A 115,343-nucleotide genomic window follows, 5' to 3' on the forward strand; every position below is an offset into this window, starting at 1 on the left:
CTTTAGTGGTCAGAACCATGAAGCATCTGGCCTTGCAGACCTTGCCTGTTAGCCCTATGGATATGTACTACCCGCATAAACGGCGTTTGGATCAGATCGCGCAGAGTCAGGATGCCGTCGAAGGAGTAACGGCTTTTTCAGAGAAACGTAAACCGCGTTTTCAAGGTCTTTAATCGGGTGTAAGCGGACAATCAGGCGTACTTTAACAGTACGCCTGATTGCGTCTTAAGGAAGAAAAAATATGAGTACAAGCATTTCCCCTTTGCTACGAATCCAAGATCTGCAAGAGGCTTTTAAGCACGGTGCAGAGCAGATTGTTTTGCTAGACTGCAGCTACGATTTGGCGCAAGCCGAACGTGGTCAGCAGCTTTACCAACAGGGCCATCTAGCGGGCGCTTTGTATGTAGATTTGCACCACGATTTAGCAGCCGCGCGGACTGCGAAAAGCGGCCGTCACCCTTTGCCAAGCAAGGAGCAGTTCATACAGCGTTTACGCCAATTGGGGGTGAATCAAGATAGCTGGGTGATTGCTTACGACAATGCCAATGGTATGTATGCAGCCCGTTTGTGGTGGATGCTGGGGTGGGTAGGGCATAGCAAACGGTCGGTTCTTGATGGGCATATGCAGGCTTGGCAGCACGCAGGGCTGGAGGTTAATGCTGAACCAGTCTCTATGCCTTTGGCCGGAGATATCCAATTGCGTCCGAGCTTACATAAAACGGTGGATTATCAGACTGTTCTTGACGATGTGGGTGTTGGTCAGTGGCAGTTGATTGATGCTCGAAATGCCGAGCGCTTTCGTGGGCAGAACGAAACCATGGACCCTAAAGCAGGCCATATCCCTGGCGCTAAAAATCGATTCTTTATGCAAAATTTAGACGAACAGGGTTGCTTTAAAACTGCCGAACAGTTGCATGCTGAATGGTCTGCGCTATTGGCTGGTCGGCCGGTAGAGCAAATAGTGAATCAGTGTGGTTCTGGGGTGACGGCTTGTCATAATTTATTGGCGCTGGAAGTTGCCGGTTTGTCGGGCTCTTTGTTGTATCCCGGCTCGTGGAGCGAGTGGAGCCAGCACGATGAGGCTCCTGTCGCGGTGTAAACGGCTTGCGGACTCATCTTTTTGCTTTGTTGAACCACCCTTTTTAGGGTGGTTTTTTTGTGCTCAATAGCGGCTACATGTATTGGCTTTGAAAAGAGGCTAGGCCCCTTAGCGCTCCAGAGCATGCAGCAGCTTCTCGATTTCGTGGGCTGCGGTGCGCAAAGCAGGTAGCAAGGCTTGGACTAAGTCGTCGCGACTGCGGCTGGCAATGACCATGCTTACTCCTATGCCAGCAATAATTTCCCCATTTTTATTATGCAAAGGCACGGCCACCCCCCCAAAACCATCTACCAGTTCTCCGAGCACCACGGAATAAGCCTCTTTGCGGCTTTGTTGGATGGCTTTTTTTAAGGCTGCTTTAGATAGTGTAAATGCTGTCAGTTTGCGTATGTCTGCCGTTTGGAAGTAGTGGTCCAGTTCTTCGTCATTTAAACCGGATAACAGTACTCGGCCTAATGAATGGGCATAGGCGGGCAGTCGGCGGCCTACGGATAAGTCTAGTCGAAAAATGGTTTTTGGTTCTTCACGAGCCAGAAAGACGACCGAGTCGCTTTCTAGTATCCCCAAGGAGCAGGTTTGCCCGAGCTTGTCCGACAGCGTCCGCATCGCTGGTTGTGCCAAGGTAGGCAGGCTCATGGAGGCGAAATAGGCATAGCCCAGCTCCAGGACTTTGACGCTGAGGGAGAAATTGCGACCTTCGGAATGAATATATCCGAGTTCTTCCAGGGTAAGCAGTAGGCGTCTTGCTGCGGCCCGCGTAATGTTGAGTGCTTGGGCGGCATCCTGAATCGTTAGTGTGGGGACGCCAGAGGCAAACAGTTGAATGATGTGTAATCCATTAGCCAGAGAGTCGAGAAATTCTTTATTTTTTGGAGTGCCAGTGGGGATCATGGATGCCTTTTTGTCGGGAGTGCGAACCACTACAGCTGGATATTCTATTCATTTTTACGGCTTGTACCAACTTTCTTCCTGTTTGCCAGTGTGAAGTTTTTTTCTAAATAGCTTTCTTTAGGCTCCTCAAACTATTGACAAGGCTTAGCGTCAGATACTATTCTTTCATTTACCGAACAAATGTTCGCCAATTTGAACTTGGAGGGACAATGTCTACATTAAAAATAAAGCAGTTGATCATGGCCTGTAGTCTGGGGGTAATGGCTGCAAGTTCGCAGAGCTATGCGCAGGGGCAGGCTTTTCCAACTAAGCCAATACGTTTTATTGTGCCGGCTGCGGCGGGTGGGCCAACCGATATCGTTGCCCGCATGTTGGCCGAGCGCATGGGTCAGAGCCTTGGGGTACCTGTTGTGGTTGAAGCCAAGCCAGGAGCCGGTGGCAATATCGGAGCTGATTTTGTGGCTCGTTCTGAGCCGGATGGCTACACCATTTTGATGGGTACCATCGGTACGCATGCGGTCAATCAGACTCTATACAAAAACATGTCCTATGACCCGATAGAGGACTTCGAACCCGTTTCCATGGTGATTTCTTACCCCTTGGTGGTGGTTAGTAATCCAAAGTTGCCGGTGAAATCGATAGCAGAGTTGATTGAGTACGCGAAGCAGAATCCGGGTAAGTTGAATCGCGCCTCCGGTGGTAGCGGCACTTCCATGCATTTATCCGGGGAACTGTTCAACAACATGGCGGGGATTCAGATTCAACACATTCCTTATAAAGGCAGTGCACCTGCTTTAACGGATGTGATGGGTGGCCAAGCCGATTTGGCCTTTGACAGCATTGTTATCGCCAAACCATTGATCGAAGCGGGTAAATTGCGGGCGTTGGGTGTCACTGGCGAAGAGCGCTCGGATGCTTTGCCGGAAGTGCCTGCTATTGCAGAAACTTTGCCTGACTACGCGATGACATCGTGGATCGGGGTATTGGCGCCAGCTGGCACGCCTGAGGACAGAGTGTTGGCCTTGCAGCAGGAAATTGCCAAGGCCTTGGCAGATGAAAAAGTTGCCAATCATTTGAAGTCGTTAGCGGCCGAGCCAGTCGGTAGCACACCGGCAGAGTTCAAGGCTTGGATACGTTCCGAAACCGACAAGTGGCGTCCTGTTATTTTGGAGACAGGTGCCAGTGTCGGGTAAGTAGGACGAGTGCGTCCTGGAGGACGTTTCAGAAGGTAGGGCCGTGCGCCCTATCTCAACATTGAATTCAGAGAATAGAAGTCTTATGCAAGCAATTAATTTTGATCAGCGTCGTCAGCGTGTGGCTCAGTCAGCCGCCAAGCATGGATTTGATGCCTATTTGGGTACACGTCAGGCAGGGCTACATTATTTGAATGGTGCCTTTATGCCTTGGCGTGGTGCTGTCTTGGTGACAGCATCAGGCGAATGTGAGTTTATTTATTGGGCCATGGATGCTTCCCGGATACGCGAGGAGGGGGATTCGAAGGCTATTTTTGAGTTCACTTTCGCTAACTTTCCGCAAGTCATCAAAGAGCGTTTGGAAGCTCATGGCTTGAGCGAAGGACGTATTGGCGTCGATCTAGTGCACCCGGGCGCTGCCCAGATTGCTCCCGGCATGTTAACCGCCGGTGAGTATTTGGAGCTGAAGGCGACTTTGCCTCAGGCTCAGATAGAAAATGGGGTGGATATTCTTGATGAGGTCATGCTGATCAAAGACCAGGCCGAGATTGAGCGTCTGCGCTGGGCTGCCGAGGTTTCTGACTATGGGTTTGAACAAGGGCTGGCCGCCATTCGTGAGGGAGTGACTGAAAACGAAGTGGCTGGAGTCATCGAGGCGGCGATTCGACGCAAGGGCAGCACGTGGTCCTGGGCCATTACTGGTGGAACAGAAGTTGGGTCAGGTTTGCGTACCGGTTTTCTGCGTGGAGTTAGCCAGCAGGCAACAGACAAAAAAATTCAAGCACAAGAGTTTGTGATCTTGGATTTACACCCCATGCTGGACTTGTATCTGGCGGATATGGCTGTACCGGCTTTTCTAGGCACACCGGACAAACAACAGCAGCACTTGATCGATTGCTGGGAAGAAGTGGTCGCTACGATGTTGGCTTCTTTGCAGCCAGGACGCCCCATCGCCGAGTGTGTTCAGCAGGGCATACAGGTTTTTGAAAAATACGGTTTGAGCGATTACGGCCTGCCTTTGTTTGGCCATGGTTTGGGAACCTGCGCGCGTACTCGACCCTTCATAAACTTGAATAGTAAGGATGTAGTGACCCCGGGCATGGTGATTGCTTTGGGCACGCATTTGTATCAACCCGGTGTAGGGGGGATGCGTCTGGAGTATCCGGTTTTGTTGACTGAGCAAGGGGCAGAGCCCTTGGTGCGTACACCCGCCAAAGTGCACGTGATTAACGCTTAGAACACCCAGGAGACGGTTATGCAGATACAGCGATTGAGCCCAAACTTTGGGGCGGAAGTACATGCAATAGATTTGAATCAGATCAGTGATGAGCAATTTGCTCAGATTGAGAAGGCGTTCTTAGACCATCAATTACTGGTCTTTAAAAAGCAGGCCTTAAGTCCGGCAGCACAAATTGACTTTAGTCGGCGTTTTGGGGAACTGGACGTTCATGTGCTGACTCAGTACAACCATCCGCAACATGAGGAAATCTTTGTCTTATCCAATGTGGTGGAAAATGGTAAGCCTATAGGCATTTCAGATGGTGGTTCGTACTGGCATTCTGACTTTGCTTTTCAGGAAAGGCCAGCATCGGCGACCATTTTGAATGCACAGCAAATTCCTGAACAGGGCGGTCAGACCCTATTTATCGATATGTATCAGGCTTACGAGGATTTGAGCCAAGAGTACAAACAACGCTTGCAGGGCCTTCAGGCGATACATCGTTATCGTTCGCGTCGTAGCAATCAAGAGGCAGGTACTCAGGTTAAGCTAAACCAAGACCAAGAAAAAGCCACACCGGATATGGTGCATCCCGTTGTACGTACACACGTGCAAACCGGGCGTAAGGCGTTGTTTGTGCACCCGGGTATGGCGGCAGAGATCGTTGGCTTAAGCGAACAAGAAAGCAATGAAATTCTGAGTTTCTTGTTTGATCATTCTACTCAGGAAAAATACCAGTATGCTTTTAGCTGGACGCCGGGTGATGTGGTGATGTGGGATAACCGCTGTACCATGCATAAGGCCACCACGCGAGATTTGCCTGCCCATATGCACAGGACTATTTTTCGTACAACGGTTCGCGGTGAGCGACCCGTATAAGGGCAGGGAGGCAGCGTGATACAGGAAAAGCAGATAGCTCTGGAGACTTTCGAGTTTCAGCAAGGTGACGTGTTGCAGCAGGTTCCCGTGACCTGGCAGCAAGTAGGCTGCGCGCCTAGGTCAGACAACGTCGTGCTTTTCCTGCATGGAATCAGTGCCAGCCACCAGGCTTTAGTACCTTCGACTGGAGTAGTCTATAACGATGCCGGTTGGGGGCAAGGCCTGATCGGCCCAGGTTGTTCCGTAGATACTGATCATTTTTGTGTTCTGATTCCCAATACATTGGGGTCGTGTTTCGGTACTTTGGGGCCACGCAGTGCGGCCAATGGTGAAGGAGCGCTTTATGATGCTCATTTTCCTGCTTTTGGTATTCACGATGCAGTTCGCTTACAGCAAGCTTGGCTACGGGCGATTGGCATAGAGCAACTACATGCTGTGATTGGTTACTCTTACGGAGGCTATCAGGCGTTCCAGTGGGCAGTCAATCAGCAGTGGCCTAGCCCGCGTACGGCAGTATTGGCGTCGGCTCCAAAGGGGCGCGGTCGCCCTCAAGAACTACAGGATCTTAAGCGCTACGCGTCTTTGCGTTATAAGGCATTGCCGGGGCAGACTTGGACTCATCACGCGCAAACGCTAGCAGCCTGGCGTGAGCAACGAGTGCGGACTTTACAGGCGTATGGCGTGCAAGTGGACTGTCCGCACGAGCAACAGGCTATCGAGGCTTGGGCTCGGGAGTTTGATCCGTTGACGTTGGCAGGCTTACGGGCCGCGGCATTAGGGTTTGAGTGTAGTCATGCCTTGGCGCAGGTGTCGACGGATTTACTTATTTTGTTATGCCAGACAGATACGTTATTTCCACCTGAGGTCGTAGACGGTATGCGTATGGGTAACCGTACTACCGTGCAGCAGATAAATGGTTCTATGGGGCATGTCTCGCCCTTGTACGAGCCAGATCTTTGGGCTGAGCACCTAGCCCCCTTTTTGCAGTGCTACCGTGTGTGATAACCATCGACGGAATACCTGAACCGCAGGCAGAACGCTTTTTTGTTCGGGATAGCAGAAGTAATATCCGTATTGCGCTTGCAAAGGTAGAGGCAAGGGCATAATCAGTTTTCCGCTGGCCAGTTCTTCTTCGATTAAACAGCGCGGAATCAGTGCTGTCCCAAAACCAGCCATAGCCGCTTGAATTAACAACATGTACTGATCAAAGCGTGGGCCTGTCCAGGCGCGTATGGTGTCTTGCCCTGCGGCGGCAAACCAGTCGGTCCAAGAGCGTTGTACGGTGGTGTGATGCAGTAAATCGTATTGCAGTAAGTCGCTAGGACGATGGGCGGGTTGGGTGAAAAGCCCCGGACTGCATACGGGGACAAGCTCATGACCGGCGACATAGTCGGCTTGGCTATCGGGCCAGACGCCGGTGCCGTAGCGTATCGAGGCATCCACGTCAGGAGACGTGAATTCATAGCCCATGCGATGCGGCAGGAACTCAATATTTAACTCTGGATGCTGCTGTCGCAGTGTGGGCAGGCGCGGTATAAGCCATTTGCTGCCAAACGAGGGCAGGCTGGTTAGTCGCAGCACGCCGCTGTGTTCCACTCTTGTCATGACCGACATAGAAATGGCTTCGATACGATTCAAGCCTGCACGTACTTCGTGTAAGTAGCGGGTGCCGACGTTGGTTAATAATAAGCCCCGTGAAGTGCGCACAAATAGCTCGACCCCAAGGAAAGTTTCCAGACTTTTTATTTGTTTGCTGACGGCACCTTGTGTAATGCAGAGCTCTTGCGCTGCACGGGTAAAACTGCCTTGACGGGCGGTGGCCTCGAAGGCTTGTAATTCCGAAAGATTAGGGCAGAAGCGTCGCATGACTAAAGAGAATATTCGTTTTAAGGGAAAAGTCGTTGAAATATAAGCATTAGTAGAGTGTGATTAGTGTAGCGTTTTTATCACTCTATTCCCTATTGGAATGACGATACGAGAAATTATCGTTTGCCCTGTTTTGCTGGACCAATGCAGAATGAGTGAGCGATGCGGCTAAGCTTAGTAGGCAAAGCGGCACAATACCAACATAAGGAGACACCCTGTGAAACAAACAACTATTACTCATCGTTTAGGTTTACTGGCCGCTACACTTTGTGTGACGTTTGCCAGCACGGCGCATGCAGAGCAGTATCCCAGTCGCGCTATTAACTTGGTAGTACCTTTTGCCGCAGGGGGTACCACGGATATTGTCGGTCGCATTGTGGCCGATGAGCTAGGCCGTGAACTGGGCAAACCCGTAGTGGTTGAGAATCGCGCCGGCGCCGGCGGCTCGATAGGTGCGGCTTATGTGGCCAGTGCCAAGCCAGACGGTTATACCTTAGGGATTGCTACGGTTAGCACGCATGGCATTAACCCAGCGGTGTATGTCAATTTACCCTTTGACGCACAAAAAGATTTTCAACCTATTACTAATTTGGCCGCTGTGCCTAACGTGATGGTCGTCAATCCTAATGTGCCGGCAAAAGACATGCAGGCATTTTTGGCTTTGGCAAAAAGTGAGCCGGGTAAGTACACCTACGCGTCAGCAGGTAATGGTTCAGTCTCACACATGATGGGCGAACTCTTTAAAGCGACTGCGGAGGTCGACATGCTACATGTTCCCTACCGTGGCGTGGGCCCTGCTTTGACCGATACGCTGGCTGGTCAAGTGAATGTTTTGTACGACAATTTGCCTTCTTCTTTACCGCAGATTAAAAGTGGTGGCTTAGTGGCATTAGCCGTGGCTTCGCCAGAGCGCTCGGCGGCTGCGCCGGATGTGCCTACCTTCGCAGAAGTGGGATTAGAGGCACTGAATACCCCCTCTTGGTTTGGTTTGGTGGCTCCGGCCGGCATTCCTGACGAGGTGTTGGCGACGTTGAATGCGAGCACAGTTAAAATTTTAAATAGTGATCGCGTTAAACAAAAATTGGCCGACTTAGGTGCTCAGCCTATTGCTGACACGCCTGAGCACTTTGCGCAGACGATCGCCGAAACGATTGCTTTGAATGCGGAAATCGCTAAACAAGCCAAGATCGAAATTAAGTAAAGCGTCTAACACGTCATGTCTTGGGGCATGACGTTATGTGGTCATTCTAAGAAAACGTCATGTCATTATTGTCTTATCGTTATTTGGCTCCCGCCGCAGGTTCGGTTGAGCCCGCTTGTGTTCCGCTTGTGCTCGACTCTCCGCATAGCGGCACCGAATACCCCCCTGATTTTGCGGCGGCGATTGACCCAGGAGCCTTGCGCACTGCTGAAGACACGTGGGTGGCCGACTTGTGGGATGCCGCTCCTCAGTTAGGGATAGCATTATTAGCTGCCCGTTTTCCGCGTAGCTACATTGATGCCAATCGTGGCTTGGACGAGATTGACTCGCTATTATTAGACCAGCCTTGGCCCCATCCGCTGCCAGAATCAGCTAAGGTGCGCTTGGGCAAGGGTTTGATTTGGCGCATGATGGACGACGGCACGCCTTTGTATCAGCGCCGCTTAAGTCACGACGAAGTACATTGGCGTATAGCGCAATGCTGGCAGCCCTATCATGACAAATTGCAGGCCGTTATAGATCAGACCCACGCGCAGTTCGGTAAAGTTTGGCATATTAACTGCCACTCTATGCCTAGTGTGGCTGGTGCCTATGCTACCGAACAGCCGGGCTTGCAGCATCCTGATTTTGTCTTGGGTGATCGCGATGGCAGCACCGCAGGACCCGAGTTTCATACGTTCATTGCCGACTTCTTACGCGCTTTGGGTTATAGCGTCAGCATCAATGATCCCTATAAAGGGGTGGAAATTGTACGCCGCTATGGTGATCCCGCTCATGGACGGCACAGCTTGCAAATCGAGATTAACCGTCGTTTGTATATGGATGAGCGCAGCCTTCGTCCCACGGCGGGCTTTGCCCCGTTACGTCAGCATCTGAAGGAATTGATGCGGGCATTGAGCGATTGGACGCCTACTCAGCTGTAAAGGGCAAGATGGGATATTCATTCAAACCGGCTATGTGTTCGGTAGTAAAGACAGTTGTCCAAGCTTTAAATGCGCAGCGCTTGTGGCAACGTATTGAGGATTTATCGTGTTTCACAGAGCCCGCACGTCCGTGGACCCGCAGGGCCTTCACACCGCTTCATGGACAATCCAGAGTTTGGCTGCAAGAGCAAATGCAAGCCGCTGGTATGGAAGTGCGACAAGATGAGGCTGGCAATTTGATTGGCTCGCTTCGGGGCCGTGATCCAGATGCACCACCGGTAGTCACGGGTTCGCATAGCGATACGGTGGTGGATGGGGGGCGTTTTGATGGCATTGTAGGAGTGTTAGCCGGCATTGAGTTGGCCCACGCCTTGCAGGATGCGGGAGTTCAACCCTTGCGCACCTTCGAGGTGATCGATTTCTTATCCGAAGAGCCTAGCGATTACGGTATCTCCTGCGTTGGCAGCCGCGCCTTAGCCGGTGTGCTAGAGGCTGATATGCTAGCCAGCACGAATGACACAGGAGAAACGTTGGCACAGGGTATAGCCCGCATTGGTGGGCAGCACCATAAGCTGGATAAGGTTCGGCGTTTGCCCGGTAGCGTGGCAGCCTTTTTAGAGCTACACATTGAGCAAGGCCCTGTCTTGGAGGCCCGTGCAATCCCTGTAGGGGTAGTGAGCCATTTAGTGGGTATACGACGGGTACAGATTACTGTGCAGGGGCGCCCCGATCATGCGGGCACGACGCCTATGGATTTACGTTGCGATGCATTAGTGGCTGCCGCGCGCCTTATTGACGCGTGTTATCAGCAGGCTAAGGCATTGAATCAGCCCGATGTATACGTGGTGGCAACCGTGGGGCGGGTAGATGTTCAGCCCAATGTGCCGAATGCCGTACCCGGGCGAGTAGAAATGGTGCTTGAACTGCGTAGCGACCAAGAGTCTGTATTAGCTAGTTTTCCAGAACTCTTATTGCAGGCGCAGGAAGAAAAACTGCGTGAGCTTGGCGTCAGCCTGAGTACACGAGAGTTGAGTCGTGCCCCGGTGACACATTGTGATCCTGCGATCATGCAGCTTATTCGTGATAGTGCCCGGCAGTGTGGCTATGATAGTTTGACCTTGCCCAGTGGTGCCGGACACGATGCGGTATATATGGCGCGTATAGCGCCCATGGGGATGGTATTTGTGCCGTGCTTGAATGGTCGTAGTCATTGTCCGGAAGAATGGTTAGACATTGATCAGCTCATGGCGGGTACCCAAGTGTTAGCGGCCAGTATGATGCATTTATTGATGCAGTAGTAGTCTCTGGGCGCACCTTCAACGGCAGTCCCTGGCGTTGTTGCGAGTCAGCGATAAGTGCGGCTCTAAGCAGCGGGGAGGTGACTCAATGTTATAGTTATCTTTCCCTTCTTCTGTCTTTTTTTCGTTTCTGCCATGCCTGTTGTTTCTAATGCTGTTGAGCGCATTCCAGTGAATGCTGTAGGCCGTGATTTTGCTGTAGGCGATATCCACGGGTGCTTCACTAAACTTGCCATAGCGATGGGTAAGGTGCACTTTGATCCCCAAAAAGATCGCCTTTTTTCAGTCGGTGATTTGGTAGATCGTGGCCCCGAGTCGCACCAGGTACTGACGTGGTTAGACCAGCCTTGGTTTTATGCTATTTCTGGCAATCATGAGCTTTTAACGTGGCGGCGTGCTTTAGGTAACCCCATTAAAGAAGTGGACCATCGCCAGCACGGCGGGCTGTGGTTAGATGCATGTAGCCCAGAGCAGCAACAACGCATTGGCGAGCGCTTGCAAGCCTTGCCTTGGGCCTTTGAAATCGCTACGCCCGAAGGACCGGTGGGCATAGTACACGCCGACTTCCCTTATGACGATTGGCGCAAAATACATGAGCAAGAGTTTAGCCCTGAAGATATTGATGTATGCCATTGGTCGGTGCAACGCTATCAGCAGCAGTACCCTCATGCCATTAAAAATGTGCGGGCGGTAGTGCATGGCCATAAAACCATTAACCGCATGGCTCAGTTGGGCAATGTTTATTTTATTGACACGGGCGGCTGGCGTTCGGGCGGGCACTTTACCTTATTAAATTTGCATACCCTCAGACCGATGTAAGTCAGGAGTCTTTACTTGCGCACGCAGACCAGTTTATAGACTAAGAGGTTATGATGAAACTCTGTCGGGGTTTCTTGGGCACTGTGGTCGGCTTTATTACTTAGCGGTCAATTCTGCTCACCGGTTAGGTGCGTAGGGACAGAAATTGGTGTGTGAAATTGAGATTCGCTTGTTGTTGCGTGGCTGCCCTGTTCGGCCAGCCAGTTCGCCTGTGTGTAGTGGCAACCAGGAAACAACTCGTACAAGGTAGTCTCTTGCTTGAGTAGTGCTCGTACTACATTAATCAGTTGATGCGCTTCGGTTTGGCTACGTACCTCTAGGGGCGCTACCAGCTCTACAGCTTTACACCAAGGTAGTTGACGTATACGAATGCTAGGGCAAATAGTGTATTGCGCGCTAAAACGCAATTCTTCTTTAGCCGCTGCCAGCGCTTGTAGCCAAGCTTCTTGCGCTTCAGTGAACAGCATTTCGGTTGCGTAGCGTTTTTTGCGCCCTAAACCTACTTTTTTATAAAGCGTTTTACCCGGCTGCGAGAACCAGTCAGTAGGCTCTAGATTGAGGTGAGCGCAAGCCGTGTAGGCAGCTGTATCAATGTATGCTTGATATAGATTGCGAGGATGTTGCCAAGCGACTTTAACGCGCATGCGGCTATGGATAAATCCCACGTCGTCCCACCAGGAGAGTTCGTTGCGCTGCTCATCATCGTAAACGTGATAAATACATACCCCATTAGGCCAAGAACCCCCCGCTTGGGTGCTGTGGTAGTGGCGTGCCTGCTGGCGACTACGTTCTAGAAAGCGATTTTTCATAACAGATGGTTTAGTGTTATATGGCTAGATCTTAGGCGTAGATTCAATGCTGGCTGTTGTACGCCAGATATATTCTAATCGTGGATCGGAATGGCGGTACTTACCTTGTTATAGTATGTGTAAAAAAATCGTGAAAGTACATAAACACCAACGACATAAACCTTCGTCTATTGAGGGCCGACTTATATGGCTGTTAGGTGCCATAGATGTAGTAGCGATTGTTTCAATGTTACGCATAAGAGGATACGCACTACAAGCAGGAAGCCAGGCTTTATTTATAGAGTGCTTTGCTTCAGAAAGGGCAAAGGAGCGCCTAAATACGGCAGGGCTTCATAGAGTTATTTTTCTTTCGCTAGTTTTAAGTTATGCGAGAAAGGGAAGCCATGTCTTTGAAATTGGAACCTGTTAAGCCCATCCCAGCTTTAGTAGCTCTAGCCTTGGGCATAGTCATTTGGTTTATGGTGCCGGTGCCAGACGGAGTCAGTCCTAATGCTTGGCACTTACTGGCTTTGTTCGTAGCGACTATTGCAGCCATTATTGGCAAAGCCTTACCCATAGGGGCGGTGTCGATTATTGCGATTTCGCTGGTGGCGCTCACCCAAGTTACGAATCCCGGTAATCCTAAAGCCGCCTTGGCCGATGCCTTGAGCGGCTTTTCTAATGAGCTCATTTGGCTGATTGGTATCTCTATTATGGTGTCCCAAAGCTTAAATAAAACGGGCTTGGGCGCGCGCATAGGGTATTTTATGATTTCCCTGTTCGGCAAACGCACCTTAGGGGTGGCCTATGCCCTGGCGTTTTCCGAAACCGTGCTGGCACCGGTGACGCCAAGTAATACCGCACGTGGCGGCGGGATTATTCACCCCATTATGCAGTCCATCGCAGACAGCTTTGGCTCTAAACCTGAACGCGGCTCTACCGAGAAAATTGGGCGTTATTTGGCCTTGGTCAATTACAACACCAACCCGATCACCTCGGCCATGTTCATTACTGCCACAGCGCCTAACCCTTTAATTGTTAGCCTGATCTACGAGGGGTCGGGTACACAGTTAAGTTGGGGGATGTGGGCCATTGCAGCTTTTGTACCGGCATTGGTGTCGTTGTTGCTTATGCCTTTGGTCATTTACTTTCTTTATCCACCCCAAATTAAGCGCACGCCTGATGCGCCTCAGTTTGCGCGTGCGCAAATGCAAGCCTTAGGGCCTTTAGCCTTAGCCGAAAAGATCACCCTAGGTGTATTTGCCTTATTGTTATTTTTATGGGCTGGTGTGCCAGCCATGATTTTTGGCGATGCATTCAGCGTTAGTCCTACAACTGCTGCGTTTGTTGGCCTGTCTATCTTGCTGTTAACCGGTGTTTTGCAGTGGGATGAAGTATTAAAGAACAAAGGGGCGTGGGATACCGTAGTATGGTTTTCTGCCTTGGTAATGATGGCCGGCTTTTTGGGCAAGCTAGGTTTGGTGTCTTGGCTAGCACTTACCGTTGGCAACGGTATTGATAGTTTAGGGCTAAGCTGGGTAGTGGGCATGTTAATACTCGTGCTGGTGTACGTGTATTCGCACTACTTTTTTGCCAGTACTACTGCTCACATTACAGCGATGTTCGCCGCATTTTTCGCGGCAGGTATGGCGTTAGGTGCGCCGCCTATGTTGCTGGCCTTAACTTTGGGGTTTTCTTCATCGTTGATGATGTCGCTAACCCATTATGGAACCGGTACAGCGCCTATTATTTTTGGTTCGGGCTACACCACCTTGGGCGAATGGTGGAAAACCGGTTTCGTAGTCAGCGTAGTGAATTTGGCTGTTTGGTTTTACCTGGGTGGATTGTGGTGGAAGGTATTGGGGTATTGGTAAGTAATACCAAAAGCCTAAAAGCAAAAATCGCGCTAATGGCGCGATTTTGTTTTATCGTGTAGCGAGTGGGCGCAGCAAGCGCCTAATTATTTGTACACCTTAACAGCTTGCATGCGGCCATTGGCCAATGCGGAAAGATATACAGACATCCGGCGATCGATACGTCCTAACTTCGCCAGGGAGTGTTTAACCAGTTTTGCCATGATTTTCTACCCGTACAAAGAAGTTGTTTATGAATCAATATATGTATTATAGGGAAAACCCTAGGAGTAGTCTAGGGTTTTCCCTTATTTCCAGGTAGGGCGTTGTTTTAATGTGCTGAACCGCGACAAGTAAGGGCTTTACGGCCATTACAAGCTGAGTTTAGCGGTGTTAAACCAGAGCTTGTCGCTGTTTCCAATAGTTATACAAGGGGGCTGAGTCACTAGGATTCAACCAAACTGAGTCCACAGGAGCATAGTTTCTAGCCGGTGCGACTTCCCGCCATTGAGTGCCAGAGTACGCATAGAAAGCGGATTTGATACCGTACAGAGCCATAGTTCCTAAACAAAAAGGGCAAGGCTGGCCACTTGCGTAGACAACGCAGTCACTAAGGTCGTGACTGCCTAGGGCTTGGCTTGCCTGTTTGATCGCCAAAAACTCGGCATGAGCGGTGAGGTCGCCACAGAGGTGAATTTCGTTGACAGCTTGCGCGATAATTTTTTGCTTCCTGACGATGACAGACCCAAACGGGCTACCGCCTTCATCGACATTCTTATAAGCGAGATCTATCGCTGCTTGCAGATACTGCTGGGTTGAGTGCGGCATGGTGGAGACTCAGTTAAAAGGATTGTGGAAAAGCTAGTAAACATCATAAAATCTCGACCTTTAACTGTCAACACTTTGTGGGCGGATATATTTGAGTTAGCTTTCTTGATTAATCATATAAGTGGCGTTGATAAAGACTTTACCCCCTTTAAGTCCTGAACGCGAAAATTTAAAAAGTGTTTTTACTATAGAATGCCTTACTCTATCTATAATAGTTTCCTAATTTAGGATTGAGAGTAAAAGCATGACAGAGGACAACTCTAGTTTGATCGATAAGAGTGCTCTTGAGGCTCCCCTCAGCGATGTGGTGTATCAGCGTTTGCTAGAGGCTATTTATTCAGGTGGCATGGCGCCGGGAACCGTTGTTAATGAGGTAGCTATCGCGCGTGAATATGGTGTGAGCAGGGGACCAGTGCGGGAGGCTGTACGGCGCTTGCAAGGGATTCAAATTGTTAGCCGAGAACCGTATTTGAAAGCACGTGTGGTCGAGTTGTCGGCTGAGTCGGCATTAGAGTTGTTTCAAATGCGAATGGGTCTAGAGGGGGTAGCTTGTTACCTCGCCGCAGAGCGCATGAGTGACGCAGATATTGATCGGTTAATGCGTGATGTCGAGCTGGACTATCAGCGACGCTTAAAAGGTAGCAGTGAGGCCGAAAGCGTGCATTTTGATTTGCACGAGCGCATTGTGCGGGCCAGTGGAAATAAGCGGATTATTGCAGCGCTGTGTGAAGATCTCTATCACCTGTTGCGAATTTACCGTCGGCACTCCGGCTCGGTTTTAGTCCGTAAAGAAGACGCATTTGAAGAGCACAGGCAGATTGTGATGGCCTTGCGTAGTCGTGACCCGCATTTGGCGGAATCCTTGATGCGATCACATATCAGCCGTGCGGCCAATCATATCGCTCAGCAATTACGTCCCTAAGGCTCAGGTTACCAGCCCTATCTTTTTGATCGATCGGGCCGGTAAGGGGAAACGTTCTACTGCCGTTCTATACCTGCGGTTTTAACTGCATGTTCCCAAGCTTGCTGTTCTTTTTTCAGATCCGCCTCAAATTCTTCCAACGTAATAGATACTGGCGTGACACCCAAGCTAGCCAGTTTGCTGATTACTTCGGGTGTTGCTAGGACTGCCTGGATATCAGTGGCAATTTTTTCTATTACAGGACGAGGTGTTCCTTTCGGTGCAAATACACCAGACCAAGGGGCTGCACTAAAGTCGGGAAATCCTTGCTCTGCAATTGTGGCATAGCCTTTTTTACTGTAATCCTGATCGGTGGTGATAGCGATCAGCTTTAGTTTTCCCGCCTCTACATGGGGTTCAACGGAAGGCATGCCAGTAATCCCAAAGGGGGCAAAATTTCCGATTACATCCGTAATTAGGGGAGTAGACCCCTTATAGTGAACAGGCTCTAAGGGGGCACCAGCCTGTTCTCCTAGTAAGGCCATGGTCAGGTGTGAGGCAGTTCCTAGACCGTCAGTCCCATATATCTGATACTTTTTATCTTCTTTAGCCAGTTGTATCAGCTCTTGTAGGTTGTTTGCTGGTACCGAAGGGTTAGCAAAGATGGCATTCGGAAAAAGTACTACTTTGGCAACTGCTTCGAAATCCTCGCTCGGATTGTAGGGGAGATTTTCATATAATGCACCGGCAATGCCGTGTGAGCCAGTAACGCCCAGTACCAAAGTGTAGCCATCTTTGGCTGCTCTAGCGGTGACACCCGAACCGATTGTGCCACCCGCTCCAGGGCGGTTTTCAACTACTACACTTTTTCCCCATATTTTTGATAGTCCTTCACCAATAATGCGTCCAGTGACATCAGTAGGTCCTCCCGCAGCAAAGGGAACGATGAGTGTTACTGGCCTTTCCGGCCACGTGCTTACCTCGTTCGCGTGTACGGGCAGGGCAGCGAAGATACTAAGCGCCGAGGCTGAAAGGCTAAATCCTAGTACAGTGCGGCGCGTTATTTTTGTGTTACTTGTCTTGAACATGATGTTCCTCCGTTAGAGTATATATACGGTTTATGTGTGATTGTTTTAGTTGGGGTTGTTAGGGGCATGGCGTAATTGTTCTACCGCTTGCTGTATGCAGTCGTGCTCCAAGTCGCGAACAATAAAAACAAGTTTTCCAATCAGATGCTTGGGTATCGCGGTAGCGGGCTCAGGGGCAGAAAATAAATGATGTACGGCGTGTACCGTACGGATGTCTTCAGCTTTTTCAAATTGAATCACTCCTTTTAAGCGCAGCAGTTGTTCGCCAAAATGTGTTTGGATATGGCGGACGAAATCGGCCCAGGCTGGCCACGAAACTGGCTTGGGCAGGTCGACGACCAGACTGCTAATACCGTAGGTAAAGAGGTGCTTCAACGGTGAGTTGGCGCGTAAGTTGTGGCCTTCGATCACGGGTGCAAGTGCATGATCAGCGGTTTGTAGTAGCGCTTGAGCCAGTTCACCATCGGGCAAGCGGTTGTTCAACACGCGTGCGGCGGGCACTTTGTGTTTCAACCATTCTTCCAAGGCGGGTGTCGATTGGCTGGAAGGCAAGTCAAGTTTAGTAAGCACGATGGTGTCAGCCATCATCAATTGCAGTTCGGCGGTGTCGTAAGTGTTAGTGTCTTGTTCGCCAAAACTAGCGTCGAACGTAGTAATGACACCGCCCACCCGATATTGACGGTTAAGGCTGCTATCGCCGAGAATCGAATTAATAATAGGACCGGGCTCTGCCAGCCCAGAGGTCTCTATCAGTACCCGATCAAACCAAGGGATTTCTTTTCGTAGGCGTTTGTAATAAAGTCCGCTTAACACGTCTTGAATAGCGCTACTTGATTGGCAACACAAACAGCCAGAGTCGAGTAGCTGAATATCCTGATCATCAGCGCTATCGCTCACCAGAGCTTGATCCAGACCCACATCGCCGAATTCATTAATGATGACGGCGCAGCGTGCAAACTGTGGCTGATGTATCATTCTTTTGAGTAGGCTAGTCTTGCCGCTGCCAAGAAAGCCGGTCAGTAACGTGATGGGGGTCAGGGTAGTGCTCATAGTGCTGCTTATCTCGACGTGCTTATTCTTGTTCAGGCTCAGGTAATTGCAACAAGTAATCCTGCACCTCTTGGCAGGGAATCACATCTGCATATTTACAGTTCAAGTCAAACAGGCTCATTGCATGGCTGGACTGGAAACGATCAAAGGTAGCCTCTTCAGGAATAATCACTTTGAAGTTATAGGAGTAGGCATCGACGGTCGTTGCACGTAAGCAGCCCGATGTGCTGCATCCAACAAGAATTAAGGTATCTATATCTAAAAAATTCAGGTGGCTCATAAAAATGGTGCCAAAAAAGCAAGAGGGTTTCTGCTTTACTATCCTGATGTCCTCGGGTCTAGGAGCTAGCTCTTGTACCGTTTGGGTAGCATGAGTGTTGGCTAATACTGTTTTTTCTGTACCTCGGTGGTTTTTGTTGACTTGAACTCCGCTGTCTAGAAGGTCTGCACGACGCCCGCTTTCAGTATAAAAAATGGGAATGTTTCGTTCGCGGGCTATTTCTAATAGCGGAACTATGTGGGCTACCGCTTTCCAAGCCTCCTCACCGCAATGAGTGCGATATTTTTTTATTCCTTCTAGGATGTCTTCCGGAGTGTCTCCGCAGAAGTTGTACTGAACATCGACAATAAACAGGGCGGGACGTTTGCCAAATCCGCCCCGCTTACCATAGCCTGCCGCTTGATAAACGAGTTTGTCGCGTTCTGTAAGAAAGGAATCCCAGACGCGTGGTGTGGGATATTGATTGGATGTGTCAGACATTCAGGTGCTCCTGCGTATTAATAGGCCTGTGGTAGGCGATGATGCGTAATAAAGGTTTTACAAGCGGCTGATGTAGCGGCCTGAAGGCTGCTGCTTTGCTGACTCAGTAATTTGTCCATCTATGGCAATAGTGCGACCACGTATCAAAGTGCGAACTGGCCAACCGGTTAGCTCCATACCCTCATAGGGAGAATAGTCAGCATTGGATTCTTGCAGGGTAGGGTCAACTACTTTTTTTAGATCAGGGTCAACGATGACCAAGTCGGCGTCATTACCCACACTAATAGAACCTTTGCCTTTTAAACCATACACTTGTGCTGGCATTTGGCTAGATGCTCGTAGTAAAGTGCTGAGCGGAATTTGGCGTTTGTGCAGGCCTTCGTGCAAAAGAATGGGCAAAATCATGCCAGTGCCCGGGAACCCGTTACTGGCTGACCATATATCTTTATCTTTGGTCTCGCGCTTACGAGGCACGTGATCCGAGCCGATCGTCGTAATTACCCCGTCGCACAAGCCTTCCCACATGGCGTTAATATCGCGCTGACTCCGGACTGGAGGATTGACCTTGGCATAAGTACCAGCGGCGGAATACTTATCTAAGAATAAGTAGTGCGGACATGTTTCCACATAAATAGGTGATTTTCGGCCGTCTTGTTTATGCCGTCGCACTTCATTAAGAGCTTCTAAACTACTTAAATGTACGATATTGATAGGCGTATCTGTTTTACCTGCGAAATAACACACGCGGTGTACGTTTTCAGCTTCTAAAAAATCTGGGCTTTGCTCGTCCCAAGCAGCTAGATCGTCACGTCCCTCGGCACGTAGTGGGTCACGCAACCAAGGAATAACCTCTACGTTTTCACAGTGTACGCCCAAGGTGGCTCCAGGGATCTTTTTACAAGCTAATAAGGCTCCCCATAGCAGCCCGTCATCAATTTCAGTGAAACCTTTCGATAGGCCTGCAGCGCCTTTATACATCATGTAAAGTTTGTAGGAGTTAACGCCAAAACGACGGGAGACCTCCTCAAGTGTGTCTACGTGTAGGCGACTGGTTAAGCCGAAATGAAAAGCAAAATCGACGCAGCTTTGGTTGGCAGCTATGGCTTTAATGGATTCAAAGCTAGTGCGTAGATCAGTAGAGCGATGGAAAGAAATAACTGTAGTGGTTCCACCTAGAGCGGCATTGCGTGACTCTGTCTGAAAGTCAGTGTCAGGATTGCCAAATCCAAAGTGCACGTGGGGATCAATTATCCCTGGTAGAGTCCATAGTCCTTGACAGTCTATGACTTCTGATGCGGCCGGCATGTCTTGGTTATGATCACCTAATAAGGCTATTTTTCCCTTCAGAATACCTATTTTTCCAGGTACTAATCCTTTTCCTTCTAAGTAAATTAAGGTGTTGGTAAGTAGGGTATCAAGTGGTTTAGTCATGGTTATCCTTCTCTCTGTGTCAGGCTCTTGTTCTTAAGTTATTGCTGTGCTTGGGTAGGGGGTAAGTAGTCGTTCAGTACGCTTAGCATGATGCCTCCTTGAAGTAGTAGGTCACGCTCGGCTTTGGTATATGCTTGTGGAGTGACCCAAAATTGCACAACTCGCCCGTTTTTATGGGTGGCCTGAACCAATACTTTTTGAGTCAGTTGAATATTTTTAGCGGCATCAAAAAAAGTATAGGTTTCGGTACCATCTAGACTCAGCTCCTGCCAGCCCTCGCCAGCAGAGAAACTAAAGGGACATACCCCCATGCCAATTAAATTACTGCGGTGTATACGTTCGAATGACTTCGCAATCACTGCTTTGATGCCTAGTAGTGCCGTCCCTTTGGCGGCCCAGTCTCGGCTGCTACCGGTGCCGTATTCTTTCCCTGCAAGAATGATCGTACCTACGCCGGCGTCTATATATCGACGACTTGCTGCGTATATGCTCATGGTCTCGTCATCGGGGAAGTAGCGAGTCCATCCACCTTCTCGTTCGGGCGTTAGCAGGTTTCGAATGCGAATATTGTCAAAAGTCGCACGTGTCATTACCTCAAAGTTACAGCGTCTTCCGACATAGGTATTGAAGTCGCGTTCGGCGATCCCTAACTCTGTTAGGTATTGGCCTGCGCTAGAGTGGATAGGTATTTCTCCACTAGGGGAAATGTGATCGGTGGTTAGCGAGTCGCCAAATAAGCCGATAACTCTGGTTTTGTCTAAAGTCTTATCGATGGTTTCGGCTGTAGGAGTAGATGAGTCAAAAAATGGGGGGGGCACAAGATAGCTGGACTCGGGCTCCCACGACCAGAAGGTTCCTTGATTGGCTTGTAGTTCACTCCATTGTTGTGCCCCTTCCGCTGGACTATTCCATGCTTGATGATAGTGCTGGGTGGTCACTGTATTGTGAATCAAGGTGGCCACTTCTGTGGAGCATGGCCATAGTTCGTGTAGCCAAACGGCTTGACCATCAGGGGCATGTCCAATTGGCTCTTGGGAGAAGTCAATATCTATGCGTCCCGCTAGCGCATAGGCCATCACCATGGCTGGAGAGCCAATATAGTTGGCTTTGGCCAGCTTGTGTATACGGCCTTCAAAATTACGGTTGCCAGATAGCACTGTACATAAAACCCAGTCGCTACTTTCAGCGTCAGCCAATATTTCTGGGTTCAATGGGCCGGATTTCCCCCCGCAACTGGTGCATCCATAGCCAATCACATAAAAACCTAGCGCTTCCATTTCGGCCAGTAAACCAGCGCTTTGCAAATAGCTTGTGACAGCCCTAGAGCCAGGCGCTAAAGAGGGTTTGACCCATTTGGGTAGTTTTAAACCTTTTTCACGTGCTCGCTTGGCTATTAATCCCGCGGTCATCATGACGGATGGGTTTGAGGTGTTCGTGCAGGAGGTAATCGCTGCTAGTATGATGCGACCATGGGTTAAACCGTTGCTAGAAAGTCGATCAGATGACTGGACTTTAATATTAAAGCCTCCCTCGTTAGTGGGGGCGTGGAGTCGATCGATAAAGTCTTGCTTGATGGCAGCTAGAGGTAGTCTATCTTGTGGCCGACGTGGACCACTCATGCAGGGTTGAGCCTGACTGAGATCTATGGTGATCACTCGACTATAGCCAGGTGTGGGACTGTTAGCATCAGCCCAAAGGTGATTAGCCTGACAGTAGGCTTGAATAAGCGTTATATGCTCGGAACTTCTGCCGGTTAAACGTAAGTATTCTAGGGTATGAGTATCAACGGGAAAGAACCCGCAAGTAGCTCCATACTCAGGAGCCATATTCGCAATGGTGGCACGCTCAGGTACCGACAATTGTTGTGCACCAGGCCCAAAAAACTCAACGGCACATCCCGATACTCCTTCATGACGAAGGGTTTGGGTAATCAATAGCGCTGCGTCAGTAGTAGTGGCTAGTGCTGGTATAGCACCTTCAAGACGCACGCCAATGACATCAGGGATCGGAAAGGAGTAGGCTCGCCCTAGTAGGGCCGACTCGGCATCAATCCCACCTACTCCCCAACCTAGTACACCTAGCCCATTAATCATGGGGGTGTGGGAGTCACCGCCGATGACAAAGTCAGGAAATACCCACTGCTCCTCACCGATTTGCTGAGTGAGCACGACAGCGGCTAAGTGTTCTAGATTGACTTGGTGAATAATGCCGCTTCCAGGTGGAAATACGCGTAATCCTTGAAAGGCTTGCTGAGCCCACTTAAGGAAACGATACCTTTCTTCGTTTCTGGCAAACTCAAAATCTAAGTTGCGTTGTACTGCGTCTGCCTGCCCCCAAACATCAACTTGTAAAGAGTGGTCCACGATCACGTCAACGGGAACCTTGGTATCTACCTTTTCAGGATCGCCACCGCGCTCGCGCACAGCATCTCGCAATGCGGCGAGATCTTGTAATACAGGTAGTCCACTAGAATCGGGCAAGATTACGCGTTCTACATGCAGAGATAATTGAGTGGAAATGTGCTCGCGCCAACTAATTAGAGCCCTTATTTCGATTTCATCAATGGCACGTCCAAGTAGTTGATGGCGCAGTACGTTTTCTAGCAATAAGCGAATGACGTAAGGCAACTGGGTAATGGGCGTACCGTGTTTTACCGTCGTGCTTGCTAAGTCAATGTAGCGTAGTGCTACGTCGTTGCAATGTAGTATTTTTTTCATGATTAACCCATTTCGTTGACCATGGTTAGAATAGTTTTGATTTTTTACACTGTCAACAGTCTAGAGTTGGAAAGGGTGATTATTTAGTTTGATGGTGAATATGTCTGTCTGATTTGTGTGATTTTCCACAAAGAGTTGACACTTTGCGGGCTGCAGCGCATAATTTTTGTACTTTCTTTCCTTCGCAGAACCATTCTGCTGTTTTGCGGGGGTTGCACAACTGGATTGAGGTTGACTACTGCAGCCCCGCTATTTTGGAGTGCCTGACTACTATGAGTACCGCTGCGTATAAATTCCGCCACCTTCTTAATAATAGTGATTTCATTGTTTCCCCTGGCGTGTACGACGGATATAGCTTGCGCCTAGTTCAGGCGGCTGGGTTTAAAACGGCTTGTACGAGTGGAGCGGCCATGTCCAACTCGCTGCTGAGTGTCCCAGATATCGGTGTTATGGGACTAATGGAGAACGTCAATCACTGCCGTATGTTGGCGCGTTCCGTAGATATACCTTTAACAGCAGATGCTGACACGGGGTATGGCAATCCTATGAATGTCTTTCACACCATTCAGATGTTTGAGGAAGCAGGTATTGCTGGTGTAAATATTGAAGATCAGATCAGTCCCAAGCGTTGTGGGCACATGCCAGGTAAGAGTGTGGTGCCACTAGCGGAAATGGTTAAAAAGGTTGAGGCTGCGTGTGCAGCACGCAAAGATGATAATTTTGTTATTGTGGCGCGTACGGATGCTTTGGCGGTTGAGGGTATAGAAAAGACCCTAGAGCGTATTAAGGCTTATGTAGCAGCGGGTGCAGATGTAATATTTCCTGATGCTGTGCAGGGCGCCGATGACATCGCCCGGATCGTTGAGGCGGCAGGGGTACCGGTTTCGATTAACATGGGTTTTGGTATTCGTAGTCGTCCCACAACACCATTGATTCCAATTGCTGAATTGAAGGCGTTAGGGGTAAAAAGAATTAGTCTCCCACGTATGTTGCCAGCCGCCGCGATATTAGGTATGCGTAATGCGTTAGAAACTATGAAGGAAGTGGTTGCTACAGGGCAACCTGTGGATCGTCAGGACCAGGCAGTTGGAATTGAGGATATTATGGACTTAATGGGGTACAGTGAAATGCGTGCGCTAGAAAAGCAGTTGTTAACGTACTAAGCACCAGACAGGGATGTATAGGGCCAGGTTAATACCTGGCCTTTCTTTGCTTTATTAACGTACGATTTTGCCAAAATTGCCCTGGTTAAAATCATCAAAAGCTTGCACGATTTCGTCGTGGCTATTCATCACAAAAGGGCCGTGCCCCACGATAGGTTCGTTAATGGGTTCACCGCTCAGTACCAAGAGTTTGCAGGCATTGTTGGCCTCTAGTTGGACAGTGCTACCTTCCGTACCAAATTGTGCCCATTGAGCTTGGCGTAATACTTCGGCGTTATTTAGTAGGACTGTGCCTTGCAGCACCACAATTGCTAAGGTGTAGCCGGGTGTGGCTTCAAACGTGAAGGTGCCTTCTGCATTGAGCGCAACATCCCACACATTGATGGGGGTGAAGGTTCGTGCAGGGCCCTGATGACCTTGAAATTCTCCCGCAATCACTCGCAACTGCCCCGCGTTTTTATCTAACGAGACACGAGGGATTTGCCCGTTCAAAATGGTTTGATAAGCAGGCGGAGACATTTTGTCTTTGGCCGGTAGGTTGACCCACAACTGAACCATTTCTAACTCTCCGCCTTGGCGTGCAAAGGTCTTGGAGTGAAACTCTTCATGTACGATGCCGGCTGCGGCCGTCATCCATTGCACATCACCCGGGCCGATGGTGCCACCTGCGCCGGTAGAGTCTTGGTGAGCGACTTCGCCTTCATAAACAATGGTGACCGTTTCAAACCCTCGGTGCGGGTGGCTGCCGACACCGCGTGAGTGAGTAGTGGGACTGAATGTGTAGGGGCCAGCGTAGTCCAACAGCAAAAATGGGCTTAGCTCTTGCGCATGCTGATGGTAACTAAACAGCGAGCGCACCGGAAAGCCATCGCCTACCCAGTGTGGAGCGGGAGCAGAGTGAATGTGTTTAATTTGTTTGAGCATACAGATTCCTTGGCTTTGCCTACCCCTTTGTGGGGTTTGATCGTAGATCACAGTATAAAGTTTAGGTAGTAGCGCTGGTAGAGGGGCTGCGTCGAACTTGCTGTCCTGTTTTTCGTACTGCCAATAGGGTGATTAGCCGTTTTAGGCTGAGCTTTTCGCCGATGGGTTGATTGAGCTTAACCGTTATCGATAGGGGGCGCACTGACGCTGAGCCAGTCCTGCTCAGCGAAATTTTCGGCCAAAAAATCGATCCAGGCTCGTACCGCTGGGAGTATGCCACGTCGAGAAGGAAACACTGCTTGCACCACGCCGCAAGGAAGTGTCCAGTGAGGGAGTACGTGAACTAAGCGTCCCGTTTGAATTTCTTCGTGCACGATCAAGTGTGGCAGTTGGGCAAGACCTATACCTGCTAAGGCTGCTTTTTTAACGGTAATTAGGTCATCAGTGACGAGCCTAGGGTGATGAATAATGGCTGCACTATCACCGTCGGCGCTGCGCAAATGCCATATATGTTGGGCATCAGGGCGGACCCAGTCCAGCGAAGGAATGCCTTGTAGGTGTGCGGGCTCTAGCAGGAGGCCGTGCTGGGATAAAAGCAGTGGGGATGCCACCAAACGTTGCGGGCTGTGTGACAGGTGTCTGACCACAAGGTCACTGTCAGGGATGGGAGGAAAGCGCACTCGGATAGCCAAGTCTAAGCCTTCGCGTACGATATCTACCCGTCTGCCTGTCGCATCCAGCTCTATGTTTACATAAGGGTGCGTGCGCATAAAGCTTGCGATGTAGTCGGCCAGCACAAAGCTTAATAAACCTGGCGGGGCTGACATACGAATAATGCCGCGGGGCTCAGCCACTGAGCGCTCAATGACTTCTTGGGCAGCACTAGCTTCGACGAGCATGGCGGCGCAATGGGTGTAATAGGCTTGACCTAGCTCGGTGACACTAACGTTGTGTGTGCTGCGATGAATTAAGCGCACACCAAGCCGTTCTTCTAACACGGCTATACGACGGCTTAAGCGTGATTTAGGAATGCCTAACGCACGAGCCGCCGAGGAAAATCCCTTGTGATCAACGACTTGGACAAAATAAAAAAGATCATTTAAGTCTTGCATAGACGTGTTCTAAAAACGAGACAGCATGTAGCACTGAGCCGGCTAGCGTCAGCCATGGTGAGCACCTATGATAATTGCGGGCGCCAAACTAGGGTGTTGGTTACGCAGGCGTCAGAGTATTTTTTCAACGTTGACAGGAGTACGTATGTCTTACCAATATAAACGTCTGGATAAAGATGACGTAGCATTATTGTTAGTAGACCATCAATCGGGTCTGTTGTCTTTGGTGCGCGACTATCAGCCTGACGAGTTCAAAAATAATGTCTTAGCGTTGGCGGATATCGCTAAGTTTTTCAACTTGCCTACTATTCTAACGACTAGTTTTGAACAAGGGCCGAATGGGCCGTTAGTGCCCGAGTTAAAGCAGGCTTTTCCTGATGCTCCTTACTTTGCTCGCCCTGGGCAAATTAATGCTTGGGACAACGAGGAATTTGTCGCAGCAGTGAAAGCAACCGGCAAAAAACAGCTATTGATTGCAGGGGTGGTGACTGAGGTTTGCGTCGCTTTTCCTACTTTATCGGCCCTTGAAGCAGGCTATGATGTGTTTGTTGTGACGGACGCTTCGGGTACCTTTAACCATGCTGTACGTGATGCAGCATGGAACCGCATGTCGCAAGCCGGCGCACAACTCGTCAATTGGTTTGCGGTAGGCTGCGAGTTGCATCGTGATTGGCGCAACGATATTGCAGGTTTTGGTGGCATATTAGCGGGACATTTACCCGCGTATGCTAACTTAATCCAAAGTCGCGATGCAGCCTTACAGGGTAAGTAAGTCGTTTTACTGCTAAGGCTTGCGGCATAGGCAGTCTTACGGGGCTAAGCATGGCTTGGCCTCATGCTGCAGCAGATTAACTTTTATCTATGAAGACACTATCATGAGTTCCTCTATTCGAATGACTCCTGCGGAATACGCAGACTGTACGCATCACACTCAAGAACTCACCTCTGTGCGATTGCCTGCACGTGAAGCTGTTTTGGGTGAGGGGATGAAAATTCGTCGTTTGTTGCCGCATCGAGCGCAACGCATGATAGGGGCGTGGTGTTTTTTTGACCACGCCGGGCCAGCCGACGTGAGTCAAGGGCAAGGGGTACGCGTAGGGCCGCATCCCCATACAGGTTTGCAAACGTTTAGTTGGATGGTGGATGGCGAAATTTTGCACCGTGATAGCTTAGGTTATAAACAGTTGCTCACCAAAGGCCAAGTTAATCTTATGACGGCAGGTAAAGGGATTTCTCATTCTGAAGAATCCCCTGCACAGCGGTCTCCTACTTTGCAATTAGCGCAGTTTTGGATTGCTTTGCCTGATGCTAAGCGTTTTATGGAGCCTGCTTTTGAGCATTATCCGGATTTGCCTAGAGTGACGGTTGAGCAAGCGGTAGTTACGGTTTTAGTGGGTGAGCTTTTTGGTCAAACCTCGCCAGTCGCCGTGCATAGCCCGTTAGTAGGGGCTGATATCACTACTCAAGCAGCAACGCAGCTAGAGGTGCCGTTAAATCCAGATTACGAATATGGTATTGCCGTGTTAACCGGTGACGCACAAGTGGGTGAGGAGCAGCTTGAGCCTGGCACGTTATTGTATTTGGGCAAAGGTCGTCGCCAGATTTCCGTCTCCACCAGCCAAGCTAGTCAAATAATACTGATTGGTGGTGAGCCTTTTGCTGAGGAAGTGGTGTTGTACTGGAACTTTGTAGCACGTAGTTTGGATGAGGTGCGTGAGAGTATCCAGCAGTGGCACCATAGTGATCACTTTGGTACGGTACAAGGGTACGACGGCCCATCTTTGCCAGCGCCCGATTTAAAATAAATAAGGCTGATAGCCTGCCCTTGATAGAGCAGGGCAGGCTACGCCCTTACGCACGAACGAGGGTAAACACCTTGTCAAACAATAAGGTAAAGAAAAAGGTGTAAAGCAAAAAGAAAATCATCAGGGCTGCGACCATGGTGAAGGCCATCCATAGGCCAACGTTATACCAATACATATATAGGGGTAAGGTGAATGCCAATAACCCCGCTTCAAACCCCACGGCGTGCACCATTCGCACTTTAACGGTTCTGGTCAACACGTGTAAGCGTCGTTCTAGATATTCGAATAGGGTGTTGTAGAGGAAATTCCAGATGACCGCGATGAGCGACACAATGGTTGCAACGGGTAGGGATTGCTGAGCATCTCCGCCGCTGATCAACATTAAAATTAGGGTTGACAGCAAGATAGCGAAAAATTCAAACAGAGCAACATAAACAAGGCGTCTTTTTAACGGGCTTAAGGTAAACAATGTGAACTCCATTGAGCCTTACTAACGGCTCTATAGTGTTAGAGCCGGCACGTCCCGGGAAAAGAAGAAAGTACTGCATTGCAGAGCCACGGTTTACGCCTGCAAAAAAAGTGTAATAGTTAGCGCTGCCGCTGTCAAAAATACAGTGTTGATGGTTGGTTTCAGCCTACAAGGCTCACGCTTAAGGTCCCGTTGATCCTGACTGTTGAGTGAAGGTATGAGCTTGTTTCTTTATACTTTTTTCTTGTTTGCTTACAGCTAAAAGCTCGTTAGTAACTGGCTTTCCCCCTGAAAAACGCTAGTATACTTAACAGCATACTTAGTGGTATACCGTAAATGAATGCTAAATACAGCATCGGTAACCCGACTGGAAGTAAGCGATAAATGCAATGAGTATCACCAGCCAGACCCGTATAGGACTTGACCATATCGGGATGTTCGCCGTCGATTTACACCGTATTTCGTCTTTATATGAGCGTCTTGGTTTTTCGTTGACACCTGTTTCCCAGCATGCAAGTCCCCCCGCACTAGGGGAGCCTGGCGTATTACGAGGAACGGCTAATCGTTGTGCCATGCTGAAGCATGGGTATATAGAGCTGCTGGCCGTAATTGATCCCTCCCTAGATACTTTGGGGGTGCCAGCAGCCTTAGAAAAATATCAGGGTATGCACATTTTGGCGTTTCAAACAGATGCGCCCGAAGTGTTGCAGTCGCAGTTGCAAGAGCAGGGCTTCAGCGCTAGTTTGGTTTATTTGCAGCGGCAGGTGGACGGCTCGGCGTTGTCGGGCTTAGCGCAGTTCACGCAAGTGCGTACTCCGCCCGAACAAATGCCCGAGGGGCGAGTGTTTGCCCTACATCACCGCACACCTGAATTAGTGTGGCAGGCGGGCTATTTAACACACCCTAATACCGCCCAAGCATTGCTCGAAGTTGTGGTGGTAGTGGACGATCTTGCGCAAGCTCAGCAGCGTTATACACGCTATTTTTCTTGTAAGGCTGATACATCCACCTGCGGGCAGGCCTCTTTTCACCTGAGAACTGGAACTTACACCCTGATGCAGACAGCCTGCTATGAGCGTAGTTATCCCCACGCTCCGTTGCCGCTACTCCCTTTTCCGGCCGTGCTGGTGATTGGGGTAGCGAGCTTGCTTACTGCAGCACAATACTTAATCGCTCAGAAAGTATCTTTTTCGTATCAAGTTAACCAGTTACGCATCGAGGCGGAACAGGCTGGCGGCGCAACCTTGATTTTGCGCCAGATATAAATCTTTTGGTTCTGATGAATAAAAATTTCGCCGTACTGGAATGGGAGGACGGCACCCTGGAGATGATATATGAACGTAAAAAACAAGTTTAAAAGTAGCTTTTTAAAAACTTCGTTGATGATAGCAATGACGACGCTGAGTGCTTTAACCGGCGTTGCGCAGGCTAAAGAAAAAGTAAACTTTGCTTATCCTACCAATATCAACTTGTCCAATGCTCCAACTTTGATGGCCATAGGCATGGGGTATTTTGCCGAAGAAGATCTGGATGTTGAGGTCTTGTTCTTCCAAGGGTCTGCAGTGATGTTGCCGCAAATCACGCAAAAGCACCTGACATTTGGATGGATGAGTCCTGAAGTATTGATCACTGCTAATCAACCGGGTCGCACAGCTTTACCCACAAAAATGTTCTACAACGGTATTTATTTGTCTCCTTATGAGTTGGTGGTGAAAGAAGATAGTCCTGTGCAAACGCTAGCCGATTTGAAAGGTAAAAAGATTGGTGTGGGGGCGATGTCTTGGGCGAATCTGGCTATTACCAAGACCATGTTGAAACAGGAAGGTTTGGAATTACAAAAAGATTATGAGTTTTTGCCTGTAGGGGTGGGAGCCACAGCATTTAGAGCATTAGAAGACAATAGTATTGCTGCGCTGAATCTGTTCGATACGTTCCACACACAAATGGAAAATAGTGGTACGGCCTTACGCCGTATTGCACTAGAGGATAAATACCGCTTACTGTTTTCTAATGGCTGGATCGCTCACGAGGAAACTTTGCGTGATCGCCCTGAGTTAGTGGAAAAGTTTGGTCGAGCGGCAGCCAAAGGTGTGGTGGCATGTAATGCCAACCCAGAAGCTTGTGTGAAGAATTTCTGGCAGTTGTACCCAGATACGAAGCCCTCTAAGGGGACAGAGGAACAGAAACTGGCTGATGCAGTTCGGATTGTCAAAGTTCGTTTGGCCACTATGATCCCCGAAGGAGGGCCAGAACGCATGGGCTATTACACCGAACAGTCTCTACGTGACTACGTTGAGACCTTGTACGAGGGCGGTCAGATCCCATCCGACAACATTGACGTGACATCTTTATATACCAACCAGTTTGTCGCCAACATCAATGATTATGATGTGCAAGCGGTCATTGAAGCGGCTACAGCGAAGTAAAAAGGAGCAGCTATGGGTGTAAAGACGTCCTCAAGTTCTGAAATGGCCTCTACGCTTCCTTTATTAGTGGCTGAAAATCTCAGTGTCACGTATCAAGGAAGTCGTGGCGCTGTGACGGCGATTAGCGATTTGTCGTTAGAAATTCAAGAGGGCGAGTTTGTCTCGGTTATCGGCCCATCAGGATGTGGCAAATCGACGCTCATTAAGATTTTCAGTGGTTTGCTTCAGCCTTCGAAAGGCCAAGTTAGACTTAAGGGCACACCCATTGATAAGCCAAGGGGAGACGTAGGTATTGTGTTCCAGCAGGCCACCTTGCTGCCATGGAAAAGTGTGCTGGAAAATGTGTTGGTTCCGGCACGGGCGTTAAACCAGGACATCAGCGTAGCGGAAAAAAAAGCCTCAGAGCTCCTACGGTTGATAGGTTTAGAAAAGTTTTCTCAGCATTACCCTAGCGAGCTTTCTGGTGGAATGCAGCAGCGCGTCGGCATAGCGCGTGGCCTTATTCATGATCCCGACTTGTTGCTGATGGATGAGCCGTTTTCAGCTCTAGATACCATGACCCGTGACCACATGAGCATAGAACTCCAGCGCATCTGGATGGCGGCACGCAAATCGGCGTTATTTATCACCCATAGTATTCCCGAGGCTGTGTTTTTGTCCGACCGTATTGTGGTGATGTCGGCCAGGCCAGGCAGTATTGTGACGGAAATTACCATCGATTTACCTCGTCCAAGAACATTGGAGACTTTAGGTGATCCTCAGTTCATTCTTTACTGCAGCGAGTTGAGAACTCTTTTTGAAAAACTGGTGAGCTTTGACTAAGGACGGACTTGCCCATGCATAATAAATTTAAAGCATTTTTATACCCGTCCATTACGGCTGTTTGTTTACTGATCATATGGATTGTCAGTATTAAGGTGTTCGAAATACCTGATTATCTTATCCCTACGCCTTGGGCCGTGCTAGAGAACTTAGATAAAGGCTATATACAGGGTTTATATTGGCCGCACTTTTTCTATACCTTTAAAAATACGGTGGTGGGGTATGTTATCGGTTCAGCCGTGGCTTTGGTGCTAGGGGCGATGGTGGCCGAGTCAAAGACATTTGAGCGTTTTTTCTTTCCGTATATTGTTGCTTTGCAAGCCACTCCGAAAGTGGCGATAGCACCGCTTATTTTAGTGTGGTTTGGTTTTGGGATGGCTTCTAAAGTTGTACTGATCGCCCTGATGACTTTTTTTCCTGTCTTTATCAATACCATTAGCGGGGTGCGGCAAACGAATCCAGCGATGTTGGATTTAATGCGGGTTTGCTCCGCTTCCCGAGTACACGTATTTTGGCATGTGAAGTTGCCTTCGGCGGCGGGGCATATTTTTGCTGGCTTGCAGATTTCCGTGGTGCTCAGTCTTATTGGTGCAGTAGTGGCTGAGTTTGTGTCGTCCAGTATGGGCTTAGGCTATTTGATTCAGGCAGCCTCGGTCAATATGGATGTAGCAACGATGTTTGCTTGTTTGTTTAGTTTGATTGCTATCGGCCTGAGCGGTACACGATTGATGAGCTTTTTACATCATAAATTTGTGTTCTGGGATCGTAGTTCGCAAACTATAGGCTCGGAATAAGGTCATAGAAAAGGCGCAGGAAATGGAATTTTATAATTGCTATGCACTGGATTACGATAGTGCCAGAGATGCTTTCTTACGCATCGCGGCTAATACTGGTGCAAGCTTAACGCATTATTTGCATCCCACGCATCAAGGTCCTCAGGGGCAGGATTTATATGTGGATGTTGCCTACTATGGGTCTGTGAGTGCATCGCGTAAGTTAATTGTTTTAAGTGCAACGCATGGCTTAGAGGGGTTGAGCGGTTCGGCCGCACAATTAGCGTGGATGCAGGGCGAGGGGCCAAAAACTTTGCCAGAAGATGTGGCCGTAGTAATGGTACATGCGATTAATCCTTGGGGGTTTGCCCACTTAAGCCGTACCACCGAAAATAATGTAGATTTAAACCGTAATTTTATCGATCATGGGCAGGCGCCGGCTAATCCCGCTTACGAGCAACTGCACCCGCTTGTTTTGTTTGATAGTTGGACTAAGCAGAATATCGTCGCCGCGCAGCAGGCTATGGATGACTTTGCGCAAAAGCATGGTTCAGATGCTTTATTCGATGCTTTAGCTCGTGGTCAGTATAGCCGCGCTGATGGGCTAAATTACGGTGGTAGTCAGCGCGAATGGTCGAACTTGGTGCTAGAGGAAATCGTACAAAATCATTTGTTAGGCGCCGAAAAAGTTGCCTTTATTGATTGGCATACAGGCGTGGGCGAGTACGGTGAGCCTTTTTTCTTATGCTTTAACGAAGAAGGCGGTGCATTATTTGAGCAGGCCGCAGGTTGGTGGGGGGACGCCCGCATTAAAGGTCAGCGCCCCCATGGAAAAGCACGGCCTAATTATCAGGGTTTGTTATTTCACGGGGTACAACAGTTTTTAGGGGATACACCCATGTGCGGAGCGGTCATAGAGTTTGGCACTCGAGGCTGGCACATGCGTCGCATGCTCAGGTTGGATTTATGGCTAAAGTTTAAGGCTGATCCTGGCTCACCTGCTTATGCCATGCTGCAAACGGATCTATTAGATTCCTTTTGTCCGTTTGATCAAATTTGGCGCGACAGTACGATACAGCATGCCCAGGAAATTACTGCACAGGCTGTGCAAGGCTTGGCGGCCTGGTAGAACCGTTAACGTTGTGTGATGGGGCTGTAGGAAACCAGTCTGGGTGTGCTTGGGGAATCATAGCAACCGAAAATGCGGCTAGCTCAAGTGCCTTGGGGAAAATAATAGTGGGCTGCAGCGACTGGGTTTTGAATGCCGTGTCGCTGAGCCCACTGTAAAGTAGTGTTACTACAGCATTGATTGTGATCAATGTGCTTTTTATAGTGTTAACCCGGGGGGAGGGTAGCTAAAGTTTGCCATAGATGTGTTGAGCTAGTAGCTTGATAAGCCTAGTGTTTTAGGCATACTTTGACGAATTGGCACCCTAGCACTCACTCTTCTCCGTGGTGAAGAAGAGTGAGTAAGCAAGCGATTAAAACGCCCAGCTAGCCCTAGCCTGGATACCTTGATCGCGTGTGCCGCCGGCAAACTGGCCGGTGTAGACCAAGCTAAAACGACGGTCTTGGTTGTTGATCAGTTCAACACCCAGCTCGCTGATGAAGGCATCACGAGCTAGCGGTGCGCCGTGAATAGTAAAGCTAGGCCCCGTGCTAAATCGCATTTCGCTGCGCGGCGTTTTATTGCCAAACAGATGGCGCCAGCCCACGTTGACCGTGGCAGCCAAGTCCCCGTGCTGAGTTTGCGCCAAGTTAAATTGACTGCGTGCCCCTAAGGTAGAGAAGGTATTGCTGTGCTGTTGCGAGCTACCTTGTAAGGCGCCCAAGCCGCCCGTTTCGCTGAAGCTACCACGACGCATCCATACCTGAGCCACATTCACATAGGGCTCTAGCGCAAACTGATTCCATTGTTGTTGATAGGCCGCCTCGGCAAAAATCTGGGCACTGCCTACGTTATAGCTGGCCTTTTGCTGCTCGGCGCCGGGCACCGCAATATGACGCTTGCTATGTAAACGATACCACGAGTACGAAGCGCCACCGCGTAAGGCTACGGCACCTAAGGACTGGCTGGCATAGGCCATGAGGTGATAGCCATCGGCTTTGGCGGAGCCTACTGTGTCCGTACCGTAGGAAGAGCGGCTTAGGGCAGCCCCGATTCCAGCCCGCGTTTGTTCGCCTAAGCGTGTATCGGCCCCAAACATCACACCACTTAGAGAACGGGTCATACGTGCCGTATCGTGAGTGGCTGCCAAGCTGCCCCAACTGCCTAGTACGCGTGCCCATACGCCGTTGTTAGCATCGTGCTCATTGCCTGCATCAGCCAAGGACCCTGCTGTGGCTAAGCGCCCTAAAGAGGCCTGGCGGAGCACACCGCTGGTATCCATCAACGCCGATAAGCTGGAGGCGTGAACCTCACCACCAAGCTGACGGTAATAGTGTTGAGCGGTTTCGGTAGTGTCCGCCATCACCACGGCACGGTATTCCGGACTGGAATTATTTTGTGCATCGACTGCCCGCGCCACTGACGCTTGATTGCCATTGGCCGCCAAGGAGGCAAAGGTGACATCATTACGACGTACCGCTAAAGACAAACCAGAGCCCGTAGCGCTCGTGACAGGGTGAAGCGCTAGGTCAATAAAGCGAGTCCCTAATATATCGGCGTTATCGAACTGACTGCCTGGGCTGATTTGTCCTGCTTGCAAGAAGGTAAAATCACGGCCTAAGGCATCGGGGTTCAGGCCCAGCACACGTAACTCTCCCCCTTGAATGTCAGCCGTACCCTGCACCTCTAGGCGGTCTGACTGACCTTGGGCGTCGATTTCGATATCTAAGCGCGAACCGCCTAACTGCGTGTAGTCGCCCGTAACGCTTAAGGTACCAATAGAATTACCGGGCTGTATGGTGCCGGCCGCAATCAAATGCGCCACGCTACCCGTACCGCCTAGGGCGGCATCGGCATCAATGGTCACGGTGGAGTTGACCAAGGCCCCGTTGACCGTCAGCTTGCCCGCTTGAATATGCGTGGCGCCCGCATAGCTGTTGTGGCCAGTCATGACCAAATGCCCCGGGCCTGATTTTTTTAAACCTCCGGTGCCGCTGATATCGTTACTCCAGATCGAGTTAAAGCCCTGGGTGTTGATATCAAAGGTTTGTGCAAAGCTTTCCGCACCAAATTGTACTGGTCCATCAATGGCTCGACCAAGATCCAGCATGCCCCAGCCGTAGATGTCCTTGTTGCCCCAATCCAAATCGGTACTGTTGGCCGAGGTGAGCAGCACTTCAATAATTTGCCGAGCTGTCATGTAGGGGAAAGCCTCGCGCAGCACCGCTGCCGCACCGCTGACTACGGGCGCCGCCATAGAGGTGCCTACTTCGTAGTCATAGGTGCTGTCTGGCACCGTGGAGTAAATCTGGCCCTCGTCTGCAGTGTAGCCCGGTGTAGGATAGTCGCCACCAGGCGCAGCAATACACCACAGTTGGGCAAGGCCGCAGCGATTGCTGTAGCTGCTTATCTTGCCATTTCTATCTACCGCCGCGACAGCTATTAATGCACCCTGAAGGTCGGAAAAATCTAAATCAAGATAATCAGGGTCGGTGAGATCGTTTAACACCCAGGTTGTTGGATTGTTCTCGTCTGTGGCGTCATCGTCAGTGTTCACAATAAAGCGATATTTCCCGTCGCTGGTGTTCTTGGGAGTGATCGCGGGAAGCAGGCCATTTCCCATCGGCGACTCGCTACCTATAGGTTGCTCTTCGAACTCATTGCCTGCTGAGAAAATCATCACAATATCGGCTGCTTCGCCACGTTTCATGATGTTATAAGCAGTCTTAATGTCTTCTTCGTCTAAAGGAGTAAAGTTAATGACTTCGTAATGCTTGTTTGGTGTTTTTTGCCCCGTTTCTTCATCAGTTAAATCTTTAGCGGGAAAGCTATCGAGGCCGTAACTGCCATTTAATACTTTGGCTCCGTGAGCAATCGCGTGCTCAAACGCTTTAGACTCGGCATTTTCTACAGGGTTGGGTCCTAAGATGCGTAAAGCTAGGATGTCGGCGTTGTATGCTACGCCATGCATGCCGTGGTTGTTGCGTGCTGCAGCGGCGATACCGCTGACGTGTGTACCATGCATGAAATCCGTTTGACCAGGTAAGCGGCCAACGTAAGTAGGGCCACCCGCGGTCACAAAGTTGGCCATAAACGGAGACACTCTGCCTGCAAATTCAGGGTGCTCAATATCTAAACCGTCGTCTAGCACGGCAATTAATATGCCTTTACCGGTATATCCTTTGGCATAGGCGAATTGCGCCCGAATATCCAATAAAGTGTGCGATGCTAAGAACTCTGGTGTGATAAATGACTCTGGAGGAGCAATTTGCTGAGCCGACACAGGCCCTACACATAAGCTTGCTATTGCAGCACTTAAGGCTGTAGTACGAAAGAAATGAATCGTTCTTTGGAGTGGAAATCGATGATGGGTCGTCGGTTTTATTTTGATTGTTGACATAGTCTCTCTGTGCACTGGTTATGGCATGGCGTAAAAGTAAAAAAGGTTATCATTCTTTACTTCCCGTTGATGCATAAAATAAGATGTTTTTTTCTGAACCACAAATTAAAAAATTAAACGGTTTAATGCTTTTTTCTTATTATTTGTATGGTATATGTTTTTGCAGAGGTAGGGCTTCACGTTATTGCGTACTTTCCTTGGCCATGTCGATAAAAGCCCTTAGGCTGCCAGGCACATGGCGATTATTGGGGAAGTACAGCGTCAAACCCGATATGTGGGGGCACCAGCTCTCTAATACAGTTACTAAATTTCCCTTATCAATATAAGGGCGAGCATACTCTTCCATTACATAAGCGATGCCTACGCCTGCCGCTGCCGCTTCCACCATTAATTGATGATGATCCAGCGTGAGCGCTCCGGGCACATCTAAAACGAATTCTTGCCCTTGTTTCCGGAACTCCCAGCGATAACGTTTGCCACTAGGAAAGCGTTGTCGTATGCACTGATGATGAACAAGATCATCGGGGGTGTCAGGTGCAGGATGAGCTTGTAAATACGCGGGGGAGGCCACGGCTAAGAAGCGAATGTCTGGGCCCAGACGAACTGCCACCATATCTTTGGGTACCGCGTCGCCCAGTCTGATTCCTGCATCAAAGCCCTTCTTAACGATGTCCACTAACTCCCCCTGTACAGTGAGATCCAGTTGCACATCGGGGTAGCGTAGGAGGAATTTTGGCACCAAGGTGGCCACTAGCAAGCGAATAGCGGGCTCGCTTCCGTTAATCCTCAGTGTTCCCAACGTTCGCCCCTGAGCACCTGCAACGTCTTCTAGTAATTGACTCAAGTCGCCCAGCAATGGGTCTAGGCGTGCAAGAAACTGCTCGCCTGCTTGGGTTAACGACACACTACGTGTTGTTCGATGTAATAGGCGTGTACTTAGCTTTTCTTCTAGCCCACGCAAGGTATGGCTAAGCGAAGAACGGGTCACGCCCAGCAGTTCAGCGGCACGTCGAAAACTGCGGTGCTCGGCAACGGCCATGAAAGCGCGTAAGTCTTTTAAGGTAGGGGAGTCTATTGGTGAATTCATTTCACTTCTTCATGCGGTTTATTGGTCATTCTCATTACAATCATAAGCCCATACCATGTTCTTAGTCGTTCACTTTTTCTTTTCTAAGGCACTATTATGACTAAGACGTGGTTTATTACGGGAACCTCAACGGGCCTAGGCCGCCTTCTGGTTGAACGTTTGTTAGCACGTGGAGATCGCGTGGTAGCAACGGTGCGTCAACCTGACGTGATGAGGACGTTAACCGAGAAATATGCTAATCAGCTGCACGTGTGGACGCTTGATGTCACCGACACACAGGCGATAAATACAGTGGTTACAGAGGCTTTTCAACGAGTTGGCCACATTGATATTGTGGTCAGCAACGCTGGATATGCGCTATTTGGCGCGGCAGAGGAAGCCAGTGATGCCCAAGTAGAGCGTCAGATTGCGACGAATTTGATAGGTTCTATCCAGCTTATTCGAGCTGTTTTACCGTACTTGCGTGCGCAAGGGGGCGGCCGCATCGTGCAGTTGTCTTCAGAGGGCGGGCAAATCGCTTACCCGAATTTCAGCCTTTATCATGCGAGTAAGTGGGGAATTGAAGGTTTTGTTGAATCGCTTGCTCAGGAAGTGGCCCCCTTTGGTATTGACTTTTTGATCGTCGAACCCGGTCCAACAGGCACTAATTTCGTTCAAGGTCTAGATCGCGCACAAATTATGCCCTGTTATGAGGACACCCCCGCCGGAGAGGTACGTCGCGGGGTGGCATCGGGTGACTTTGCGATTAAGGGCGATGCGGCCAAAACTGTTGATGCGATGATTACAGCGGCAGATAGGTTGCATCCGCCTTTGCGTCTTGCTTTGGGAAGTACCGCGTATACGTCTATTAGTAACGCGCTGACGCAGCGCTTAAGGTTACTAGAGGCTCAAAAAGAGGTGGCGTTCTCGGCGGATAGCCTTAACTGAATATTGAGCCCTGTCAGCATGAATCAACACTGGATATTTACTAGGACGGCGTGGTGTCGGAGTTTTTTGCTCTTGACGCCGCTGCTGTTGGCCTTATCTCTGTCTGCTTGCCAAAGCCAAGCCAGCGATGAGTCTGCGCAAGATAGCCCCATCGTGAGCATTGCGTTTGCCGTAGAACGACAGGTCATCGCCTGGGATGATTTTAATGGACGAATCGAAGCAGTTCAGACAGTTGCCCTGCGGCCGCGTGTTCGCGGTCACATTGAAACGGTTCACTACCAAGAAGGGCAAACGGTTAAGCAAGGCGATGTCTTGTTTTCTATTGATGCGCGTAGTTATCGAGCTGCGCTTTCGCGTGCTCAGGCAGAGTTGGCCAGCGCATTGGCACACGCTTCTGTGGCTCGCAGCGAAGCTGCTCGTGCTCATCGACTCGCATCGCGCCACGCGATCTCCACCGAAGAGTTGGATCAGCGCCGGTCGGTAAGCGCACAGGCTGATGCCGCGGTTCAATTTGCTCAGGCCGCGGTGCAAACTGCGAAGCTTGAGTTGGATTTTACTCAAGTTCGGGCACCGATTTCCGGGCGTACTGGTAGGGCGCTGGTCACGGTCGGCAACTTGGTGTGGCCCGAAGGGCAGGAGAACATACTCACCACATTGATGTCGCTGGACACAGTGCACGTGCATTTCGATAGTGATGAGCGGACTTACTTGCGCTATTCGCAAAGGGTGCGTGCAGGGGAGCGAGCAGATGAGCGCAAGGCAGGCGTGCCGGTTAAGGTCGGACTGGTTGGCGAGCAAGGGCATCCGCATCTAGGTTACGTCGATTTTATCGATAACCGTGTTGATTCGAACACGGGCACGATACGGGCGCGCGCTACCTTATCTGACGCTGATGGTTTGCTGACCCCAGGCCTCTATGCCCGAGTGCGATTGCAGGGCAGCACCCCATTTCAAGCTGTACTCGTTGATGAGAAGGCTGTGATGACAGATCAAGATCGCAAGTATGTGTATGTGGTTGACGAACATAACACGGCAAGGCGGCGCGATATCAGCTTGGGCGGCGTCGCTGACGGTTTGCGTATTGTTGAAAAAGGCTTGCTGAAGGGGGATCGTGTGGTCGTCAATGGTATTCAGAAAGTAAATTACTCAGGTATGCCGGTGCAGGTGCAGGAGGTTCCCATGGGGCCGCTTCACCTGGACCCGCAGCCAGTCGATGGTGTGTGAGAGTAAGACTATGAATTTTGCTCGTTTTTTTGTCGACCGGCCGATCTTTGCAGCGGTACTGTCCATTATCATTTTTGTTGTCGGCCTTATTTCGATACCGCTACTTCCTATCAGCGAGTACCCGGAAGTCGTACCCCCTACGGTGCAGGTACGCGCGAGCTACCCGGGAGCGAATCCGCGTGAGATTGCTCAGACGGTAGCTGCCCCGCTAGAGGAGGCTATTACCGGCGTCGAAAATATGCTTTATATGAAGTCGGTTGCAGGCAGTAATGGTGTCCTGCTGTTAACGGTTACCTTTCGCTTGGGTACGGATCCTGACGAGGCTCAGGCCAAGATACAGAACCGCGTAGCCCAGGCCGAAGTTCGCCTGCCGGAAGCCGTACGTCGCCAGGGAGTAGTCACTACCAAGCAGTCTCCTAATATTACTTTGCTCGTACAGTTAAGTTCGGCAGACGGCCACTATGATGAGCTTTACCTGCGTAACTATGCTCTATTGCATGTGCGCGATGAGCTGGCGCGCTTGCAGGGCGTGGGGGATGTGCAGCTATGGGGTTCAGGTGATTACTCCATGCGCCTCTGGCTAAATCCGGAAAAAATTGCAGCGTTGGGTATGACTGCCGATGAAGTGCTGGCTGCCGTGCGTGAGCAAAATGTTCAAGTTTCCGCTGGGCAACTGGGAGCCCCGCCCAACCCGTCGGGTAGCGATTTTTTGTTGTCTATCAACGCCCAGGGGCGTTTGACGACAGAGGCAGAGTTTGGCGACATCATTATTAAGTCGGGTAATAACGGGCAGGTAACGCGCTTGCAGGACGTGGCGCGAATTGAGCTGGGTGCTTCAGACTATTCGCTTAAGTCTTTACTTAATAATGAACCCACCGTTGGTATTCCGGTTTTTGCAGCGCCTGGCGCCAACTCGATCGATGTGTCCAATCAAGTGCGCGACAAGATGGCTGATCTAGCCAGATCCTTTCCTGAAGGTTTGACATGGTCTGTTGAGTACGATCCCACCGTATTCGTTCGTGATTCGATAAAGTCGGTGGTTAGTATGCTGTTTGAGGCCGTGCTGCTTGTTGTCCTTGTAGTGATCTTGTTTATGCAGACCTGGCGCGCTTCTATCATCCCTTTGCTGGCTGTCCCTGTGTCGGTGGTGGGTACGTTTGCCGTATTATTGTTGCTGGGATTTTCCATTAATACGCTAACTTTGTTCGGCTTGGCATTGTCCATTGGCATTGTGGTCGACGACGCCATCGTAGTGGTAGAGAATGTTGAACGTAATATTGCTGCAGGTCTAGCCCCTCGAGCCGCCACGCACCAAGCTATGCGCGAAGTAAGTGGGCCCATTATTGCGATCACGTTGGTGCTATGCTCAGTGTTCGTGCCTATGGCTTTTTTGTCAGGCGTTACAGGTCAATTCTACAAGCAGTTTGCGGTAACGATTGCCATTTCTACGGTTATTTCTGCGCTCAATTCCTTGACCTTGTCACCCGCACTAGCCGCTCTGTTGTTGCGTGCCAAGGGCACACCCCCTGATTTGCCTACACGCGTGCTCAATCGCTGGTTTGGGTGGGTTTTTGGTCCGTTCAATAGTTTATTTCAGCGTAGCGCCCAAGGCTATGGCGGTGTGGTGGCGCGCTTGCTCGGGCGTCGAACGGCGGTGTTTCTGGCGTATGTGGTACTGCTTGCAGCAACAGGATTTATCTTTAAAGCGGTCCCGGGCGGATTTGTGCCGACACAGGACAAGCTTTATTTGGTTGGAGCGGTGAAGCTGCCCGAAGGCGCTTCGTTAGCACGCACCGAGGCCTTAGTGCGCCGCGTGACCGATGTTGCTCTACAAATAGAGGGTATTCAGACTGCCGTTGCCTTACCGGGCTTGAACGTGTTGCAATCCACTAATACCTCTAATACTGGCGTGGTGTTTTTTGGTTTGACCCCCGCCAGTGAACGGTCGCTATCAGCCACCGAGATTGTCGCCGAGCTGAATAGGCGTTTTGCACAAGAGCAAGAAGGACTGGCTTTTGCTATTATGCCACCGCCTATCGCCGGTTTTGGTACGGGCTCAGGATACTCGTTGTATGTTCAGGATCGCAGCGAGGGCGGCTACGGTGCTTTGCAAACAGCGATGGATGCACTAGCTAATGCGGTCTCGCAGCAAGCTGGGTTTCCCTATCCGATTAGTTCGTACCAAGCGAATGTGCCGCAACTTGATGTGCTTGTTGATCGCACTAAAGTTAAGGCTCAAGGGGTGGCGATGACGGATCTGTTCGAGACCATGCAGACTTATTTAGGTTCTAGTTATGTGAATGACTTCACGCGCTTTGGGCGAACCTTCCAAGTTATGGCGCAAGCCGATGCGCCGTTCCGCACTACGATTGAGGACATCGCTAATTTACGCACTCGCAACGCACAGGGCGACATGGTGCCTATTGGTAGCATGGTGGATGTACGCACTACATATGGCCCAGATCCTGTCATTCGTTTCAATGGTTACCCTGCAGCCGACCTTATCGGCGAGGCTGATCCCCGTGTGCTCTCGTCGTCACAAGCTTTACGTGTCCTGACCGAGACTGCAGCCCACGTGTTGCCACAGGGAATGGAAGTAGCGTGGACAGACTTGAGCTACCAACAGCTCACTCAAGGCAATGCTGCGTTAATCGTATTCCCGTTGGCTGTACTACTGGTTTTTCTGGTGCTGGCAGCCTTGTATGAAAGCTGGACACTGCCGTTGGCGGTCATCCTGATTGTGCCGATGTGCTTGCTATCCGCTATGAGCGCTGTGTGGCTTACCGGAGGGGATAACAATATTTTCGTGCAGATAGGGCTGGTCGTCTTGATGGGGCTTGCATGCAAGAACGCGATTTTGATTGTGGAGTTCGCGCGCGAGCTTGAACTCCAAGGGCATAGCATTATTGACGCAGCGTTGCATGCTAGTCGACTGCGATTACGCCCCATCATCATGACTTCGACAGCTTTTATTGCGGGCGTATTGCCTTTGCTGATCGGAATGGGAGCCGGCGCTGAAGTCCGTCAAGTAATGGGCGTCACGGTTTTCGCAGGCATGCTGGGTGTCACACTGTTTGGTTTGTTTCTAACCCCTGTTTTTTATGTGGCTTTGCGCCGTTTGGCCACTCGTAAATTGCGTCGTGTTACTACGTCTGAGAGTTTGGAGACTCCCCATGTTTGAGTCATTGCTTAAGCGTTTGGTGTGCCTGCGTAGCAGCCCTGTTGTACTTTCTGCACTATTGTTGTCAGCTTGCGCAGTCGGCCCCAATTATCAGGCACCTGCTATCTCCCTTGAGTCAGCCTATGCACGCCAGGGGGAGACAGGGCTCACAGCGAGGGTGCCCGAAGCGGATGTACAGTTCTGGCGCAATTGGGGGGATCCGTTTCTGGAGGGGCTAGTGGCGGACACGCTACGGGCTAATCATGATATACGCATTGCCCTGTCGCGCTATGAGCAAGCACGCGCTTTGACTTATCAAGCCGAGTTAGACCGTTATCCTACGCCGAGTGCGTCTGGCGAGCTTAGCCATCAGCGTGTTAGCGCCTCGCAGGCGTCCGGTCTGTCGCGCACTCAACGTGACGGTGATTCGCATCAGCTGAGCTTGGCGGCTGTTTGGGAACTGGATTTCTTTGGTCGCGTACGCCGCAGCATCGAGTCCAAGAAGGCTGACACCGAAGCCTATGCCGCCGATTTAGCGGGCGTTCAGGTCGCTGTGGTGGCTGAAGTGATCGATGCCTACTTTCGTTTGCGCGGCCTGCAGGAGCGCCTGCGGGTAGCGCGTGACAACGAGAGTAATCAGGCCGATACCTTGCGCTTGATTCATGTTTTGTTTCAAGAAGGGCGGGGCACCTCTTTGGATGTCGATCGTGCAGGCGCACAATTAGCATTAACGCGCTCACGCGTCCCGGCATTGCAGGCGCAGGCAGAGGTGACAGCCAACCGTATCGCTGTGCTGACTGGACGCCAGCCTGCGGTGATGGCTAACGAACTTGATCGTCCTGTTGTCTTGCCTATCATTTCGGTGCAAGTGAATGCAGGTGTGCCGGGTCAACTGTTGCGTCGTCGCCCAGATATCGCGGCAGCTGAGCGCCGTTTGGCTGGAGCAACGGCACGTATAGGTGTTGCGACAGCCGATTTGTTTCCACGTTTTACTTTAGGGGGACTGATCGGTACGCAAGCGTTGGGCGTTAACGCTTTGTTTCAACGCGATAGTGAAACACGCTTGATCTCTTTGGGTGTAGGGGGATCGTTCCTAGATGTGGCTCGCGTGCGCTCACGTATCGCTGCCGCTAATTTGGAGGCAGCTCAGAGCTTGGAAATGTATCAACAGACGGTGCTCGCTGCCATGGAAGAGGCCGAAAATGCATTGCTCCGTTTGACGCATACCCAAACCGAGCAGTCCTTTCTGGAGCAAGCCGTGCAGGCCAGCCGCCGTGCCGCTAGCACCGCACGCTTACGTTTTGAAGACGGGATGGTCAGTGTGCTAGAGGTACTAGAGGCCGAACGGGTACGCTTAGATGCGGAGGAGCGACTCGCGCAGAGCACAACTGAGCAGGCGAGGGCTTTAGTTGGTATCTATAAAACACTGGCAGGTGGGTGGCCGCAGCTATTACCTGATCTGCAACAGGGGGCTATTGCTCAGCGCTAAGGGAGCCGTCGCGTATGACGAGGTGTTCTGAATAATGAACTTAGCCGCTTATAGGTCTTAACAGTAGGCAGTGTTGACTCATACGCGAGTGTGGCAAGTTTTTCCCTTATTTAAGATTACGCAAAGCGCGCTGACAAATACGGTATGTGGCAGGGGGCGGTTCACCTTGTAACCATTGCGCGCACAGTTTACGTACCCAAGCGGGTTGATCCTTAGCAGCATCGTTAAGCCAGTTGGCGACAGAGTCTTGGACATACTTGGATGGATCGGCTCTTAGGGGCGATAGGATGGGCAGTGCTAGTTCCGGGTCTTGTTTGAGCGTGCGGATGTGAGCGCACCACACGCCACGAGGGCGTAGGGCTTCGCTAGCAAAGCGTCGCAAACGCTCGGAAGGCGAAGTCGTCCAGGCGGCTAAAAGGCTGATGGCTGTATCTAGCTCTTTTATCAGGTACGGGCGTACTCCTAACCAGGCCCATTCGCGCACGCCGAAATGCGCGTCGTCGGCTAAGGGTTGAATCGCGGCCAGCCGCGCAGAAAGATCTAATCCTGATTGTGATCCGATCATGAAACAGGCCCAGCCGCGCACCGTGTCCGAGTGATGGGCGCTGCAAGTGTCGATGCCCGCTGCGCCTAGCTCATCTAGCAATATGGCTCCTATTCCCGTCATTCTTTTGAGAATGCCGAATTGTGAGGCGGTTTCGGCCGCCGTTTGTGCCGCTGATGACAACGAGGGAAATACGGTGCGTAACAGTTGAGTTTGATCCAGTGCCAGTATTTCAGTGAGAGTAGCGCTTTGTAGTTCGCCATTGGATAGAGCTTGCAACACATCGGCTGGAATATCGGCGGCCCGGCTGGCGCCTTTACGGGGTTCGTTTTTATTCATTGGACTGCCTTTTGGCGAGAAGTGCTTAGGTTACCGGATACCTTGTTGGACAAGGTGCTTAGTTGTTGGCTTGTTAGCACCTTATAATATGGTGGCCAATTATATGCGTATTGTCTGCGAGAACATCGAGTTTCATTCAGTGGTTAGCATCGCCACTACATGGCGTAAGCAATAAGTGAGTACACTGCTACTACCTAATGAATACACCCGTTATCTTTATGATCTTTTTTCCATTAGAAGCTGTAGCAACATGACGGCTCTATTTCATCCACGCAACCGTCATCAAGGTCGTTACGATTTTGACGCGCTCATCGACGCTACACCCGACCTAGCCGCTTTTGTTTTTTTGAACCCTTACGGCAATCAAAGCATCAACTTTGCTGATGCCAAGGCTGTCAAAACGCTAAACCGCGCCTTGTTGAAGTCCTTCTACGGCATCGAACAATGGGATATTCCTGCGAACTATCTCTGTCCGCCTATTCCAGGTAGAGCCGATTACGTGCATTATCTGGCCGATCTGTTGGCCAGTAGCAATGCGCAAATCATTCCCCGAGGTGCTGCTGTACGTGTCCTTGATATTGGTGTGGGTGCCAATGCTATTTACCCATTAATTGGTCATGCGGAATATGGGTGGCAATTTCTGGGGTCGGATATCGACGCGATGGCACTGAACTCTGCACGCACTATTATTCACGCTAATTCTGGTTTGGCTACTGCTATCAAACTGCGTCAGCAGAAATCGCCGCAGCGCATTTTTCAAGGCTTACTTAGCGCTAACGATTATTTTGATCTGACACTGTGTAATCCTCCCTTTCATGCGTCGCAGGACGAGGCCTTACGTGGCACCCAACGTAAATGGCGTGGTTTAGGCAAGGCGGCACCCAAACAGGCCGTTTCTGCACTTAATTTTGGTGGGCAAAACACTGAGCTGTGGTGCGAGGGGGGCGAAGCGCTTTTTATACGCCGCATGATAGAAGAAAGTACAACGGTAAGCCATCAAGTGCTTTGGTTCAGCACCTTGGTATCCAAAGCCTCTACCTTGCCCAGCGTGTTGTCTGCCTTAAAAAAGGCCAACGCCTTTAAGGTGAAAACCGTGGAAATGACGCAAGGGCAAAAGCAAAGTCGCTTCGTCGCTTGGACATATCTTGACGTCGCGGAACAAAAAGCTTGGCGCAACGAGCGTTGGAGATAGTTGGGGCAGATTACGCCCGAGTAAGCGCGAGTCTTGTATCAAAGAGTTGGGCTGAGCGTACGAAAATCATTCTCTTTCAGTAAAACCACTTTGCCGTCAAAGCATATACGATGCAACCCGTCTAACCCAGGGATGTCAGAGGCACCTAGATAGCGTCCAATCTGTTCATAGAGAGAGTGGTCGCGATTCACCACGCTCACTTCAGCGCCCAAACGCAAAATAGACTCAGTCATAGCAAAATCATTAAGAGGAATTGACTTGATATTATGGCAATGATTGATTCTCTGTGCCAGTGTCATGAGTTGGCTTTGAGTGCCAAAGAGCAGGTGGTTCTGGCTGCTTACTAGAGTATTTTGCGTATAAAAGAAGGCAATTGCTAATTGATTTCCCTAGTATTGCGCACAAACTAAAGATTTTGTGCGCTGTAGAGGAAGCGTTTTGTTGTAAGGAGCTGTAGGGCTGACTAGAATGAACTCACTATAAATAAGAAAGAAACATAAAAGTAGTGAGCCAAGGCCTTTTGTATACCTTGCTTGGCCATCTTATCTGAGGAGGTAATCATGAGCTTGCATTATACAACGGTTAATGAGCAGCCAGAAAATCGTAAACTTTATTGGAATCAAGCTGTTACGAATACGTACTTTCCTTTAAGTTTACGTTTCAATACGGACAGTCAATTTTCAGGCGCGCTTGATGCGTGGGACTTAGGCCAAGTCTCATTGTCTCGTCTTGACTCCAGTGCTGTGTTGTATCAGAGAAAGGACGAGCATTTACGCCAGGAAAGTAATGAAAGCTATTTGATCACTATTCCTGATATTCAGACCATTTGTTTTAGTCAAAATAATAAGGAGGTAAGCTGTAAACCTGGTTCATTTATTTTACAGCGTAGCCATGTTCCTTATAAGTTAAGTTATTCAGATGCTAATCGTCTATGGGTATTAAAAATACCAGCCTCTTTACTTGGTACGCGTATTAGTTTTCCTGAAAATTTAGTTACTTTAGCGTTTGATGCTGAAGCGGGCGCGGGTGAGTTGATGGCACAGATGGTACGTATGGTATCAGACCGTCTCACGAGTTTATCTTTTGATGCCCGTCAAACTATAGGTTTACATTTGGTTGATTTACTCGCTTTAGCTGTAGCAGGATCGTCACCAGGGCCATCACAACTAACTTCTGTTCAAGCAGCTCATTTATGTCGCGCAGATAAATATATTAGAGATCACGTTAAACAAGTGATACGACCTCAGGATATTGCAGACGCTTGTGGGATTTCTTTGCGTTATTTACATATGCTTTTTAGATCAAGAGGTGGGTCAGTAAGCAGCACAATTCAAGAGCAAAGACTGGTATTGGCTGATGCCGTAATACAGCACGATAAAACCAATAGAAGTATTGCGGAAATTGCATATGAATGGGGATTCACTAGTCCTGCTACGTTTAGCCAGAAGTACAGACAGCGTTTTGGCTGTGCCCCAAGTGAGGCTAAGGCGAAATATCGTGATCGGGTATTACGCAGTAATCAAATTTAGGGTTCTTTAGTTATTGATGGTATTACGTGAGTTTTTAGAGATTCACTTGCTAAGTTAATAATATAAACAACTGTTGGTAAATTTATTTCCTTTTTTAATAATTAGGAGATAGGGGCGTGTTTGTCATTTTCACGGAGGAGTAGTTAGTTATGAGACATATAAGAGTTGCAGTGGATGTAGGTGGTACATTCACAGATATTTGTATTCTGGATGAAATAACAGGACATATTTCCATTGATAAAACCTCAACTACTGTCAGTCCTATCGATGGGATTTTGAATGCTGTGGACAAAATTGGGGTAAATCTTCACGAGGTATCTTTATTTACTCATGGCACAACCGTAGCTACAAATGCGTTAATTACACGTCGTTTACCCCGTACAGCCATGGTTTGTACCGAAGGGTTTAGAGATGTCATTGAGATTCGTCGTGCTAATAAAGAAGACCTCTGGGATATGTATAAAGATGTGGCGCCGCCGCATGTTAAACGTCGAGACCGTCTCGCTGTTGAGGAGCGTATTGATGCCGAAGGCAATGTGGTAATACCACTCAATAAGGAGAAGGCACGCGAAGTAGCTCGGATATTGAAACGACGAGAAGTCAAAGCAATTGCTGTTTGTTTTATGAACTCTTACATCAATCAAAAAAATGAGTGTGAGATGCGTGACATCTTGCTAGAGGAGATGCCCGATGTAGCGGTCTCATTATCTTCCGAGGTCATGCCCGAAATTTTTGAACATGAACGTTTTTCCACCACCGTCATTAATGCGGCGTTAAGTCCTGTAGTAGTCAGTTATACCAAGCATTTAGGGCGCGAGTTAAAGTCGCGTGGCTATAACAGTGATTTGCTTTTGTTGCACAGTGGTGGTGGGGTGATGACTACAGATGCAGTCGAGCATTTCTCCGCGCGCTTAGCAGGCTCGGGTATTGCCGCGGGGGCCATAGCAAGCCGTCATATTGCGATGCTGTGTGGTTTTAAAAATGCCATCGGTCTTGATATGGGAGGCACTTCTACTGACATTTCTTTGGCCTATGAGGGGCAATCTCGGATAACGAATGATTGGTATATTGAGTTTGGATATCCTATTCGGTTTCCCAGTATCGAAGTGCTTACCATCGGTGCTGGTGGTGGTTCTTTAGCTTGGCAGGATGAGGCGGGCTCATTGCGTAATGGCCCTCAGTCTGCTGGTGCAGTTCCTGGCCCGGCTTGTTATGGCAACGGTAGCTTAGAGCCTACAAATACTGATGCAAATGTGGTGCTTGGGCGTTTGGGCACTTGTTTGGCAGGTGGGCAAGTGACTTTGCAGCCAGAGCTTTCATGGCAAGCAATTAAAAATACGGTGGCTGATCCCTTTGGTTTAGAGGTGCATGAGGCCGCACAGGCAATTATTGATGTGGCAAATGCCAATATGGCGGACGCGGTTCGTTTGCTCTCAATTAGCCGCGGCTATGATCCACGTGATTTCGCTCTGGTTTCTTTCGGGGGCGCGGGTGCTTTACATGGGGTTGAAGTCGCCCGTGAACTCGCTATTCCAGCCGTAATTGTGCCGGCTAACCCTGGTGTAGCGTCTGCTTTAGGGTGTTTGTTGGTAAATATTCAGCACGATTTTTCGGAAAGTTACATTAAGGAGGCTGAAAACGTCGATGTGAAGGAATTGGAAAGAGAGTTTTCACGCCTAGAAAAAATGGCTATTGAGCATTTAGAGCATGAGGGTGTCGCGGCAGATAAGATCGTGTTGGAGCGCACTATTGACATGATGTATCAAGGACAGTGGCGCGCATTAGCAATTCCTGCACCTCGTCCCGTTGGTGATCTCACGCAATTGATCGAGATCTTTCATAAAGAGCACTTACGTGAATATAACTACAATCGTGATGACGCGCCGGTCAGTGTATTTCGACTTAATTTAAAGGCGATAGGTTTAGTTAATAAAGTAGAGCTCCCTACATATGAGCCAACAGATGTTATTCCTGAGCCTATTTGCAGGCGATCCGTGTGGTTCTCTGGCGTAGGCGAGGTGGATGCTCCGGTGTATAAGCGAACCGATTTGCCTGTTGGTTTCGTATTGCAGGGCCCCGCTGTAATCGAGCAATTAGACTCAACAGTAGTGGTGCCTCCTACGAGTGAGGCTGAAATTGACCTTTATCTCAATATTATTATTCGTTTATAAAAGGGCGCATCATGAATACAGAAACAGCTCATTTACCAAGCCAATTAGATCCTGTTACCTTCGAGGTCTTAAAAAACTCGTTCATTACGAGTGTTGATCAAATGGCTGAACAAATATTAAGAACTTGCTATTCGTTTGTGATTTACAACCGTGACTTTTCTAGTGGTCTGCACGATGCGCAAGGTAACTCTGTGGCACAAGGCAATCAAGATATTGCTGTTCACGTAGGAACGTTGCATTTCACTTGTAAAGCAGTGATAGCAGCCTTTGAAAACGATATTCATCCAGGTGATGTGTATGCCATTAATGATCCTTACGCGGGCGGAACACATTTTAATGATGTAAGGCTTATTCGCCCCATTTTTATGGGAGATCAACTGATCGGCTTTAGTCAGTCCAATGGGCATTGGTCTGATGTGGGCGGTAGTGTGCCAGGCTCCTTCGATGTCACCGCGCGCGAGATGTTTAAAGAGGGTTTGCGTATCACTCCTGTGCGGCTTTTTTCTAAAGGTGTTTTTTGTAAAGATATTGCTCATTTAATTGCGTCAAATACCCGTGACCCCGCTTCGATTATTGGTGATATTCATTCACAGTCTCAAGCAACTCAAGTGTGTGAACGAGAAATAATACGTCTTTGTGAAAAATACGGAGTGGATACGGTGTTAGAGGGTATGAGTGCGGTACAAGATTACGTAGAGCGCGCCGCCCGTCAGCGCATTCAAGCACTACCGGATGGGGTGTGGGAAACTCAAGATTTCATAGATAGGGACCCCATGTCGGGCGAAGGCTTAATCCCCATTCGTGTGAAACTTACCATTGAAGGTGACAAGGTCAGCTATGACTTTAGCGGTAGTCATCCCACCATAGGGTCTATCTATAACTCAGCGTTTGGTTCAACCTTCTCAGCAGTTGCTGCGGGCATGAAAACATTTTTTCCCGATTTACCTTTAAATAGCGGGTTTTATCGTGTATTTGATGTGATAGCGCCCGAAAATAGCATTGTTAATGCAAGCTGGCCCGTAGCGGTTACTGGATTTTTAATGCCGTTCGAAAAAATCATGAATGCTATTTATGAAATTTGGTCGCAAGTCATGCCAGAACGTGCCACAGCATGTGCTTTTAATCTTGAATATTTATTAGCAGGTGGCAAAGATAAACGTCATAGCAGTAAACCGACTTTTATGTTCTATGACTGGTTGCCTGGCGGATGGGGCGGGCGCAATGGTAAAGACGGTAGTAACGTCACTACTGCCTCGTTTGGTGTAGGTTTAATGTCGCAGCCGGTTGAAGGCCAAGAGCGGGCGAACCCCGTGTTAACCACCGAGTTCCAAATACTTACTGATTCCGCTGGCCCAGGTAAGTGGCGAGGAGGCGTAGGAGTAGTAAAAACATCTATTATTGGTCAAGCTGAAGATCCGGTGATTTCTTATATTTGTGATCGTGAGAGAGCTATTGTGTGGGGGGTTAACGGGGGCCTTCCTTCTATGCCACATGGTTTAACACTAACTAGAAAAGAGACAGGCAAACGAGAGTGGCTTGGGTCTGTATTTTCAGACGTAGCGTTAGATCAGGGTGATATGTTTAGTCGGCCTACTGCGGGCGGTGGTGGTTTTGGTGATCCATTAGAACGCGACCCTGAAATGGTGCTCGAAGACGTTATCGATGAATATGTATCTATTGCTCGTGCTGCCAAAGATTATGGTGTGGTTGTGGTGGCGTTGGATCCTGAGATTTGCAAGTATCACATAGATTTGGAAGCTACCGAGGCTTTACGTCAAGAGATTCGCAGCAAGCGTAAAAGCTGGATCCGTCGAGATCCTAGCGAGGTATCTGAACAATACAAGCAAGGAGAAATTGATCAATTAGATGTCGTGCGTCGTTACGGGGTAATCTTGGATTGGGGTAGTGGTGATCTCTTACCTAAAACTACACGCCAATTTCGTGAAATGCTTGAGCTACGTACTGTCAGTAATTGGTAGCGCTTTTATTGGTGGCATCTAGATCGTAGGGTAGATCCAGTCAGCGCGGAAAATATTTCTCCAAAAGCTTGAGGCCGCTTAACCGTGTTAACGGCCGACCAGCCAGGGAGTTACTGGTCTAGAACGGCAGCAGGAGGCTGCGCCCGTTTGCAGGCTATCACCACGGGGCTGGTGTTTGGGTGGATCTTTTACTTTGCGAAGTTTGCGCACGCTACACTATTAGCATGAACGAACATTCCACACCAAATTTGACGGTCAACGAGGACGAAGTGGTTTTTACTGCTATCCGTTCGCAAGGCGCTGGAGGGCAAAATGTAAACAAAGTATCTAGCGCAGTGCACTTACGATTTGATATTACGGCATCCTCGTTACCAGAACTGGTTAAAGCACGATTGCTTACTTTGAGTGATCATCGGGTCACGAGTGCAGGTGAAATCGTGATTAAGGCTCAGAATAGTCGACGACAAGAACAGAATAAAATAGACGCATTAGCTCGACTTCAAGCCTTGATTGATAGTGTTGCCACTGTTCCTAAAACGCGTAAACCGACGCGGCCGACACTGGGCTCCAAACGACGCAGATTAGAACAAAAAACCGCACGCGCACAAATCAAGCAGTTTCGATCACGTATCAAACATCCCTGACTTTTTGATTACAGTCGTTATTTTGGAGGATTGGCAGCACGCCTATGCCCGGAGACGGTTTGGGGTAACGGGTCTTTCTTATAAGTATTGTCGGTAGAAGTATCAAATAGCGTGGCCATTTGGCCTTGGATTAACCATACAGTATCCCGATTCAGTGCTACTTCAAGCTGAGCTTTGCCATCTTGGCTAATAAATAGTTGGATTGGTTGATCAATCATCTGGGTTGTCCCTAGGTGTATCTAGTTCAAGCCGTCATTATGTATTCGAAATAGCCTTCGTTGGCAGAATGGGCTACCAATTATCGTCTTATCTTATATTTATAGGATAAAAACCTCTATCAGATTGTGGTGCGTAGCTTTATCTCAGTTTATGCGGCAGCCTTTATTGGGCGTAAAGGCTTATATAAAGTCCGGTGCTAGTTGATGTTTCGTCACAATAGTTAAAGTGTGCAAGGCGCTACAGTTAGGCTCTGTCGTTTACGTAATATATTCTGCGTAAACGTGTTCATATACAAATAATTACTGCTATGAACTGAGCACTTTTTAGCACACGAATTAGCTCATGGCGGAGAGCATTTTATATCTCTGATGAGGTAGAGTGCATTCACCTATTTGTATGTATGAAGCAAGAGTTTAGGCCTTCTTGTGGTGTGTTCTTTGTTTGACTAGGGGCCAGAGGATTATGATGCCACCAACACTGTGTTTTTTGAGATTGTACAAAACTTGGTGTGACAATAAACACTCTTTAATATTAACTAGTTATTGATTTATCTTGATGTAAGTGTTTTCATTGACTTTCAATTAAGCGTAGTGTTTTGGGATATTAGCGGGAAGCGCGTGGCATTGAAGCTGGCCCAGACAATCAGAGTGATTAATATCTTTTCCAACCCAGGCCGGATGGCTGGTGGTGGAAGATTTCATCGAGGCAGCCGCCCGAAAAGCAAGTTCCCCCGATGTGGCCAACCGCCAGCGGGCGATCTGATGGAGGGTACTGGCGGCGTACGTGGCATCTACTATTTTCATGATGATGCCATGCCCCTTTACCTTCTGACGCTGTTCGCCAAGGGTGATAAGGTCAATCTCAGTCAGGCTGAGCGCAACGAATTGGCAGGTTTGGTAGATCTGTTGGTACAGATTTGGAAAGGATAATGATTATGAGCAAAGCATTCGACAACATCAAACAAGGCCTGCAGGAAGCAATTGATCACGCGCGTGGAAAAGAGATCGGTGTCAAGGTGCATCGGCCTCGGTCCGTGGATGTAAAGGTCGTGCGGGCCAAGGTCGGCATGACGCAAGAGCAGTTTGCGGCGCGGTTTGGTTTTTCCACGGCCACGCTACGACACTGGGAACGAGGCGACAGGACGCCACGCGGTCCGGCGCTAGTCCTTTTGAACGTGATTGAGCGTAATCCAGATGCGGTGATCGAAGCGCTTGAGTGAATGCCAGGAGCATTAAATGAATATCAACACTGAAATTCGCCATACAACAAAGGCAGGAAGTAATATATTCCTCGAACTGGGCTTTCCGCCTGAAGAGGCAAAACGGCTGCAGGCCGAATCCAAGCAACAAATAAATGATACACAGTTGTTCAAAGAGCAGTTGATGGCTGAGCTGGCTTTGTGGATGGAAGAGAACCACCTGAAGCAGGCCGAGGCAGCCGAGATTCTGATAGTGCCGCGTCCCCGAGTTTCAGATGTTGTGAACAAAAAAACGAGTAAGTTCACGATTGATGCTCTGGTGGGTATGCTGAGCCGCATTGGTAGGCCTGTGACGCTTTCAGTGAGCTAGACCGAACAAACGGGGGGTGTGTGTATTGCGCCCAGAGCACTGAAGGGGTCAAGAGCATGAGCGAATGTCGGCTCAAGCATACGCGGCAAGGCAATCAGTTGATGTGGCTGTATTTGAGCGTGCCCAAGTGCCAGTGTCGCGCAAGTGAGCGTTATTTTCGGCTCCCTTTAGCGGTATTGGCCCACGTTATCGCAGCACGGAAGCCTTTTAGTTAGAGGTATTTGAGGCGCATGATGGCGGCGTAATTTTCCCAGTACACTCTTGGTTAGAGCCTATTGTGCGCATTTGGCTAACTATTCATCTAATGGCATGTTTAGGTCAAAGCCAGACTTAGAAAGCAAAAGAGCCGACATGAAGTCGGCTCTAAGTACTTGATACTACTAAGTAATTCTGGTGGCGCATCCCTGATTCGAACAGGGGACCTGCGGATTATGATTCCGTCGCTCTAACCTGCTGAGCTAATGCGCCGTAAAGAATATGATTATAGCAAGGTTTTTTGTCTTGGCAAGTGGTTTTTGTGATTTATTTGAAGTTTATTCGTATTTGGACGTGTTTTTTGGCGCTGGAGTGGGGTTAGAGGGAGTCTTGGAGGTCTTTGGCGGTTTTTATGCTGGAGTGTAGGGGGAGGTTGACGGCGTTTTTGGTGGCGATGACTTCGGCCATGATGCTGACGGCGATTTCGGCTGGGGTTTTGCTGTTGATGTAGATGCCAATAGGGCTTCTTAGGGCAGCAAGGGTTTCCTCAGTTTGCTCTAGGAAGTCGATCATTCGTTGACGGCGTGCTGCGCTGTTGCGTCTGGAGCCTATGGCGCCAACGTAAAAAGCGGGGGAGTGTAGGGCTTCGAGTAGGGCCATGTCGTCAAGTTTTGGGTCGTGCGTCAGAGCAATGATGCAGGAGCGGGGGTCGGGGTTGAAGGCGAGTACTTCGTCGTCGGGCATGCCTTTGACCAGTTTTGCTTTGTCTACTGACCATGTTTGGTTGTATTGATGTCTGGGGTCGCAAACGGTGACGTCGAAACCATTAAACAGTGCCATGGTGGCTAAGTATTCGCTTAACTGTCCGGCGCCGATTAGCAGCATACGGTATTTGGGGCCAAACCCGATATGCAGCCATTCGCCATCAAAGTAAAGGGGTTCAGGCTTTACGGTTCTTTGTAGCTGTACGAGGCCGTTGTGTATGTTTAGGGACCGTAGCATGAGCTTGCCACTATCGAGTTCGTGGGTAAGCTGAGCGAGTAGGGTGGGGTCGGGGTTATATTCTAATAACAGTTCAATCGTGCCGCCACAGGGCAAACCAAAGCGGTGGGCTTCCTCTGTGGTGACGCCATACGTGCGTATTTCCGGTGTCGCGTCTGCTTTAGCAGCCACTGCACCGGTTTGGCTATATTGCCTGATCAGGTCATCTTCTATACAGCCGCCCGAGACTGAGCCAATCACGCGGCCATCGTCTCGAATAGCCATCATGGCACCCACCGGGCGTGGCGAGGAGCCCCAAGTGCGCAGCACGGTGACTAATATAGCGTTGTGCTGTGCGCGCCAATTCAGTAATTCCCTTAGTACTAATAAATCAATATTTTCCATTATGGTGGGACTTGTTACGCTTGGGATGATGAAGAGATAGTTTGGAGTAGCAGGCTAAGCATAGCACTCGTCTCACTCTACTACACCTCGTTTTTATCATTATGAGTGTAGTCATACGAAACGACCAAGATCCATGGCCTGGCATAAGGTTGCACTTGGGCGCTTTGGGTTTAATGCCTTTCTGGAGGGTGCGCGCCTGTATTTGAGGTTACGTAAAAAGAGTTAAACCTTATGGAATCCACCACACTGCGGTTGGATGAGCAGTGTGGTGGGTGTGCGGGTGGGAGTTATGGGTTCAGTATGGCGTTGCGCTCGTCCTCGCTAAGTTTATGGCTAGCCGCCGTAAGAGACTGACCTAAGCCCACGATTTGTACGGGTTTATCGTAGTCATAGTGGGTGGGGGCCAACTTTGCGCTATGGGCGGGTTGGGAGGGAGCAGAGCTTTGTGCCGAGCCAAAACCCAGTACCTGCACCTGAATTTGCGACGGCTGATTGCTGCGGGCGGCGTCGCGGGTGCGGGCTAGGGTTTCTTGGGCGGCGGTGGCGGCGCTGGTGGCGGCACTGCTGGCGCTGGTGAGGGCGCCGACGTTGACGGTGACGGCTATGGGGATGCCTTTGGATTCGCCTTGGACTTGGATGTTTTCGGCGTTGACGACGTGTAGGGCGGCGAGGTTGACGTTGCCGGAGACGCGGCGGGGTGGGGTGAAGATTTGAGTGGTTTTGGCGCCGCGGCCGGCGTTGATGTCACCTTGGGCGGACCAGGCCAAAATATCCCCACCGAAGGTGGTCATGATGCGGCTTTGGCCGAGCAAAATGCTACCTAGGGAGTACATTTGTATATTGCCCTGGCCGCGGGTGATGAGGCCGGCGGTGGCGGGGGGGATGGCTGAGCCTTCTATGCCGTAAATTTGTGCACCACCGGGGGTGAGGATTTGTATATCGCCGCCTACATCGGTGTGTACACCGGAAGCGCCGTACATGAGTACGTCGCCTTGGTAGTAAATGGGCTGACCTTGTGCGTCGGTAGTGGGGAACAGAGCAGCGATGGCTTGGCGGCCACGTAAGTAGCTGCCGGCGCGGGGGCCATTGGCATCGTTATATTCACGGCCACCGGCACGCAGCTCGGCAAAGTACAGGTCGCGGGCAAAAATGCGCTGTTGTTCGCGGCCTAGGGCGGCAAAGTAAGTGCGGGCTTGCTCCACGGCATCGCTATCACCATCCGCTTCAAAGCCGTAGCGCTGTTCTAACCACGTAATCAGTTCATCGTGGTAGGTTTTTACCACTTTACCGGCTTGGTCAGCTAAGGGGGTACCTACTATGGCGGCATTGGCGGGGTCTAGGTAGTGCTGTAGGAAGGCGTCCCACTGTGCGCCTGGGCCCATGCCGGCTTGTACAGCGATGCCGGCACCGGGGCGGTGGTCGCCGGGCATGATGGGGCCTAGGCTGTGGAAGCGGGTGTTGATGATGGTGACTTCACGGGTCCACGGGTTGATGCTTTGGTCGGCCATGCTGATGTTGCGGCCGGCGTTAATTTCTAGGGTGCCGGGGCCAGCTACCTGGAAGTTGCTAAATAAAATATCGCGGCCAGCTTCTACGATGGAGACATCGTTGGCATGATGGTGTACGAATAGGTTGCCGGTGCGGAATGAGGAACCATAGGTGTCTTTACCGACTACCGAACCTAGTGCATTGGGCATAGAAGTTCGATTGTCTGTGCCGATTATATTACCCGAGCGCACAATATCGCGGCCGGCGCGCATCCAGACGGGGGCATGGCCTTCGTACCAGATTTGCTTGGCACGGGATCCAAATAACCCGATAAAGTCAATGACGCCGCCACTTTCTAAGCCGATAATGTCCCCATGATGGGCATAGAAGCGGCTGGGGCGGCTGTCTAGGTGGTTACTTAGGGCAGCATTGGGTACGCCAAAGGTAAATAAGCTATTGCTGAGATACATGGCGTTTTCGGCCAAGTTGTGCGCTTGCAGGTCGTAGTACTCTCCCGTACGGGACATAAAAGCCGGTTTAAAGGGGCTGTTAATGGCGTTTAGGTTGCCAGAGCGACTGATGCTTAAGCCGGCGGTGTAGATGGATTGTTTGGCGAGCAAGGATAATTGCCCCAAGGCTGATGGAGCGAGTAGCAAGGGGGCGAAGTGTACGGTGTGTTGTGAGTGTTGAACAAAAATGCTGCCCGAGGCTGCGATGACCTGTAGCTGGGAAGGGTACACCTGCCAACCGTCGCTGGCCGCATGATGGTACTTGCCGCTGACTGGGGTGATATAGCTTTGTGCCAGGGGCGCGGCGTGGCCGCCGGCGCTAAAGAGCTGTATGGCGGTGTTGGGCGTCCACAGAGAAAACCAGGCCTCGCCGCCCGACCCATAAGTTTGACCTAGGTAGGAGTAGGGTAGGGTATAGGGTGTGGCCAGGCGGGTAGGGTCGGCCGTGCCGGTTAGGACTAGATCGCCTCGCGTATGTAAGCGGGCCGGGCTATCGCCCAGTACCAAGGTAATGCCGCCATTGGCAAAACCGCGTTGCTGGGCATAGGGGTCAAAGGCCCGCGTGTCCCGCACGTCGGTGCCTTCCGGTGAACGCGTATAAAACTGTTTGATGCCGCCTAGGGTGCTGCTTAAGGTGTAGGTGTCGCCGCGTAGGTTGGTGACGGTGCCCAGTAGGTTGGGGTTTTGGCCTTGCTGGTTACCGTAGCTGGGGCTCATGCGGGCTCTTGCCGCCATGTTGGGGTTCCAGCCTTGGGCGATGCGTAGTTGTAAATCGCCGCCACCGGTTTGTAATAATGACCCATCGGCCAAGACGCGGCCGGTGCTGGCTACGGCTAGGTTTAGGGCTTGGCTGCGGGGTCTATTGTCTTCGTGTTGGCCTAGCCGCTGTAGTGTACCGGCCCCTCCCCGTATGTCTATCTGTAAGTTGCCCCCGCCTAAGGTGCCTAAGCCGGTGAAACCGATGAGCTCTGGCGTAGCAATTAAGCCGTTTTTATTGGTGATGTCCAGAGTGGGCTGTAGATAATTGTTTATACGGGTTGCTGTGCCCGGTATATAGGTACCAAAGTTTAGCCACCAAGCCGTGGCAATAGAGTCTATACCATAGGTATTGCCGGAGGCTTGGCGCCAGAGCCAATTGCTGACCCAGCCGCTGGATTTTAGCTCTCTTAGATCGGTATCCTGGCCCATTTCTAGATAAGCGGACCAGTTATCCAAGCTTAGGTTAGACCCTGTGCGTAGTACTAGGTTGCCACCCTGCTCGGGGTACCAAGCGGCATAGGTAGATGAGGTGCCGCCGTTCACTAAGGATTCGTAGCCGGGACCAGAGGCTGGACTGGAGCCATCGCTAGGCGCCATGGATTTGCTGGTGTTTAAGTAGGTGCCATCGGCGGCTTTTGCTCTGCCCCGATTAAAATCGGCTTCTTGGCTTGCTGCTGCCGAAGCGGTATGGGTGCCCGCGGTATAAATGCCGTAAGGGGACTGTACCTGAATACTGCCTTGGCTAATCAGGTCTAGGTGGCCTGTACCAGTGCGTAAAACGCTGAAAACGTGGGAAACTGGAATTTTCTTGATGGTAGCACCGATATCGGTTTGGTCAGGGGTGCCAGGGATAATGATGGACTCGCCCAAGGAGTCGCAATACCCGCGATTGCAGTGGCGTTCAAATTCAGGTCCAGCAGGCGTTCCTGCTTTATAGCCAAAGCGTTGTTCACCTAGCTCGTTCCAAACATAAAAAAAACGGTCACAATAACCACGGCTGCAATGACGTTCAAACTCAGGGCCAGCAGGTGTCCCTGCTTTATGGCCAAAGCGCTGTTCTCCCAGCGCATTCCAAAACCATGCGCCGCCAGGAATAACTTGATCGGGAACACCTGGTATAAATAGCGATTCACGCTGATTAAATATCGTGTAGTGACTATCACTTAATTGGATTTCTCCGTTCGCAGTTTGCTGTAAGGAGCGGCTGTCCACTGCCTGAGTATCGGCACCCGCCACTACGCGTAGGTTCCACGACAGGGAGTTCTCGGGTAGCATGGCGGCGATAGCCCAGTTTTGCCCCATCTGGCCGTTAGCGCTAGGGCGTAAGGGAATAGAGAGGGCGTTATGGGGCAGTTTAACGTCGGTAAGGCTAGGGATGAGGGCGCCCAAGGGTAAGTTCACATCCTGAGCCAATGCTAAGGATTGGGGCAAGGGTACGCCGGCTGGCCAGATAAAAGCATGGAAGCTGGCGCGGGCAGGCAGTTTAAAGCCAGCGCCTAATTGGGTGTTGGCGGCTAAGGTAGTGGCTTCTTGCAGTATGCTGCCGGCAGTATGTAGGAGTTGACCGTTTGCATCGTAAACCGGGCCGTTAAAGACATAGCCCGCGGCCAAGTCTAGGCTAGTGCTTAAGGTGACGGTAACGGGTAGTTCTACGCCGGCGGCCAAGCTAGGCTGGATGGGAATGGCGTAGTTCAGCGTTTTGCCGGAGGCAAACTGCGTGCCCTTACCCAGTACTACACCGCTGCCGGGCACAATAATTTCGCCGCCGAAGGCAATTGTGCCGGGAGTTAGCACCCAGCCGTTATCGTCGGGGGTTTCGGGTGGGGGCGCAAAGCCATCGTTAATACTGCCGTATATGGATAGGTTGCCGCCAGCGCGTATGGCCAAGGTCCCCGGCTCGCCAGAGCCATACAGGGCGGTTTGTTGGCGGTGGGGGTTCAGGCTAGCGTAACGGTGGCCGGATAAGTCTAGATCGCCGCTCACTATTAAATCACCATCGGTGGTGGCGCTGACCAGATCAATAGCGGGGCGTAGGTGCAGAATATCGCCGTAGCTTTGTGTTAAACCGGCCAGTTTGTGCTGACGTAGGTGGATATTGGCTAAGGCGGCTTTAATGAACTGGGCAGACTGCTGGTGCTTGGCGTTTAGGTAGTCTTGGGTGATGACTTGGTAGGCTTTACCGCTGGCCGCGGGGTCGGTGCCGTAGGGGGCATCGTCATAGATGGTGCGGCCATACACGGCCACGGCCTGGGCGCCTTGTAGCTGTAGGCCGGGCTCTATGTGTATGGCTAGGTCCCCATGCTGGATGGCGGCTGCGGTGTGGCTATGGCCTTGGGCGTCGAGGCGGGGGGCGTACAGGTGCACTTCTCCTAAGCGGGGGGCAGCAACGATAGCCGCTAGGCGGGCATCGTCGGTGCCATAGCGTAGGTCCAGTTGGGCGCCGGTTTCTGTATGCAGTTGGCCTAGGCCCGAGTTCAGTTCGATGATGGCGCGGTTGGGGGCATAGATTAGCTGGCCGTAGCTGTCGATACGGGCCAGGCTGCCGTGGGCATCCAGTAGGGCTTGGCTGCCTAGGTGTAGGCCGTTCTGGGCGGCTAGGCGTATGCTGCCCACTTGGGCGCCGCTGGCATCGACTTTGCCCAGTACGCTTAGGTGACCAGCGTCTAGGGACAGGTCAATTTCGTGGGCGCGTAGTTCATCGCCCACGCGTAAGTCGCCTTGTAGTAGCTGGAAGCGGCGCAGGCCAAACACCTCGCCGGTATTCAAACGCTGGTTAAGGGCTGCAAAGTCGCTGTTAAGGTTCCCATGGCCCAAGGTTTGGGCTTGAATAATCAGCACACCACTCAGGTAGGGCACGACAGTGCCGCCCGCATTGTAGTGGCCGCTGGCGTGGCCCAGGATTTGGCCTTGTAATAAGACCCGGCCGTGGTCTGGGTGGCTGGCCAGGGCGCTTAAACGCCCGGCTTGGTTGTTGATGGCCGATAGATTGATGGTGGAAGCTGATGCCTGAGTGATGTTGCCGCCCAAGCTTTCTAGGTAGACATCGCCACCCCAACTGTATTGGGTGGCGGCGGCATCGTCAAAGTAGGTGACGGTACGGCCCGCCATGTCGATATGTGCCTGGGCGCCTACGTCTAGATGGTGCTGGGCTTTCAAGCTTAATTTGCCACTGGGCAGGAGCACGGCGGTGTCTAGGTGCAGGCTGCCGCCGGCTTGCAGGCTGAGCTCTGCCCCCAAGGCGTTGAGGGCATCGTATCCTAGTGATGCGCCGTAGGGGTTGTGTACGTTGATATCGCCACCCGTTACTATGCTGCTGCTAGAGCCGGCGCTGCCGGTGAGCAAGGGGGTGTGAATGTGTAGGTGGCCGCCGCTGTACTGGTAGCCGTTGACGGTGTCGTAATCAAGCCCACGGCGGTGGTAGAAAGATAGCTTGCCTTCATTATTAGCGCTAAAGGCGGTGCTGGCGGTTAACTGTGCGTGCTTGAAGCCCAGTAGTAAGCGTGCCGCTAGGGTGTCGCCATCGGGTTGGCTCCACGGGCCAAAGCCTAAGGTTATACGCTGGGCATCAATATGAAAGCTGCCGTCGCCGGTTCCAGCACCGCCTTGAACCACATCGCCTGCGGCTTGGCTGCTGCCGTTCCAGATTAAATGGCCGGTATGGATGGCGGCGGTGTCGGTCTCTGTACCATAGCCATAGATAGCGGGGGTGGTCAGCAGCAGGTTGTCCATAGTGGATTGACCCTGACTATTAAGGGTAGACAGGGTGACGTTACCTAGCAAGTTCATGCTGCTGCCAGCGATGAGCTCTAGGGTTTCCATGGCGGGTGCGCCCCAATCTGTATCGCCTTGGAGTAGGCGATGGAAGTCAGGTTCGGTTAAGCGCAGGCCGGGGGGCAGTACACCAGCAGAGGCGGCCTGCTGTAAGGCAGCTTGTGAGCCGATATGGAAGGTATCTGAACCTAGGCTTAAATGGCGCGTGCCGTAGCGCACGTGGTCTGTTAAGGTGAAGTTATTATTGGTTAAGAAGGCTAGAGAGCCTTCTGAGTACAGGCGTGTGGACGCTTCACACGGTAGTGTAGGGCACGCCCCTAGTGAAATAGGGGGAGTGTATTGAGGGGTAGGCCCTGAGGTAAGGACTGCTGGGGCTAACCAACGCATGCGCCCGTTTGATAATGCCACGACGGATGCAGTGCCTGCTTGAAACACATAGCCATGGCTGGAGTCAAGGGCAGGTAAGCCTTGGCCTAGGGTGCTAAGGGTGGCACCTTGTTCAATAATAATTTCTTTGGTGCCTAAAACACTTCCTGCAATGACCAAGATTTCAGCGGCACTTAAGTGAGCGCCCGCCCGTATGGTGACGCCGCGGGAGCCATTATCTGTCATGCCCGTCAGTTGTACCAGGTTGGGATTTTGGCTGTAATCAATGATCGGTATGCCTCCAAGGCTGAGACGGTTGACGTCTAAACGGCTTAGGTCGGAGGCTAATATAGCGACGGTATGATCGCTGGAGGGTGAGCTGCCATCGGCTAATACCTCTAGGGTATTGTCTAAGGTCAATGCCACACTGCTGCCATACCCATCAGCCGCGCTTTTACCCAGAACGTGCCCTTTGAACGATAAGCTTAGCTGGTCGGAATTCTTATTTCTATCCCTGGTTTTTATCCAGAGGAGCTTGCCATCGGCCTCGGTTTGCGCGCGCGGCACGCCACGGCGGGCGGCGTCCATGTGGACAAAATCCGCGTAGCTGGTTTCGTTGTAGGTGGCATACCGGCGTAAGGTATCGGCAGGGGTGAGGGTGATGCGATGGGCCAGGCTGTGCTCAATTCCCGTATGGGCTTGCGATAAGGTGCCGCTGGCGGCCCAGGAGCCATTCGGCATGGCGGTGGGGGCGGCGCTAGGTAGGGGATTGTTTAGGTGTAGTTCTACCCGGAATGCGCCGGGTAATAGGGCGTAGCTGGCGGGTAGTAAGGTGTAGGTGCCGGCAGGCAGGCCGGGTAGGTGATGGCCTAGCGTGATTTGTTGTCCGACGGCGGGGCTAGAACCTTGTTCGGCGAGTGGGGCAGTGGTGTTTGGGTTGCTTGGTACTATGGCGTAAATGGCCCGGTCTTGCTGGCTGGGCAGGGTGAAGCTATTGCCCTGGTATTGCATTAAGGGGTGGTAGCGGGCGTCGGTAGAGCCGCCCCGGCCGGACACAAAACCTGCGCCTGTTAAGGTGCCCCCCCCGGATAGGTCGATAATGGCGTTGTCAGCCACGTCAATATATTGGCCCCCTAAGGCAATGTGGCCTGCCAAGGGGTGGCCCGCACCGTGCAACAACACGACTTCATTCAAGTAGCGCCAGCTTAGCTCGTCGATGGTGCCGCCATAGGGGATGGTTAAGCCTTTAGCGCTGACGGAGGTCACACTGCCCGGAGCTACGAGCAGGTGCTGCGTATAGTCTGAGGAGCCGGATGAGGCAGAGCCCAGCATAATTTGACCCAGTGGGGCGCGTAACACACCTTGATGCACAATGACGGGGGCTTCAACAATAAGACGCCCAAACACGGAGTAGGGCAGGCTAGCCGGTGTTTGCGGTGTAGAGCGTTCGATGGTGAGGGTGTAGCGTTTATCGGGGTCAGCCTGCCAGCCCGCTTTCAGCATGGTGTTGGCATGGGTGCCCGGATACAGTTGGATCGCCATCAGGCTGAGATTGGCGGGGGTGCGAACACGGGTGTACTGGACAGTGGGTTGAGAGCGTAATAGCCGTATCTCTCCTTCGCTTTGTAGAATGAGCTTGTTGAATCCAGCGCGTTGCACCTCTTCAGGCAAACCATTACCGGTATTGGTGGGGCTGATGTATTTCTGCGCTACCCCTCCTATGCCCATATCGCCTTGTAGGTCTAATAGGGCGCTGGCATGTACGTGTAAGGTGCCTAGCGAATGCAGTTGAGACGGTAATGAATTACTGAATGTGGGGTGGAAAGTGTTCACTTCCCCCCCCGTCACGGAGCCCGGGCTGGCCAGCTTGATGTAGGGTGCGGTGATGAATGAAGTGCCGGTAAAGGCGGTGTTTTCGGCCTGGGCGTATACCCAAGCGTATAAGTTAATGGCTTGGGGTAGGTGCAAGACGACTTGATCTTGCACGCTTAGGGCACCATCGCTATGCAGGCTAAGGGTAGTGATGCCGCTATTGAGTAGCTGCTGGGCGGCAAAGCGGGCGTGCCCATAGGTTAAATCTAGATGCGTGGTGGCTTGGTAGTCTTGCGCTAGGATAAACTCACGTGCTTGGCGCACGGGGGAATCCAGCGGGCCTATACCACTAGTTTCGGTATGGTAGATGGGCGTATCCAAGGCTAAAACGAGATGGCCCCCGGCAGCGCCTTGCCCGCCTGCATGTGCGATGAATTGGCCGTCTAAATACAGACCTGCACTGGAAGCCAAGCTAATGATACCGCCCTGACTGGCTAGGGTGATTGGGCCTGTGGTAGGGAAATCTAGCTGTACATGGGTACCGGACGCATTGAGTACCGCGCCTTGGTGTACTTTAATGAAGTGCGAGTCGGCCCCTACAGGTTGATTGGTGACGATATCGATACGGCCTATGGTGCCGGTGCTGTGGTCGAACTTGCCGCCTATTTGTATGGTGCCCCCAGCCGGGGCTAGGCCATAGGCTTTACCGTAAGGGTCAGCGGCGCTAATAGCACGCCCGGCTACATCAAGGTACGCGCTAGGGGCTAGGGTGACGGTACGGAATAGGTTGCCGGTGCCTTGGCCTTGCCACAGGTTGCCGATTTCTATTTTACCGCCCCAAGCGTTCAGGCGGCCTGCGATATGAATATCCCCCACGCTGTAAAGCTGAATCGTTTGGCCAGGGTCTACAGTAAGCGTTGAGTATTCACTTATAGCAATATCACTGGAATTGCTAGGAGCGATAAAGGGTAGGCCTGCTTGCAAGATTAGGCTGGCGCCGGCGCGTTGGGAGATGCTGCGTTTGGTATGGTCGGCTAGGTGGAGTGGGGGTAAGTAGGGCTGTAAGGCCTGTGAACTGTGATGGCCGGAGCCCATATCTGCTGCCGTGGCAGTAGGCTGTAGTACGGGGCGCAGGATGTGTAGTTCTTGTTCTAGGCTAATGCCCTGTAGGCTGGCGATATGGTAGTGGGCAAAGCCGGCGGCAAAAAAGCCTGCATCAAACAGGCCGGTACCGAGTTCGATAGCGCTGTTTTGGTGCCAGTGTAGGGTGCCGGCTTGTTGGAAGCCGTGTCCCTGTAGCTGGCCTTGCAGGTGTATATCAGCCCCGGCTTTGTTGCCAAAGCCGGCTTCTAGCCGTAGGTTGCCGCCACGGCCCCCTTGTACACGGCTTAGTTGATTGAGTGTGGCACCCGCCGAGACGTTAATCAGGCTGTTTTCGTCTAGGACGATATCACCCGTGCTGCGTAGGGAGACGCTGCCGCCATGAATGTAGGGTGTTGGGGTAGGGGTGCCTTGCGTGAGGTTATTCCATAGGCCTTGGGTAGTAAGGGTGACGCCTGGCGCTACTAGCACTTGGGCGGTGCGGCCAGTTACAGGATTCAGCCAGAAGTCGCGGTAGCCGTTGCCATCAATCTGATGTAATACGTTGCCCACTTCCACCTTGCCGCTGGGTACTGTTATGTTGGCGCCAAGATGAATATCGGGGCTGTAGAATTGTAGGTGGGCGCCGTCGGCTAGCTTCAGGTCGCTGTGCAGCGCAATGCTGTCGTGCGTGGCGATGCGCAGGGCGCTGAGTTGGTCGCTATTTAAGGTATCGGTATTTAAGTAAATGGTATTCTGAGGTTCCAGTGGGAAGGCAGTATTGAGTTCCCAGTCACTGGCTATGGCTTCCCCTAGGCTGTCTAGTATGACGGACTGGGCACGGGGGTTGAACTGATGGTCTAGGCGCTGTTCTTCGCTGATATAAAAAGGGATATATTGGCCAATAATTACTTGGGCGCTACGGGCTAGGGAGTGGTGCGGTAGCCCATAGCCATCGGCGCCTGTGGGAGCAGCGGTGTGCTGGCGGGGGCTGTTGTAGACTGTGCTGATCAGTTCGCCCTCTAGCACGGCATTAGGCGTATCAATAATTAAGCGGCCTGCATCGCGGCCCACCAAGTAGCCGTGTTCAAAGCTCTGTTGGGGGGCCAACAAGGGGCTGGCAAAACTGCGTTTACCGCCCCAGCGGGTGCTTTCTTGTACGTAGCCGGTAAACACGCCGGGTTGGTATAGGCGATCACCCGGGGCGGTATCGGCGCGGTACAGCCTACCATCGTCGCCGTGTAGCCAGCTTTGTTTTAGGTGGCCGCTTTGTACGGCTAGAGTGCCGCCGGATAGGTTAATTTGTGAGCCTTGCTGGGTGACGACATCGCCGCCGCTAAACTGGACGGTGCCGCCTTGGGCTAACCATTCAGCGGTGCTGTGTGTGGTGTTGCTGAGGTAGCCGCCCACTTCCAACAAACCCCCTTGGCTGTACCAGCGATCCCCCTCGTAGCCGTTGGTGCCATCGGGCACATGGACTAAAAAACGCCGGTCGAGCCAAATGGTTTGGTTGTTCAGGTTTTTACTGTCGCGGTTATTGGGCGAGTCGCGCTGTTCGTTGCCTTGTACGTTAATTTCTAGGTTATTCACCGCCATGGCTAGCGGTACATTGAGGGCGCCGGATACATCTAGCCGCGCGCCTTGGCGCACGAGGCTACGCTGGGCGGCGTTGATGGCAATTTGCCCGCCTGTAGCTAGGGTGAGGGATTCCGTGGCAAGGTCTAGGGTGCCTGCGCTGGTGATACGAATGAGGGATAAGTCGCCACGAAAGCGGTCGCTTAGGCCTAACCAATTGGCGGCGATGGCGCTGTCGCGCTGGCTGTCTAGGGCTTGGCCACCGGGTTCTACTTCAATGGCGGTGACGCTGTGGCTAGCGAGCAGGATATTGGCCTCTGCGCCCGCGGCCGTAAGATGCACGGTGCCGCGCTGGTTTTGCGTGGTGGTGCTGGATAATACGCCGGCTTGGCTAATGCTGTTGGCGCTAAGGCTAATATCGCCGGCCCGTGCCTGTATTAAACCTGTGTTTTCTATATGGCCTAGGCCGCTAGGTAGGACTTCGTTGCCGCGTACGGTGGATTGCTGGTTGGCATCGGTGGCTTGGCCTTTACGGATGATGAAGCTGTCGCCAGCGGCTAAGGCGACTTGGCCTTGTTGGGCAGTAAGTGTGCCGTGTTGTTGTATGTCTTTCGCCAGCACTAATACATAGCCACCACCGGTCGTGGAATTTTCTGGTTTGTGGGTGTGAATTTGGGCGCCGGCTTGTATTTCAATTTTACCTATAGCTTGCTTGAAAGCGGGGGTTTTACTGTCGGGGCTGTAGAGGCCGTGATTCAGGAATTGGTCGTCGGTGATGGTGGCGGCGGCCGCTACTAAGTTACGCACGTTAACCTGACTGGTGCCACTAAACACGATGCCGTTTTGGTTGACCACCATGACGGTGCCGTCGCCTTTGATTCTTCCTTGAATTTGGCTGGGCGCGGTTTGATCACCGACGACGCGGTTCAGCACCGCATCGGTATTTTTTTGTTGAAATTCTACCGTGGTGTTGCGGCCTACATCAAAGCGGTTCCAGTTTAGGATAGCTTTAGATTCGGTTTGTTTAATGCCCACATGGTGCTGGCCGTTTTGCTGGGTGTGTACCGGTGCTTGGGCGCCTAGCCACTGGGCTTTATCACCCACGGCTACTTCTAAGCCACCCTGTGCTAAGCCTTCGGCTATGTTGCTGGCTTGTTGTTGTGCGGCTAAGCGGGCAGCGTTTTGGGCCGCTTGTTGGGCGGCGATAGCACTGGCGGTACGGTTTAGGTTGTCCAGCGAGTGCGATAACTGCGCGCGGGCGGCAGCTTGTTGTTGCTGCATGTTAGCCGCCTGCTGGGCGGCGCGTATGGCATGGTTATTGTTGGCGTTTTGGTGTTGTTGGGCGGTATTGCTTTGGGTGAACCAGGCGCCGCGTAGTTGGGCGTGGGCGTCTTGGTATGGATTAGCCAAGGCCATTAGTACGGCACTGGCTAGCGGGGCGATACGCCATGCTTTTTTAGTTGAAATAGTGATGCCGGAGACAGGATAGTAAGCACGAGAGGTCATGTGTTTCTGCCGAAAAAAGGTGCGCAAGGTCGTAAAGTGAGGAGGGCTGATAAAGCCGGTTCACTGGTAAGACGAATGAGCGCGCCAGAAACTGCAAACTATTTTTACAAAGCCTAGCTAAGAATAATTAACCCCGCTGGCATGTGGCGGCTGTTTAACATAAAAGTATGTTGAATTTGGATAATGGCTTGCTCTAGGGCGTGAAGTTGAAAACGACCACTTAAGGGCTCTTGCGCCACTTGGGTGTTAAGTAATACAACACGGCCTTGGCGATAGCGGTTGATTTCTGTGATGACCTGCTCTAGGGGGGTGTGTTCAAAACTTAGTTCGCCTTGGCGCCAGGCCGCGGGCGCGCGATGATCGTGTTGCTGTACAGGGCTAATATGGGTGCTGGCATAGTGCAACTGTTGTTGGGTGCGTAGCACGCGCTCGCCATAAGGGTGATACACCGTCAGTTCACCACTTAAGCAGCGTAGGGTGGTGTGGTTATCTAGGTGCTTGCATTCAAAATGGCCTTGCCGTGTTCGGCTGCGAGCGACTCCAGCATGGATTTCAAAGTCGTGTTTGGTGTTGATTTGTATGGCAGCTTCGCCTTGCAAAAGGCGGAATCCGGCTTGTTGTTTAAGCTCTTGAATGCTGGTGCGAGTGTTCAGGTTAAGCGTGGCGTTTTGCCATGTAAGCTGTTGTTGCTCACCTGTGCGGGTACGTGCATCGGCACCCCATTGCTGTGGATCAGGCCAAAGTTCAGCAGGAGGGTAGAGTACAGTGATGCCGGCCGTAAGGCCAAGCCCTAAGGTACCGGCTTGCAGTAGGCGTCGCCGATGGCGCATATGGCGAGTGGTGGCGTGGATTTGCTCAGCACTGACTTGCTGGGCCCGCTGTTGAGCGGCCTGATTAAGGAGATCCCATTCGGCTTTGGCTTGTTGAAAGGCTTCGCGGTGCACCGCATTTTGTAGCCACTGCTGAAACCCTTCACCGTCCCAGGTGGTCGCCTGGCCGCTATTTAACAGGCGCAGCCACGTACGAGCTTCGTGTAAGGCTTGCTGGTGATCAGAAGGGGGTGGCAGAGGTGTATTCATGGCATGGAGAAAAGGGCTTAATTCTAAGACGGCTGAGCGGGGGCAAAGCTGCAAGCTTTTTTATGGCTGGTTGTTATCTCGTTGCAGTGCGGCCTGCAAAATGTCTTGTATACGTTTTAATTCGTATGCCACTGTGCGGACTGAAATTCCTAATTGGTTGGCTATTTCTTTGTGCGGCATGGACTCCCAGTGCGCGAGCAGGAAGATTTGTTGTTGCCGTGCCGGTAAGCGTTCAAGACGCTCCAAAATATAATCGATTTGTCGGCGTTGAGACAGTTTCTCTTCGGCATCCGGAGAAGGGCAACTGATGTTTTGTAAGGCTTGCACGTCCTCCCAAGAGAGCAGCTTAGCTTGACGCCGCTGCATATCGATGGCGATATTAACGGCAGTGCGCAAGAGATAAGCCTGTGGGTTATCGGCTTGGTCATTGCGGCTGTGTAGGCGTAGCCAGGTGTCTTGTAAGGCATCCGATGCTAAGTCGCTATTGCCCAGCATGCCCGTGAGCTTGCGCTTGAGTTGCCCGTAATGGCTGTGGAGGTATTCCATTAAGGAGTTTCGTGCCCGTTGATTCATGGTGAGGCAATGCAGGCTGGATGTTGTAGGGACAAGGGGTGTTCCAGCAAGAGGGTGATGGGCTGTGGTAGGCGTGGTGGTGGCGAGGCCGTAAACTGCAGATGTAGCAGTTTTTGTTGTAAGGCTTGCTCGTCGGCAGGGGGAGCGTTGCTGCGCAAGGTATGCACGTGTGTGATGCGCCCCTGTGGACTGAGACTAATTTGTATTAGGCTGCGTTACTTATTAGGCGGACTAGCGGAGCTTTGGCACAGGTGCTGAATGATTTGTTGCTGTATCAGCCCGGGGTAGCCTTGTAATGTGGGGGCTAAAGGGGCTGTTTGGTTAGGCTGCGCTTGGATGACGTAAATACTTTGCGATGTCTCGTGGATCACAGTGGCGTGTAAAGAGGTATTGCGTAGCAGGGCTTGCAAAGCCTCAAGGGCGGTATAGCGTCCTTTAACGGCGCTAGATTGCACCCCCTCACTGAGCTGAGAGCGTATCAGTATCGGTTGTTGACTAAGGCTTGAGTATTGCTTTAAGGCAGCAGAAAGCTGCTGAGCGGGAATGTCAAAGTCAAATAGCTGGGCTTGGGCGTACGCCTGTTGCGTTAGGACTAGAAAAAATAATCCGGCAAAGCAGTAGGGGGCAGAGCCAGCGTAGAAAAAAGCGAGCACAGATACCTAAGCCTAGAGGAAGCCCTGAGTATGTGTCAGGGACGGCTAAAAACATCCCGTACAAGGAATGGCTGTGCTTATCCTATTTTGTGAATGTGACACGAGTGTGAAGGTGAGGTCTGCGGCGGTGCTGAGGAGTGTGAGGGCGTACCGGTAGATAGAAAAGGAAGGCTTTAGCGACTCTCTATGTAGCAAAACAGCGCTTTTCGCCAAATTGTAAAATAAAGGGGGTATTGTTAAAGGGGAACTATTTATTTTTTACGCAAGGAGACGATAGTGAGCAAGAAAATTTTAATGATTTGTGGTGATTTTTGTGAAGATTACGAAACCATGGTGCCGTTTCAAACTTTATTGGCGGTAGGCCATCAGGTGGACGCGGTGTGCCCAGGCAAAACGGCGGGTGAAACGATAAAAACAGCCATTCATGATTTTGAAGGGGATCAAACCTACACGGAAAAACCTGGTCATAATTTCAGCCTGAATGCTACTTTTGATCAGGTGCGTGCGGAAGATTATGACGCTCTGGTCATTCCAGGCGGGCGTGGCCCCGAGTACTTGCGTCTGGATGCCAAGGTCATTGCCATGGTGCGCCACTTTTTTGAGGCCAACAAACCTGTTGCGGCGGTGTGCCATGGCGCACAGTTATTAGCCGCTGCTGGCGTGCTAGAGGGGCGTGAGTGTTCGGCGTACCCAGCATGCCGTCCCGATGTGGAACTGGCAGGGGGACGTTATGCTGATATTCAGGTTGACCAAGCTATTACTGACGGCAATTTGGTTACCGCGCCAGCATGGCCTGCCCACCCAGCCTGGCTGGCGCAGTTTTTGCAGGTGTTAGGTACAAAAATTACCCACTAAGCCGATAGGCTTGTAGCAAGCTGCCCAGCAATTGAGCAGCTTGCTTGGTGGGTTCAATCAAAAAAGCGATTTACGCCTTTTTCAAATACATGGCTTTTAATAAGTAGCTGATGCCGTCGATTTTGCAGTCTACTTCGTGGTCGCCACGCACCAAACGAATGTTTTTTGCTTTAGCCCCTTTTTTAAGGGTAGCCGACCCTTTAACTTTTAGGTCGCGAATCAAAATAACGTCGTCACCGGCCTTTAGCAGGTTGCCGTTACTGTCTTTAACAATAATTTCATCGCTGTCAGTTTCGGTGTTATCGTTAGTTTCTGATTGCCATTCGTAACCACAGTCTGCGCAGACCAGTTGCTCACCATCATGATAGGTATTTTCTAGGGTGCATTGGGGGCAAGGTGGAAAGTTACTCATGATTTTTTCCTGTTAGTTTATAAGCTTAGCGTGGCGTAGTGCTTACGCCGTGAAGTGCGGCTAGTGTAGCCGTTTGCAACAGGAAGGCCAAAAATACGAAGACCCCATCGTTGCGATGGGGTCTGTAGACCGCTTTAGCGGTATTGAGTTGTCATGATAACAACTAGGGAAACAGTTGGTTTAGATCAACTGAACTGGCTCTGTGCCAGTTGGTTTTACTTTACAGCGGCTTGGTATGCTTGTGCAATATCAGGAAAACCCTACACTGTTTTATATATTAACCAGTGCTGCGCATGCGCGTAAGCTGTTTTACTGAGTGTAGGGTATTACTGGAGTTCAAGATGAAAAAAAGCTGCTTGGCAATATTGTTATGCGTAGGCCTGTTAGCGGCCTGCGCCCATCAAGGTGGAGACCCAAGCTTAAGCCGTTCAGGTGTAGAGGTGTATGGGGTTATTGATGCAGGGGTAGGAAGTAGCAGGCAGTCAAACTAAGGGTGACCGCCTGCTGAGCCCATTATGCGGCGGTTTCTTTGTTAGGCTCGCTAAGGTTTGATAAGGCCTTGCTTAAACTGTAAGCAGGCTCGAATGAGTCAGCGCTTGCCATAGGCCAGCCCACGCGGAAAATAGTTTGGCGATAATGCTCTTGCAGCAATTCGCCTTTTTCTAGGTCAGGGAATAGGGCTGATAGTACACGTACCTCGCCATTACTAATGCGGCGAGCTATATGGTGTGGGCGTAGCTGGTTGGGATGGGGGAGGCCTGCGGCAGCTAATAGTTCGGCCAATGCTTTAAGCGTATTACGGTGAAAGCTACTGACGCGCACGGCTTTATCATCCACGACCAGGGCTTTTTGACGTTGCGGGTCTTGGGTAGCTACGCCTGTGGGGCACTTGTCGGTATGGCAGGCTTGGGCTTGTATACAACCTACCGCAAACATAAAGCCGCGCCCGCTGTTACACCAGTCGGCGCCTAAAGCCATGATTCTGGCCATGTCAAAGGCGGTAATTACCTTGCCTGATGCACCCAGTTTGACTTGTTCACGTAGACCAATGCCCACTAAGGTATTGTGCACCAGACGCAAAGCTTCGCGTAAGGGAGTGCCAACGTGGTCTACAAACTCTACCGGTGCAGCACCGGTACCGCCCTCGGCTCCATCGACAACGATAAAGTCTGGTGTGATGCCGGTTTTAAGCATAGCCTTGGCAATAGCAAACCATTCCCAGGGGTGGCCAATACATAATTTAAAGCCTACTGGCTTGCCACCTGATAGTTCGCGCAGTTGTGCGACAAAGTGCAGCAGTTCGATAGGGGTGGAGAACGCGCTATGGCTAGCGGGTGATAAGCAGTCTACCCCTACAGGCACGCCACGGGCCAAGGCGATTTCAGGGGTTACTTTGGGGCCTGGTAAAATACCCCCTTGCCCTGGTTTGGCCCCTTGAGACAGCTTGATTTCTATCATTTTGATGTAATCTTTGGTGGCTGTTTCGGCAAAGCGTTCAGGCGAAAAGTTTCCTTGGTCGTCGCGGCACCCAAAGTAGCCCGAGCCAATGTTCCAGATTAGATCACCTTGATGACGGGTGTGGTAGTGGCTGACGCCGCCTTCTCCGGTGTCATGGGCAAACTCGCCCATTTTTGCCCCTTTGTTCAGCGCTAAAATAGCATTGGCTGATAAAGCGCCAAAGCTCATGGCCGAAATATTGAAAACGGACATGGAGTAAGGCTGGGTGCAGTGTGGACCACCAATAATGGTCCTAAAGTTGCTGTCGGTAATTTTGATCGGGGCCATGGAGTGGTTCATCCACTCGTAGCCATTACTATAAATTTCTTGCAACGTACCAAAAGGGCGCTTGTCTATTTCTTGCTTGGCACGCTGATACACCAACGAGCGGTCGGCGCGAGAAAAAGGCAGCTCCTGACCTTCGCTTTCGAGGAAATATTGGCGAATCTCGGGCCGTATGGCCTCAAAGAAATAGCGTAAATTACCGATGACTGGGTAGTTACGTCGTATGGCATGCCGAGTTTGCGTAATATCTACTAGGCCCAGCAAGCTTAGTGCAGCACAGGGTAGCGCTAGAAATAGCCAAGCGGGGCTGCGGCTGATACTTAGCAACAACGAAACAAAGCACAAAAAGACGATAAGATAGAAAGCGGTGTAGCGAGTTAACCAACGCTGCATGGGAACTCCTGGCGGTAAGCTTTTGAAGACGAGCACAATAGGGGTACATGATATCGCTTAGCGATGAATTTAGTAATGGCATAACCATGTTAAACAAGGAAAATGACGTTAGTGTGCGATGCGGGGGACAGCAAGCCTTGCTAAATGATGCAATGCAGGTACGCGTGCAAGTGTTTGTGCAAGAGCAAGGGGTGCCCCCCGAGGTGGAAGCCGATGACTATGATGCGGTGAGTGTGCATGTAGTGGTTTATAGTCAGCAGGGTAAGCCAGTGGCAACGGGGCGTTTGCTGCCCGATGGGCATATAGGGCGTATGGCTGTGCTAGCAGGGTATCGGGGGCAGGGTTTAGGGGCCTTGGTATTAAGCCATTTACTACAGCACGCGCAGCAGCGCGGACAACAGCATTTGCAATTATCTGCCCAGCGTCATGCTAAGGGGTTTTACGAACGCTTTGGGTTTGTCGTACAGGGGCACGAATATCTGGATGTGGGTATCCCACATGTGGATATGGTATTGAGCCTACAGGAGCTCATGTAAACAATACGGAAAATATTGACGGCGGTGGGGTTAGATGTAGCGATATGATGTACAGCGAAAGTTTGCTCAGGGGCCCTACTGCTACGAACTGAGGTGTTTTTTTGCAGCGAGGGCCCCTAAGAGGTTAAGCACCTACGTAGCGGTTAAGTAAGCCTTGGGCGCGAGCTTGAGCAATTTCTGCTTGAACTTCTGCACGCGTTTTGGTTTGATCGTTCTGCGTCACGGAATAGTTATTTGGGTATAACTGATTGAGGCGTTCTGCATTTTCGCCATTCGTGATATTGCCCGCTTGTTGTGCAGCAGCAATTTCTGCTTGAACGTCAGCACGTGTTAACGTGGAACGGCTACTAGTTTCATAATTATGCGGAAAGAACTCATTTTTTCTGCTGCCATTTTCATCCACCAGTATGTTACCGGTGCGCACCGCTTCGGCTAGTTCTGCTTGAACCTGTGCTCGGGTCAGGGTCGTGCTAGCAGCATTGGCGATGGCTGGGCCTACTAATAAGGTAGCGACAGTCAAAATAACAGCTGAAGATTGTATGCGTTTCATCGTAAAGATCCTTGTATTTCGTCTAAGAGATTAATGACGACATTCCTTTTAAAAAGATGCGGATGACGTCGATGGAGTAACTTTAATGTATCCTTATAATTGAATAAATAGCGTGAATTGATATTCACTATTTTAAAAAATGGAATAATAGTGTTTCCTCTGGGGATGTAATGAGCCGAATATTGTCGATGCAAGTGTTTGAGCGGGTAGCGAGTGAAGGAGGGTTTGCGGCGGCTGCGAGAGCGTTGAATATGTCGCCGCCTGCGGTCACGCGCCTTATTGCGCAGTTAGAGTCTCATTTGGGTACGCGTTTATTTCAGCGCACCACACGACGGGTTTCACTGACGGAAGCGGGTGAGGCTTATTTAGCGCGGATTCGCCAAATTTTGCAGGATTTAGATGAGGCTGATGCCTTAGCCAGTGCTTACACTAATGAGCTGGTGGGGCGTTTACGCGTGCACACCCAGCCTGTGATGGCTAGCTATATGGTGGCTCCCATTTTGTCTGTGTTTCGCCAGCGCTATCCCGGCATTACGATTGAGTTAGTGGTAGAAACACGTAAAGATCCACCTATTGAGGATTTCGATATCACGCTCATCGGCGTCGATCAAATCACTAATCCAGGTATTGTGGCGCGTAAAGTCGTCGAATCAGATGTGATATTGGTGGCTGCACCAGCCTATATTGAGCGTTGCGGTTTACCTGATAAGCCGGAAGAGCTGGCTGACCACGCTTGTTTGCGCTTAAGCAGGCCTGATGCGCCGTTGGGGGCATGGAGCTTATGGAATGTAAAGTCTGCTGATGAAATATTTAAGGTAGACCTAGATCCTGTCGTTATTGCTAACCATACGGACACTTTATTGCGAGCGGTGTTAGATGGAGCTGGTATTACATCTATGTCTTTAGATATTGTCGCTCCATACTTAATGCGTGGTGAATTGGTACACGTGCTTCCATTATGGGTAAGTGGGCATTTGACGATGTACGCTGCGTTGCCCAGCCGCAAGTTTATTCCGCAACGTACACATGTGTTTTTGGATTTTTTAATTGCGCATATCCGGCAACAAAATAAGCAGGTGTTGCAAGACCCAGGCCTAGCGAGGATATAGGTTTTCAACTTTACGGCTAGGTAAGGAGTGCTGCCTTATCAATATAAGGCAGCCGGATAATGGTGATATTTACTCGGCGGTAATGCCTGCCTTTTGAATGATCTCCCCCCATTTTTTCGATTCGGCTTGTTGGAAGCTGGCTAGCTCTTCGGGGCTGGAAGTGACTTGCTCTGTACCGGTTTGTTGGTAGAACTGTTGTGCGGCTTTGCCTTCGGTAGCTTTGATCAGCATGGCGCTCAGTTTGTCCGCCACGTCGTCGGGGGTACCCGCAGGAACATAGGCCGCAAACCAATAGCCCATTTCGTAACCGGGTACTCCAGCCTCATCAATAGTAGGAATGTCAGTGGCTAATGGCGAGCGGCTTTTACCGGTTACCCCTAAAGCACGTAGACGATCACCCTGAATTTGTGGCAAACCGGTGGCAGCATCTGTGATCATCATGTCGATTTGACCACCCAGCAAATCAGTGATGGCATTGGGGTTACTGCTGTAAGGGACATGCAATAACTGGATATCGGCCATTTGTTGTAAGAGTTCGCCTGCTATACGACTGCTAGAGCTACCGCTACCAAATGAGAGACTACCGGGCTTGGCTTTAGCCAATGTGATGAAGTCGACCACATTTTTAGCCTCGGATTTAGGATTAACGACCATAATTTGCCCGCCTTTGCCTAATAAAGTAAGCGGGCGGAAGTCTTTTACGGGATCGTAATTAAGCTGTTTGTATAAGTGCTCGTTAGCGGCATGGGTGGTGTTAGTGGTAATCAGTATGGTGTGTCCGTCTGGTGCCGCCCGTGCCACCGTTTGTGCTCCTATCATGGCGCTGGCGCCCGGCCGGTTTTCGATGATGACGGGAAATTGACTTTGTTCTCCCATGCCTTGCCCAATCGCTCGGCCTAGCTGATCGGTGGCGCTACCTGGACCAAAGGGGATAACCAGGGTGATAGGGCGTTGTGGGAATTCGGGTGTTTGAGCGTGGCTTACTGAACCTATTAATAGGGCAGATAGCAAGATGCTGAAGTTAATAGTTTTTTTCATGATGATGTCTCCTGATTGGGTTGCTAAGCAAAGTGCACAGCAGGGTCTGCCTTGATATCAGGCAGGATGCTAAGCCAGTCCTGTGGGACTAAGACCGGCAGATTTAATAGGTGAAACGATAGACTTTTGCCATGTGCATCAAGGTTAAGAGCGGCATTTACGCCTCCATCCAGTGCTTGGTGTAAAACAAAGTTCATGGCGTGTAACTGAGGCAACACATACCTGTCTACATGCTCAGGTGAGCGATAGCTAAACCAGCTGTGTATGCACTCTGCACTGAGTTGCTCGAGCAATACGGGGTAAATGAATGGTTGCCAAGCAATAACGCTAATATTAGAAACATTGCCCTTATCACCGGTGCGGCTGTGCGCCAGTCGATAAAGAGGGACATGGACGGAGTTCATGGTGTCTCCTTGGGCTCGTAAAAGTACCAGCCCGTTTGAATATCAATACGGGGTATGGTGCAGGACAGTGTGCTGATGCGTCGTCGTAGATGTGTGCGGACTCCGCCTCCGCCCGCCGGACCACAGGTATATAGGGCGCCTACCTCGTGTAAAAGCCTGCTGGCGAGTTGATGGTCGTGATGACTACACGCCAGGCGCAAGCGTATATCTTGGGAGGGGGCGGTTTCAGGATAGGAAAGGGTGCCTGCGTCGTTGTTCAAGATGCTTAATGCACCGATCAAATCAACCCGTATGAACAGTTCCGAGGGCAAGCGTTTACATACTATGTCGGCGGCCATTAGGGCTCGTTCTTTCGCTTGTATGCCAGCGTAGGAAATCTCCGCCTCAGCGAGCCAACCATTGTGAAAGCATACATTCACCTTCAGCTCATCGGGCCTAGGATGGCCCTGCACACCAGTGAGTAAAACAACATCCGGAGCGGTTTGTTCTAGTTGTGCGCAACTAATGTCGGCAATGACATCCGGAGTTAGATATTGAGCAGGGTCATGCACTTCATAGAGCAATTGTTCGGTGACGGTGCGGGTAGAAATCAGGCCGCCTGTATAGGGTGCTTTGCTGATCCAGCAGTTGCCGTCGTGATCTAAGGTTGCGATGGGAAAGCCAGTACGGTCTAGCCCCGATACTTCTTTTAGACCCGGTATAGCAAAGTATCCACCAGTGACTTGCGTGCCGCATTCTAATAGATGGCCAGCCATGGTGGCTCTTGCTAAGCGTTGCCAGTCCTGCCAAGACCATTGAAAATGTGCCATGGCTGGGCCCACGGTGAGCGAGGGGTCAGCAACTCGTCCAGCCACGACGATGTCAGCCCCAGCCTGCAGAGCGGCGGCGATTTCGGTGGCCCCTATGTAGGCGTTAGCACTGAGTATTTCTAATTGCTCAATATCGGTGTCTAGGCGCTGACGCAATAACTGACGTTGTTCTACGCTATGAAGTTTGTCGCCATAAACAATAGCAATGCGCGGGCAGCGCAACCCCAATTGTAGGCAAAGCTGCTCTATGGCTGCCGCTGCACCAGCGGGATTGGCCGCACCAAAATTACTCACAATACGTATGCCGTGCTGTAAGCATAGACTGAGCACGGGTTCTAGCATGTTGTTGAGCAAGGGTTCATAGCCTTGCGAGGGGTCTTGGTCATAGGCAAGTTGGGCCAAGGCTAAGGTACGTTCGGCCAAGGTCTCGAAAATTAAGTAGCCACCACCACGCTGTATGAGCTCTTGAACAAGGTCTAAGGCGCCGTCATAGCGGTCGCCCGAGAATCCGCTCGCACAAGCTATATGTAGTAAAGGGGGGCTAGTCATGACACATTGACTCCTGATGTAAGGGGTTATTTATCATCTGCTCTCTTGGTTGATATGTAAAATAGAAAAATAAGATCAATTCATGGCTATTTCATATGAATCTCACCACACGACAATTACGCGGCTTTGTGGCTCTGGCGCACGAACGTCATTTCACGCGGGCAGCGGAGCGCTGTCACATGACACAGCCTGCGTTTAGCGCATTGATAAGGCAGATTGAGCAGGAGTTGGGTCTGCGCTTATTTGAGCGCAGTACGCGGCATGTGGATCTGACGCCAGAGGGTCAACAGTTTTTAGTGGGAGCAGAACGGCTTTTGGCAGATTTTGAGCAGTTGCGAGAGCACATGGAGGACTATGCTCATCTTAGGCAGGGCAGGGTGGCGGTGGCCGCTTTACCGTCGCTGGCAGCAGGCTGGCTGCCGCAATGCTTAGCGCATTACCACCGCCTTTATCCAGGCGTGCGCCTAGAGTTGCGTGATGCCTTGCTGGAACCGTGCCTAGATATGGTGAGACATGGCCAAGTTGATTTCGGGGTGGCAGCGCTGGGTGCTGACATGAGTGGCCTAGATAAGGATTTCCTCTATGCAGAGCGTTTTTTTGTTGTGTGCAGCGAGGATCATGTATTGGCCGCTCAGAAGGCTTTGCGTTTAGAGCAATTGGTTGGCTATCCGCATATACAATTGGCTCGTAGCAGCAGTGTTAGGCAAGCGTTGGAGCGCGTATCCGAACCGGTTCCGCCTTTGTTAGAGGTGGAACATCTGGCAACTGTAACGGGTTTAGTGGCGGCAGGCTTGGGAATTAGTGTGGTGCCGGAAATGACCTTGTTTCATTTTCAACGCAACAAGGTCGTAGTGATCCCTTTGAAAGATCGTCATTTGCGCAGGAGGCTGTATCTAGTTCGTCGGCAAGGCGTTGCGCTGTCGACAGCGGCACAAGAGTTTTACGAAACTTTGCTGAACGAACCGTTATCGCTTTCCACAGAGTTTTTGCAGGAGCCATAAACTGATTGTGTCAGGCAGAAAACAAAAAAGCTGCCGTTTTTTTAAACGTCAGCTTTTGTTATTTGGTGCCCAGAAGAGGACTCGAACCTCCACACCTTGCGGCACATGGACCTGAACCATGCGCGTCTACCAATTCCGCCACCTGGGCTTATGCTTCACGCCTATTTAAAGCAAAGAAGGTAAATTCTAAACGAGCTGATATACCTAGGCAAGCTTTATTTTTCAAAAAAAACCTTAAAACTTGCGTAAATGCGAGCTAAGCGATAAGCTTATTGCTTAAATATCAAGAAATGGGTATCCATGCCAACCTGTGCACCCGCATAAGGTGGTTTTAACGATATGGCCTCTCGGCAAACAACGGGATATGCGTAAAATTACTTTATATTTTGCTGCTTTCTAGCTTGTTTCACGGGTCTTTTATTCCAACTTGCTCACCCGGACTTGTTCCAAGAGCTAAACAGGAGCCTACTATGTCTGCCCACAGCAGCTTCCAACTGACGTTACAAAATCATACCTACTACATTCACGCACGCGCCAACAGCTCGGTGCTGGAAATAGCACAAGACTCTCAAGTAGTCGGCTCATACGAACCGCGTTGGCTAGGCCGTAATGCGAACGGCGGTTACTGGCTGCACTTTAAAGAACAAATTAACAGTGCTCTACTACTCAATATGGGCTTAATTGCGCGTCTCATCGATCAGCATCGTGAGCAAGCACTAGATACCTGTTTGCAGGATATGCGTTTAGAGGGCCACTTACGCAGCCTGACTCATTAAGCTTCAAATTAGTCGTCGTGTTGCTCATGTACAGCCGTATCACCTTGGCGCCAGTAGCTACTGGCGCGGATGAGACTTTTATCATGCTGACGCTCTTGGACCCAGTAATGACGTAACGTTTTGGCCATGGCAGACTCAGCAGCAATCCATACAAAGCCGCGTCCAGGTAATATTGGCGCAGCTTGAATGCTTGTTAATAAGCCGTCTACGCCGGCAAAGCTTGGAGCCCAATGTACGGGGACATGGTCTGGGGCATTAAGCGCTCCTGCTGTTAATAAGTTACGCGCGTAAATAAATACCTGTACGGCGCTTTGCCCTTGCAGCTCTTCGAGTCTGCGCGCCATAGCAGGCACAGCCGCCTCGTCACCAATCAGCACATGCCAATCAAAATGGGTAGACACTAGCAACGAACCACGCGGACCGGCTACGCCTAATTTATCACCTATCTGAGCTTTTTGTGCCCACTCGCATGCAGGCCCACTGCCATGCAATACAAAATCTATATCCAGTTCCTGAGTAACAGGGCGATAAGCCCTAGGCGTGTAGTCACGCAATATGGGCTTGTTCTGCCCTGCGGGAAACACCATTCCACGCTCGCCCAACTGTGGTAAAACCGGTACTTTTTTTCCTCTTTCAGGAAACACTAATTTGACATGATCATCAAAACCAGGCGAATAAAATCCGTCTAGGTCGGTGCCGCCTAGCGTAATGCGTAAGAGATCCGGCCCTAGGGCTTGAGTAGCTTTAACCGTTAACAAACGCATTTGTAATGTATGCGCCACTTTTTGGGTATCCCATTTTTCTTGCATTGCTGCTCCTGGTGTAAAGCGTTATTTCTTGCCCTGCTTTCTCGTACCGTAGACGCTCTGCGCTACCTTGACGACATGTCGTAAGACATATCACCTTAAAGCACAGAGGTAATAACGATAATAATTCTCAATACTAACCCCTTTATCCCATCAAGACAATGTAATACAGACCGATTATCATGTCGCATCGACTTTTTCTCTTAGTGCTATGTCTAGCTATAGTTCCCCTTGGGTGGTGTTCCTGGCTTTTTTGAAATTAGGCGTCAGCGCGTTCGGTGGGCCTATTGCGCATTTAGCTTATTTCCGTGACGAGTTTGTTACGCGTCGCCAATGGCTATCTGAGCAAGCCTATGCCGACCTTGTTGCTTTATGCCAATTTTTACCCGGGCCTGCCAGCAGCCAAGTAGGGATGGGTTTAGGCATGATGCGCTGCGGCTACCGCGGTGCCCTGGCGGCTTGGCTAGGTTTTACCCTGCCTTCAGCCTTATTACTGATCCTATTTGCATTGAGCTTGCAGCATTTTTCCGCATGGTTGGACTCAGGCGCATTACAAGGCTTAAAAATTGCAGCAGTGGCCGTGGTAGCCCAGGCTGTGTGGGGAATGGGCAAGCAGTTGTGCACCGACAAGCAACGCATTGCAGTGATGGTAGCCAGTGCTACAGCCTCTTTACTCGTCGTCGCTATCTGGGCGCAAATAGCTATCATCTTGCTCGCCGCCTTATACGGTACGTTCTGTATTACTACCACGGCACGCCCACCCACTCTTAGTGTTCGCCCACAGGCGGGCATACGCCTGTGCTCTGCCTTGTGCCTATTCGTTTTTTTGATGTTGCTTTTTGGTTTGCCTCTTTTTAGGTATTTCTATCCTGAGTTTTGGCTGCAAATATTCGATTCTTTTTACCGGGTGGGCTCTTTGGTGTTCGGCGGAGGTCATGTGGTATTACCTTTGTTAGAAAACGAACTGATCCCTCAAGGTCTTATTAGTCATGAGCACTTTTTAGCAGGTTATGGGGCAACTCAAGCGGTACCGGGCCCGTTGTTCACTTTTGCAGCCTACTTGGGGGCATCCCTACCTGGCGGCTCGCCCTGGCTCAATGCTTTATTGTGCCTGATAGCCATCTTTCTACCTTCTTTCTTACTCTTGGCTGGCGTGTTTCCGTATTGGGAAAGTTTACGCTCTTATCATGCCGTGCAAAACGCCTTAGCTGCGGTTAATGCTGCTGTGGTCGGAATCTTGTTGGCTGCCCTATACCAACCCGTATGGACTGCTGGTATACAAAATACCCATCACTTCGCCTTATTGCTCATTGCGTTTTTTCTGCTCCATTTCTGGAAACTTCCTCCGTGGCTGCTGGTTGTGTTGTGTGGCGTAGCGGGGCTTTTGTTTTAATCGCACCCGGCAAATAACTTGCATATCAATCTGGCTTGGTTTACTATCCTTTTCTTTGTTACGGCGCGCTATGCGTTTGTAATAAGCCCAGGTGGCGGAATTGGTAGACGCGCATGGTTCAGGTCCATGTGCCGCAAGGTGTGGAGGTTCGAGTCCTCTTCTGGGCACCAAATTTTTAAAAACCGATCTATGTTTACATAGGTCGGTTTTTTTTCGTCTAAGGTTTATTGTGTTTGTATCGTTGGGCTGTATAGATAGGTCCACTTATAAGGTGGGCACTAGGCCAGAAAAATAGCTGAACTAGCGATTCTTAACATAGCAATTGCTTGCATTAATGTGAGCAAAGTCGGTTGTAGCGGGTATGATGTCTGCAGGCTAGGTTGTAAATAACGCTAGTCTGTTACGTAAAAAGTCAAACCGTACGGATGCGATCAGTAGTGAGAGTAAACACCCCCTTAGTGAAATTATTGTCTGTCATCGTTGTGACCTTAAGCATTGCTGCTTGTGGTTCTAGCGGTAAAAAACTGTCCGAAGGGCAGTACCGGGTTGCAAAAGGTGACACGCTAACGCAGATTGCTCGCAAGCATGGGCAGTCGGTGCGTTCACTCATGAGCATGAATAATATTAGTAACCCAAATCGTATTCATGTAGGGCAGGTTTTGAAAGTGCAGGGCGGTACGGCTGGCTCAGCAGGCACGGTGGCGAGCAGCGGCCCTTTGCCCAACGCTGGCTCGTCTACGGTGCAACAGCCAGCACCTGCGAAGGCTAGCTCTGTCGCCGCGCCGCGCAACATTAATTTGGTTTGGCCTGCTAACGGTACATCAAGGCGAGGCACCACAACCTCCACGACCCAGGGTGTCTACGTTGCTGCAGCCCGCGGTACGCCGGTTCGCGCAGCAGCGGCTGGAGAGGTGGCTTATGCGGGTGATGGCTTGCGTGGCTATGGCAATATGCTGTTGATTCGACATGATGCTAATTTTTTGACTGTTTACGCGCATAACGAACGCTTGCTGGTCAAGCAGGGGACGCGCGTTAAGCAAGGGCAAGAGATTGCCACTATGGGGAGCACAGGTACAAATGCAGTACAGTTGTATTTTGAATTGCGCTATAACGGCAAACCAGTTGATGCTCTTCGTTATCTACCCAAAAAATAAGTCATCACGCTTATTTTGTAGTGGGTGCTCTTAGTGTCATCGGTTTACGCGTATTGCTGTGGTAAAACTTGCAAGCGTTGTTTTACTGTTTCGTCCATAGAGCAGTCATTGTATGCTTATGATGTCAGGCATTATCCAAGCTGCCGTGTACTTTCCGGTTCCAGATGCTTCTGGCCGGTGTCGAAATTCACTTTGGAAGTCTTATTTTGAGTAAAAAACTCATCAACAATCCTGAAGCTCAAAACGAAGCTTTTACACAATCTGAGCTGCCTCCCGATTTTGATCCGGACATTCCCAGTCGTGAACGCATTCTGGCGGCCGTGCGCGGAGATGAACATGCCCTTACCGAGCAAGAGTTGGCTAAGGTCTTGGGGGTTGCTATGCCTTTGTCTGTGGGGCTGGGAAGGCGCTTGCGGGCGATGGAGCGTGATGGACAGATTTATGCTACGCCCGATGGCAAGTGGAAGGGCAATTCGCACGCGGACTTTATCGCTGGGCGCGTTGTCGGGCACCGTGATGGTTTTGGCTTTTTGGTTCGTAAAGATGGCCAGCCTGATTTGTTTTTATCACCGCGTGAGATGGCTAAAGTGCTGCATGGTGATCAAGTTTTAGTAAAAGTGGCGGGCGAATACCGCGGTAAACCTGATGTGATGATTGTTGAGGTCACAGAAAGGCATACCAGCAAACTTGTAGGACGCTTTTTACGTGAGCGTGGGGCTTTTATCGTGGTGCCGGAAGATCAGCGGATCAAGCACGATATCTTAATTCCCGCTGGCGAGCATGGTGATGCTGAGTCTGGGCAGGTGGTGACGGTGCAAATTACGCAGCAACCTGATCGACATAGACAACCCATAGGGCGCGTGATTGAGGTGTTAGGCGAAATCGATGATCCAGGTATGGAAATTGAAATTGCTGTCCGTAAGTTCGAGGTACCTGTCGATTTTTCCGAAGCTACCCAGGCCCAAGCGGCCAAGCTGCCTAGCCATGTTTTGCCCGATGAGTACAAAAATCGGGTCGATTTGCGCGATGTGCCTTTTATTACTATCGATGGTGAGGACGCACGCGATTTTGATGATGCCGTGTATTGCGAGCCTGTAGATATAGGCAAAGGGGCACGGCCACGTATGGCATGGCGTTTGTTGGTGGCTATTGCTGATGTCAGTCACTATGTTCGTCCTGGCTCCGCCATTGATGATGATGCGATTGAGCGTGGTACCAGTGTGTACTTCCCGCGCCGCGTGATCCCCATGCTGCCGGAAACGCTATCCAATGGTATTTGTTCGTTGAACCCAGCGGTCGATAGACTGGTGATGGTCTGCGATATGGTGGTTTTGGCTGATGGTCCGAAGTCCGGCACGGTGTCCGCGTATCAGTTTTATGAGGCGGTAATTCACTCCCATTCTCGTACCACTTATACCGAGATCTGGGGGGCGTTGCAGCAGCCAGCAGGGCCCGCAGGGCAGCAGGTCAAGCATGTGTTGCCGCAAATCGAACATTTGTATAGTTTGTACCGAGTGCTGGCAGAACGACGTACGGCACGCGGTGCGATTGACTTCGATACCGTTGAAACCAAGATTATTTGTAATCCATTGGGGCGCATCGAGCGCATTGAGCCTTTAGTACGGAATGACGCGCATAAACTGATTGAGGAGTGCATGCTAGCCGCCAATACTTGTGCGGCTGACTATATTGTACGTAACCGTAAGCAAGGCTTATTCAGGGTGCATGAAGGGCCTACACCGCCCAAGTTAGAGGCGTTGCGTGAGTATTTGCGCAGCTTAGGTTTACAGTTAGAGGGTGGCGATGAGCCGACCTCAGAGGATTACGCGAAGTTAGTACAAGCGGCGCGTGGACGTCCTGATTTTGCTGTTATACAAACGATGTGTTTGCGTTCGATGCAACAGGCTATTTATAGCCCTGAACGTACCGGTCACTTTGGCTTGGCGTATCCGCTTTATACGCATTTTACGTCGCCTATCCGTCGTTACCCTGACTTGTTAGTGCATCGAGTGATCAAGTCTATTTTGCATAAGCAAAACTATGTTCCGAATTTGGCCATAGAGCCACTGGAGGAAAGTTTGCCTGCAACGAAAAAGGCAGCGTTGATCTGGGAGCGCTTAGGAGCCTTGCTGTCGGCCCGTGAGCGGCGCGCCGATGACGCTTCGCGTGATGTCGAGGCCTGGCTCAAATGCTGGTTTGTCAAGGAACATATCGGTGAGGAGTACTCGGGACACATTACAGGTGTGGCCAGCTTTGGCCTATTTGTAACCCTAGATACTTTGTATGTAGAGGGCATGGTGCATGTGTCAGAGCTAGGAGCCGACTATTTTCAATACAACGAAGCGTTTAATGAGTTGCGTGGTGAGCGCACAGGCATACGTTATCGGCTAACTGATGCGGTACAGGTTCAAGTGGCTAGGGTGGATCTGGAGGCGCGCAGAATCGAATTCAGATTAGTCAAAGGTACTAGTTTTAAGGCGTTAAAAGCGGCAGCGCAAACCCCTGAAAAGGCCGAGCGTCATATCAAAAAGGCCGCTTCTACTAAACCACCGGCCTTAAAAGGTACTACGGCCTCTGAGCGCAGAGCCGCACTGAAACAAAGTGAGCGCGACGCAAAGCGGACCACGCGCAGTGCCTCAAAAAGCTCCAGCGCTGGAGCGCGCAAGACACCACGTCGCTAGGCGTACAATAGAGTAATTGATCACATTTTAAGCAGGCACTTAGGTGCCTGTTTTTTACTTAAGGAAGTTTATGGCTCAGCAGGTACTAGCGGGTTTTCATGCCGTCGTGGCGCGCATGCGTTATGCACCAGAAAGTTTACGAGAGGTGTATATAGACAGCAGTCGGCGCGATAAGCGCATGCAGACCTTTATTGATCAAGCTAAACAGGCTAATTTGCGCTTGATTCCCGTTAGTGCAGACCGGCTGGATGGTTTGAGTAAAGGTACGCGACATCAAGGGGTGGTGGCTTTAGCGAATGAGCAAGAGCTGGCAGTTGATGTGGACGAGTTGCTGGATGATCTGGAAGCGGCTGGGCAAGTGCCATTATTGTTACTGCTCGATGGCGTCACGGACCCGCATAATTTAGGGGCGTGCTTGCGTACCGCTAATGCAGCTGGGGCGCATGCTGTCATTGCACCGCGTGATCGGGCGGTGGGTCTGAATGCTACCGTCGCACGCGTGGCCTGTGGTGCGGCTGAATCGACTCCCTATATTACGGTTACGAATTTAGCGCGCACGATGCGTGCCCTGCGTGAGCGTGATGTTTGGTTGGTTGGCACAGATGATGAAGCGACACATAGTTTGCATCAGGTGGATGCTAAGCGCCCCATGGCTTGGGTAATGGGTGCCGAAGGCGAGGGGATGCGCAGGCTGACGCGTGAAACTTGCGATGAGCTGGTCTCTATTCCTATGCAAGGTGCCGTAGAAAGTCTGAATGTCAGCGTAGCAAGCGCCGTGTGCTTGTATGAGTCTTTGCGTCAGCGCTTGGCTTAATGGCTATAGCCGCTTACAGCGGCATTATTACATTGCTAAATAATCTATAGCCAGGGTCCCGTGAGTCCGCTGTCACAGCGGATAATAACGGGGGGGGGCTCGTTTGTTCTGTTAGCGGGGCTTGATTCACGGTGTGGGCGATGAGCCCATTACTTTTAGGTAAGTAGAAGATGAAGAAGAAAAATGGATTTCTGACCAATACAGTGCATTCAGATCGACGTATGGGCACCGAGTACGGTGCGATACATCAGCCTATGCATCCTTCCACTGAGTATGGATTTAGCGATGCCCGTGAGTTAGCGGCGGTTTTCCAAGGTAAGGCTGGTTTTTCTTATGCTCGTCAAGGTACGCCCACTACGGCGGCCCTAGAGCGTCAAGTAACCCAAATGGAGCAAGGCTCAGGCAGTGTTAGTTTTGCCTCAGGAATGGCTGCGTTAAGTGCCACGTTCCTGACTTTGCTTAAGCAGGGTGATCATCTTATTAGCAGCCAGTATATTTTTGGTAATACGAATAGTTTATTTGGCACGCTGCGTGATCTCGGGGTTGAGATTACCCTGGTAGACGCGACCGATGTGGCGCAAGTGCAAGCGGCTAAACAGGCGAATACTCGCATGGTATTTGTGGAAACCATTGCTAATCCAGGAACACAAATTGCCGATTTACAAGGCATAGGGAATTGGTGCGCCGAGCAAGGTTTGGTGTATCTCATTGACGCTACCTTGTCGACTCCTTACTTATGCCCCGGTAAGCGGTTTCAGGCGAGCCTAGTTGTTAATTCACTCTCTAAGCATATTGGTGGGCATGGGAATGCTTTAGGGGGAATGGTCACTGACACGGGGCTGTTCAATTGGGAGCATTACCCCAATATATCCGAGGCGTATCGCACCGGTAATCCAGCAGGCTGGGGCTTAGCCCAAATCAAGAAAAAAGGCCTGCGCGATATGGGCGGAACGCTGTCTTCGGATGCGGCCCACCGTTTGGCGGTAGGGGCAGAAACATTGCCATTACGCATGGAGCGTATTTGCTCAAATGCGCTTGCCTTGGCACGTTACCTACAGCAACATCCCAAAGTCAGGAAAGTCATGTACCCAGGTTTGGCCGAACATCCGCAGCATGAACGGGCGACGCGTTATTTTGGCGGGCGTTACGGTGGCCTGTTAAGTGTGGTGTTGGCTGAGGATATTGATGTCTTTGATTTTTTAAATCGTTTGCAAGTGTTGATATTAGCCACACACTTGGGTGACAACCGCAGCTTGGTGTTACCAGTGGCGCACACTATTTACTACGAAATGGGGGCCGAGCATCGTGCCTTGATGGGGATTGCTGATACTCAGTTGCGTATTTCTGTGGGAATCGAAGAAGAAGGGGACCTGATCGCCGATTTTGAGCAGGCTTTAGCGAGTTTTTAACGCAGGCCCTATATTTTACTATTAAAGTAGATGGGGCTTTTTATGGCTTACTTGAGCCACGGATGCAGCAGTAATATGCTGCTTTTTTGGCTAGCATAAAAATAGCGGCTTGTTAAGTAAACAAGTTGGTAAAAATGAAAAGCTAGGTCAAACCCGATAAAAGTGAGAGCTGATGCGGGTTACAAGCGATTTTTGCTTGACAGGCGATTGAATCCTAGGCTTAATACGGCATAGCCATCCAGACAGGACTTTTTGTTTATCTGGTTGCAGCAGGGTGATTATGGCGGTGTCCAAGCTCATCCTGTTTTGTTTTAGTGGCAGTTGATAGCCCTACGTGCAGTGCAGGGTAGTTAAAATAATCTTCAGGGGTATATTCTCAATGAACAAAACCGAGCTTATCGAATTCATTTCCTCCAAAGCTGATCTGTCCAAAGCTGACGCAGGCCGTGCATTGGATGCATTCATCGATGCAGTCACCACCACACTGAAAGAAAACGACACTGTTACTTTGGTGGGTTTTGGTACTTTCGCTGTCAGCAAGCGTGCTGCTCGCTCTGGTCGTAACCCACGTACAGGTGAAACCATTGAAATCGAAAGCGCCAACGTGCCAAAATTCCGTCCTGGTAAGGCACTGAAGGATGCAGTGAACTAAGCTGTGAAAATGGCTACCTTAGCTTAGTTATGCTTGGTGGGTGAATGACACCTTTTAGGTCATAACAGTAAGCAAAAAGCCAAGCAGCATAAGCATGCTGCGGATTAAAAGGGTTTAGCCATAGTTTTGGCTAAACCCTTTTGCTTTAGCGAAAGTGTTTATTAAACTACTTGCATTTTATTTTTAAAGCATGTTATAGTTTACTTCTTCGTTGTACACGAAGCCACTTTGCCAAAAACACGTTGTGTTAGGTAAACGTGGGTGCTTAGCTCAGCTGGTAGAGCGGCGCCCTTACAAGGCGTAGGTCAGCGGTTCGAACCCGTTAGCACCCACCAAAAGTTATTAAAAAGTCTAGCTATTTTCTAGGCTTTTTTTATGTTTATGCTTTGGTTATAAACGATTTTTTTATAAAAAAAGCTTGCGCAAACATAAGTTTTTAGGTTATTATCTTTTCTTTGCTGAAACACACATGTTTTTGCAAACCACGTCAAATAAATAATATTTGATCGTGGGTGCTTAGCTCAGCTGGTAGAGCGGCGCCCTTACAAGGCGTAGGTCAGCGGTTCGAACCCGTTAGCACCCACCACACAGATTTTAAAAGCCTGCTACTAAACATAGCAGGCTTTTTTCATTTCTAGTACGTGCTGCTTGTGCGGCCTAGTCTTAAGTGGGCCTGTAGTGCTGTGGTATTTAAGGGGTGGTTGACCATAAGTGTTGTAGTTGCTGCCCTAATAAGGTCAAGGCATATAGCAAGCCACCCAGTAAACCACCCACCACCGTACCACTGACGCGTATGCTTTGTAGGTCTTTACCTATATTGTGTTCTATTTGCAGACTGGTTTCTTGGGCGTCCCAGCCGTGTACGGTATTAATAATATGGCGGCTTAGGAAGGCTGAAAACTCGGGAGCGAGGTTAGCGGCGATATTTTCCAAATGTTTTTGCAATGAGGCCTTGAGCGCTTCTTGTTGAAGAATTTGTTCCGCTACCCACAAGCAAGCTTGCTGCAGCTTAATACCTAGATTTGAATCCGTGTGACGCAGTTGCTCTAGCAAGTGCAGACGCGTAGTGCGCCATAAGTCGCTGATGTATTGATTGAGGGCGGAGTCTTGCTTGAGCTGGACGCGGAACTCGTCTAGGCGAGACTGCCAGTTTTCATCATGTTGAAGGCGAGAGATTAGGATAGCAATTTGCCGGTTGATGTATTGACGTAAGTCGTGGGTATCGCTGGTGCTGATTTCTTTTAATACGGTCGCAAGCATTTCAGCCAGTTTGCTGGCTAGTTTTGCGCTGAGTAAATGGGTTAAATGCAAGGTCTCGAGTAGGCTGTATTCTTGTTTTAACCACTGGGCTAGCTTTTCCGCTACCGCTTGGCGCGTGTCTTCATTTTGTAGTTGTACCTGAACATGCACGATACAGGCATCTAAAAGCTCTTGGTGGCGCCCATCTTTAACCAGTTGTTCCAGCATATGAGCACTTAACTCGGCAAGATTTAGCTGATCAATAAGCGTATGAGCGCTTTGTCGGATAAATTTTTGAATTTCTTGATCGTCGCTGATTTCTAAAGCACCAATGAGGGCACGCCTTAGTAAATCGCTAATGTGGCGTGCGTTGCTTTCTTGCGCTAACCAATGGGCCACTTTCTGTACAGGATCATGTTGACGCATGAGCAACAACAAGGTGTCTTTGCTTAAAAACTTATCCTCTACAAATAGGGCTAGGTTAGTTCCAATGCGATCTTTGTTGCGCGGAATCACTGCGGTGTGACGGCTAAGCCAAGGGATAGGAATGCGCCGAAATAGCGCCGTTACCGCAAACAAATCTGCCAAAGCACCTACTAAAGCAGCCTCTGATACTGCTTTGCAAAAAGCCGTCCAAGGGTTAATAGGTAAGAGTGAAGTCAGCAGAAAGCCGGCTAAGGCAGCCAGCAATAAAGCATTGGCACGGCGTTTGGCTTGGCTTAAGGATGATGAGGGGCGCATAAGGCTAGGTAGCGGCAGGGACACGTTAAAAGTGTATCGTATTTGCTGACTAGACTTATGCTTTGCTTAGTGCTTGATGAGGCTTAAAGAGGTACGTACAGCCTTACGCATCAATGGGGGCATGGGGTAGGTTGGCCCTAATTAAACGCCCAGCAATGGAATCATTACCTGGAATTTCGGGTAGTGCATCGTTGGGGCCGTACCATTGGGCATCGCTGATTTCGTCGGCTTGTAAACAGAGATCTCCCGCTTCATAGTCAGCCGTAAAGGCGACCATCAATGAATGGGGGAAAGGCCAAGATTGGCTGCCAAAATAACGTATGTTATTGACCTTAAGGCCCACCTCTTCCATGACTTCGCGATGGATGGTTTGCTCTAGGCTTTCGCCCGCCTCGACAAAGCCAGCTAAGGCTGAATAGCGTTGGGTGGCGTAGTGTGAATGGCGAGCCAGCAATACTTTGTTGTCCCGTTTAATCAAAATCATCATGGCGGGTGAAATGCGAGGATAGGCGCTAAACCCGCAGCCCGGGCAATGGAAACAAAGCTCTGTGCTAGATTGCTGCATACCGGTGCCACATACGCCGCAGTATCGGTGGCTACGTGCCCACTCGGCAACTTGTGCTGCTCGGCTGAGCACTCCCCCCTGCGTGCCAGCGTGGTGAATCACGGTGCGCAGCTTATGGAATTCATAGCCGTCAGGGGCGGGATGGTCAGCGGCAAGCTTGGTACATAGTTGGGCAGTTTGCCCTGGCCATACTATTTGCCATTGGCTGGTGTCTAGCCCTAGCTTGGCCTGTAAGTCTGGGCCAGGTAGTATAGGTTGATGCTCAGCATGATAAGCAGGGCTCTGTAATAGAACCTCATCGCGGCGGAAGACAAAAATCAAGATGAAGACTCCTGCGCGTTGCTTATAGGGCAGCGCTAAGGCGTGGTGAGGGAAAGGGTGTATGTAGTGGGAGAGTTTTCAGGGCCGGTGGCCCTGAAAAACAATAAGCACTTAGGCTTGGCGTTCGCCTCCTAAGGCATCAACCAGTTCGCTAATTAGCTTTGCTAGCTCGGCGCTCATTAGAGTGAAGTCTGCATCGAATAATTCTTGGTCATTCGCTGACATTACATCCTGTTTCTCGGTCAGGATGTCTAAGGGGGCGACACGTTTGATTTCGAAGGCGTCGGTTAGCACAAAGGAGATACGATCCGCCCAGGTCATGGCTAGGCGCGTACATTGTTTACCCGCTGCAACGTGTTTGCGCACTTCATCTAGGTCAGCGCTTTGTTTTACGTAGCGGATTGCCGCTCCGCTATCACCTGTGGAGCGCAGTTCGGTGTCTTGGTCGATAGTGAAATTACCAGGAGCTTCATCGTCCACGAGCCATTGCGTCATTGCCGCGCCGGGAGACTGTTCCGTGTACAACGCTAAGACGGGGAAGGGTTCGACAGATTTTGCTAATAAGCCAAGTATTTCGTCGCTTTTTGCGGTGGCAGCCGCATCAATGGCTAGCCATTTGTTTTTCATGTCTAGCCAGACACGGGTGTCGCGCGCGACAGCAAAGGCGCGCGGAAGCAGCTCGGTAAGGATCTGCTCTTTGATTTCCTTCATTTGTTTGCGGCCAGGCTTGTAGCCCTGTTGTTCTTCTATGTCACGGGCTTTTTCGCGGGCAAACTGATTAATAACACTGGCGGGGAGCAGCTTTTTTTCAGCGCGTAGAGCGATCAGGTATTGACCGTTAATTTCGTGGACTAAACCGCCTTGCTCAAGGGGGCTAACCCAACCTAAGCTTAGAGGGTCCTGACTAGAGCCAGGCGTAAAAGCGTGTTTTTCAAGAGCTTGCTCTAGCTCTTGGGCACTGCATTGCCAAGTCGGAGATAAACGGTAGATACGTAGATTTTTGAACCACATAGTAGGTATAGCGTATAGCCCTAGAGGAGCGTTGACGAAAAAGGACAGGGGTAAACTGTGCCGCGAGTCGGCCTATGATTGTACGCTTAAAAATAGATTTGACAGTAAGCCTTACAAGCTGTCGCAATGGCAATACTTAAGCATTGATGTCGTTGTGGCGGGTCTCTTGGACAAAAAACGTGCCTATAACGACGGTAAGCAGGCAGACACCGATAGGATACCAAAGCCCCACATAAATATTGCCGCTGGCTGCAATAATAGCAAAGGAAAGGGGAGGTAAAAAACCACCAAACCAACCGTTGCCAATATGGTAGGGAAGGCTCATCGAGGTATAGCGAATACGGATAGGGAACATTTCTACCAGCATAGCAGCGATGGGGCCGTAGACCATCGTGACTAAACTGATTAGAAAAGTGAGCAAGGCTACTATGCCTACGTAATTGATTCTGCTTGGGTCGGCACGGTCTGGGTAATGTTGAGCGTGTAGTGCGGCGGTTAAGTCTTGGTGTAGTTGTTCGGAGCGGCGTGCCAAGGCCGAGCGACTTAAGTCTTTGCCTTCAAAGGACACAATGTGTTGATCGCCGATGGTCACCGAGGCCAAGCTGCCCGCAGGGGAGGCCTGATTACGATAGTGGATAGAGCGGCTGGCAAGATAGGCCTTGATGAGATCGCATGAGCTGGTAAAAGCGTGGGTGCCGACAGGATTAAATTGAAAGGAGCAGTCTTGAGGGTGGGCATAAACCACTACGGGTGACGTCTTTTGGGCGGTTACCAATGCTGGGTTAGCAAAGTAAGCTAAGCCTTGAAAAACAGGGTAGTAACTGAGTGCGGCCAATAGACATCCGGTAAGGATAATGGGCTTGCGCCCAACCTTGTCCGAGAGCCAGCCAAACACGACAAATAAAGGGGCCGCCAATAGTAAAGCCAGTGCCAGCATAATATTGGCTTGATTCGGATTGACGCCTAAGGCTTGAGTCAAAAAGAAGAGGGCGTAGAACTGCCCTGTGTACCACACGACTGCTTGTCCTGCCGTCAGCCCAAATAAGGCCAACAGCACTATCTTCAGGTTTTTCCAGCGCCCAAAGGACTCGGTTATGGGGGCATGAGACAAGGTACCGCTTTCTTTTATACGTTGAAACGCGGGCGACTCATTCAAGTGCATGCGTATCCAGATGGATATAAGCAGTAAGACGACAGAGAGGAGAAAAGGTATGCGCCAACCCCAGGCTAAAAAGTCTGCTTCGCCGAGCAAGGAGCGCACAGCCATGATGACTAATAGCGATAAGAGCAAGCCTACCGAGGCCGTGGTTTGTATCCAGCTAGTATAAAATCCGCGTTTTTTTTGTGGTGCGTGTTCGGCGACATAGGTGGCAGCACCACCGTACTCGCCTCCCATGGCTAGGCCTTGCAGCAATCTTAAAACAATGAGTAACACAGGGGCCGCTACGCCAATAGAGGCATACGAGGGGAGTACTCCTACCAGAAATGTGGAGAGCCCCATGAGCAAAATAGTGACTAAAAATGTGTATTTGCGCCCTACCATATCGCCAATACGGCCAAAAACCAGAGCGCCGAGTGGACGTACTGCAAAGCCAGCGGCGAACGCCAATAAGGCAAAGATAAATGCCGCGGTTTGGTTTACCCCCGAGAAGAAATGCTCGGCAATAATGGCGGCCATGGAGCCGTAAAGGTAGAAGTCGTACCACTCAAACATGGTGCCTAATGATGAAGCGAACAGCACTTTGCGATCTTCACGCCGCATGTGCTGGACCTGATCAGGGGCAGTAGGGATTGAACGGTTGAGGGCAGTCATGTGTGCAGTGGCTGGGCAGAGGGGAACACAATGCGTAAGCAGTTTCCCTGGGTAAGCGAGGCCGGCTTATCGATAAATACCACCTGGGCTTGATGAAGCTCGGCAATTTCTTGCACGATAGATAGCCCTAAGCCGCTACCGTCGGTGTGGGTGCCCAAAATACGATAGAAGCGGTCAAAAACTTTGCTGCGCAGCTCTGGCGGGATGCCTGGGCCAGAGTCTTGAACTTCGAGCCAACAGTGGTGTTGCTCAGTACCAACCGTGACGGTAATACTTCCTTCGGGTGGCGTGTAGAGCAGTGCATTTTCGATTAGGTTGTTGAGCATCTCACCCACCATAAAGCTATCGCCCCGCACCCAGGCGGGGCTGGGCGAGGGCTCAAGCCCTAAATCCATGTGTTTATCAAGGGCCTGAGGCCACCAATGTTCTAAGTGTTGAGCAGCGAGTACATTTAAATCAATTAGGTTTAACTCATGCCATTGAGCCAATTCACCCGCCTCGGCTCGCGCTAGCATGAGCATTTGGTTGACCAAACGAGTGGCTCTTTCGGAACCCTGCAATAGTTGTTCAAGAGTGTGTGCACTGGTGGTGGGGGCTTGTTTTTTCTGTGCTAGTTCTACTTGAGTACGAATGCCAGCTAAAGGCGTTTTTAACTGGTGCGCGGCATTCGCCACAAAGCGCCGCTGGGCGGCGTTCAGTGCCGATTGACGTTGCAGCAAATCATTCATGGCCTCAAGTAAGGGCACTATTTCTGCAGGGGCTTGCTCATGGTTAATGGGAGAGAGGTCTTGGCTAGAGCGTGCTCGCAGGCGGGCTTGCAAAGCATTCAGTGGTTCAAGTCCATGTGTTAGGCCCAGTCCGGCAAGCAGGGCTGCCAACGGCACTAAAATAAACTGAGGGGTGAGCATCCCAATAAGAATTTCATGGTGCAGCATAGCGCGATGCTGATTATTTTCCGCGACTTGTGCCAGGTAAGTTTTGCCCTGATTGTCTTGCCCGCCCCATACATACGCCATGCGTATGCTTTGCCCGTTATAAAGTGTATCTTGAAAGCGTACGACATTGGCTTCGTACTCCCAGTGACTAGGAACGGGTAAGGCAGCGTTACCATCAATAGGGAGGCCGTCGTCATCACAAATTTGCCAGTAAATAGGCTCATCGCTGCCCAAGCGCAAGACGGTGCGCGCTGCGGCCGATAAATGAATGGGCTGGTCTACGCGTTGCTGGGCAATCTCGGTGCGTATCAGTTCAAGTTGCTGTAATAAAGGCCTGTCGTACGGTGAATTGGCGATATGCTGAGCAATGAAGTAGGTAACGACGATGCCAATAGTCCAAAGCAAAAACAGAGGGCCAAAGATCCATAGCAAAATTTTGCTTAATAAGGTTCGGCGCGCGGGCTTGCTTTTTGTGGCGCAGGCTAAGGGTTTAGACGTTTTCAAGGTCAGACTTATCCGGTTCCAGACAGTAGCCTAAGCCACGCACGGTCATGATACGCACGCCACTGGGTTCGAGTTTTTTACGTAAGCGGTGGATATAGACCTCGATGGCATTGATGGTGACCTCTTCCCCCCATTCGCAGAGCAAGTCGACAAATTGGTTCTTGCTAATCAAGCGCCCACTGCGCGAGAGAAAAATTTCCAGCAAATTAGTTTCCCGGGCCGACAGTTCAAGCGGTACGTTATCAATGTAGGCTATTCTGCCTGTCAGATCGAAGCTTAGTTTTTTATGTTTAAGTAAGGTGTTGCTTTGCCCTTGACTGCGCCGAGTTAAGGCGCGTACACGGGCTTCTAGTTCGGACAGAGCAAAAGGCTTGCTCATGTAGTCATCGGCGCCCAAGTCTAGGCCTTGGACGCGTAGCTCTATGGTGTCACTGGCCGTTAAAATTAGAATAGGGATACCATCTTGGCGGTGGCGTATGGCACGCAGCACATCTAAGCCTTTTTTGCGGGGCAGGTCTAAATCTAGGATAAGCAGATCAAAGTTTTGGAGTTGTAAAGCCGAGTCCGCGCTTACTCCATCGTGGACGACGTCCACCGCGTAGCCTTCGTAGCGCAGGGAACGAGAAAGTCCATCGGCTAAAATACTATCGTCCTCGGCGATAAGAATACGCATGTTTAGGATATAAACCTTTGTTAAGAAACAAGTTTTCTATTTTCGCACAGGCTGCTAGGAAGGTCATTAGGGAATTACGATGGTTGATAACAGTCAATACTAGATATCTGTTTATTTATACAGTACAATTTAATGCGATAATACGAAACTACTCCCCTACATAAGTACGGTATGTGTATAGGGCAACCCACAGTCAAGGATTCTTCATGAACGATAAAAACAGCAAAGCTTTAGCCTCGGAACGCTCCAAAGCCTTGGCCGCCGCGTTGTCGCAAATCGAAAAGCAGTTTGGTAAGGGCTCAGTCATGCGCTACGGCGATGATAACGTCGAACACGACATTCAGGTTGTGTCTACGGGCTCGTTAGGGCTTGATATTGCTTTAGGGGTAGGGGGGCTGCCACGGGGGCGTGTTATTGAAATTTACGGGCCGGAGTCTTCGGGTAAAACGACGCTTACCTTGCAAGTTATTGCCGAAATGCAAAAAATAAATGGTACATGTGCCTTTATTGATGCTGAACATGCTCTTGATGTGCAGTATGCCCAAAAACTGGGGGTAAACCTACAAGATTTGCTGATCTCTCAGCCTGATACGGGCGAGCAGGCCCTAGAAATTACCGAAGCTTTAGTGCGTTCGGGCTCGGTCGATCTGATCGTCATCGACTCAGTGGCCGCCTTAACGCCCAAGGCTGAAATTGAAGGTGATATGGGTGATAGCTTGCCAGGCTTGCAAGCACGTCTCATGAGCCAAGCTTTGCGTAAGCTTACTGCCACCATTAAACGCGCCAACTGTATGGTTATTTTCATTAACCAAATCCGCATGAAAATCGGTGTAATGTTTGGCAACCCCGAAACTACCACGGGTGGTAATGCACTGAAATTTTACTCCTCGGTGCGTTTGGATATTCGTCGTATTGGCTCTATCAAAAAGGGCGATGAAGTCATCGGTAACGAAACTCGCGTTAAAGTAGTAAAAAACAAAGTGGCTCCGCCCTTTAAACAGACCGAATTCGACATTATGTACGGCTCAGGAATTTCGCGTTTGGGTGAAATCATTGATTTGGGGGTTCAAGCAGGCATTGTCGACAAGGCCGGCGCTTGGTATAGCTACTCAGGTACGCGCATAGGGCAAGGCAAAGATAATGCGCGTGAGTTTTTGCGCGAGAATCCTGCTATGGCCCGTGAAATCGAAAATCTAGTGCGTGATAAGTTCGGTGTGGCACAAATGGCATCTGTTGCCGCAGCGGCACCCGCAACTCCCTCTGCCAAAGAGGCTCCCACAGACGAGGCTGATCTCGCTTAACGACCATGATAGATGACGAGCCCTTTGAAACTGATCCAGAAGAAATACTGGAACGCTTAGCTGCTCGAAAAAAGCAGCCCAGTACCCAGGGCTCGTCTCACGAATTTATTCGTTCTCGTTCATCAGGCCCCTCTGTCGGGGGCGATAATAACAACGATGCTCTAGCAGGCCGGCCTGGGAAAACTCGCTCAGGGCCCAGTTTGAAGGCTAGGGCAATACAGTTTTTGTCTCGTCGCGAGCACTCTCGGCAAGAGCTTGCACGTAAATTAGCGCCACATGCACAGTCCGAGACCGAGCTCGATGCCTTATTAAATTGGTTAGAACAAGAAAAATGGCTTTCTACCGAGCGCTTTGCTCGTAGTTTGCTGAATCGCCGTGCCTCCAAGTTAGGCACACAACGCATCCTGCAAGAACTGCGCCAGCATGGTGTGTCTGAAGAGCAGGCCTTAGATTTACGCGCCGAGCTCGAGGACACTGAATTTGAACGCGCCAAGCAGGTGTGGGAAAAGAAGTTCAATCAAGCCCCTGCAGATGCTAAAGAGCATGCTCGGCAATACAGGTTTATGGCGAGCCGAGGCTTCTCCGGGCGGGTGTTACAACAAATTATTGCTAGTAGTCAGCAGGACGACGATTAAGGTTTTGCTCAGGTAACGAAGCGTGTATTGAGCGTTAACAGACACGCCGCCAAGAGATCAGCGCTTCCTTTACTAAGGCGTATACGGTAGTTGCTCGATGTTTTTTAAGGTTTGAAAACTGGTTTTACGCGCCTGCTGCAAGAAAGCCTGTAAATAATCTGCATCCAGGTCTTCTGTGCGTACGGTGGCATATAAATTGCGCCATATTCCTTGTTCGCCTAGTTGTGCGGTGCGTAGCCAGCCGTGGCTCATGTACTCGGTGACAGCCCAGTTAGGTAGGGCGGCTACGCCTCGCTGGCTGGCCACTAGCTGCATAATCATAGGAGTGAGCTCAGCTTGACGTACTGCAGCAGGCTCGGTAGCGGCTGGGTCTAGGAATTCGGTAAAAATGTCTAGGCGATTACGGTCTACGGGATAGGTAATAAGAGTTTGGTCTTGCAATTGTACAGGTTCGATGTAGCGATACTGTGCCAGAGGATTGGTGCTGGCAATGGCTAACACAAGCTCATAACGAAATAGCGGCACGTACTCTATCCCGTCTAGAGGTTGGGGGTCAGAGGTGATGACGACATCAAGGTCGCCTCGGATGAGGGCGGGCAGAGGCGCAAAGGAAAAGGCCGCGGACAAGTCCAAGGTCACGTCGGGCCATTTTTCTCGGAATGCGTCTAAAGCAGGCATTAACCATTGAAAACACGAGTGACAATCAATGGCTACGTGCAAGCGGCCCGTATGTCCAGCCGCTAAACGTTTGAGTTCGCGCTCGGTGGTACGTATACGCGGCAATACTTCGTCGGCTAGGGCTAAGATGCGAAAAGCCGCTGTAGTGAGGCGGGCGGGGCGAGTGCGGCGATTTAACAGTTGTACTTGCAGACGCTCTTCTAGGTCGCGTAATTGATGAGATAAGGCCGATTGCGTAACGTGCAGACGTTCGGCGGCCTCTTGTAGGCTCCCCGTGTCGCGGATGGCAGTGAGGGTTTCCAGATGGCGGATTTCAAGCATGGCGGATAGTATGAGTAGGTCTCATGTTTGGAGTGGGTGGTTTGATTTTTTTTCACTCTATTGTACTAACTGAACCGTGAAATAGGCTGTTTTGTGGACCCTATCTATATGGCTTTTGGCTATATGTTGATGACTCCTTATTATTTGAGTGGCTCGCTCATGGATAAACAGTCAGAGCCGACGTGAGGTTTAGGTTAACGTTAGCGAAAAGCCCTGTTTTATCATCCGATGTAGCGGGGGTTTTTCTATCCGACAAGAAAAGAGTATGCTACGTGTTTTGGGGGCGTGTTAGCCCATGTGTAGGTAATAACGTACTGTGTCTTATCTGCGCTCTATTAGCTAAACAGTGATACTGATAATACGAGCTGCGCTATACTTGGTACCTTGTGAATTCGTATTAACGTAAAAAATTCAATGCCTTTGCCACTTCCAGACGTATCCCGTGAAGCGATACATACCCGTAATATCCGTGTGCAGGCCTATAGCCGCAGCGATGGCTTGTGGGATTTGGATGCGGAGCTGCAAGACGTGAAAGCCTATGACTTTCCCTTGCATGATGGCATGACCCGTTATGCTGGCGAGCCTGTGCATGACATAACGTTACGAGTCACGATAGATGATGAATTCAATATTGTTGCTGCGGTCGCGGCTTATGAAGCCGCGCCATATGGTTCCCAATGCAGCGCTATTGCCCCCGATTACCAGAAGCTGGTTGGCCTTAATTTACTGAAGCAGTTTAGGCACAGGGTAAAAGAGCGTTTTCACCGTGCAGCCGGGTGTAGCCATTTGACAGAATTGTCCTATGTATTACCTACTGTAGCCATACAGACCATGGCAGGCAAACGTAGAAAACAGCGAGAAGCAGAGAGTAACCACACTGATAAACAGCCATTCCAGCTTGACGGTTGTCATGCTCTGCGCCTTAGCGGACCGGTGGTAAAAGAACACTATCCCGTTTGGTATCGGAAAGCCGACACCAAAGGAGTAAGTTGATTTTTAGTTCTGCAGTATCAGGCCTAGGTCTGGGACTGCACATTTTTTTCTTTAGACTGACAGGTAACAAATGAAAATTCACGAATATCAGGGCAAGGCGCTGCTAAAGCAGTACGGCGTTGCTGTGCCACGCGGAATTCCTGCCTTCTCCGTCGACGAGGCTGTCGCGGCAGCTCAGGAATTAGGCGGCAAGGTGTGGGTAGTTAAGGCACAAATTCACGCAGGTGGTCGCGGTAAAGGCGGTGGTGTGAAGTTGGCACGTTCAATTGAAGAAGTGCGCGAAATAGCTGACGAAATTTTGGGTATGCAACTGATCACGCATCAGACTAGCCCAGAAGGTCAGAAAGTGCGTCGCTTGCTCGTTGAAGAAGGTGCGGACATTCAGAAAGAATATTATTTGGGTATTGTTACCGATCGCAGCACACAGCGCGTTTGTGTAATGGCTTCCAAAGAAGGCGGAATGGAAATTGAAGAAGTGGCTGAGGAAAACCCAGACGCCATTCTGAAAGAATTCGTAGACCCCGCAGCAGGCTTGACGACAGCGCAAGCAGAAAACCTGGCCCGTGGTATTGGTGTACCTGAAGCCTCCGTGGCTAAAGCCGCTGATCAGTTGCAAAAATTGTATCAAGTGTATGTGGAAACCGATGCAGAGTTGGCTGAAATCAACCCATTGATCTTGACTGGCTCCGGCGACATTATTGCTTTGGACGCAAAGTTCAACTTTGATAGCAACTCGTTGTTCCGTCACCCAGAGATTTTGGCTTTGCGTGACTTAGACGAAGAAGATCCCGCTGAGGTAGAAGCCAGTAAGTTTGATCTTGCTTACATTCAGCTTGACGGTAATATCGGCTGCTTGGTAAACGGCGCTGGGTTGGCGATGGCCACGATGGATACGATTAAGCTGTTTGGTGGTGAGCCTGCTAACTTCCTGGACGTAGGGGGTGGTGCCACCGCAGAGAAAGTGACAGAAGCTTTCAAAATCATGTTGGCTAACGAAGGCGTAAAAGCCATTTTGGTCAATATTTTTGGTGGCATTATGCGTTGTGACGTGATTGCAGAAGGCGTTATTGCTGCGTGTAAAGCCGTCAACCTGAACGTACCTTTGGTGGTGCGCATGAAAGGTACCAACGAAGAGTTGGGCAAACAGATGCTGGCTGACTCCGGTCTGCCCATCATTAGCGCGGACACTATGGCTGAAGCAGCAACCGCTGTTGTCGCCGCTGCCAAATAAGTAAAGGTTGAGGAAGAACAAATGTCAATTTTGATCAATAAAGATACGAAAGTGATCACTCAGGGTATTACTGGTAAAACTGGCCAGTTTCATACCCGTATGTGCCGCGAGTACGGTAATGGCGAAGCTGCTTTCGTAGCAGGTGTTAACCCTAAACGTGCCGGCGAAGATTTCGAAGGCATTCCTATTTACGCCTCTGTTGCTGATGCTAAAGCGGCCACAGGTGCGACGGTTTCTGTTATTTACGTACCACCAGCAGGTGCGGCAGCAGCTATCTGGGAAGCGGTAGAAGCCGACCTGGATTTGGCTATCTGCATTACCGAAGGTATTCCAGTGCGCGATATGCTGGAGCTGCGTAATCGCATGCGTGCGGAAAATCGTAAAACCTTGCTGTTGGGGCCTAACTGCCCAGGCTTGATTACTCCAGAAGAAATCAAGATTGGTATTATGCCAGGCCACATTCACCGTAAAGGTCGTATTGGTGTGGTCAGCCGCTCCGGTACTCTGACCTACGAAGCCGTTGCTCAGCTTACTGAGCTAGGTTTGGGACAATCCAGTGCCGTTGGTATTGGTGGCGACCCCATTAACGGTCTGAAGCATATCGACGTATTGAAAATGTTTAACGACGATCCAGACACTGACGCGGTCATTATGATTGGTGAAATCGGTGGTCCAGACGAAGTGAACGCTGCGTTGTGGGCGAAAGATAATATGACTAAGCCTGTAGTGGGCTTTATCGCTGGTGTGACAGCGCCTCCCGGAAAGCGTATGGGTCACGCAGGTGCCTTGATCTCTGGCGGCGCCGATACGGCTGATGCAAAACTAGCAGTGATGGAAGAGTGTGGTATTCGTACTACTCGCAACCCATCCGAAATGGGCAAGTTGCTAAAGTCGGTACTGTAATAGCACCATAAGCGCTAAAAAACCACGCTTGTAGTGGATAACCGAAGCTTGGCTTGTTGCTAAGCTTCGGTTTTTTTACGCCTAGTCTACAACTGCTTGGCTACGGTTAATAGCGCTCCAGCCAATGAGCATAAGGGGCAGGTAGCGTCCACGAAGCGCGGTCTACTCCCAGCGTTTTGGCTGCGAAGTAAGCCCAGTGTGGATTGGCTAAGTGCGCTTTACCTACCATTACGACATCTAGCTGCTCAGCGCTAACTGCATTTTCCGCAATGTCGGGCACGCCGAACCCCCAAGCTGAAGATACAGGGATCCCCGCTTCTTGGCGCACGCGCTGGGCAATAGGGCCTAAAAAAGCGGGTGCCCACGGGATGGTTGCCTTGGGTGTACTGAAGCCGATGCTGACGCTGAGCATATCTAGCCCATCTTCTTTTAGACGCCGAGTTAAGTCGATAGATTCTGATAAGGTTTGTTCATCGTTACCGTCGAACTCTAGCACGCCAAAGCGTATGGTTAATGGCAAGTGCTCGGGCCAAACCTGACGGACGGCAGCAAAGGTTTCACGTAGAAAGCGGCTACGATTTTCGTAACTACCGCCGTAACTGTCTTGGCGTTGATTGGAGTGTATGGAGAAAAAACTTTGTGCTAGGTAACCATGCGCAAAATGCAACTCTAACCATTCAAAGCCTACTTCGAGTGCCCGCCGTGCCGCCGCGACGAAATCCTGTTGTACTCGTAGAATATCGGCTTGGCTCATTTCTTTGGGGACTTTACTTAGTTTGCCGCCAAAGGCCAAGGCAGAAGGGGCAATGGTTTGCCAAGCTAAGGGATCATCATCCGCGATATGGTCGTCGCCTTCCCAGGGTTTATGAGCATTGGCTTTACGGCCTGCGTGAGCGATTTGTAGGCCTGGCACGGCTCCTTGCTGCTTAATGGCTTCTACGGTTGGGATGAATGCTTGGGCAAGCTCATCACTCCAGATACCGGCGCAATAAGGGGTGATGCGGCCTTCAGGGGCTACCGCTGTTGCTTCGACGATAACCAGACCAGCACCGCCACGCGCCATACCGGCATAGTTGTTGTAATGCCACTCATTAATTTTGCCGTCCAGTGCAGAGTATTGGCACATAGGGGGCACAGCGATGCGATTGCGTAATGTGATGGCTTTGAGTGTAAAGGGTTGAAAGAGAGCGGACATGGGTACTTCCTGTGTTGTGCTGGTAGGATGGACGAATGATTGATTAGTTCTATATTTCGATAATAATCGAACTATAGAAGGGCGACAAGTAGCAAGGTAGAATTAAGTTATGAGACCATTCAAACATCCCGACCCTGCTGATTTCGTATTAGAGCGTGTGCTGTATGCGCTTAGTGACCCTGTACGGCTAGAAATTGTGCATCGTTTGGCTCATGTGCCAGAAGCTAGTTGTGGAGATTTGGACGGGGGGCGACCGAAGTCTAGTGTCTCCCATCATTTTAGGGTTTTACGTGACTCTGGCTTAGTATGCACGTATCGCGTGGGTACTACACACATGAATTCGCTCCGAGTGGCGGATATGGAGGGTCGTTTCCCCGGTTTGTTGCAGGCGATATTGGGTCATATCTCGGTGGCTGCTTAGTGTAAGCCTGAATAAATGTGTTATTGAAGGTGAGCGATTCTTTGAATCGTATTGCCCTTGCTCTGGTAGGCTTGATGTACCGCAAGTTTGTATGGCGTACATGGGCAGCGAGAGTGGAGCCTGTTAAAATAGATGAATTACCAGAGATAAAGCTGTTTTATAGTGTGCTGCTTGCGTGGTGCGCTGATGTAGTATTTACATAAAGGAATATTAGCCATGGCGATTTTCAAATCCTCCGAGGCCAAGAATCAGGAAAAAGGCCTGTCTTTATTACAGGGCTTAGGCATTTTGGCTATCCTAGGCATAGTAGCCTCTTTGATTGCGCGCTACTTCGCCGGATAATGCATGTCAGCCACACCTTCAGAACTTATTATTGCTACCCGCGCTAGCCGATTAGCCCTATGGCAAGCAGAACACATACGTGCGCGCCTGCTTGAGCTTTATCCTGATTGTCAGGTTAAGTTATTAGAAATGACCACTCGGGGCGACATTATTCTTGATCGCACTTTGTCTAAGGTGGGTGGCAAAGGCTTGTTTGTTAAAGAGCTGGAAACAGCATTGCTGGACGGTCGTGCTCATATAGCCGTGCATTCCCTTAAAGATGTACCGGTGCAGCTACAAGCACCGTTTGCCATGCCTGTCATTACCGAGCGTGATGATCCGCGCGATGCTTTTGTATCGCCTCACTACCAAAGTTTGGCCGATCTCCCCGCTGGGGCGATAGTGGGTACTTCAAGTTTGCGGCGTGAATCTCAGGTGCGCGAACGATATCCTCATCTTCAGGTTAAACCACTGCGTGGTAACTTGGACACGCGCTTGGGCAAACTAGACCGAGGCGAATATGACGCCATTATTCTGGCGTCTGCAGGCTTGCGCCGCTTGGGCTTGCAGTCTCGCATACGTTCTCATCTGTCTGTAGAAGATAGTTTACCCTCCGCAGGGCAGGGCGCATTGGGCATAGAGATACTCGCCAGTCGCACTGATGTGGCTCAATGGCTGACACCATTAGCCTGCGCTAGCAGCACTGCCTGCACATTGGCCGAGCGTGCGGTATCACGTGCCTTGGGTGGATCTTGCCAAGTGCCACTTGCTGCCTACGCTACGTTGCAAGACGGTCAGTTGCATATACAAGGCTTGGTTGCCGAACCCGACGGTAGCCGCGTGTATCGTGCCCAACGTACAGGGCCAGCCGCTCAAGCTGAAGAGCTAGGCTTGGCTTTGGCTCAAGATCTCAAAGATCAAGGCGCACAAGCTATTCTTACCCGTATTTTGTCTGAGCAAGCCGATACTTCTGCATGAGTATCCCTGCCACGGTATTATTAACTCGTCCTGCCGGCCGCAATGAATCGTTGGCGGATCGATTGGCGCAGTTAAGGATTGCTAGCGTGGTGGTGCCTGGCTTGCAGCTACGGGGGCGTTGGGGGCAAGTAGATGCTTACCGGCCCCCTCAAGACTATGATGCGTTGGTATTTGTAAGCGGTAATGCGGCGCGCTATTATTTTGAGGCTATGCGCCGCGCCGGGGATATATTGGCCTCGAGCACTTATCTTGCCTGTGTCGGGCAAGCTACCGCTCAAGCGTTAATGAGCTTGCCTGGGGTGCAGGCGCAACAATTGGTGTACCCAGCGGCAAGGGATAGCTTGCAAGATTCCGAGGCGTTATGGGCCTGTTTAAACCCCTATCTTTCACGCTGGCGACGAGTCTTACTTGTACGAGGGGACACAGGCAGAGAGTGGTTGGGGCAGCAGTTTGAGCAAGCCGGGCTAGAAGTAGACAGAATTGCTGTTTATACTCGCGGGCCTGCTGTGTGGTCGAACGAGCAACGTTTGGCTTTACGAGGGGTGCCTGCGGAAAGCCGATACATATGTTTATTAAGCAGTTCCGAAAGTGTGCGGGCGATTGCTTATAATGTGAAACAACTGGGTTTGTTTGAGCAATGGGCAAAGAGTTGTTTTATTGTTATACATCCACGTATAGAATCGGTGCTGCGAGAAGTGCTGTGGGAGGCGGGCTTGAACCATGCCATAGTGGTAAAAAGGTGTAGGCCTACCGATGACTCCATTATCGAGGCTATCCTAGCGTCTTTATCGCCTGAATAGCCACACACGGATACAATCTTGTCATGACAGAAAAAGCAGATAACACTACAGATAAGAAGCCAGACTCCGTTACCTCCGGTGACCAAGCTCGGTCAGGCCCTGCGGCTGAAAAACCGTTCGAGGCGGCGACTGCTAAAAAAGCAGCAACGCCACCGCCGCTGTCCGGCAATCCTACTAGTTTAGGTGGTAGCCAGAATGTGCCCCCTATGCGCACTCGTAGCGCAGTTCCAGCCTATGGCCTTTTAGTGCTGGTGATTGCCTTAGCAGGTGCAGGGTTGTGGTATCAGAACGAAACCATTACTACGTTGAAGTCCGAGGTGCAGTCTCAACTCTCGGGTAATGCTAATGCGATACGGCAAGCGCAACAGCAGGCTGAGCAAGCGGCGGTTATTGCACGTGAGCAAGGAGCAAAGCTAGCCTTGCTAAGTAGTTCTTACGAGCAATCAAAAGAGCAATATCAAGATTTAAGTCAAGCCTTTCAAGCGCTGACAGATAAAGGCTCGGACCTAATACTGATCAACGATATTGATCACTTGGCAACGATCGCGCAGCAGCAGTTGATGTTAGGCGGAAATGTAGGCAACGCTATTATCGCCCTCGAATCGGCCCAAGCTCAGCTAGCCCGTGCAAACCGGGCGCGCTTGTCCTCGTTACAGCAGACGATTAACGGCGACCTAGAGCGCTTACGGGCTGTGACCGCGGTTGATGTGGATGGTTTGTCGCGCCAGTTGGATACCTTAGGCAGTTTATTGGCTCAAGCGCCTTTATTAGTGCCCGATGATGTCGCTGTAGGGGCCCAAGGTGAGCCAATTACTGAAGGCTCTACGATGGCGGTTCCTGAGCAAGTAGGCGCGGAAGCCAATTGGTGGGAGCGAAGCCTAAATACGACTAAGCGTTGGGGTGTCCAAGCCTGGCGTTCGCTGAGCCACGACTTAGGGCAATTTGTATCGATACGTCGCGTCGATGATACCGCCGCGTTAATGATGTCGCCCGAGCAGGCCGCTAATTTTCGCGAGAATATGAGTCTGCGCGTGATGACTGCACAACTTGCCATGATGATGAATCAAGCAGGCTTGTGGCAAAAAGAGCTAGACGCCTTAGATGAGCGTGTTAGTCGTCGTTACGATCAAAGCTCTCCTCAAGTACAGCAAGCGATGCGCTTGATACGCCAGCTACAGGAAACGCGCATTGGAACGCGTTTGCCTACGGTCGATAACACTTTGGCGGCGATTGAGTCGCTGCGACAACAGGCGGCTGAGTCATCCCCTGATATTTTTGACGGACTAGAGGGCAACACCCCGCCCAATACACAGGCAGACCAGCCTACTGCTAACGATGAGCAAGATAATCCAGCCACAGAGCCCGAGGCTGGTTCACAGAGCGCTTTGTTGCGTCTGATTGCCGGATAAGGAAAAGCTATGCGTACCTGGTTCTGGACTCTTATTTTATTTGTGGCCGCCGTCGCGTTGGCTCTGGTGTTGCGCGAACATGCGGGAAACGTGTATTTAGTCACACCGCACCATATTGTGCGCTCTTCTTTAGTGTTTTTTGTATTAAGTGTGTTGGCGATATTCATCGGACTACACTTTTTGCTGCGTTTGCTAGGTTGGTTAACTGACGCGCCAGGCCGCTTCGGATTATGGCGTAGTCGTCGAGCCCAGAACCGTGATCGTGAAATGCTAGAGAACGGTTGGATTCATATCCTAGAGGGGCGCTATGACGAGGCTGAGCGTCAGTTATCACGCTTAGTAGGCAAAACAAAGAATATTCGCAGTAAGGTAGTCGCTGCCTTAGCGGTGGCTCGTGCGGCCCATTTTCAAGGTGAATTTCAACGTCGTGATGACGCGTTAAAGTTAGCCCGAACGGCCAGCTCCGAAGATGTCCTATTGAGTGATGCGACGGCGGTGGCGGCGGCTGAAATGTATTTAGATCAAAACCAGCCGCAGAAAGCGGTCGATTTATTGCAGCCAGTACAAGATGCGAGCTCGCGTCATTTTCATGCCACCCGTTTATTGCAACGCGCTTATCGTCAACTAGGGCAATATGATCGCGTGTACGAGTTAACACGGGTGTTGGTGCGCCGTAGTGCGATTGACGCACAAGAAGCCCAAGAGGCCATTTCCTGGGCAGCCGCAGAGCGAATCCGCATCGGGGGTATTGAGCATTTCAAGGCCCTGTGGTCAGACTTGAAAAGCGATGAAAAGCTGTTGCCCGCCGTGGCGATGCAGGCCGCGCAAGTTTTAGATGCCGCTGGACAGTACGAGGAAGCAGCACGGGTGCTAGAGCCCGCGATTAAGCATAGTTTTGATGCAGACTTATTGGGCGCTTACGCTCAGTGTTCCCCAGAACATGTTAGTCGCCGTTTGGCCAAAGCGGAAGAGTGGTTACGTACCGAGCCCAATAATCCTATTTTATTGACGGCTTTGGGGCAGTTGTGCCTCACAAGTAGTCTGTGGGGGCAAGCTGAGCATTATTTGCTGCGTAGTTTAAAGCTGCGGCAAGATTTACGTAGCTATGCTTTATTAGGTAATTTGTACGATGCGTTAGGCCGACAGCCTGAAGCTATCGCCTATTGGCGTAAGGCCTCGACCGTGGCAGGCACTTTACCGGTATTGTTTGCTAAAGGGGCATTACCTGCAGCGCAAACGCATTTGGACCCCGAGGTCTACGATGCTTTAGCTGAAGACGGCTCGGTGAGTCAGTACAGCGTTACCCAGCCCGATGCAGCCAGTGCGGTGGCCAGTGGTATTCCTGATAATCACCCCGTGCCGGTTAAGGCTCCCCTTGTGGCGCCATCTGCAGACGAAATAAGCAGCCCTGAGCCTGATCAGGCACACGAGTATTTTGATACGGCTCCCATTCCGGGGGTGGACCTCAGCCAAACCTCTGACCGTCCTCAACGCGCTAACGATTAACCCCTTAGTCTATTTTTGAAGGTTCCTACGATGAGCTTAAGCAAAGTAACAGCAGGTGATAAATTACCTGACGAGTTCAATGTTGTGATTGAGATTCCACAAAACTCGGACCCCGTGAAATACGAAGTCGAAGACGGTGTCATTTTTGTTGATCGCTTTATGCTGACTGCCATGCACTACCCATGTAACTATGGGTACATTCCGCAAACGGTCTCTGACGATGGAGACCCAGTCGATGTGCTGGTGATGGCTCCCTTCCCAATCCAAACGGGCGCTGTAGTGAAATGCCGTCCTATCGGTATTTTGCACATGGAAGACGAAGGTGGTGGTGATGCAAAGCTGTTAGCAGTGCCTACCGATAAACTGTACCCCTTATACCGTCATATCAAAAGCCCTGATGACGTAGCGCCCGAAGAGCTGGCCCGTATACAGCACTTTTTTGAGCGTTACAAAGACCTAGAAAAAGGTAAGTGGGCAAAAGTTACGGGCTGGTCGGGCCTAGAAGAAGCACGCCAAGAGGTTGAGGCGGGCGTTAAGCGTTTTCAGGAAGCGCAATGAGCTCCCTGTTTGCGCCCATCGAGGCGAGCACACTAGCCATCCACGGCAGTGATCAGCGTTTTCCTGTACGTCGCGTCTATTGCGTTGGACGTAACTATGCGGAGCACGCGCAGGAAATGGGTTTTACTGGCCGAGAAGATCCTTTCTTTTTTTGTAAGCCCGCTGACGCCTTAGTCAATGTGGCTGAAAATCAGGTTGGAACCATGGCCTATCCACCTCGTACACAGAATCTGCACTACGAGGTAGAGCTGGTGGTGGTGCTGTCTGCCGGTGGGCGTGACTTAAGCCCTGAGCAGGCAGCTAAGTGTGTTTGGGGTTATGCGCTGGGCTTAGATATGACACGACGCGACTTGCAAGGCGAAGCGAAGAAAGCAGGTCGCCCATGGGAAGTTGGTAAAGCGTTTGATCAATCTGCTCCTATAGGCCCCGTGTATCCACGCAGCGAAGTGGGCGAGCTAACTAAAGGTGAAATTTACCTTGATGTAAACGGTGAGCGTCGCCAGACGGGGGACCTAAATCAATTGATTTGGTCTATTCCAGAGTCCTTAGCGTACTTGTCTAGCCTGTTTGAGCTGAAAGCGGGTGATATCGTGTTTACGGGTACACCTGCCGGGGTTGGTCCGGTTGTGCCTGGTGATCTGATGCAAGCCGGCTTTGCTGGCTTAGCGCCTTTGCAGGTGAAAGTGGTTTAAGGTTTACTTTGCCACTTCAAAATAACCCGCCTCAGTGAGCGTCCATGCTGAGGCGGGTTTTTTATTTCTAGGGTATTGGCGGGTACAATGCCGCGCTTAACCGCCGGGTAGCAAGAGCTCGTTGGCATGTCCTTTACTAGCAGGGCGTTTACCCAGCCAGGTGTTCCGGCCTAAGACATGCTGTTGACTTACCCGCATGGGTGGCACCTGGCTTTTATCGAGTACTAATTGCACTTCCCAAGCTTGCTCTATGCCGCTATACAGACGCACCCACGCTTGCAACTGAGAAAAATAAGGCGCGCTAGGTAAAAAATCGAGAAACTGCTGGTAGCTAAGTGGCCCTAGAATCAAACGGAATTTGTACTGCGCATCGCGAACTTTTTTACCCAATATATGCTTGTTCAAGGCGGTGGGCTGCCCTAATCGCCATTGCTGTGTTTCGGCTAGCGGTATCCAATGCGGGATGTGTTCTTGTAGACCCACCGGCACCTGAAAATACTCTTGCAATAGTTGTGTTAGGCCTTCCGCATGACGACGATTATCGGCTAAGAGGCCGCTGTAATAATGAACTGCGTGGCTGGGTATTTCTGGGGGAATGACATTGGTATGCGCCAAGCTGCTTAGCTGCATACTAAAAGAGTCGATTTTTTGTTCTAGGCTGATAGCTGCTTGATGGTCTGCCCATGCCCGATAAAACAAGCTAATTAAACGGTGATGGAAAATATTACAAAAAGCATGTAGGGCTTGATCTTTGTGATGATGTAAGCGTTCGTGGGCATACTCTGTTAGATGCAAGGGCAAAGGCCCGTTGGGGCCAAAGAGCCCGAAACTACTTATCTCTATGGTGGGGTAGGGAGACTGTTGCTGGGCATGACGCACCGTAGAGGGGGCAAATTGTAAGGAGGGTAGTTGCCCAAACCTGATGGCCTCGTGCTCGGGTAAGGCATTGCGCCCCCAAGGGCGGACAGGCTGGTAAAGCGCTTCTAGCCTACGCACCAGACCGTATAGGTCATATTCGTAAGGCTGTTCGGCTAGCTGTTGCCATAAACGATCTAGTGCTTGTTGCGAACTCATAGGCTAATTAGTGTACGAGTCGATTATGAAACTAATTTGACTAAATAATGGATGAGCAGCAGGGGGAGCTTTTATCCAACCATTTTCTCGTACCTAAGATGAAACCTAGCTGTATCAAGATGTTGGCTAAGCAACCCCAGTGCTGGCTTAACTTTACGCTTGGCAGGGTGAGTTAGTGGCGTGTTTCTTACCTGTTCGTAGACAATTGTTACGTCCTAATTAACCCAGTTGTCATAGTGAATTCCTAGAATTTTTATGACTAAAGTGGAGACTCCTATGAGCCGTATAGTTAGCGTACACACAAACTCTGATCAAGAACTGCTATTTAAACACCTGCACGGTAGTGAAGGCTTGTCTACGCTATTTAATTTTGAGCTAGATTTGCTGAGCAGCAACAGTAATCTTCAGCCCGCCGAAATACTAGGACAGAGCATGACCTTGGCTATCCAGGTAGACGCGTGGCAAGTGCGTTACTTGAACGGTGAGGTTGTGGGTTTCTCTTATGTAGGGCAGGAAACAGGGGGGCGTCGCTTAACGCTGTATCGTGCGTACCTGCGACCTTGGTTATGGTATTTGGGCCGTAATCAAGATTGCCGTATTTATCAGAACATGAATGTGGTGGATATTCTAGACGAGGTGCTTGGCTCGTATCCAGGCTATCACTACGAGAAACGCCTGAGCGCCGAGTACACGGCTTACGACTATTGCGTGCAGTATGAAGAAAGTGATTTGAATTTTATTCATCGCTTGATGGAGCAAGAAGGTATTTATTATTACTTCGAGCATAGTGAGCAAGGGCACACCTTAATTTTGTGCGATGACCCTAGCAGTCATTTTGTTTTACCTTGGCAAGCCAGTATTCCTTACTTTCCCAGTGATGATAATGTGTTAAGTGATGTACCCAGCATTACCCAGTGGCGCCATGATACGCAGTTGTCAGATGTTGAATATGTATTGGATGATTATGATTTTAAAAAGTCCGCCGCCAGTTTGCGTCATCAGCGGCGGGTTCCCACGACTATCCAGCAAGCCAACCGAGAAGTGTTTGACTGGCAAGCAGGGTATATCCAAGCGGACCACGGTGAGCATTATGCTCGCGTTCGTATGGAAGGGGCACAATCCGTTGCTCAGCGTATTGAAGGAGTCGCCAATACCCGAGCTCTTGCTCCTGGTTACACCTTCACCTTAAGTGATAGTCCGCGTACGGCAGATTTACAGGATTATCTACTGCTGGAGGTGCGTTATTTTCTGAACGAGTCTGGCTATTTCTCAGGTGACGGCGTCGGAAGCTACCGCCTTGAGTTTGTTGCTCAGCCTGCTGCTCTGCCATTTCGCCCGCCTATGTTAACGCCACGCCCTAAAACTAAAGGGCCTCAAACAGCGGTTGTCACGGGCCCGTCTGGACAAGAGGTCTATACCGATGAGTATCAGCGTATCAAGCTGCTGTTCCGGTGGGATCGTTATGGGCGCGCTGATGAAAACTCTTCTTGTTGGATACGGGTCTCAAATGATTCTGCGGGGGCCGGATTTGGTTCGGTGATGGCGCCTCGTATTGGTCAGGAGGTCATTGTTGATTTTATCGGGGGCAACCCAGACAGGCCGATAGTAACAGGTAGAGTTTATAACGATAGGCAAGCTCCCGCCTTTCAGCCTTCGCCCACGCAATCCGGTTTTATTAGTCGCTCGTTTGGCGGTGGTAGTGCTGCAAACGCTAATTTTTTGCTTTTTGATGATGCTCAGGGAGCGGAAAGCGTGCATTTGCATGCGGAGCG

At 50.6% G+C, this 115,343-nt stretch carries 97 protein-coding genes, 5 tRNA genes and 1 riboswitch (2 of these 103 cut by a window edge); of the genes, 61 read left to right on the forward strand and 41 right to left on the reverse strand.

Translation table 11 applies throughout. The features are described 5' to 3' along the window. Both OSH01_RS05195 and OSH01_RS05200 read left to right on the forward strand, forming a co-directional pair. On the forward strand, positions 1-173 hold the 3' end of the coding sequence (locus OSH01_RS05195; RefSeq protein ID WP_266123016.1) for an enoyl-CoA hydratase/isomerase family protein. It extends 562 nt beyond the left edge of the window; 173 of the gene's 735 nt are visible here — the last part of the coding sequence; its start codon lies off the left edge, out of view; its stop codon occupies positions 171-173. A gap of 68 nt (positions 174-241) precedes the next feature. Beyond that, positions 242-1,099, forward strand: coding sequence for a sulfurtransferase (locus tag OSH01_RS05200; protein ID WP_266123017.1), 858 nt, complete (start codon positions 242-244; stop codon positions 1,097-1,099). Between the two features lie 108 nt (positions 1,100-1,207). On the opposite strand, the gene OSH01_RS05205 is transcribed toward OSH01_RS05200, so the two are convergent. After that, positions 1,208-1,990 (reverse strand): IclR family transcriptional regulator domain-containing protein, encoded by a 783-nt coding sequence (locus OSH01_RS05205; protein WP_266123018.1) that lies wholly within the window; start codon positions 1,988-1,990, stop codon positions 1,208-1,210. Positions 1,991-2,199: 209 nt separating this feature from the next. Here OSH01_RS05205 and OSH01_RS05210 point away from each other — a divergent pair, with 209 nt between their 5' ends. The 4 genes from OSH01_RS05210 to OSH01_RS05225 all read left to right on the forward strand — a co-directional run bounded on the left by OSH01_RS05210 (position 2,200) and on the right by OSH01_RS05225 (position 6,283). Further along, positions 2,200-3,183, forward strand: a complete 984-nt coding sequence (locus OSH01_RS05210; RefSeq protein ID WP_266123019.1) for a Bug family tripartite tricarboxylate transporter substrate binding protein — start codon at positions 2,200-2,202, stop codon at positions 3,181-3,183. Between the two features lie 85 nt (positions 3,184-3,268). After that, positions 3,269-4,420 carry a M24 family metallopeptidase gene (locus OSH01_RS05215; RefSeq protein ID WP_266123020.1) on the forward strand — a complete coding sequence of 384 codons (1,152 nt, stop codon included), beginning with the start codon at positions 3,269-3,271 and terminating at the stop codon, positions 4,418-4,420. An 18-nt stretch (positions 4,421-4,438) separates the two neighbouring features. After that, positions 4,439-5,281, forward strand: a complete 843-nt coding sequence (locus OSH01_RS05220; RefSeq protein WP_266123021.1) for a TauD/TfdA dioxygenase family protein — start codon at positions 4,439-4,441, stop codon at positions 5,279-5,281. A gap of 15 nt (positions 5,282-5,296) precedes the next feature. Continuing rightward, positions 5,297-6,283, forward strand: coding sequence for an alpha/beta fold hydrolase (locus OSH01_RS05225; protein WP_266123022.1), 987 nt, complete (start codon positions 5,297-5,299; stop codon positions 6,281-6,283). On the opposite strand, the gene gcvA is transcribed toward OSH01_RS05225, so the two are convergent. Beyond that, positions 6,251-7,147: a transcriptional regulator GcvA gene (gene gcvA, locus OSH01_RS05230; protein ID WP_266123023.1), complete on the reverse strand. Its 897-nt coding sequence runs from the start codon at positions 7,145-7,147 to the stop codon at positions 6,251-6,253. The genes OSH01_RS05225 and gcvA overlap by 33 nt on opposite strands. A gap of 217 nt (positions 7,148-7,364) precedes the next feature. Between gcvA and OSH01_RS05235 the strand changes: the two genes are divergently transcribed. From OSH01_RS05235 to OSH01_RS05250, 4 genes are all read left to right on the forward strand, one after another. Further along, positions 7,365-8,348 carry a Bug family tripartite tricarboxylate transporter substrate binding protein gene (locus OSH01_RS05235; RefSeq protein ID WP_376918124.1) on the forward strand — a complete coding sequence of 328 codons (984 nt, stop codon included), beginning with the start codon at positions 7,365-7,367 and terminating at the stop codon, positions 8,346-8,348. Between the two features lie 59 nt (positions 8,349-8,407). After that, complete coding sequence (locus OSH01_RS05240; protein WP_266123024.1) at positions 8,408-9,271, forward strand: N-formylglutamate amidohydrolase; 864 nt, start codon at positions 8,408-8,410, stop codon at positions 9,269-9,271. An 8-nt stretch (positions 9,272-9,279) separates the two neighbouring features. Beyond that, positions 9,280-10,569, forward strand: coding sequence for a Zn-dependent hydrolase (locus OSH01_RS05245; RefSeq protein ID WP_266123025.1), 1,290 nt, complete (start codon positions 9,280-9,282; stop codon positions 10,567-10,569). A 135-nt stretch (positions 10,570-10,704) separates the two neighbouring features. Next, complete coding sequence (locus OSH01_RS05250) at positions 10,705-11,388, forward strand: metallophosphoesterase (RefSeq protein ID WP_266123026.1); 684 nt, start codon at positions 10,705-10,707, stop codon at positions 11,386-11,388. 107 nt (positions 11,389-11,495) lie between these two features. Here OSH01_RS05250 and OSH01_RS05255 read toward each other — a convergent pair whose 3' ends face one another. Further along, positions 11,496-12,197, reverse strand: coding sequence for a hypothetical protein (locus tag OSH01_RS05255; RefSeq protein WP_266123027.1), 702 nt, complete (start codon positions 12,195-12,197; stop codon positions 11,496-11,498). A 383-nt stretch (positions 12,198-12,580) separates the two neighbouring features. Between OSH01_RS05255 and OSH01_RS05260 the strand changes: the two genes are divergently transcribed. After that, complete coding sequence (locus tag OSH01_RS05260) at positions 12,581-14,050, forward strand: anion permease (protein ID WP_266123028.1); 1,470 nt, start codon at positions 12,581-12,583, stop codon at positions 14,048-14,050. Between the two features lie 372 nt (positions 14,051-14,422). Here OSH01_RS05260 and OSH01_RS05265 read toward each other — a convergent pair whose 3' ends face one another. Further along, a complete protein-coding gene (locus OSH01_RS05265) occupies positions 14,423-14,857 on the reverse strand; it encodes a nucleoside deaminase (RefSeq protein WP_266123029.1) in 435 nt (144 codons plus the stop codon). A gap of 244 nt (positions 14,858-15,101) precedes the next feature. Between OSH01_RS05265 and OSH01_RS05270 the strand changes: the two genes are divergently transcribed. Continuing rightward, positions 15,102-15,779, forward strand: a complete 678-nt coding sequence (locus OSH01_RS05270) for a GntR family transcriptional regulator (RefSeq protein ID WP_266123030.1) — start codon at positions 15,102-15,104, stop codon at positions 15,777-15,779. 56 nt (positions 15,780-15,835) lie between these two features. On the opposite strand, the gene OSH01_RS05275 is transcribed toward OSH01_RS05270, so the two are convergent. From OSH01_RS05275 to acnA, 5 genes are read right to left on the reverse strand one after another with little or no spacing between them, the layout of a single operon-like run. Continuing rightward, positions 15,836-16,846: a Bug family tripartite tricarboxylate transporter substrate binding protein gene (locus tag OSH01_RS05275; protein WP_266123031.1), complete on the reverse strand. Its 1,011-nt coding sequence runs from the start codon at positions 16,844-16,846 to the stop codon at positions 15,836-15,838. Between the two features lie 45 nt (positions 16,847-16,891). Beyond that, complete coding sequence (locus OSH01_RS05280; RefSeq protein WP_266123032.1) at positions 16,892-17,896, reverse strand: CobW family GTP-binding protein; 1,005 nt, start codon at positions 17,894-17,896, stop codon at positions 16,892-16,894. 22 nt (positions 17,897-17,918) lie between these two features. Next, positions 17,919-18,656, reverse strand: coding sequence for an isochorismatase family protein (locus OSH01_RS05285; RefSeq protein WP_266123033.1), 738 nt, complete (start codon positions 18,654-18,656; stop codon positions 17,919-17,921). Between the two features lie 57 nt (positions 18,657-18,713). Further along, positions 18,714-20,087: a dihydroorotase gene (locus tag OSH01_RS05290; RefSeq protein WP_266123034.1), complete on the reverse strand. Its 1,374-nt coding sequence runs from the start codon at positions 20,085-20,087 to the stop codon at positions 18,714-18,716. Between the two features lie 38 nt (positions 20,088-20,125). Beyond that, a complete protein-coding gene (gene acnA / locus OSH01_RS05295; RefSeq protein WP_266123035.1) occupies positions 20,126-22,804 on the reverse strand; it encodes an aconitate hydratase AcnA in 2,679 nt (892 codons plus the stop codon). A 272-nt stretch (positions 22,805-23,076) separates the two neighbouring features. Between acnA and OSH01_RS05300 the strand changes: the two genes are divergently transcribed. Further along, positions 23,077-23,967, forward strand: a complete 891-nt coding sequence (locus tag OSH01_RS05300) for an isocitrate lyase/PEP mutase family protein (protein WP_266123036.1) — start codon at positions 23,077-23,079, stop codon at positions 23,965-23,967. A gap of 54 nt (positions 23,968-24,021) precedes the next feature. Here OSH01_RS05300 and OSH01_RS05305 read toward each other — a convergent pair whose 3' ends face one another. Both OSH01_RS05305 and OSH01_RS05310 read right to left on the reverse strand, forming a co-directional pair. Next, positions 24,022-24,891, reverse strand: a complete 870-nt coding sequence (locus tag OSH01_RS05305; protein ID WP_266123037.1) for a pirin family protein — start codon at positions 24,889-24,891, stop codon at positions 24,022-24,024. Positions 24,892-25,067: 176 nt separating this feature from the next. After that, a complete protein-coding gene (locus OSH01_RS05310; protein ID WP_266123038.1) occupies positions 25,068-26,003 on the reverse strand; it encodes a LysR substrate-binding domain-containing protein in 936 nt (311 codons plus the stop codon). A 145-nt stretch (positions 26,004-26,148) separates the two neighbouring features. Between OSH01_RS05310 and ycaC the strand changes: the two genes are divergently transcribed. Both ycaC and OSH01_RS05320 read left to right on the forward strand, forming a co-directional pair. Beyond that, positions 26,149-26,775 carry an isochorismate family cysteine hydrolase YcaC gene (ycaC, locus tag OSH01_RS05315; protein ID WP_266123039.1) on the forward strand — a complete coding sequence of 209 codons (627 nt, stop codon included), beginning with the start codon at positions 26,149-26,151 and terminating at the stop codon, positions 26,773-26,775. Positions 26,776-26,878: 103 nt separating this feature from the next. Further along, positions 26,879-27,808 (forward strand): pirin family protein, encoded by a 930-nt coding sequence (locus OSH01_RS05320; protein WP_266123040.1) that lies wholly within the window; start codon positions 26,879-26,881, stop codon positions 27,806-27,808. Positions 27,809-27,854: 46 nt separating this feature from the next. On the opposite strand, the gene OSH01_RS05325 is transcribed toward OSH01_RS05320, so the two are convergent. Next, entirely contained in the window at positions 27,855-28,289 is a 435-nt protein-coding gene (locus OSH01_RS05325; RefSeq protein ID WP_266123041.1) for a PACE efflux transporter, read from the reverse strand. A 377-nt stretch (positions 28,290-28,666) separates the two neighbouring features. On the opposite strand from OSH01_RS05325, the gene OSH01_RS05330 reads away from it, so the two are divergent. The 5 genes from OSH01_RS05330 (at position 28,667) to OSH01_RS05350 (ending at position 33,427) form a co-directional block, all read left to right on the forward strand. Beyond that, positions 28,667-29,542 (forward strand): VOC family protein, encoded by an 876-nt coding sequence (locus OSH01_RS05330; protein WP_266123042.1) that lies wholly within the window; start codon positions 28,667-28,669, stop codon positions 29,540-29,542. Between the two features lie 69 nt (positions 29,543-29,611). Continuing rightward, complete coding sequence (locus tag OSH01_RS05335; RefSeq protein WP_266123043.1) at positions 29,612-30,703, forward strand: ABC transporter substrate-binding protein; 1,092 nt, start codon at positions 29,612-29,614, stop codon at positions 30,701-30,703. 12 nt (positions 30,704-30,715) lie between these two features. Further along, complete coding sequence (locus OSH01_RS05340; protein ID WP_266123044.1) at positions 30,716-31,525, forward strand: ABC transporter ATP-binding protein; 810 nt, start codon at positions 30,716-30,718, stop codon at positions 31,523-31,525. 14 nt (positions 31,526-31,539) lie between these two features. After that, the gene (locus OSH01_RS05345) at positions 31,540-32,319 is read left to right on the forward strand and encodes an ABC transporter permease (RefSeq protein ID WP_266123045.1); all 780 of its coding nucleotides are present in this window, start codon (positions 31,540-31,542) and stop codon (positions 32,317-32,319) included. 22 nt (positions 32,320-32,341) lie between these two features. Continuing rightward, a complete protein-coding gene (locus tag OSH01_RS05350) occupies positions 32,342-33,427 on the forward strand; it encodes a M14 family metallopeptidase (protein ID WP_266123046.1) in 1,086 nt (361 codons plus the stop codon). 352 nt (positions 33,428-33,779) lie between these two features. Here OSH01_RS05350 and OSH01_RS05355 read toward each other — a convergent pair whose 3' ends face one another. After that, the gene (locus OSH01_RS05355; protein WP_266123047.1) at positions 33,780-36,806 is read right to left on the reverse strand and encodes an autotransporter domain-containing protein; all 3,027 of its coding nucleotides are present in this window, start codon (positions 36,804-36,806) and stop codon (positions 33,780-33,782) included. 181 nt (positions 36,807-36,987) lie between these two features. Continuing rightward, the gene (locus tag OSH01_RS05360) at positions 36,988-37,893 is read right to left on the reverse strand and encodes a LysR family transcriptional regulator (RefSeq protein WP_266123048.1); all 906 of its coding nucleotides are present in this window, start codon (positions 37,891-37,893) and stop codon (positions 36,988-36,990) included. A 96-nt stretch (positions 37,894-37,989) separates the two neighbouring features. Here OSH01_RS05360 and OSH01_RS05365 point away from each other — a divergent pair, with 96 nt between their 5' ends. The 4 genes from OSH01_RS05365 to OSH01_RS05380 are packed head-to-tail and all read left to right on the forward strand — an operon-like array spanning position 37,990 to position 44,693. Next, entirely contained in the window at positions 37,990-38,820 is an 831-nt protein-coding gene (locus OSH01_RS05365; RefSeq protein WP_266123049.1) for an SDR family oxidoreductase, read from the forward strand. Between the two features lie 18 nt (positions 38,821-38,838). Beyond that, positions 38,839-40,044 (forward strand): efflux RND transporter periplasmic adaptor subunit, encoded by a 1,206-nt coding sequence (locus tag OSH01_RS05370; protein ID WP_376918125.1) that lies wholly within the window; start codon positions 38,839-38,841, stop codon positions 40,042-40,044. Positions 40,045-40,054: 10 nt separating this feature from the next. After that, the gene (locus tag OSH01_RS05375; protein WP_266123051.1) at positions 40,055-43,225 is read left to right on the forward strand and encodes an efflux RND transporter permease subunit; all 3,171 of its coding nucleotides are present in this window, start codon (positions 40,055-40,057) and stop codon (positions 43,223-43,225) included. Then, positions 43,218-44,693 (forward strand): efflux transporter outer membrane subunit, encoded by a 1,476-nt coding sequence (locus OSH01_RS05380; RefSeq protein ID WP_266123052.1) that lies wholly within the window; start codon positions 43,218-43,220, stop codon positions 44,691-44,693. Before OSH01_RS05375 ends, OSH01_RS05380 begins: the two co-directional genes overlap by 8 nt. A 106-nt stretch (positions 44,694-44,799) precedes the next feature. Here the strand turns inward: OSH01_RS05380 and OSH01_RS05385 are convergent, their stop codons facing one another. Continuing rightward, positions 44,800-45,576: a DNA alkylation repair protein gene (locus OSH01_RS05385; protein ID WP_266123053.1), complete on the reverse strand. Its 777-nt coding sequence runs from the start codon at positions 45,574-45,576 to the stop codon at positions 44,800-44,802. A 250-nt stretch (positions 45,577-45,826) separates the two neighbouring features. Between OSH01_RS05385 and rlmF the strand changes: the two genes are divergently transcribed. Further along, on the forward strand, positions 45,827-46,768 hold the full coding sequence (gene rlmF / locus OSH01_RS05390; RefSeq protein ID WP_266123054.1) for a 23S rRNA (adenine(1618)-N(6))-methyltransferase RlmF: 942 nt from the start codon (positions 45,827-45,829) through the stop codon (positions 46,766-46,768). Between the two features lie 38 nt (positions 46,769-46,806). Here the strand turns inward: rlmF and OSH01_RS05395 are convergent, their stop codons facing one another. Further along, the gene (locus tag OSH01_RS05395) at positions 46,807-47,001 is read right to left on the reverse strand and encodes a hypothetical protein (RefSeq protein ID WP_266123055.1); all 195 of its coding nucleotides are present in this window, start codon (positions 46,999-47,001) and stop codon (positions 46,807-46,809) included. Positions 47,002-47,328: 327 nt separating this feature from the next. Here OSH01_RS05395 and OSH01_RS05400 point away from each other — a divergent pair, with 327 nt between their 5' ends. The 4 genes from OSH01_RS05400 (at position 47,329) to arfB (ending at position 53,091) form a co-directional block, all read left to right on the forward strand. Continuing rightward, on the forward strand, positions 47,329-48,297 hold the full coding sequence (locus tag OSH01_RS05400; RefSeq protein ID WP_266123056.1) for an AraC-like ligand-binding domain-containing protein: 969 nt from the start codon (positions 47,329-47,331) through the stop codon (positions 48,295-48,297). Between the two features lie 149 nt (positions 48,298-48,446). Continuing rightward, positions 48,447-50,468: a hydantoinase/oxoprolinase family protein gene (locus OSH01_RS05405; protein WP_266123057.1), complete on the forward strand. Its 2,022-nt coding sequence runs from the start codon at positions 48,447-48,449 to the stop codon at positions 50,466-50,468. An 11-nt stretch (positions 50,469-50,479) separates the two neighbouring features. Continuing rightward, positions 50,480-52,447, forward strand: a complete 1,968-nt coding sequence (locus tag OSH01_RS05410; protein WP_266123058.1) for a hydantoinase B/oxoprolinase family protein — start codon at positions 50,480-50,482, stop codon at positions 52,445-52,447. Between the two features lie 224 nt (positions 52,448-52,671). Continuing rightward, positions 52,672-53,091 carry an alternative ribosome rescue aminoacyl-tRNA hydrolase ArfB gene (gene arfB, locus OSH01_RS05415; RefSeq protein WP_266123059.1) on the forward strand — a complete coding sequence of 140 codons (420 nt, stop codon included), beginning with the start codon at positions 52,672-52,674 and terminating at the stop codon, positions 53,089-53,091. A 17-nt stretch (positions 53,092-53,108) separates the two neighbouring features. On the opposite strand, the gene OSH01_RS05420 is transcribed toward arfB, so the two are convergent. Beyond that, complete coding sequence (locus tag OSH01_RS05420) at positions 53,109-53,309, reverse strand: hypothetical protein (RefSeq protein WP_266123060.1); 201 nt, start codon at positions 53,307-53,309, stop codon at positions 53,109-53,111. A gap of 543 nt (positions 53,310-53,852) precedes the next feature. Between OSH01_RS05420 and OSH01_RS05425 the strand changes: the two genes are divergently transcribed. Genes OSH01_RS05425 through OSH01_RS05435 form a run of 3 tightly spaced genes read left to right on the forward strand, consistent with a single transcriptional unit; the run spans position 53,853 to position 54,878 of the window. Then, on the forward strand, positions 53,853-54,239 hold the full coding sequence (locus OSH01_RS05425; protein WP_266123061.1) for a hypothetical protein: 387 nt from the start codon (positions 53,853-53,855) through the stop codon (positions 54,237-54,239). Between the two features lie 5 nt (positions 54,240-54,244). Then, entirely contained in the window at positions 54,245-54,529 is a 285-nt protein-coding gene (locus OSH01_RS05430; protein ID WP_266123062.1) for a helix-turn-helix domain-containing protein, read from the forward strand. Positions 54,530-54,545: 16 nt separating this feature from the next. Beyond that, positions 54,546-54,878 (forward strand): helix-turn-helix domain-containing protein, encoded by a 333-nt coding sequence (locus OSH01_RS05435; protein WP_266123063.1) that lies wholly within the window; start codon positions 54,546-54,548, stop codon positions 54,876-54,878. Between the two features lie 391 nt (positions 54,879-55,269). Here the strand turns inward: OSH01_RS05435 and OSH01_RS05440 are convergent. The 7 genes from OSH01_RS05440 to OSH01_RS05470 form a co-directional block, all read right to left on the reverse strand. Beyond that, positions 55,270-55,346 (reverse strand) — tRNA-Met (locus OSH01_RS05440). Between the two features lie 105 nt (positions 55,347-55,451). Beyond that, positions 55,452-56,459 carry an XdhC family protein gene (locus OSH01_RS05445; RefSeq protein ID WP_266123064.1) on the reverse strand — a complete coding sequence of 336 codons (1,008 nt, stop codon included), beginning with the start codon at positions 56,457-56,459 and terminating at the stop codon, positions 55,452-55,454. Between the two features lie 287 nt (positions 56,460-56,746). Then, positions 56,747-69,325, reverse strand: a complete 12,579-nt coding sequence (locus tag OSH01_RS05450; protein WP_266123065.1) for a two-partner secretion domain-containing protein — start codon at positions 69,323-69,325, stop codon at positions 56,747-56,749. A 113-nt stretch (positions 69,326-69,438) separates the two neighbouring features. Next, positions 69,439-70,404, reverse strand: a complete 966-nt coding sequence (locus OSH01_RS05455; RefSeq protein ID WP_266123066.1) for a FecR family protein — start codon at positions 70,402-70,404, stop codon at positions 69,439-69,441. 60 nt (positions 70,405-70,464) lie between these two features. Next, on the reverse strand, positions 70,465-70,977 hold the full coding sequence (locus OSH01_RS05460; protein ID WP_266123067.1) for an RNA polymerase sigma factor: 513 nt from the start codon (positions 70,975-70,977) through the stop codon (positions 70,465-70,467). After that, positions 70,974-71,144, reverse strand: a complete 171-nt coding sequence (locus tag OSH01_RS05465) for a hypothetical protein (RefSeq protein WP_266123068.1) — start codon at positions 71,142-71,144, stop codon at positions 70,974-70,976. The genes OSH01_RS05460 and OSH01_RS05465 overlap by 4 nt, the downstream gene beginning before the upstream one ends. A 48-nt stretch (positions 71,145-71,192) precedes the next feature. Then, positions 71,193-71,630 carry an STN domain-containing protein gene (locus OSH01_RS05470; RefSeq protein ID WP_266123069.1) on the reverse strand — a complete coding sequence of 146 codons (438 nt, stop codon included), beginning with the start codon at positions 71,628-71,630 and terminating at the stop codon, positions 71,193-71,195. Between the two features lie 273 nt (positions 71,631-71,903). Here OSH01_RS05470 and OSH01_RS05475 point away from each other — a divergent pair, with 273 nt between their 5' ends. Then, a complete protein-coding gene (locus OSH01_RS05475; RefSeq protein ID WP_266123263.1) occupies positions 71,904-72,485 on the forward strand; it encodes a DJ-1/PfpI family protein in 582 nt (193 codons plus the stop codon). Between the two features lie 70 nt (positions 72,486-72,555). Here OSH01_RS05475 and OSH01_RS05480 read toward each other — a convergent pair whose 3' ends face one another. After that, the gene (locus tag OSH01_RS05480) at positions 72,556-72,897 is read right to left on the reverse strand and encodes a zinc ribbon domain-containing protein YjdM (RefSeq protein ID WP_266123070.1); all 342 of its coding nucleotides are present in this window, start codon (positions 72,895-72,897) and stop codon (positions 72,556-72,558) included. Positions 72,898-73,238: 341 nt separating this feature from the next. On the opposite strand from OSH01_RS05480, the gene OSH01_RS05485 reads away from it, so the two are divergent. Continuing rightward, complete coding sequence (locus OSH01_RS05485) at positions 73,239-73,388, forward strand: hypothetical protein (RefSeq protein ID WP_266123071.1); 150 nt, start codon at positions 73,239-73,241, stop codon at positions 73,386-73,388. A gap of 22 nt (positions 73,389-73,410) precedes the next feature. Here OSH01_RS05485 and OSH01_RS05490 read toward each other — a convergent pair whose 3' ends face one another. After that, complete coding sequence (locus OSH01_RS05490; RefSeq protein ID WP_266123072.1) at positions 73,411-75,072, reverse strand: FMN-binding glutamate synthase family protein; 1,662 nt, start codon at positions 75,070-75,072, stop codon at positions 73,411-73,413. 86 nt (positions 75,073-75,158) lie between these two features. Between OSH01_RS05490 and OSH01_RS05495 the strand changes: the two genes are divergently transcribed. Continuing rightward, entirely contained in the window at positions 75,159-75,608 is a 450-nt protein-coding gene (locus OSH01_RS05495; protein WP_266123073.1) for a GNAT family N-acetyltransferase, read from the forward strand. Positions 75,609-75,732: 124 nt separating this feature from the next. Here the strand turns inward: OSH01_RS05495 and OSH01_RS05500 are convergent, their stop codons facing one another. Then, positions 75,733-76,158 carry a DUF4148 domain-containing protein gene (locus OSH01_RS05500; protein ID WP_266123074.1) on the reverse strand — a complete coding sequence of 142 codons (426 nt, stop codon included), beginning with the start codon at positions 76,156-76,158 and terminating at the stop codon, positions 75,733-75,735. Positions 76,159-76,328: 170 nt separating this feature from the next. Here OSH01_RS05500 and OSH01_RS05505 point away from each other — a divergent pair, with 170 nt between their 5' ends. Next, positions 76,329-77,267: a LysR family transcriptional regulator gene (locus OSH01_RS05505; protein WP_266123075.1), complete on the forward strand. Its 939-nt coding sequence runs from the start codon at positions 76,329-76,331 to the stop codon at positions 77,265-77,267. A 69-nt stretch (positions 77,268-77,336) separates the two neighbouring features. On the opposite strand, the gene OSH01_RS05510 is transcribed toward OSH01_RS05505, so the two are convergent. From OSH01_RS05510 to OSH01_RS05520, 3 genes are read right to left on the reverse strand one after another with little or no spacing between them, the layout of a single operon-like run. After that, a complete protein-coding gene (locus OSH01_RS05510) occupies positions 77,337-78,305 on the reverse strand; it encodes a Bug family tripartite tricarboxylate transporter substrate binding protein (protein WP_266123076.1) in 969 nt (322 codons plus the stop codon). Between the two features lie 23 nt (positions 78,306-78,328). Next, positions 78,329-78,709 (reverse strand): AtuA-related protein, encoded by a 381-nt coding sequence (locus OSH01_RS05515; RefSeq protein WP_266123077.1) that lies wholly within the window; start codon positions 78,707-78,709, stop codon positions 78,329-78,331. Next, a complete protein-coding gene (locus OSH01_RS05520; protein ID WP_266123078.1) occupies positions 78,706-80,067 on the reverse strand; it encodes an acyclic terpene utilization AtuA family protein in 1,362 nt (453 codons plus the stop codon). The genes OSH01_RS05515 and OSH01_RS05520 overlap by 4 nt, the downstream gene beginning before the upstream one ends. A 95-nt stretch (positions 80,068-80,162) precedes the next feature. Between OSH01_RS05520 and OSH01_RS05525 the strand changes: the two genes are divergently transcribed. Then, positions 80,163-81,068, forward strand: a complete 906-nt coding sequence (locus OSH01_RS05525) for a LysR family transcriptional regulator (protein ID WP_266123079.1) — start codon at positions 80,163-80,165, stop codon at positions 81,066-81,068. A gap of 63 nt (positions 81,069-81,131) precedes the next feature. Here the strand turns inward: OSH01_RS05525 and OSH01_RS05530 are convergent. Next, positions 81,132-81,216, reverse strand: a tRNA-Leu gene (locus OSH01_RS05530). Positions 81,217-81,343: 127 nt separating this feature from the next. Next, a riboswitch (SAM-I-IV-variant riboswitch) is annotated at positions 81,344-81,436 on the forward strand. Positions 81,437-81,538: 102 nt separating this feature from the next. Between OSH01_RS05530 and OSH01_RS05535 the strand changes: the two genes are divergently transcribed. Beyond that, entirely contained in the window at positions 81,539-81,844 is a 306-nt protein-coding gene (locus OSH01_RS05535; protein ID WP_266123080.1) for a hypothetical protein, read from the forward strand. Positions 81,845-81,852: 8 nt separating this feature from the next. On the opposite strand, the gene OSH01_RS05540 is transcribed toward OSH01_RS05535, so the two are convergent. Next, complete coding sequence (locus OSH01_RS05540) at positions 81,853-82,653, reverse strand: siderophore-interacting protein (RefSeq protein ID WP_266123081.1); 801 nt, start codon at positions 82,651-82,653, stop codon at positions 81,853-81,855. A 208-nt stretch (positions 82,654-82,861) separates the two neighbouring features. On the opposite strand from OSH01_RS05540, the gene chrA reads away from it, so the two are divergent. The 9 genes from chrA (at position 82,862) to OSH01_RS05585 (ending at position 91,339) form a co-directional block, all read left to right on the forward strand. Then, positions 82,862-84,043, forward strand: a complete 1,182-nt coding sequence (chrA, locus tag OSH01_RS05545; RefSeq protein WP_266123082.1) for a chromate efflux transporter — start codon at positions 82,862-82,864, stop codon at positions 84,041-84,043. Between the two features lie 85 nt (positions 84,044-84,128). Beyond that, positions 84,129-84,213 (forward strand) — tRNA-Leu (locus tag OSH01_RS05550). Positions 84,214-84,501: 288 nt separating this feature from the next. Further along, a complete protein-coding gene (locus tag OSH01_RS05555; protein ID WP_266123083.1) occupies positions 84,502-85,197 on the forward strand; it encodes a peptidoglycan DD-metalloendopeptidase family protein in 696 nt (231 codons plus the stop codon). A gap of 206 nt (positions 85,198-85,403) precedes the next feature. Continuing rightward, positions 85,404-87,878 carry a ribonuclease R gene (gene rnr, locus OSH01_RS05560; protein WP_266123084.1) on the forward strand — a complete coding sequence of 825 codons (2,475 nt, stop codon included), beginning with the start codon at positions 85,404-85,406 and terminating at the stop codon, positions 87,876-87,878. 70 nt (positions 87,879-87,948) lie between these two features. Then, the gene (gene rlmB, locus OSH01_RS05565; protein ID WP_266123085.1) at positions 87,949-88,692 is read left to right on the forward strand and encodes a 23S rRNA (guanosine(2251)-2'-O)-methyltransferase RlmB; all 744 of its coding nucleotides are present in this window, start codon (positions 87,949-87,951) and stop codon (positions 88,690-88,692) included. A 170-nt stretch (positions 88,693-88,862) separates the two neighbouring features. After that, positions 88,863-90,101, forward strand: coding sequence for a cystathionine gamma-synthase family protein (locus OSH01_RS05570; protein WP_266123086.1), 1,239 nt, complete (start codon positions 88,863-88,865; stop codon positions 90,099-90,101). 379 nt (positions 90,102-90,480) lie between these two features. Then, positions 90,481-90,753 carry an HU family DNA-binding protein gene (locus OSH01_RS05575; RefSeq protein ID WP_266123087.1) on the forward strand — a complete coding sequence of 91 codons (273 nt, stop codon included), beginning with the start codon at positions 90,481-90,483 and terminating at the stop codon, positions 90,751-90,753. A 259-nt stretch (positions 90,754-91,012) separates the two neighbouring features. Then, positions 91,013-91,088 (forward strand) — tRNA-Val (locus OSH01_RS05580). Positions 91,089-91,263: 175 nt separating this feature from the next. After that, positions 91,264-91,339, forward strand: a tRNA-Val gene (locus OSH01_RS05585). A 104-nt stretch (positions 91,340-91,443) separates the two neighbouring features. Here the strand turns inward: OSH01_RS05585 and OSH01_RS05590 are convergent. From OSH01_RS05590 to OSH01_RS05615, 6 genes are all read right to left on the reverse strand, one after another. Next, entirely contained in the window at positions 91,444-92,733 is a 1,290-nt protein-coding gene (locus tag OSH01_RS05590) for a DUF445 domain-containing protein (RefSeq protein ID WP_266123088.1), read from the reverse strand. A gap of 103 nt (positions 92,734-92,836) precedes the next feature. Next, a complete protein-coding gene (gene nudC / locus OSH01_RS05595) occupies positions 92,837-93,619 on the reverse strand; it encodes an NAD(+) diphosphatase (RefSeq protein ID WP_266123089.1) in 783 nt (260 codons plus the stop codon). Positions 93,620-93,730: 111 nt separating this feature from the next. Continuing rightward, on the reverse strand, positions 93,731-94,630 hold the full coding sequence (locus tag OSH01_RS05600; protein ID WP_266123090.1) for a recombination-associated protein RdgC: 900 nt from the start codon (positions 94,628-94,630) through the stop codon (positions 93,731-93,733). A 136-nt stretch (positions 94,631-94,766) separates the two neighbouring features. Next, positions 94,767-96,443, reverse strand: coding sequence for an MFS transporter (locus OSH01_RS05605; RefSeq protein WP_376918129.1), 1,677 nt, complete (start codon positions 96,441-96,443; stop codon positions 94,767-94,769). Beyond that, positions 96,440-97,882: a sensor histidine kinase gene (locus OSH01_RS05610; protein WP_266123091.1), complete on the reverse strand. Its 1,443-nt coding sequence runs from the start codon at positions 97,880-97,882 to the stop codon at positions 96,440-96,442. Before OSH01_RS05610 ends, OSH01_RS05605 begins: the two co-directional genes overlap by 4 nt. Beyond that, positions 97,869-98,555 carry a response regulator gene (locus OSH01_RS05615; protein WP_266123092.1) on the reverse strand — a complete coding sequence of 229 codons (687 nt, stop codon included), beginning with the start codon at positions 98,553-98,555 and terminating at the stop codon, positions 97,869-97,871. The genes OSH01_RS05610 and OSH01_RS05615 overlap by 14 nt, the downstream gene beginning before the upstream one ends. Positions 98,556-98,761: 206 nt before the next feature. Between OSH01_RS05615 and recA the strand changes: the two genes are divergently transcribed. Continuing rightward, a complete protein-coding gene (recA, locus tag OSH01_RS05620; RefSeq protein WP_266123093.1) occupies positions 98,762-99,856 on the forward strand; it encodes a recombinase RecA in 1,095 nt (364 codons plus the stop codon). 5 nt (positions 99,857-99,861) lie between these two features. Further along, entirely contained in the window at positions 99,862-100,491 is a 630-nt protein-coding gene (gene recX / locus OSH01_RS05625) for a recombination regulator RecX (protein WP_266123094.1), read from the forward strand. Between the two features lie 72 nt (positions 100,492-100,563). Here recX and OSH01_RS05630 read toward each other — a convergent pair whose 3' ends face one another. Continuing rightward, positions 100,564-101,490, reverse strand: a complete 927-nt coding sequence (locus tag OSH01_RS05630) for a LysR family transcriptional regulator (protein ID WP_266123095.1) — start codon at positions 101,488-101,490, stop codon at positions 100,564-100,566. A 414-nt stretch (positions 101,491-101,904) separates the two neighbouring features. On the opposite strand from OSH01_RS05630, the gene OSH01_RS05635 reads away from it, so the two are divergent. From OSH01_RS05635 to sucD, 3 genes are all read left to right on the forward strand, one after another. Further along, a complete protein-coding gene (locus OSH01_RS05635) occupies positions 101,905-102,483 on the forward strand; it encodes a DUF2889 domain-containing protein (RefSeq protein ID WP_266123096.1) in 579 nt (192 codons plus the stop codon). A gap of 70 nt (positions 102,484-102,553) precedes the next feature. After that, complete coding sequence (gene sucC / locus OSH01_RS05640) at positions 102,554-103,714, forward strand: ADP-forming succinate--CoA ligase subunit beta (RefSeq protein ID WP_266123097.1); 1,161 nt, start codon at positions 102,554-102,556, stop codon at positions 103,712-103,714. A 21-nt stretch (positions 103,715-103,735) separates the two neighbouring features. Further along, positions 103,736-104,617, forward strand: a complete 882-nt coding sequence (gene sucD, locus OSH01_RS05645; protein WP_266123098.1) for a succinate--CoA ligase subunit alpha — start codon at positions 103,736-103,738, stop codon at positions 104,615-104,617. 106 nt (positions 104,618-104,723) lie between these two features. Here sucD and OSH01_RS05650 read toward each other — a convergent pair whose 3' ends face one another. Further along, the gene (locus OSH01_RS05650) at positions 104,724-105,812 is read right to left on the reverse strand and encodes an NADH:flavin oxidoreductase/NADH oxidase (protein WP_266123099.1); all 1,089 of its coding nucleotides are present in this window, start codon (positions 105,810-105,812) and stop codon (positions 104,724-104,726) included. Positions 105,813-105,921: 109 nt separating this feature from the next. Here OSH01_RS05650 and OSH01_RS05655 point away from each other — a divergent pair, with 109 nt between their 5' ends. From OSH01_RS05655 to OSH01_RS05690, 8 genes are all read left to right on the forward strand, one after another. Next, on the forward strand, positions 105,922-106,233 hold the full coding sequence (locus OSH01_RS05655) for an ArsR/SmtB family transcription factor (RefSeq protein ID WP_266123100.1): 312 nt from the start codon (positions 105,922-105,924) through the stop codon (positions 106,231-106,233). Positions 106,234-106,449: 216 nt separating this feature from the next. After that, complete coding sequence (locus OSH01_RS05660) at positions 106,450-106,575, forward strand: hypothetical protein (RefSeq protein WP_266123101.1); 126 nt, start codon at positions 106,450-106,452, stop codon at positions 106,573-106,575. 3 nt (positions 106,576-106,578) lie between these two features. Then, entirely contained in the window at positions 106,579-107,532 is a 954-nt protein-coding gene (gene hemC, locus OSH01_RS05665) for a hydroxymethylbilane synthase (protein ID WP_266123102.1), read from the forward strand. Next, complete coding sequence (locus OSH01_RS05670) at positions 107,529-108,332, forward strand: uroporphyrinogen-III synthase (RefSeq protein ID WP_266123103.1); 804 nt, start codon at positions 107,529-107,531, stop codon at positions 108,330-108,332. The genes hemC and OSH01_RS05670 overlap by 4 nt, the downstream gene beginning before the upstream one ends. Before the next feature lie 23 nt (positions 108,333-108,355). Beyond that, positions 108,356-109,741, forward strand: coding sequence for a uroporphyrinogen-III C-methyltransferase (locus tag OSH01_RS05675; RefSeq protein WP_266123104.1), 1,386 nt, complete (start codon positions 108,356-108,358; stop codon positions 109,739-109,741). A 9-nt stretch (positions 109,742-109,750) separates the two neighbouring features. After that, positions 109,751-111,247 carry a heme biosynthesis HemY N-terminal domain-containing protein gene (locus OSH01_RS05680; protein WP_266123105.1) on the forward strand — a complete coding sequence of 499 codons (1,497 nt, stop codon included), beginning with the start codon at positions 109,751-109,753 and terminating at the stop codon, positions 111,245-111,247. Positions 111,248-111,277: 30 nt separating this feature from the next. Continuing rightward, the gene (gene ppa, locus OSH01_RS05685) at positions 111,278-111,805 is read left to right on the forward strand and encodes an inorganic diphosphatase (RefSeq protein ID WP_266123106.1); all 528 of its coding nucleotides are present in this window, start codon (positions 111,278-111,280) and stop codon (positions 111,803-111,805) included. Next, on the forward strand, positions 111,802-112,497 hold the full coding sequence (locus OSH01_RS05690) for a fumarylacetoacetate hydrolase family protein (protein WP_266123107.1): 696 nt from the start codon (positions 111,802-111,804) through the stop codon (positions 112,495-112,497). The genes ppa and OSH01_RS05690 overlap by 4 nt, the downstream gene beginning before the upstream one ends. A gap of 96 nt (positions 112,498-112,593) precedes the next feature. Here the strand turns inward: OSH01_RS05690 and tssG are convergent, their stop codons facing one another. Then, entirely contained in the window at positions 112,594-113,571 is a 978-nt protein-coding gene (gene tssG, locus OSH01_RS05695; RefSeq protein WP_266123108.1) for a type VI secretion system baseplate subunit TssG, read from the reverse strand. Between the two features lie 276 nt (positions 113,572-113,847). Here tssG and OSH01_RS05700 point away from each other — a divergent pair, with 276 nt between their 5' ends. Then, positions 113,848-115,343, forward strand: the 5' portion of a protein-coding gene (locus OSH01_RS05700) for a type VI secretion system Vgr family protein (RefSeq protein ID WP_266123109.1). Its footprint extends 856 nt past the window's final position; 1,496 of the gene's 2,352 nt are visible here — the first part of the coding sequence; it begins with the start codon at positions 113,848-113,850; its stop codon lies beyond the right edge, outside the window.

The sequence above is a fragment of the Alcaligenes endophyticus genome (genome assembly GCF_026344035.1).
In the GTDB taxonomy this organism is placed as follows: domain Bacteria; phylum Pseudomonadota; class Gammaproteobacteria; order Burkholderiales; family Burkholderiaceae_B; genus Alcaligenes; species Alcaligenes endophyticus.

Coding starts and splice junctions, on each gene's coding strand:
- OSH01_RS05200 (WP_266123017.1), top strand. CDS start 242: ATGAGTACAAGCATTTCCCCTTTGCTACGAATCCAAGATCTGCAAGAG.
- OSH01_RS05205 (WP_266123018.1), bottom strand. CDS start 1,990: ATGATCCCCACTGGCACTCCAAAAAATAAAGAATTTCTCGACTCTCTG.
- OSH01_RS05210 (WP_266123019.1), top strand. CDS start 2,200: ATGTCTACATTAAAAATAAAGCAGTTGATCATGGCCTGTAGTCTGGGG.
- OSH01_RS05215 (WP_266123020.1), top strand. CDS start 3,269: ATGCAAGCAATTAATTTTGATCAGCGTCGTCAGCGTGTGGCTCAGTCA.
- OSH01_RS05220 (WP_266123021.1), top strand. CDS start 4,439: ATGCAGATACAGCGATTGAGCCCAAACTTTGGGGCGGAAGTACATGCA.
- gcvA (WP_266123023.1), bottom strand. CDS start 7,147: ATGCGACGCTTCTGCCCTAATCTTTCGGAATTACAAGCCTTCGAGGCC.
- OSH01_RS05240 (WP_266123024.1), top strand. CDS start 8,408: ATGTCATTATTGTCTTATCGTTATTTGGCTCCCGCCGCAGGTTCGGTT.
- OSH01_RS05245 (WP_266123025.1), top strand. CDS start 9,280: ATGGGATATTCATTCAAACCGGCTATGTGTTCGGTAGTAAAGACAGTT.
- OSH01_RS05250 (WP_266123026.1), top strand. CDS start 10,705: ATGCCTGTTGTTTCTAATGCTGTTGAGCGCATTCCAGTGAATGCTGTA.
- OSH01_RS05255 (WP_266123027.1), bottom strand. CDS start 12,197: ATGAAAAATCGCTTTCTAGAACGTAGTCGCCAGCAGGCACGCCACTAC.
- OSH01_RS05260 (WP_266123028.1), top strand. CDS start 12,581: ATGTCTTTGAAATTGGAACCTGTTAAGCCCATCCCAGCTTTAGTAGCT.
- OSH01_RS05265 (WP_266123029.1), bottom strand. CDS start 14,857: ATGCCGCACTCAACCCAGCAGTATCTGCAAGCAGCGATAGATCTCGCT.
- OSH01_RS05270 (WP_266123030.1), top strand. CDS start 15,102: ATGACAGAGGACAACTCTAGTTTGATCGATAAGAGTGCTCTTGAGGCT.
- OSH01_RS05275 (WP_266123031.1), bottom strand. CDS start 16,846: ATGTTCAAGACAAGTAACACAAAAATAACGCGCCGCACTGTACTAGGA.
- OSH01_RS05280 (WP_266123032.1), bottom strand. CDS start 17,896: ATGAGCACTACCCTGACCCCCATCACGTTACTGACCGGCTTTCTTGGC.
- OSH01_RS05285 (WP_266123033.1), bottom strand. CDS start 18,656: ATGTCTGACACATCCAATCAATATCCCACACCACGCGTCTGGGATTCC.
- OSH01_RS05290 (WP_266123034.1), bottom strand. CDS start 20,087: ATGACTAAACCACTTGATACCCTACTTACCAACACCTTAATTTACTTA.
- acnA (WP_266123035.1), bottom strand. CDS start 22,804: ATGAAAAAAATACTACATTGCAACGACGTAGCACTACGCTACATTGAC.
- OSH01_RS05300 (WP_266123036.1), top strand. CDS start 23,077: ATGAGTACCGCTGCGTATAAATTCCGCCACCTTCTTAATAATAGTGAT.
- OSH01_RS05305 (WP_266123037.1), bottom strand. CDS start 24,891: ATGCTCAAACAAATTAAACACATTCACTCTGCTCCCGCTCCACACTGG.
- OSH01_RS05310 (WP_266123038.1), bottom strand. CDS start 26,003: ATGCAAGACTTAAATGATCTTTTTTATTTTGTCCAAGTCGTTGATCAC.
- ycaC (WP_266123039.1), top strand. CDS start 26,149: ATGTCTTACCAATATAAACGTCTGGATAAAGATGACGTAGCATTATTG.
- OSH01_RS05320 (WP_266123040.1), top strand. CDS start 26,879: ATGAGTTCCTCTATTCGAATGACTCCTGCGGAATACGCAGACTGTACG.
- OSH01_RS05325 (WP_266123041.1), bottom strand. CDS start 28,289: ATGGAGTTCACATTGTTTACCTTAAGCCCGTTAAAAAGACGCCTTGTT.
- OSH01_RS05330 (WP_266123042.1), top strand. CDS start 28,667: ATGAGTATCACCAGCCAGACCCGTATAGGACTTGACCATATCGGGATG.
- OSH01_RS05335 (WP_266123043.1), top strand. CDS start 29,612: ATGAACGTAAAAAACAAGTTTAAAAGTAGCTTTTTAAAAACTTCGTTG.
- OSH01_RS05340 (WP_266123044.1), top strand. CDS start 30,716: ATGGGTGTAAAGACGTCCTCAAGTTCTGAAATGGCCTCTACGCTTCCT.
- OSH01_RS05345 (WP_266123045.1), top strand. CDS start 31,540: ATGCATAATAAATTTAAAGCATTTTTATACCCGTCCATTACGGCTGTT.
- OSH01_RS05350 (WP_266123046.1), top strand. CDS start 32,342: ATGGAATTTTATAATTGCTATGCACTGGATTACGATAGTGCCAGAGAT.
- OSH01_RS05355 (WP_266123047.1), bottom strand. CDS start 36,806: ATGTCAACAATCAAAATAAAACCGACGACCCATCATCGATTTCCACTC.
- OSH01_RS05360 (WP_266123048.1), bottom strand. CDS start 37,893: ATGAATTCACCAATAGACTCCCCTACCTTAAAAGACTTACGCGCTTTC.
- OSH01_RS05365 (WP_266123049.1), top strand. CDS start 37,990: ATGACTAAGACGTGGTTTATTACGGGAACCTCAACGGGCCTAGGCCGC.
- OSH01_RS05370 (WP_376918125.1), top strand. CDS start 38,839: ATGAATCAACACTGGATATTTACTAGGACGGCGTGGTGTCGGAGTTTT.
- OSH01_RS05375 (WP_266123051.1), top strand. CDS start 40,055: ATGAATTTTGCTCGTTTTTTTGTCGACCGGCCGATCTTTGCAGCGGTA.
- OSH01_RS05380 (WP_266123052.1), top strand. CDS start 43,218: ATGTTTGAGTCATTGCTTAAGCGTTTGGTGTGCCTGCGTAGCAGCCCT.
- OSH01_RS05385 (WP_266123053.1), bottom strand. CDS start 45,576: ATGAATAAAAACGAACCCCGTAAAGGCGCCAGCCGGGCCGCCGATATT.
- rlmF (WP_266123054.1), top strand. CDS start 45,827: ATGACGGCTCTATTTCATCCACGCAACCGTCATCAAGGTCGTTACGAT.
- OSH01_RS05395 (WP_266123055.1), bottom strand. CDS start 47,001: ATGACTGAGTCTATTTTGCGTTTGGGCGCTGAAGTGAGCGTGGTGAAT.
- OSH01_RS05400 (WP_266123056.1), top strand. CDS start 47,329: ATGAGCTTGCATTATACAACGGTTAATGAGCAGCCAGAAAATCGTAAA.
- OSH01_RS05405 (WP_266123057.1), top strand. CDS start 48,447: ATGAGACATATAAGAGTTGCAGTGGATGTAGGTGGTACATTCACAGAT.
- OSH01_RS05410 (WP_266123058.1), top strand. CDS start 50,480: ATGAATACAGAAACAGCTCATTTACCAAGCCAATTAGATCCTGTTACC.
- arfB (WP_266123059.1), top strand. CDS start 52,672: ATGAACGAACATTCCACACCAAATTTGACGGTCAACGAGGACGAAGTG.
- OSH01_RS05420 (WP_266123060.1), bottom strand. CDS start 53,309: ATGATTGATCAACCAATCCAACTATTTATTAGCCAAGATGGCAAAGCT.
- OSH01_RS05430 (WP_266123062.1), top strand. CDS start 54,245: ATGAGCAAAGCATTCGACAACATCAAACAAGGCCTGCAGGAAGCAATT.
- OSH01_RS05435 (WP_266123063.1), top strand. CDS start 54,546: ATGAATATCAACACTGAAATTCGCCATACAACAAAGGCAGGAAGTAAT.
- OSH01_RS05445 (WP_266123064.1), bottom strand. CDS start 56,459: ATGGAAAATATTGATTTATTAGTACTAAGGGAATTACTGAATTGGCGC.
- OSH01_RS05450 (WP_266123065.1), bottom strand. CDS start 69,325: ATGACCTCTCGTGCTTACTATCCTGTCTCCGGCATCACTATTTCAACT.
- OSH01_RS05455 (WP_266123066.1), bottom strand. CDS start 70,404: ATGAATACACCTCTGCCACCCCCTTCTGATCACCAGCAAGCCTTACAC.
- OSH01_RS05460 (WP_266123067.1), bottom strand. CDS start 70,977: ATGAATCAACGGGCACGAAACTCCTTAATGGAATACCTCCACAGCCAT.
- OSH01_RS05480 (WP_266123070.1), bottom strand. CDS start 72,897: ATGAGTAACTTTCCACCTTGCCCCCAATGCACCCTAGAAAATACCTAT.
- OSH01_RS05485 (WP_266123071.1), top strand. CDS start 73,239: ATGAAAAAAAGCTGCTTGGCAATATTGTTATGCGTAGGCCTGTTAGCG.
- OSH01_RS05490 (WP_266123072.1), bottom strand. CDS start 75,072: ATGCAGCGTTGGTTAACTCGCTACACCGCTTTCTATCTTATCGTCTTT.
- OSH01_RS05495 (WP_266123073.1), top strand. CDS start 75,159: ATGTTAAACAAGGAAAATGACGTTAGTGTGCGATGCGGGGGACAGCAA.
- OSH01_RS05500 (WP_266123074.1), bottom strand. CDS start 76,158: ATGAAACGCATACAATCTTCAGCTGTTATTTTGACTGTCGCTACCTTA.
- OSH01_RS05505 (WP_266123075.1), top strand. CDS start 76,329: ATGAGCCGAATATTGTCGATGCAAGTGTTTGAGCGGGTAGCGAGTGAA.
- OSH01_RS05510 (WP_266123076.1), bottom strand. CDS start 78,305: ATGAAAAAAACTATTAACTTCAGCATCTTGCTATCTGCCCTATTAATA.
- OSH01_RS05515 (WP_266123077.1), bottom strand. CDS start 78,709: ATGAACTCCGTCCATGTCCCTCTTTATCGACTGGCGCACAGCCGCACC.
- OSH01_RS05520 (WP_266123078.1), bottom strand. CDS start 80,067: ATGACTAGCCCCCCTTTACTACATATAGCTTGTGCGAGCGGATTCTCG.
- OSH01_RS05525 (WP_266123079.1), top strand. CDS start 80,163: ATGAATCTCACCACACGACAATTACGCGGCTTTGTGGCTCTGGCGCAC.
- OSH01_RS05535 (WP_266123080.1), top strand. CDS start 81,539: ATGTCTGCCCACAGCAGCTTCCAACTGACGTTACAAAATCATACCTAC.
- OSH01_RS05540 (WP_266123081.1), bottom strand. CDS start 82,653: ATGCAAGAAAAATGGGATACCCAAAAAGTGGCGCATACATTACAAATG.
- chrA (WP_266123082.1), top strand. CDS start 82,862: ATGTCTAGCTATAGTTCCCCTTGGGTGGTGTTCCTGGCTTTTTTGAAA.
- rlmB (WP_266123085.1), top strand. CDS start 87,949: ATGGCTCAGCAGGTACTAGCGGGTTTTCATGCCGTCGTGGCGCGCATG.
- OSH01_RS05570 (WP_266123086.1), top strand. CDS start 88,863: ATGAAGAAGAAAAATGGATTTCTGACCAATACAGTGCATTCAGATCGA.
- OSH01_RS05575 (WP_266123087.1), top strand. CDS start 90,481: ATGAACAAAACCGAGCTTATCGAATTCATTTCCTCCAAAGCTGATCTG.
- OSH01_RS05590 (WP_266123088.1), bottom strand. CDS start 92,733: ATGCGCCCCTCATCATCCTTAAGCCAAGCCAAACGCCGTGCCAATGCT.
- OSH01_RS05600 (WP_266123090.1), bottom strand. CDS start 94,630: ATGTGGTTCAAAAATCTACGTATCTACCGTTTATCTCCGACTTGGCAA.
- OSH01_RS05605 (WP_376918129.1), bottom strand. CDS start 96,443: ATGACTGCCCTCAACCGTTCAATCCCTACTGCCCCTGATCAGGTCCAG.
- OSH01_RS05615 (WP_266123092.1), bottom strand. CDS start 98,555: ATGCGTATTCTTATCGCCGAGGACGATAGTATTTTAGCCGATGGACTT.
- recA (WP_266123093.1), top strand. CDS start 98,762: ATGAACGATAAAAACAGCAAAGCTTTAGCCTCGGAACGCTCCAAAGCC.
- recX (WP_266123094.1), top strand. CDS start 99,862: ATGATAGATGACGAGCCCTTTGAAACTGATCCAGAAGAAATACTGGAA.
- OSH01_RS05630 (WP_266123095.1), bottom strand. CDS start 101,490: ATGCTTGAAATCCGCCATCTGGAAACCCTCACTGCCATCCGCGACACG.
- OSH01_RS05635 (WP_266123096.1), top strand. CDS start 101,905: ATGCCTTTGCCACTTCCAGACGTATCCCGTGAAGCGATACATACCCGT.
- sucC (WP_266123097.1), top strand. CDS start 102,554: ATGAAAATTCACGAATATCAGGGCAAGGCGCTGCTAAAGCAGTACGGC.
- sucD (WP_266123098.1), top strand. CDS start 103,736: ATGTCAATTTTGATCAATAAAGATACGAAAGTGATCACTCAGGGTATT.
- OSH01_RS05650 (WP_266123099.1), bottom strand. CDS start 105,812: ATGTCCGCTCTCTTTCAACCCTTTACACTCAAAGCCATCACATTACGC.
- OSH01_RS05655 (WP_266123100.1), top strand. CDS start 105,922: ATGAGACCATTCAAACATCCCGACCCTGCTGATTTCGTATTAGAGCGT.
- OSH01_RS05660 (WP_266123101.1), top strand. CDS start 106,450: ATGGCGATTTTCAAATCCTCCGAGGCCAAGAATCAGGAAAAAGGCCTG.
- hemC (WP_266123102.1), top strand. CDS start 106,579: ATGTCAGCCACACCTTCAGAACTTATTATTGCTACCCGCGCTAGCCGA.
- OSH01_RS05670 (WP_266123103.1), top strand. CDS start 107,529: ATGAGTATCCCTGCCACGGTATTATTAACTCGTCCTGCCGGCCGCAAT.
- OSH01_RS05675 (WP_266123104.1), top strand. CDS start 108,356: ATGACAGAAAAAGCAGATAACACTACAGATAAGAAGCCAGACTCCGTT.
- OSH01_RS05680 (WP_266123105.1), top strand. CDS start 109,751: ATGCGTACCTGGTTCTGGACTCTTATTTTATTTGTGGCCGCCGTCGCG.
- ppa (WP_266123106.1), top strand. CDS start 111,278: ATGAGCTTAAGCAAAGTAACAGCAGGTGATAAATTACCTGACGAGTTC.
- OSH01_RS05690 (WP_266123107.1), top strand. CDS start 111,802: ATGAGCTCCCTGTTTGCGCCCATCGAGGCGAGCACACTAGCCATCCAC.
- tssG (WP_266123108.1), bottom strand. CDS start 113,571: ATGAGTTCGCAACAAGCACTAGATCGTTTATGGCAACAGCTAGCCGAA.